The 110,527-nt window shown below is 69.7% G+C and carries 114 protein-coding genes, 2 tRNA genes and 1 riboswitch (2 of these 117 cut by a window edge); of the genes, 45 read left to right on the top strand and 71 right to left on the bottom strand.

Annotation, left to right across the window (positions count from 1 at the left end):
- Positions 1–209, bottom strand: the beginning of a protein-coding gene (locus OIC96_RS30150) for an ROK family transcriptional regulator (RefSeq protein WP_406501679.1). Its footprint begins 871 nt before the window's first position; only the first 209 of its 1,080 coding nucleotides appear in the window; the start codon lies at positions 207–209; the stop codon falls past the left edge of the window.
- 191 nt (positions 210–400) lie between these two features.
- Here OIC96_RS30150 and OIC96_RS30145 point away from each other — a divergent pair, with 191 nt between their 5' ends.
- The 3 genes from OIC96_RS30145 (at position 401) to OIC96_RS30135 (ending at position 2,918) form a co-directional block, all read left to right on the top strand.
- Entirely contained in the window at positions 401–1,498 is a 1,098-nt protein-coding gene (locus tag OIC96_RS30145) for a Gfo/Idh/MocA family oxidoreductase (RefSeq protein ID WP_330304841.1), read from the top strand.
- Positions 1,495–1,974 carry a heme-degrading domain-containing protein gene (locus OIC96_RS30140; RefSeq protein WP_330304842.1) on the top strand — a complete coding sequence of 160 codons (480 nt, stop codon included), beginning with the start codon at positions 1,495–1,497 and terminating at the stop codon, positions 1,972–1,974. The genes OIC96_RS30145 and OIC96_RS30140 overlap by 4 nt, the downstream gene beginning before the upstream one ends.
- A gap of 77 nt (positions 1,975–2,051) precedes the next feature.
- Positions 2,052–2,918: an LLM class F420-dependent oxidoreductase gene (locus OIC96_RS30135; protein WP_330304843.1), complete on the top strand. Its 867-nt coding sequence runs from the start codon at positions 2,052–2,054 to the stop codon at positions 2,916–2,918.
- A gap of 12 nt (positions 2,919–2,930) precedes the next feature.
- On the opposite strand, the gene OIC96_RS30130 is transcribed toward OIC96_RS30135, so the two are convergent.
- The 4 genes from OIC96_RS30130 to OIC96_RS30115 form a co-directional block, all read right to left on the bottom strand.
- Complete coding sequence (locus OIC96_RS30130; RefSeq protein WP_330304844.1) at positions 2,931–3,788, bottom strand: fumarylacetoacetate hydrolase family protein; 858 nt, start codon at positions 3,786–3,788, stop codon at positions 2,931–2,933.
- A gap of 174 nt (positions 3,789–3,962) precedes the next feature.
- Positions 3,963–4,727, bottom strand: a complete 765-nt coding sequence (locus OIC96_RS30125; RefSeq protein ID WP_330304845.1) for a YidC/Oxa1 family membrane protein insertase — start codon at positions 4,725–4,727, stop codon at positions 3,963–3,965.
- Between the two features lie 125 nt (positions 4,728–4,852).
- Positions 4,853–5,170 (bottom strand): DUF6412 domain-containing protein, encoded by a 318-nt coding sequence (locus OIC96_RS30120; protein WP_327428994.1) that lies wholly within the window; start codon positions 5,168–5,170, stop codon positions 4,853–4,855.
- Between the two features lie 58 nt (positions 5,171–5,228).
- A complete protein-coding gene (locus OIC96_RS30115) occupies positions 5,229–5,786 on the bottom strand; it encodes a winged helix-turn-helix transcriptional regulator (protein ID WP_330304846.1) in 558 nt (185 codons plus the stop codon).
- Between the two features lie 147 nt (positions 5,787–5,933).
- Here OIC96_RS30115 and OIC96_RS30110 point away from each other — a divergent pair, with 147 nt between their 5' ends.
- Positions 5,934–7,352, top strand: a complete 1,419-nt coding sequence (locus OIC96_RS30110) for an MFS transporter (protein ID WP_330304847.1) — start codon at positions 5,934–5,936, stop codon at positions 7,350–7,352.
- A gap of 149 nt (positions 7,353–7,501) precedes the next feature.
- The gene (locus tag OIC96_RS30105; RefSeq protein WP_330304848.1) at positions 7,502–8,119 is read left to right on the top strand and encodes a hypothetical protein; all 618 of its coding nucleotides are present in this window, start codon (positions 7,502–7,504) and stop codon (positions 8,117–8,119) included.
- Between the two features lie 17 nt (positions 8,120–8,136).
- On the opposite strand, the gene OIC96_RS30100 is transcribed toward OIC96_RS30105, so the two are convergent.
- Complete coding sequence (locus OIC96_RS30100; RefSeq protein WP_330304849.1) at positions 8,137–8,946, bottom strand: class E sortase; 810 nt, start codon at positions 8,944–8,946, stop codon at positions 8,137–8,139.
- 312 nt (positions 8,947–9,258) lie between these two features.
- Between OIC96_RS30100 and OIC96_RS30095 the strand changes: the two genes are divergently transcribed.
- The 4 genes from OIC96_RS30095 to OIC96_RS30080 all read left to right on the top strand — a co-directional run bounded on the left by OIC96_RS30095 (position 9,259) and on the right by OIC96_RS30080 (position 14,166).
- Complete coding sequence (locus OIC96_RS30095) at positions 9,259–10,734, top strand: beta-1,6-galactanase (RefSeq protein WP_330304850.1); 1,476 nt, start codon at positions 9,259–9,261, stop codon at positions 10,732–10,734.
- A gap of 224 nt (positions 10,735–10,958) precedes the next feature.
- Complete coding sequence (locus OIC96_RS30090; RefSeq protein ID WP_330304851.1) at positions 10,959–11,972, top strand: SEC-C domain-containing protein; 1,014 nt, start codon at positions 10,959–10,961, stop codon at positions 11,970–11,972.
- 167 nt (positions 11,973–12,139) lie between these two features.
- Entirely contained in the window at positions 12,140–13,405 is a 1,266-nt protein-coding gene (locus OIC96_RS30085) for a YDG/SRA domain-containing protein (RefSeq protein ID WP_330462174.1), read from the top strand.
- Positions 13,406–13,503: 98 nt separating this feature from the next.
- A complete protein-coding gene (locus tag OIC96_RS30080) occupies positions 13,504–14,166 on the top strand; it encodes an HAD family hydrolase (protein ID WP_330304852.1) in 663 nt (220 codons plus the stop codon).
- Here the strand turns inward: OIC96_RS30080 and OIC96_RS30075 are convergent.
- Positions 14,147–15,424: a transcriptional regulator gene (locus OIC96_RS30075; protein ID WP_330304853.1), complete on the bottom strand. Its 1,278-nt coding sequence runs from the start codon at positions 15,422–15,424 to the stop codon at positions 14,147–14,149. The two genes, OIC96_RS30080 and OIC96_RS30075, sit on opposite strands and share 20 nt — an antisense overlap.
- A gap of 192 nt (positions 15,425–15,616) precedes the next feature.
- Between OIC96_RS30075 and OIC96_RS30070 the strand changes: the two genes are divergently transcribed.
- The 3 genes from OIC96_RS30070 (at position 15,617) to OIC96_RS30060 (ending at position 18,547) form a co-directional block, all read left to right on the top strand.
- Positions 15,617–16,111 carry a hypothetical protein gene (locus OIC96_RS30070; protein ID WP_330304854.1) on the top strand — a complete coding sequence of 165 codons (495 nt, stop codon included), beginning with the start codon at positions 15,617–15,619 and terminating at the stop codon, positions 16,109–16,111.
- Positions 16,112–16,435: 324 nt separating this feature from the next.
- Complete coding sequence (locus OIC96_RS30065) at positions 16,436–17,161, top strand: hypothetical protein (protein ID WP_330304855.1); 726 nt, start codon at positions 16,436–16,438, stop codon at positions 17,159–17,161.
- A gap of 351 nt (positions 17,162–17,512) precedes the next feature.
- Positions 17,513–18,547 carry a magnesium transporter CorA family protein gene (locus OIC96_RS30060; protein WP_330304856.1) on the top strand — a complete coding sequence of 345 codons (1,035 nt, stop codon included), beginning with the start codon at positions 17,513–17,515 and terminating at the stop codon, positions 18,545–18,547.
- Between the two features lie 51 nt (positions 18,548–18,598).
- Here the strand turns inward: OIC96_RS30060 and OIC96_RS30055 are convergent, their stop codons facing one another.
- Positions 18,599–18,799 carry a hypothetical protein gene (locus tag OIC96_RS30055; RefSeq protein ID WP_330304857.1) on the bottom strand — a complete coding sequence of 67 codons (201 nt, stop codon included), beginning with the start codon at positions 18,797–18,799 and terminating at the stop codon, positions 18,599–18,601.
- A gap of 15 nt (positions 18,800–18,814) precedes the next feature.
- The gene (locus OIC96_RS30050) at positions 18,815–19,711 is read right to left on the bottom strand and encodes a class I SAM-dependent methyltransferase (RefSeq protein ID WP_330304858.1); all 897 of its coding nucleotides are present in this window, start codon (positions 19,709–19,711) and stop codon (positions 18,815–18,817) included.
- A 176-nt stretch (positions 19,712–19,887) separates the two neighbouring features.
- On the opposite strand from OIC96_RS30050, the gene OIC96_RS30045 reads away from it, so the two are divergent.
- Positions 19,888–20,190 carry a hypothetical protein gene (locus tag OIC96_RS30045; protein WP_330304859.1) on the top strand — a complete coding sequence of 101 codons (303 nt, stop codon included), beginning with the start codon at positions 19,888–19,890 and terminating at the stop codon, positions 20,188–20,190.
- Between the two features lie 68 nt (positions 20,191–20,258).
- On the opposite strand, the gene OIC96_RS30040 is transcribed toward OIC96_RS30045, so the two are convergent.
- Positions 20,259–20,642: a tautomerase family protein gene (locus OIC96_RS30040; RefSeq protein WP_330304860.1), complete on the bottom strand. Its 384-nt coding sequence runs from the start codon at positions 20,640–20,642 to the stop codon at positions 20,259–20,261.
- Between the two features lie 140 nt (positions 20,643–20,782).
- On the opposite strand from OIC96_RS30040, the gene OIC96_RS30035 reads away from it, so the two are divergent.
- Entirely contained in the window at positions 20,783–21,241 is a 459-nt protein-coding gene (locus tag OIC96_RS30035; RefSeq protein ID WP_330304861.1) for a MarR family winged helix-turn-helix transcriptional regulator, read from the top strand.
- Here the strand turns inward: OIC96_RS30035 and OIC96_RS30030 are convergent.
- Positions 21,199–22,179, bottom strand: coding sequence for a GlxA family transcriptional regulator (locus tag OIC96_RS30030; RefSeq protein ID WP_330304862.1), 981 nt, complete (start codon positions 22,177–22,179; stop codon positions 21,199–21,201). The two genes, OIC96_RS30035 and OIC96_RS30030, sit on opposite strands and share 43 nt — an antisense overlap.
- Before the next feature lie 161 nt (positions 22,180–22,340).
- On the opposite strand from OIC96_RS30030, the gene OIC96_RS30025 reads away from it, so the two are divergent.
- Positions 22,341–22,790, top strand: a complete 450-nt coding sequence (locus OIC96_RS30025; RefSeq protein ID WP_330304863.1) for a hypothetical protein — start codon at positions 22,341–22,343, stop codon at positions 22,788–22,790.
- Between the two features lie 56 nt (positions 22,791–22,846).
- Positions 22,847–23,368, top strand: a complete 522-nt coding sequence (locus tag OIC96_RS30020; protein ID WP_330304864.1) for a levansucrase — start codon at positions 22,847–22,849, stop codon at positions 23,366–23,368.
- A 49-nt stretch (positions 23,369–23,417) separates the two neighbouring features.
- Here OIC96_RS30020 and OIC96_RS30015 read toward each other — a convergent pair whose 3' ends face one another.
- The 3 genes from OIC96_RS30015 to OIC96_RS30005 form a co-directional block, all read right to left on the bottom strand.
- Entirely contained in the window at positions 23,418–23,777 is a 360-nt protein-coding gene (locus tag OIC96_RS30015) for a VOC family protein (RefSeq protein ID WP_330304865.1), read from the bottom strand.
- 55 nt (positions 23,778–23,832) lie between these two features.
- Entirely contained in the window at positions 23,833–24,297 is a 465-nt protein-coding gene (locus tag OIC96_RS30010) for a hypothetical protein (protein WP_330304866.1), read from the bottom strand.
- A 291-nt stretch (positions 24,298–24,588) separates the two neighbouring features.
- The gene (locus tag OIC96_RS30005; RefSeq protein ID WP_406501682.1) at positions 24,589–25,956 is read right to left on the bottom strand and encodes a DUF445 domain-containing protein; all 1,368 of its coding nucleotides are present in this window, start codon (positions 25,954–25,956) and stop codon (positions 24,589–24,591) included.
- Between the two features lie 281 nt (positions 25,957–26,237).
- Between OIC96_RS30005 and OIC96_RS30000 the strand changes: the two genes are divergently transcribed.
- Positions 26,238–27,572, top strand: a complete 1,335-nt coding sequence (locus OIC96_RS30000; RefSeq protein ID WP_330304868.1) for an SGNH/GDSL hydrolase family protein — start codon at positions 26,238–26,240, stop codon at positions 27,570–27,572.
- A 133-nt stretch (positions 27,573–27,705) separates the two neighbouring features.
- Here OIC96_RS30000 and OIC96_RS29995 read toward each other — a convergent pair whose 3' ends face one another.
- The 4 genes from OIC96_RS29995 to OIC96_RS29980 all read right to left on the bottom strand — a co-directional run bounded on the left by OIC96_RS29995 (position 27,706) and on the right by OIC96_RS29980 (position 31,314).
- Positions 27,706–28,566 (bottom strand): DUF1707 SHOCT-like domain-containing protein, encoded by an 861-nt coding sequence (locus OIC96_RS29995; RefSeq protein ID WP_330304869.1) that lies wholly within the window; start codon positions 28,564–28,566, stop codon positions 27,706–27,708.
- A 64-nt stretch (positions 28,567–28,630) separates the two neighbouring features.
- On the bottom strand, positions 28,631–29,635 hold the full coding sequence (locus OIC96_RS29990; RefSeq protein ID WP_330304870.1) for an ABC transporter ATP-binding protein: 1,005 nt from the start codon (positions 29,633–29,635) through the stop codon (positions 28,631–28,633).
- A 7-nt stretch (positions 29,636–29,642) separates the two neighbouring features.
- Positions 29,643–30,488: an ABC transporter permease gene (locus OIC96_RS29985; protein ID WP_330310122.1), complete on the bottom strand. Its 846-nt coding sequence runs from the start codon at positions 30,486–30,488 to the stop codon at positions 29,643–29,645.
- A gap of 25 nt (positions 30,489–30,513) precedes the next feature.
- On the bottom strand, positions 30,514–31,314 hold the full coding sequence (locus OIC96_RS29980; protein WP_330304871.1) for an ABC transporter permease: 801 nt from the start codon (positions 31,312–31,314) through the stop codon (positions 30,514–30,516).
- 202 nt (positions 31,315–31,516) lie between these two features.
- On the opposite strand from OIC96_RS29980, the gene OIC96_RS29975 reads away from it, so the two are divergent.
- Positions 31,517–33,967, top strand: coding sequence for a transglycosylase domain-containing protein (locus OIC96_RS29975; protein WP_330304872.1), 2,451 nt, complete (start codon positions 31,517–31,519; stop codon positions 33,965–33,967).
- A 49-nt stretch (positions 33,968–34,016) separates the two neighbouring features.
- Here the strand turns inward: OIC96_RS29975 and sugE are convergent, their stop codons facing one another.
- The 3 genes from sugE to OIC96_RS29960 all read right to left on the bottom strand — a co-directional run bounded on the left by sugE (position 34,017) and on the right by OIC96_RS29960 (position 35,262).
- Positions 34,017–34,337 (bottom strand): quaternary ammonium compound efflux SMR transporter SugE, encoded by a 321-nt coding sequence (gene sugE / locus OIC96_RS29970; protein WP_266828021.1) that lies wholly within the window; start codon positions 34,335–34,337, stop codon positions 34,017–34,019.
- A gap of 32 nt (positions 34,338–34,369) precedes the next feature.
- Positions 34,370–34,432: riboswitch (guanidine-III (ykkC-III) riboswitch) on the bottom strand.
- 91 nt (positions 34,433–34,523) lie between these two features.
- The gene (locus OIC96_RS29965; RefSeq protein WP_103554526.1) at positions 34,524–34,826 is read right to left on the bottom strand and encodes a GroES family chaperonin; all 303 of its coding nucleotides are present in this window, start codon (positions 34,824–34,826) and stop codon (positions 34,524–34,526) included.
- A 97-nt stretch (positions 34,827–34,923) separates the two neighbouring features.
- Entirely contained in the window at positions 34,924–35,262 is a 339-nt protein-coding gene (locus OIC96_RS29960; RefSeq protein ID WP_330304873.1) for a DUF3618 domain-containing protein, read from the bottom strand.
- 132 nt (positions 35,263–35,394) lie between these two features.
- Between OIC96_RS29960 and bcp the strand changes: the two genes are divergently transcribed.
- Positions 35,395–35,862 carry a thioredoxin-dependent thiol peroxidase gene (gene bcp, locus OIC96_RS29955; protein ID WP_327429034.1) on the top strand — a complete coding sequence of 156 codons (468 nt, stop codon included), beginning with the start codon at positions 35,395–35,397 and terminating at the stop codon, positions 35,860–35,862.
- A gap of 19 nt (positions 35,863–35,881) precedes the next feature.
- Here the strand turns inward: bcp and OIC96_RS29950 are convergent, their stop codons facing one another.
- Positions 35,882–36,367, bottom strand: coding sequence for a GNAT family N-acetyltransferase (locus tag OIC96_RS29950; protein ID WP_330304874.1), 486 nt, complete (start codon positions 36,365–36,367; stop codon positions 35,882–35,884).
- 180 nt (positions 36,368–36,547) lie between these two features.
- On the opposite strand from OIC96_RS29950, the gene OIC96_RS29945 reads away from it, so the two are divergent.
- The 3 genes from OIC96_RS29945 to OIC96_RS29935 all read left to right on the top strand — a co-directional run bounded on the left by OIC96_RS29945 (position 36,548) and on the right by OIC96_RS29935 (position 37,980).
- Positions 36,548–37,201, top strand: a complete 654-nt coding sequence (locus tag OIC96_RS29945) for an HNH endonuclease signature motif containing protein (RefSeq protein ID WP_330304875.1) — start codon at positions 36,548–36,550, stop codon at positions 37,199–37,201.
- On the top strand, positions 37,198–37,860 hold the full coding sequence (locus OIC96_RS29940) for an HNH endonuclease (RefSeq protein ID WP_330304876.1): 663 nt from the start codon (positions 37,198–37,200) through the stop codon (positions 37,858–37,860). The genes OIC96_RS29945 and OIC96_RS29940 overlap by 4 nt, the downstream gene beginning before the upstream one ends.
- A 35-nt stretch (positions 37,861–37,895) precedes the next feature.
- Positions 37,896–37,980: transfer RNA gene (locus OIC96_RS29935), tRNA-Leu, on the top strand.
- 44 nt (positions 37,981–38,024) lie between these two features.
- On the opposite strand, the gene rdgB is transcribed toward OIC96_RS29935, so the two are convergent.
- The 4 genes from rdgB to OIC96_RS29915 all read right to left on the bottom strand — a co-directional run bounded on the left by rdgB (position 38,025) and on the right by OIC96_RS29915 (position 40,277).
- Positions 38,025–38,627: an RdgB/HAM1 family non-canonical purine NTP pyrophosphatase gene (gene rdgB / locus OIC96_RS29930; RefSeq protein WP_330304877.1), complete on the bottom strand. Its 603-nt coding sequence runs from the start codon at positions 38,625–38,627 to the stop codon at positions 38,025–38,027.
- A 46-nt stretch (positions 38,628–38,673) separates the two neighbouring features.
- The gene (locus OIC96_RS29925) at positions 38,674–39,072 is read right to left on the bottom strand and encodes a hypothetical protein (RefSeq protein ID WP_330310123.1); all 399 of its coding nucleotides are present in this window, start codon (positions 39,070–39,072) and stop codon (positions 38,674–38,676) included.
- A gap of 142 nt (positions 39,073–39,214) precedes the next feature.
- Entirely contained in the window at positions 39,215–39,949 is a 735-nt protein-coding gene (gene rph / locus OIC96_RS29920) for a ribonuclease PH (RefSeq protein ID WP_330304878.1), read from the bottom strand.
- 94 nt (positions 39,950–40,043) lie between these two features.
- Positions 40,044–40,277 carry a PTS glucose/sucrose transporter subunit IIB gene (locus tag OIC96_RS29915; RefSeq protein ID WP_327429038.1) on the bottom strand — a complete coding sequence of 78 codons (234 nt, stop codon included), beginning with the start codon at positions 40,275–40,277 and terminating at the stop codon, positions 40,044–40,046.
- 173 nt (positions 40,278–40,450) lie between these two features.
- Here OIC96_RS29915 and OIC96_RS29910 point away from each other — a divergent pair, with 173 nt between their 5' ends.
- From OIC96_RS29910 to OIC96_RS29890, 5 genes are all read left to right on the top strand, one after another.
- Positions 40,451–41,740, top strand: a complete 1,290-nt coding sequence (locus tag OIC96_RS29910; RefSeq protein ID WP_330304879.1) for a PTS transporter subunit EIIC — start codon at positions 40,451–40,453, stop codon at positions 41,738–41,740.
- A gap of 268 nt (positions 41,741–42,008) precedes the next feature.
- Complete coding sequence (locus tag OIC96_RS29905) at positions 42,009–43,277, top strand: PTS transporter subunit EIIC (protein WP_330304880.1); 1,269 nt, start codon at positions 42,009–42,011, stop codon at positions 43,275–43,277.
- A 312-nt stretch (positions 43,278–43,589) separates the two neighbouring features.
- Entirely contained in the window at positions 43,590–43,757 is a 168-nt protein-coding gene (locus OIC96_RS29900; RefSeq protein ID WP_330304881.1) for a hypothetical protein, read from the top strand.
- A 65-nt stretch (positions 43,758–43,822) separates the two neighbouring features.
- Complete coding sequence (locus OIC96_RS29895; RefSeq protein WP_330304882.1) at positions 43,823–45,910, top strand: peptidase domain-containing ABC transporter; 2,088 nt, start codon at positions 43,823–43,825, stop codon at positions 45,908–45,910.
- Between the two features lie 88 nt (positions 45,911–45,998).
- Positions 45,999–47,300: a glycosyltransferase gene (locus OIC96_RS29890; RefSeq protein ID WP_330304883.1), complete on the top strand. Its 1,302-nt coding sequence runs from the start codon at positions 45,999–46,001 to the stop codon at positions 47,298–47,300.
- A 66-nt stretch (positions 47,301–47,366) separates the two neighbouring features.
- Here the strand turns inward: OIC96_RS29890 and OIC96_RS29885 are convergent, their stop codons facing one another.
- Positions 47,367–48,119, bottom strand: coding sequence for an MBL fold metallo-hydrolase (locus OIC96_RS29885; protein ID WP_330304884.1), 753 nt, complete (start codon positions 48,117–48,119; stop codon positions 47,367–47,369).
- A 260-nt stretch (positions 48,120–48,379) separates the two neighbouring features.
- On the opposite strand from OIC96_RS29885, the gene OIC96_RS29880 reads away from it, so the two are divergent.
- Positions 48,380–48,838 (top strand): type II toxin-antitoxin system PemK/MazF family toxin, encoded by a 459-nt coding sequence (locus OIC96_RS29880; RefSeq protein WP_330304885.1) that lies wholly within the window; start codon positions 48,380–48,382, stop codon positions 48,836–48,838.
- 141 nt (positions 48,839–48,979) lie between these two features.
- Here the strand turns inward: OIC96_RS29880 and OIC96_RS29875 are convergent, their stop codons facing one another.
- The 7 genes from OIC96_RS29875 to clpS all read right to left on the bottom strand — a co-directional run bounded on the left by OIC96_RS29875 (position 48,980) and on the right by clpS (position 53,913).
- Complete coding sequence (locus tag OIC96_RS29875; RefSeq protein WP_330304886.1) at positions 48,980–49,930, bottom strand: PLP-dependent cysteine synthase family protein; 951 nt, start codon at positions 49,928–49,930, stop codon at positions 48,980–48,982.
- A gap of 17 nt (positions 49,931–49,947) precedes the next feature.
- Entirely contained in the window at positions 49,948–50,226 is a 279-nt protein-coding gene (locus OIC96_RS29870; RefSeq protein ID WP_330304887.1) for a MoaD/ThiS family protein, read from the bottom strand.
- Between the two features lie 121 nt (positions 50,227–50,347).
- Positions 50,348–50,449 carry a putative leader peptide gene (locus tag OIC96_RS29865; RefSeq protein ID WP_313904860.1) on the bottom strand — a complete coding sequence of 34 codons (102 nt, stop codon included), beginning with the start codon at positions 50,447–50,449 and terminating at the stop codon, positions 50,348–50,350.
- Positions 50,450–50,588: 139 nt separating this feature from the next.
- Complete coding sequence (locus OIC96_RS29860) at positions 50,589–51,011, bottom strand: M67 family metallopeptidase (protein WP_330304888.1); 423 nt, start codon at positions 51,009–51,011, stop codon at positions 50,589–50,591.
- A gap of 99 nt (positions 51,012–51,110) precedes the next feature.
- Positions 51,111–52,589 carry an amino acid permease gene (locus OIC96_RS29855; protein WP_330304889.1) on the bottom strand — a complete coding sequence of 493 codons (1,479 nt, stop codon included), beginning with the start codon at positions 52,587–52,589 and terminating at the stop codon, positions 51,111–51,113.
- 320 nt (positions 52,590–52,909) lie between these two features.
- Positions 52,910–53,515 (bottom strand): DUF2017 domain-containing protein, encoded by a 606-nt coding sequence (locus OIC96_RS29850; RefSeq protein ID WP_330304890.1) that lies wholly within the window; start codon positions 53,513–53,515, stop codon positions 52,910–52,912.
- Positions 53,516–53,595: 80 nt separating this feature from the next.
- A complete protein-coding gene (clpS, locus tag OIC96_RS29845) occupies positions 53,596–53,913 on the bottom strand; it encodes an ATP-dependent Clp protease adapter ClpS (protein WP_330304891.1) in 318 nt (105 codons plus the stop codon).
- Between the two features lie 112 nt (positions 53,914–54,025).
- On the opposite strand from clpS, the gene OIC96_RS29840 reads away from it, so the two are divergent.
- Positions 54,026–55,354 (top strand): nicotinate phosphoribosyltransferase, encoded by a 1,329-nt coding sequence (locus OIC96_RS29840; protein WP_330304892.1) that lies wholly within the window; start codon positions 54,026–54,028, stop codon positions 55,352–55,354.
- A 206-nt stretch (positions 55,355–55,560) separates the two neighbouring features.
- Entirely contained in the window at positions 55,561–56,145 is a 585-nt protein-coding gene (locus OIC96_RS29835; RefSeq protein ID WP_327429050.1) for an isochorismatase family protein, read from the top strand.
- Between the two features lie 26 nt (positions 56,146–56,171).
- Here OIC96_RS29835 and OIC96_RS29830 read toward each other — a convergent pair whose 3' ends face one another.
- Positions 56,172–56,507, bottom strand: a complete 336-nt coding sequence (locus OIC96_RS29830; RefSeq protein ID WP_330304893.1) for a hypothetical protein — start codon at positions 56,505–56,507, stop codon at positions 56,172–56,174.
- Between the two features lie 121 nt (positions 56,508–56,628).
- Positions 56,629–58,980 (bottom strand): immune inhibitor A domain-containing protein, encoded by a 2,352-nt coding sequence (locus OIC96_RS29825; RefSeq protein ID WP_330304894.1) that lies wholly within the window; start codon positions 58,978–58,980, stop codon positions 56,629–56,631.
- A 440-nt stretch (positions 58,981–59,420) separates the two neighbouring features.
- On the opposite strand from OIC96_RS29825, the gene OIC96_RS29820 reads away from it, so the two are divergent.
- On the top strand, positions 59,421–59,711 hold the full coding sequence (locus tag OIC96_RS29820) for a hypothetical protein (protein ID WP_330304895.1): 291 nt from the start codon (positions 59,421–59,423) through the stop codon (positions 59,709–59,711).
- 86 nt (positions 59,712–59,797) lie between these two features.
- On the opposite strand, the gene OIC96_RS29815 is transcribed toward OIC96_RS29820, so the two are convergent.
- Both OIC96_RS29815 and OIC96_RS29810 read right to left on the bottom strand, forming a co-directional pair.
- Positions 59,798–60,502, bottom strand: coding sequence for an RDD family protein (locus tag OIC96_RS29815; RefSeq protein WP_330304896.1), 705 nt, complete (start codon positions 60,500–60,502; stop codon positions 59,798–59,800).
- A 91-nt stretch (positions 60,503–60,593) separates the two neighbouring features.
- The gene (locus tag OIC96_RS29810) at positions 60,594–62,177 is read right to left on the bottom strand and encodes an RDD family protein (RefSeq protein ID WP_330304897.1); all 1,584 of its coding nucleotides are present in this window, start codon (positions 62,175–62,177) and stop codon (positions 60,594–60,596) included.
- A 269-nt stretch (positions 62,178–62,446) separates the two neighbouring features.
- Here OIC96_RS29810 and OIC96_RS29805 point away from each other — a divergent pair, with 269 nt between their 5' ends.
- A complete protein-coding gene (locus OIC96_RS29805) occupies positions 62,447–62,920 on the top strand; it encodes an SsgA family sporulation/cell division regulator (RefSeq protein ID WP_330304898.1) in 474 nt (157 codons plus the stop codon).
- 42 nt (positions 62,921–62,962) lie between these two features.
- Here OIC96_RS29805 and OIC96_RS29800 read toward each other — a convergent pair whose 3' ends face one another.
- Positions 62,963–64,378 (bottom strand): FAD-binding oxidoreductase, encoded by a 1,416-nt coding sequence (locus tag OIC96_RS29800; RefSeq protein ID WP_330304899.1) that lies wholly within the window; start codon positions 64,376–64,378, stop codon positions 62,963–62,965.
- A gap of 92 nt (positions 64,379–64,470) precedes the next feature.
- Here OIC96_RS29800 and OIC96_RS29795 point away from each other — a divergent pair, with 92 nt between their 5' ends.
- A complete protein-coding gene (locus OIC96_RS29795) occupies positions 64,471–65,982 on the top strand; it encodes a tetratricopeptide repeat protein (RefSeq protein WP_330304900.1) in 1,512 nt (503 codons plus the stop codon).
- A 35-nt stretch (positions 65,983–66,017) separates the two neighbouring features.
- Here the strand turns inward: OIC96_RS29795 and nthA are convergent, their stop codons facing one another.
- The 5 genes from nthA to hppD form a co-directional block, all read right to left on the bottom strand.
- Positions 66,018–66,602 (bottom strand): nitrile hydratase subunit alpha, encoded by a 585-nt coding sequence (gene nthA, locus OIC96_RS29790; RefSeq protein WP_330304901.1) that lies wholly within the window; start codon positions 66,600–66,602, stop codon positions 66,018–66,020.
- Positions 66,592–66,882, bottom strand: a complete 291-nt coding sequence (locus tag OIC96_RS29785) for an SH3-like domain-containing protein (protein WP_330304902.1) — start codon at positions 66,880–66,882, stop codon at positions 66,592–66,594. The genes nthA and OIC96_RS29785 overlap by 11 nt, the downstream gene beginning before the upstream one ends.
- Complete coding sequence (locus OIC96_RS29780) at positions 66,875–67,213, bottom strand: hypothetical protein (RefSeq protein WP_330304903.1); 339 nt, start codon at positions 67,211–67,213, stop codon at positions 66,875–66,877. Before OIC96_RS29780 ends, OIC96_RS29785 begins: the two co-directional genes overlap by 8 nt.
- Positions 67,214–67,260: 47 nt before the next feature.
- Positions 67,261–68,169, bottom strand: a complete 909-nt coding sequence (locus OIC96_RS29775; protein WP_330304904.1) for a phage baseplate protein — start codon at positions 68,167–68,169, stop codon at positions 67,261–67,263.
- Between the two features lie 120 nt (positions 68,170–68,289).
- Positions 68,290–69,435 (bottom strand): 4-hydroxyphenylpyruvate dioxygenase, encoded by a 1,146-nt coding sequence (gene hppD / locus OIC96_RS29770; RefSeq protein WP_330304905.1) that lies wholly within the window; start codon positions 69,433–69,435, stop codon positions 68,290–68,292.
- Positions 69,436–69,582: 147 nt separating this feature from the next.
- Between hppD and OIC96_RS29765 the strand changes: the two genes are divergently transcribed.
- The 7 genes from OIC96_RS29765 to OIC96_RS29735 all read left to right on the top strand — a co-directional run bounded on the left by OIC96_RS29765 (position 69,583) and on the right by OIC96_RS29735 (position 74,794).
- Positions 69,583–70,053: an Lrp/AsnC family transcriptional regulator gene (locus OIC96_RS29765; RefSeq protein ID WP_327429064.1), complete on the top strand. Its 471-nt coding sequence runs from the start codon at positions 69,583–69,585 to the stop codon at positions 70,051–70,053.
- Between the two features lie 42 nt (positions 70,054–70,095).
- Positions 70,096–70,743, top strand: coding sequence for an ABC transporter permease (locus OIC96_RS29760; protein WP_330304906.1), 648 nt, complete (start codon positions 70,096–70,098; stop codon positions 70,741–70,743).
- A 76-nt stretch (positions 70,744–70,819) separates the two neighbouring features.
- Complete coding sequence (locus OIC96_RS29755) at positions 70,820–72,028, top strand: betaine/proline/choline family ABC transporter ATP-binding protein (protein WP_330310124.1); 1,209 nt, start codon at positions 70,820–70,822, stop codon at positions 72,026–72,028.
- Positions 72,025–72,879 (top strand): ABC transporter permease, encoded by an 855-nt coding sequence (locus OIC96_RS29750; protein ID WP_330304907.1) that lies wholly within the window; start codon positions 72,025–72,027, stop codon positions 72,877–72,879. Before OIC96_RS29755 ends, OIC96_RS29750 begins: the two co-directional genes overlap by 4 nt.
- Before the next feature lie 41 nt (positions 72,880–72,920).
- Positions 72,921–73,892 (top strand): glycine betaine ABC transporter substrate-binding protein, encoded by a 972-nt coding sequence (locus OIC96_RS29745; RefSeq protein ID WP_330304908.1) that lies wholly within the window; start codon positions 72,921–72,923, stop codon positions 73,890–73,892.
- 101 nt (positions 73,893–73,993) lie between these two features.
- The gene (locus OIC96_RS29740; protein WP_330304909.1) at positions 73,994–74,602 is read left to right on the top strand and encodes an ArsR/SmtB family transcription factor; all 609 of its coding nucleotides are present in this window, start codon (positions 73,994–73,996) and stop codon (positions 74,600–74,602) included.
- A 12-nt stretch (positions 74,603–74,614) separates the two neighbouring features.
- The gene (locus OIC96_RS29735; protein ID WP_330310125.1) at positions 74,615–74,794 is read left to right on the top strand and encodes a hypothetical protein; all 180 of its coding nucleotides are present in this window, start codon (positions 74,615–74,617) and stop codon (positions 74,792–74,794) included.
- Here the strand turns inward: OIC96_RS29735 and OIC96_RS29730 are convergent.
- The 6 genes from OIC96_RS29730 to OIC96_RS29705 form a co-directional block, all read right to left on the bottom strand.
- Positions 74,791–75,579 carry a S16 family serine protease gene (locus tag OIC96_RS29730; RefSeq protein ID WP_330304910.1) on the bottom strand — a complete coding sequence of 263 codons (789 nt, stop codon included), beginning with the start codon at positions 75,577–75,579 and terminating at the stop codon, positions 74,791–74,793. The two genes, OIC96_RS29735 and OIC96_RS29730, sit on opposite strands and share 4 nt — an antisense overlap.
- 398 nt (positions 75,580–75,977) lie before the next feature.
- Positions 75,978–76,619: an IclR family transcriptional regulator gene (locus OIC96_RS29725; protein ID WP_330304911.1), complete on the bottom strand. Its 642-nt coding sequence runs from the start codon at positions 76,617–76,619 to the stop codon at positions 75,978–75,980.
- Between the two features lie 435 nt (positions 76,620–77,054).
- Positions 77,055–78,854: a DEAD/DEAH box helicase gene (locus tag OIC96_RS29720; protein ID WP_330304912.1), complete on the bottom strand. Its 1,800-nt coding sequence runs from the start codon at positions 78,852–78,854 to the stop codon at positions 77,055–77,057.
- Between the two features lie 171 nt (positions 78,855–79,025).
- The gene (locus OIC96_RS29715) at positions 79,026–79,400 is read right to left on the bottom strand and encodes a type II toxin-antitoxin system death-on-curing family toxin (RefSeq protein WP_330304913.1); all 375 of its coding nucleotides are present in this window, start codon (positions 79,398–79,400) and stop codon (positions 79,026–79,028) included.
- The gene (locus OIC96_RS29710) at positions 79,397–79,588 is read right to left on the bottom strand and encodes a hypothetical protein (protein ID WP_330304914.1); all 192 of its coding nucleotides are present in this window, start codon (positions 79,586–79,588) and stop codon (positions 79,397–79,399) included. The genes OIC96_RS29715 and OIC96_RS29710 overlap by 4 nt, the downstream gene beginning before the upstream one ends.
- 47 nt (positions 79,589–79,635) lie before the next feature.
- On the bottom strand, positions 79,636–81,081 hold the full coding sequence (locus OIC96_RS29705; protein WP_330304915.1) for an MFS transporter: 1,446 nt from the start codon (positions 81,079–81,081) through the stop codon (positions 79,636–79,638).
- A gap of 248 nt (positions 81,082–81,329) precedes the next feature.
- Here OIC96_RS29705 and OIC96_RS29700 point away from each other — a divergent pair.
- From OIC96_RS29700 to OIC96_RS29690, 3 genes are all read left to right on the top strand, one after another.
- Positions 81,330–81,401: transfer RNA gene (locus OIC96_RS29700), tRNA-Cys, on the top strand.
- A 181-nt stretch (positions 81,402–81,582) separates the two neighbouring features.
- Positions 81,583–82,185, top strand: a complete 603-nt coding sequence (locus OIC96_RS29695; RefSeq protein ID WP_330304916.1) for a hypothetical protein — start codon at positions 81,583–81,585, stop codon at positions 82,183–82,185.
- 86 nt (positions 82,186–82,271) lie between these two features.
- Positions 82,272–83,030, top strand: coding sequence for a DUF4365 domain-containing protein (locus OIC96_RS29690; RefSeq protein ID WP_330304917.1), 759 nt, complete (start codon positions 82,272–82,274; stop codon positions 83,028–83,030).
- Positions 83,031–83,093: 63 nt separating this feature from the next.
- Here OIC96_RS29690 and OIC96_RS29685 read toward each other — a convergent pair whose 3' ends face one another.
- The 12 genes from OIC96_RS29685 to OIC96_RS29630 all read right to left on the bottom strand — a co-directional run bounded on the left by OIC96_RS29685 (position 83,094) and on the right by OIC96_RS29630 (position 97,010).
- Complete coding sequence (locus OIC96_RS29685) at positions 83,094–84,293, bottom strand: SUKH-4 family immunity protein (protein ID WP_330304918.1); 1,200 nt, start codon at positions 84,291–84,293, stop codon at positions 83,094–83,096.
- A 141-nt stretch (positions 84,294–84,434) separates the two neighbouring features.
- Positions 84,435–84,599 (bottom strand): hypothetical protein, encoded by a 165-nt coding sequence (locus tag OIC96_RS29680; protein ID WP_330304919.1) that lies wholly within the window; start codon positions 84,597–84,599, stop codon positions 84,435–84,437.
- Positions 84,596–86,902, bottom strand: coding sequence for a xanthine dehydrogenase family protein molybdopterin-binding subunit (locus tag OIC96_RS29675; protein ID WP_330304920.1), 2,307 nt, complete (start codon positions 86,900–86,902; stop codon positions 84,596–84,598). Before OIC96_RS29675 ends, OIC96_RS29680 begins: the two co-directional genes overlap by 4 nt.
- Positions 86,899–88,422: a 2Fe-2S iron-sulfur cluster-binding protein gene (locus OIC96_RS29670; protein ID WP_330304921.1), complete on the bottom strand. Its 1,524-nt coding sequence runs from the start codon at positions 88,420–88,422 to the stop codon at positions 86,899–86,901. Before OIC96_RS29670 ends, OIC96_RS29675 begins: the two co-directional genes overlap by 4 nt.
- Complete coding sequence (locus OIC96_RS29665; RefSeq protein ID WP_330304922.1) at positions 88,419–89,312, bottom strand: FAD binding domain-containing protein; 894 nt, start codon at positions 89,310–89,312, stop codon at positions 88,419–88,421. Before OIC96_RS29665 ends, OIC96_RS29670 begins: the two co-directional genes overlap by 4 nt.
- 280 nt (positions 89,313–89,592) lie before the next feature.
- Positions 89,593–91,257 carry a beta-N-acetylhexosaminidase gene (locus tag OIC96_RS29660; RefSeq protein WP_406501687.1) on the bottom strand — a complete coding sequence of 555 codons (1,665 nt, stop codon included), beginning with the start codon at positions 91,255–91,257 and terminating at the stop codon, positions 89,593–89,595.
- Between the two features lies 1 nt (position 91,258).
- Complete coding sequence (locus OIC96_RS29655) at positions 91,259–92,104, bottom strand: carbohydrate ABC transporter permease (protein ID WP_330304923.1); 846 nt, start codon at positions 92,102–92,104, stop codon at positions 91,259–91,261.
- Positions 92,101–93,090, bottom strand: a complete 990-nt coding sequence (locus tag OIC96_RS29650; protein ID WP_406501688.1) for a carbohydrate ABC transporter permease — start codon at positions 93,088–93,090, stop codon at positions 92,101–92,103. Before OIC96_RS29650 ends, OIC96_RS29655 begins: the two co-directional genes overlap by 4 nt.
- A gap of 296 nt (positions 93,091–93,386) precedes the next feature.
- Complete coding sequence (locus OIC96_RS29645; RefSeq protein WP_330304925.1) at positions 93,387–94,694, bottom strand: extracellular solute-binding protein; 1,308 nt, start codon at positions 94,692–94,694, stop codon at positions 93,387–93,389.
- Between the two features lie 144 nt (positions 94,695–94,838).
- On the bottom strand, positions 94,839–95,918 hold the full coding sequence (locus tag OIC96_RS29640; RefSeq protein WP_330304926.1) for a hypothetical protein: 1,080 nt from the start codon (positions 95,916–95,918) through the stop codon (positions 94,839–94,841).
- 105 nt (positions 95,919–96,023) lie between these two features.
- On the bottom strand, positions 96,024–96,326 hold the full coding sequence (locus OIC96_RS29635) for a DUF3039 domain-containing protein (protein ID WP_327429095.1): 303 nt from the start codon (positions 96,324–96,326) through the stop codon (positions 96,024–96,026).
- A gap of 111 nt (positions 96,327–96,437) precedes the next feature.
- Positions 96,438–97,010, bottom strand: coding sequence for a YqgE/AlgH family protein (locus OIC96_RS29630; RefSeq protein WP_330304927.1), 573 nt, complete (start codon positions 97,008–97,010; stop codon positions 96,438–96,440).
- A 282-nt stretch (positions 97,011–97,292) separates the two neighbouring features.
- Between OIC96_RS29630 and murA the strand changes: the two genes are divergently transcribed.
- Positions 97,293–98,633, top strand: coding sequence for a UDP-N-acetylglucosamine 1-carboxyvinyltransferase (gene murA, locus OIC96_RS29625; RefSeq protein WP_330304928.1), 1,341 nt, complete (start codon positions 97,293–97,295; stop codon positions 98,631–98,633).
- A gap of 122 nt (positions 98,634–98,755) precedes the next feature.
- Here murA and OIC96_RS29620 read toward each other — a convergent pair whose 3' ends face one another.
- From OIC96_RS29620 to OIC96_RS29595, 6 genes are all read right to left on the bottom strand, one after another.
- Complete coding sequence (locus OIC96_RS29620) at positions 98,756–99,037, bottom strand: HU family DNA-binding protein (RefSeq protein WP_007382399.1); 282 nt, start codon at positions 99,035–99,037, stop codon at positions 98,756–98,758.
- A 472-nt stretch (positions 99,038–99,509) separates the two neighbouring features.
- The gene (locus OIC96_RS29615; protein ID WP_330304929.1) at positions 99,510–100,934 is read right to left on the bottom strand and encodes an NAD-dependent malic enzyme; all 1,425 of its coding nucleotides are present in this window, start codon (positions 100,932–100,934) and stop codon (positions 99,510–99,512) included.
- 418 nt (positions 100,935–101,352) lie between these two features.
- Positions 101,353–103,794: a HelD family protein gene (locus OIC96_RS29610; protein WP_330304930.1), complete on the bottom strand. Its 2,442-nt coding sequence runs from the start codon at positions 103,792–103,794 to the stop codon at positions 101,353–101,355.
- 82 nt (positions 103,795–103,876) lie between these two features.
- On the bottom strand, positions 103,877–104,659 hold the full coding sequence (locus tag OIC96_RS29605; RefSeq protein WP_330304931.1) for a zf-HC2 domain-containing protein: 783 nt from the start codon (positions 104,657–104,659) through the stop codon (positions 103,877–103,879).
- Positions 104,660–104,697: 38 nt separating this feature from the next.
- Entirely contained in the window at positions 104,698–105,228 is a 531-nt protein-coding gene (locus OIC96_RS29600; protein ID WP_037619265.1) for a sigma-70 family RNA polymerase sigma factor, read from the bottom strand.
- A gap of 226 nt (positions 105,229–105,454) precedes the next feature.
- Positions 105,455–106,039 (bottom strand): CGNR zinc finger domain-containing protein, encoded by a 585-nt coding sequence (locus tag OIC96_RS29595; RefSeq protein ID WP_330304932.1) that lies wholly within the window; start codon positions 106,037–106,039, stop codon positions 105,455–105,457.
- A 163-nt stretch (positions 106,040–106,202) separates the two neighbouring features.
- Between OIC96_RS29595 and OIC96_RS29590 the strand changes: the two genes are divergently transcribed.
- Positions 106,203–106,760 carry an anthrone oxygenase family protein gene (locus OIC96_RS29590; protein WP_330304933.1) on the top strand — a complete coding sequence of 186 codons (558 nt, stop codon included), beginning with the start codon at positions 106,203–106,205 and terminating at the stop codon, positions 106,758–106,760.
- Here the strand turns inward: OIC96_RS29590 and OIC96_RS29585 are convergent.
- The 3 genes from OIC96_RS29585 to OIC96_RS29575 all read right to left on the bottom strand — a co-directional run.
- A complete protein-coding gene (locus tag OIC96_RS29585; RefSeq protein WP_330304934.1) occupies positions 106,709–107,860 on the bottom strand; it encodes a uroporphyrinogen-III synthase in 1,152 nt (383 codons plus the stop codon). The two genes, OIC96_RS29590 and OIC96_RS29585, sit on opposite strands and share 52 nt — an antisense overlap.
- Before the next feature lie 184 nt (positions 107,861–108,044).
- Entirely contained in the window at positions 108,045–109,427 is a 1,383-nt protein-coding gene (locus OIC96_RS29580) for a nitrate/nitrite transporter (RefSeq protein ID WP_330304935.1), read from the bottom strand.
- A 154-nt stretch (positions 109,428–109,581) separates the two neighbouring features.
- Positions 109,582–110,527, bottom strand: the 3' portion of a protein-coding gene (locus OIC96_RS29575) for a hypothetical protein (protein WP_330304936.1). The gene runs 83 nt beyond the window's last position; 946 of the gene's 1,029 nt are visible here — the last part of the coding sequence; its start codon lies beyond the right edge, outside the window; the stop codon is at positions 109,582–109,584.

The raw sequence follows: 110,527 nt of genomic DNA, 5'->3' as shown, positions 1-110,527 counted from the left end.
GTACGCGGCTTGCCACCGGTGGACGCCCGGCGTCCCGCCTCCACGGCCAGCCCCTCCGCCCGCAGCCGCGCGGTGATCTTGCTGACGGCCTGCGGGGTCAGCCCGGTCCGCTCGGCGAGTTCGAGCCGGCTGATCCCGGCCGGCCCGGCCGTGCGCAGCAGATCGAGCACGAGCGCGGCGTTGTGACTCCGCAGATTCAGCAGATTCACCCCCGCCTCCCCGCCCCGGCCACCACGCACCCCCGGCGCATCCGCCGCTCCGGGCACAGCCGCCGTCCCAGGCACCTCCGGTCCCCGCACCGCTCCCGGCACCCCCACGCCCGACTCCCCATCACTGCTGTTCACGCCACCATTGTCCCCCGCGCTTGCACTTTGGCAACAGCGTTGCGAAAGTAGAGACCATGACAGGCATGACTGGTACTCCCCTCCGTGTGGGCCTCGTCGGCTACGGCCTCGCGGGCTCCGTCTTCCACGCCCCGCTGATCGCCGCGACCGAGGGGCTGACCCTCGACACGGTCGTCACGTCCAGCCCGGAGCGGCAGGAGCAGGCCCGCGCCGAGTTCGGCGCCGGCCTCCGGTTCGCCGCCACACCCGACGAGCTGTGGGCGCGCGCCGACGAGCTGGACCTGATCGTCATCGCGTCCCCGAACAAGACCCACGTCCCGATCGCGACGGCCGCCCTCAAGGCCGGTCTCCCGGTCGTCGTCGACAAGCCCCTCGCCGGTACGGCGGCGGAGGCCCGCGAGCTGGCCGCCCTGGCCGACGAACGCGGCCTCCTGCTCTCCGTCTTCCAGAACCGCCGCTGGGACAACGACTTCCTGACCGTCCGCAAGCTGCTCGCCGAGGGCGAGTTGGGCGACGTCCAGCGCTTCGACTCCCGCTTCGAGCGCTGGCGCCCGCAGCCCAAGGGCGGCTGGCGCGAGTCCGGCGACCCGGCAGAGATCGGAGGTCTCCTCTACGACCTCGGCAGCCATGTCGTAGACCAGGCCCTCGTGCTCTTCGGCCCCGCGACCTCGGTGTACGCCGAGTCGGACATCCGCCGCCCGGGCGCGCAGACCGACGACGACACGTTCATCGCGATCACGCACGCGAACGGGGTGCGCTCCCACCTCTACGTCTCCGCGACGACCGCCCAACTCGGCCCGCGCTTCCGCGTCCTGGGCTCGCGGGCAGGTTACGTGAAGTACGGCCTCGACCCGCAGGAGGCGGACCTCCGCGAGGGCAAGCGGCCCGGCCCGGACGCCGGCTCGGTCGCCGAGTGGGGTGTCGAGCCCGAGCACCTGTGGGGGCGCGTCGGCTCCGGAGAGTCCCCGCTGACCGGCGGCGGCCGACCCGAACCCACGCTCCCCGGCGCGTACCCCGCGTACTACGCGGCCGTCGCCGCCGCCCTCCGCGACGGAGCCCCCAACCCGGTCACCGCGCACGAGGCCGCGGCCGCCCTCGACGTCCTGGAGGCGGCCCGCCGCTCCGCCCGCGAGGGAGTGGTGGTGTCCCTGTGAACGCGCCGGAGATCCCCGACCTCGAGGAGCAGGAGCGTCGCTTGACGCTCCCCCACTTCACGTACGACGACGCCTGGACCCTTGGCACACGCCTCGTCGAGATGGCCAGGGACCGTCACGCCCCCGTCGCCATCGACATCCGCCGCGGCGGCCAGCAGCTCTTCCACGCGGCGCTGCCCGGATCGACCCCGGACAACGACGCCTGGATCGACCGCAAGCGCCGTGTCGTCGACCGCTACGGCTGCTCCTCACTCCTGGTCGGCTCCCGCTTCCGCGCCAAGGGCACGACGTTCGAGGAGTCCTCGCGTCTCGACCCCGACGTGTACGCGGCACACGGCGGCTCGTTCCCGATCAACGTCGAGGGCGTCGGCGTGATCGGCACGGTCACGGTCTCCGGCCTGCCCCAGCTCCAGGACCACCGCCTCGTGGTGGAGGCGCTGGAGCAGTTCCTGGCCGAACAGCACCGGCGGGATTAACTCGAGGAACCCTCCGGTTGGGATCGTCGTACGAGACAGCGATCATGGAACGACACCCACCCGGAGGGAACGGAACGATGACAACCGCCCTGAAGGAAGCAGTCGGCCGCTACGGCATCTGGAGCGTCGGACTCCGCTCGGAGGACCCCGCCAAGCGCGCTGAAATCGCCGAGGCCGCCGCCGAGCTGGAGCAGCTCGGCTACGGAGCCGTCTGGTTGGGCGGCAGCAGCGCCGCCCACCACTCCGTACCCCTGCTGGAAGCCACCTCGCGCCTCACGGTCGGCACCAGCATCCAGAGCATCTGGCAGTACGACGCCGAGGCGAGCGCGGCGGGCTTCGCCGAGGTGGATGCGGCCCACCCCGGCCGCTTCGTGCTCGGCCTCGGGGTGAGCCACGCCAAGCTCGCGGACCAGTACCGCCGCCCGTACTCGGCCCTGATTGCCTACCTCGACGCGCTGGACGCGGCCGGGGTCCCCGCGGAACGCCGGGTCCTGGCGGCCCTCGGTCCGAAGACGCTGCAACTCTCCGCCGACCGGGCGGCGGGCGCGATCCCCTACCTGGTCACGCCCGAGCACACCGCCCAGGCCCGCGCGGTCCTGGGCGAGGCCCCGCTGCTGGCCCCCGAGTTCAAGGTCGTCCCGGAGACGGACCCGACCCGTGCCCGCGCCCTGGCCCGCGAGGCCCTCGCCATGTATCTCTCCCTCCCCAACTACACGAACAGCTTCCTGCGCCTCGGCTTCACCGAGGACGACCTGGCCGACGGCGGCAGCGACCGCCTGGTCGACGCGCTGTACGCATGGGGCGACGAGGACCGGATCCGCAACCGCATCAACGCCTTCCACGAGGCGGGTGCGGACCATGTGGCGATCCAGGTGGTGGACGGCGGCCCGAGGGACGGATTGCAGCGGGAGGCATGGCGCAGGCTAGCCGACCTCCTGATCTGAAGTCGGGGGGGCTCAGGCGTCCTTGAACTGCTGGCGCTGACGCCCGAGTCCCTCGACCTCCAGCTCCACGACATCCCCCGCCCGCAGGAACGGCTTCGGCTCGGGCTGCCCGAGGGCAACCCCCGCCGGCGTACCCGTGTTGATGACGTCACCGGGGTAGAGGGTCATGAACTGGCTGACGTACCGCACGACTTCGGCCACCGGGAAGATCTGCTCGGCGGTCGTGCCGTCCTGCTTCAGCTCACCGTTGACCCACAACCGCAGCGACAGGTTCTGCGGATCCGGCACCTCGTCCGCGGTCACCAGCCACGGCCCCAGCGGATTGAACGTCTCGCAGTTCTTCCCCTTGTCCCACGTGCCGCCGCGCTCGATCTGGAACTCGCGCTCGGAGACGTCGTGCGCCACCGCGTACCCGGCGACATGCGCGAGCGCCTCCTCGTGGGACTCCAGATAGCGGGCCGTACGGCCGATGACGACCGCCAGCTCCACCTCCCAGTCGGTCTTCACCGAGCCGCGCGGTACGAGCACGGTGTCGTTCGGGCCGACCACCGTGTCCGCGGCCTTGAAGAAGATCACCGGCTCGGCGGGCGGCTCGGCGCCGGTCTCGCGGGCGTGGTCGTGGTAGTTCAGCCCGATGCACACGACCTTGCCGATGCGCGCGAGCGGCGGCCCGACGCGCAGCCCGGTCGCGTCCAGCGCGGGCAGCTCACCGGCCTCGGCGGCGGAGCGGATCCGGCCGAGCGCCGCGTCGTCGGCGAGCAGCGCCCCGTCGATGTCCGGGACAATGCCCGAAAGATCCCGGAGAGTCCCCTCGGCGTCGAGCAGCGCGGGCCGCTCCGACCCAGCCGTACCGACTCGCAGCAGCTTCATGATCACAATCTCCCTCGATCGCGGGCGGTCGACCGATGGGTGCAGCCATCGGAGGACTGGTCGATCCTCCAATTTCGGCGTCCAGTCCGCAATACCCCGTTCACGGACTGGACCGTAACCAACGGCCGGGGCCAGGGGCCGGGGTCAGGGAACCGAGGCGGCCAGGGGCCGAGCTCAGACGAGGGCCGCCGTCGCGGGCCCCGCGCCGGGCATGTCCCGGTACAGCACCGCCCGCTCCACCGCGCTCCACGTCGTACTCGTCACCACGTACAGCGCGGCGGCCAGCGGCACCACCGCCACGGTGAAGAGCGTGAAGAAGGACATGAACGGCATGAGCTTGTTGACCGAGGCGAGCCCGGGCACCTGCTCACCATCGGCCACGGCCACCGGAGCGCTCGTCGCCATCATCCGCTTCGTACGCCGGTAGTTGAAGGCGGCGACGGCCGCGACGACAGCGAAGAGGGCGAGGTAGACGAGGCCCTGCGCCCCGAAGACCCCGCCGTCGCCGAGCGCGTCCGCCCACCGGCCGCCGAGCGGTGCGGCAAACAGCTTGTGCCCGAGCAGGGCGTTGGCCTCGCCGCCGATCGTCGAGCTGGAGAACAGGTGGTAGAGGAGAAAGAAGGCCGGCATCTGGAACAGACTGGGCAGACATCCGGACAGCGGCGACACCTTCTCCTGTGCGTGCAGCTCCATCAGCGCCTTCTGGAACTTCTCACGGTCCTTGCCGTGCTTCTTGCGCAGCTCCGCGATCTGCGGCTGGAGCGCCGCACGGGCACGCTGTCCGCGCGCCGAGGCCCGCGACAGGGGATGCACGAGCAGCCGTACGAGCGCGGTGAACAGGACGATCGCGGCAGCCGCCGCCGAGGCGTGGAACAAGGGCTGGAGCAGATCGGCGAGCTGCTCGACCAGGCTCGCGAAAGCGGACATGAACGTGGACATGGGTGAACCCTCCGGGGGTCTCGTCGTGCCGGGTTACGGAATGCGGCATGACGGCCCCACGCAGGGGTCCAGCTACGGAATTACGGAGATCCCGAGATCCGGAGATCCGGAGATCCGGAGAGTCCCTACGCGGCGGCCGTCAGGAGGGCACGCCCGGGGGCTCGGGGGCGCGTACGCCCCGATGCGTCGGGATCGCGTTGGGGCAGGAACGCCGTACGGTGCTCACGGTCGCGGAGGGCCGTCCGTACCCGCGTACGGGGGACGGCGGGCGCGCAGCGCGAGCCGATGAGGGCGCAGACGGCGAGCGCGGAACCGGCCGCGGCGGTCGCGGTGAACGCCACGGCGACGGCGGCGGAGAGGCTGCCGGTGTCGAGCAGGGCGACCTCAAGGAGCAGAAGCAGCAGCACGGCGGCGGGACGCATGTTCGCCCAGCTACGGATCATCGCTGCTCCTCTCGCCTCTCGTGTCTCGCACGTGCATTCGTCTCCGCACGTCCTGCCGTTATACAGGATCCGCCGCGACCAGCTTCGCCGAATCCGTCTCGATCGCGATCGGTTCGAGCAACCGCTTCGGCTTGAGCAGTGCCCGGCTGATCGGATCCGCCGGGTCCGGATCGAGCCCGGGGCCCGGCACCATTTCGACGTCCGGAACGGGTACGACGGTTCCGCAGACGGAGCATTCTCCGTACGGGCCGAGCTCCGTGCCGCAGGTCGCGTGGCGGAAGACGCGCAGCTGGGTCTCGCTGAAGTGCTCGCGGCCCCACAGGCCGAGCGAGCGCAGGGTGGGCCAGAGCGCGATGCCCCGATCGGTGATGACGTACTCGTCGCGCGGCGGCGACTCCTGGTAGCGGCGCTTTTCGAGGATGCCCTCGGCGGTGAGCGTCTGGAGACGGGCCGCCAGGACGGCGCGCGGGATGCCGAGGTGGCCCAGGAAGTCGTTGTAGCGCCGTACGCCGTAGAGCGCGTCGCGGATGACGAGGAGCGTCCAGCGCTCGCCGACAACTTCGAGCGCGCGGGCGATCGAGCACTCCTGCGTCGCGTAGTCCTTGCCCAGAGCCATGCCCCCACTGTAGCCACTTTTCGACTTCTTGGTTCAGTGAACGAACCTAGGGTGTTACGGTCGAGCCAGTGAGTGGGTTCAATGACCGAACCCACCGCGCGTCCATCTCTCCCTCCACCCGTTCCACCCGTTCCGAAAGGGCAGGCCATGACCGGGCTCGACCGGACCGCCACCACCACGCACCCGACTTCCTCCGACGCGCCCTCCGCCTCCGCACCCTCGGCCGCGGACACCCCGCGCGCGGCCCCCACCCTCGCCCTGACCAGCGCCGCCACCGCCGTGGCCCTCATGACCTACACGGCGCCGATGGTCACGCTCCCCGACACCGTCGCCACCCTGCACACCTCGGTCTCCGCCCAGGCCTGGCTGCTCAACGGCACCCCGCTGGGCCTGGCCGCGCTGCTCCTGGTCGCCGGCAGCCTCGCGGACGACTACGGCCGCCGCCGGATCTTCCTGGCCGGCACGGTCGCGCTCGGCATCACCACGGCACTGGGCGCGCTCGCGAACTCAACCCTCCTGTTCACCCTCACCCGTATCGCGCAGGGCGCGGCGAGCGCGGCGATCCTCGCCAGCAGCCTGGGGCTGATCGTGCACGCCTTCCCGACCCCCCGCGGACGCCTGCACGCGACCGGCGTCTGGGGCGCCTTCGTCAGCGGCGGCATCGCGGTGGGCCCGCTGATCGCGGGCGCGATAGCGGGGTGGGACTGGCGGGCGGCGTACGCGGTGCTGGGCGCCGCCGCGCTGATCGTCGCTCTGCTCAGCGCCCGGGCACTCACCGAGTCCCGCGCGCCACGGGGCGGCCGTCCCGACCTGGCGGGGGCGCTGACGTTCGGCCTCGCGCTGGTGTCCCTGGTCGCGGCACTGACGCTGGGCCGCGACGGCTGGCTGCGCGCACCGGTGGGGCTCCTGGTGCTGGCGTTCCTCGTGCTGACGTCCGCGTTCGTCGTCGTCGAGCGCCGCAGCCGTACGCCCATGATCGACCTCGGCCTGCTCCGGCACCGCCGCTTCCTCGCCTCGTCCGCGGGCGGACTCTTCACGGGCCTCGCGGTGATCGGCCTGTTCAGCTTCCTGCCGGCACTGCTCCAGCGGACGCTCGGGCTGTCCGCGATGGACACGGCGTGGCTGTTCCTGCTCTGGTCCGGCCTCTCCTTCACGGTCGCCCTCCAGGCCCGGCGCCTCGCGGGCCGGGTCTCACCGCGCCACCAACTGACCCTCGGCTTCACCCTCCACGCGGTCGGGGTCCTGGCGATGCTGGGTGCCGTGGACGCGGGTTCCTGGCTCCGGCTGCTCCCCGGCCTGGTCATCGCGGGCGTGGGCAGCGGCCTCCTGAACGCCGCGCTGCCGCTGCTCGCGGTCGAGTCCGTGCCGGTACAGCGGGCCGCGATGGGGTCGGGGGCTCAGCAGACGTTCCGCTACATCGGTTCCTGCGCGGGCGTCGCCCTCACGATCGCGCTGGTGACCTCCACGGGTGGGCTCGCACACGGCGCGGACATCGCGATCGGTGTCTCCGCCGGGCTCGCGATGCTGGCGGCGGTGAGTGTGCTGGTGCTTCGGGAGCGGGGCTGACGGGCGGACGGGCCTTACCGGCCTGACCGGCCTGACGGGGACAGCCGCAACGGGAGCGTCACCCGGGGGGGCATCACCCGGGGGCGTCACGGGGAGCATCGCCGGGGGCCATCGCCGAGGGGCGCCCCCTCAGCCATAGGGTGCCGCCCATGGCGACATCGGCAGCGGACGGCGACGCCTCCGCTCAATTCCGGCTCGGCAGCGACCTGTTGCGGCAGGGCCGCCGCGAGGAAGCGAAGCGCCGGCTCGTGCCGCTGGCCGAGGCCGGTCACCTGGACGCGGTGCGCGAGCTGGCCTGGACCGCCAGCAGGCTCGCGCACACGGACGCTCGCTACGAGGCGGAGGCCGAGCACTGGCTCCGCCGCGAGGCGCAGGTCAGGCAGGACCCCGACTGGCTGGTCACCATGGCCCAGGAAATGCGCTGCTGGGCATCGGGACGGGTGGCCGAGGCCGAGGACCTGGTGGCCGGCATGGCGCGGGCGGGCAGCGCACGGGCCGCCGGTCAACTGGGCTTCTGGAAACGGCGGGACGGCGACCTGGTGACCGCCGTGGAGTGGTACCGCCTCGCGATCGACCTCGGGCACCGCTTCTCCTGGCGGGATCTAGGCGGGTGCCTGGTGACGCTGGGCCGCTACGCCGAGGCGGAAGCGCTGTACCGCGAGCGCGCCGAAGCGGGCGACGCGGTGGCCCAGCACGAACTCGCGGCGCTGCTGCACGCGCAAGGGAAGGGGCCGGCGGTGAGGACGCCGCGCCCGCCCGGCCATTAGGCATCGGCCGGCCGGCTCTAGTGAGGCCTCATGGACCGCAGCTTCCCCCACACCGCGAGCCTGTACTTGGAGGTGTACTCGGGGGTGCAGGTCGTGAGGGTGATGTAGAACCCGGGCGCGCTGTACCCGTACGACGGCCGGACCGTACTCCGGGGCACCCTGCGGATGACCCCGCTGTCCCGCGCCGAGGTCTGCGGAAGGGTCTTGTCGACGACGTACGTGTACACGGCGGCCTTGGTCTCGACCTCGACCGTGTCCCCACGCTTCAGCCTGTTGATGTACCGGAACGGCTCGCCGTGCGTGTTCCGGTGCCCCGCGAGCGCGAAGTTCCCTGCCTGGCCCGGCTGTTGGGTTCCCTTGTAGTGGCCGACGTACCCCTTGTTGAGGACGTTCTGCTTGCTGACGCCCTCGGCGACGGGGACGCGCAGGGAGAGGCGGGGGATGGTGAGGATGGCGTAGGCCTGGGACCAGCTGGGCTGGGACGCACGAGTGGTGGCGGACCGCTGCCGCCGACCGCTGCCGCTACTCCCGCTGCTGCCGCCGGGGGCCTCCGCCGACGGGGACGGGGACGGCGTCTCGGACGTACCTGAGCCAGCGGAAACACCCCCGCCATCCCCATCGGCTCCCGTCCCCCACTCCCGCTCCAGCGCCTGGACCTTCCGCTCGGCGCCCCGCTTGGCCTCCCGGTTGGTCCACCACAGCTGGTGGACGACGAGCAGCATGAGGACGACCCCGACGGTGACGAGGACCTCACCCCCGGTCCACAGCGCACGCCGCCGCCGGGCCCGCCACCGCCGGGTGCTGTGCTGCACGACGGAAACCCGCATGCGTACGCCTCCTTCGCCGGGCCCGCACGATAAGGGCTGCCTCTTCAACTCACCAGCCCCGTAAGCCTCCTGCCACGGGCCACATGCCGGGGAACCTTCGAGGATCGTTCGGCGATCCATCGGTGATCCTTCGGGGAGGCTTCATACACCGGTTTTAGAAAGGGCTGTCAGAACCCTCGACAACCTCACACGTCACACCCGATGCTTCCTGATGGCATCAGCTGGACAGGCCACCGCCGGCGGGACGACCGGCGTTGAGTTGACGACCCAACTCCGGTGGGACGACCGGAAGTTGGGCGGGACGGAGAAGCCATGATCCGACGCAGATCACTGCTGGCGGCCGCGGGCGGTACGCTCCTCGGCAGCGCCCTGGCGACGGGCACCGCACGCGCGGACGCGACCATCGCCGTCAACCCGGCCACGACGTACGGGAAATGGGAGGGCTGGGGCACGTCGCTGGCGTGGTGGGCCAACGTGTTCGGCGCCCGGGACGACTTCGCCGACCTCTTCTTCACCACCAAGTCGACGACGTACAACGGCACTTCGCTCCCCGGCCTGGGCCTGAACATCGCCCGCTACAACCTCGGCGCGTGCAGCTCGAACAGCGTGAGCGGCGAATCGATGGTCGCCTCCGCCAACATCCCCTCCTTCAAGCAGATCGAGGGCTACTGGCAGGACTGGAACAACGAGGACCCCACCTCCTCGGCCTGGAAGTGGACGGCCGACGCCACCCAGCGGGCCGCCCTCACCAAGGCGACGGCACGGGGCGCGACGAGCGAGCTGTTCGCCAACTCCCCGATGTGGTGGATGTGCCTGAACCACAACCCGTCGGGCGCGTCCGGCGGCGGCAACAACCTCCAGTCCTGGAACTACCGCCAGCACGCCTCGCACCTGGCCGCGGTGGCGCTGTACGCGAAGAACAACTGGGGCGTGAGCTTCTCCACGGTGGAGGCCTTCAACGAGCCGAGCTCCAGCTGGTGGACGGCGACGGGCACCCAGGAGGGCTGCCACATGGACGCCTCGGTGCAGTCGGCGGTCCTCCCGTACCTGCGCAGCGAGCTGGACAAGCGCGGCCTGACGGCGACGAAGATCTCGGCGTCGGACGAGACGAGCTACGACCTGGCCCGTACGACGTGGAGTTCCTTCAGCTCGACGACGAAGGGCTACGTGAACCGCGTCAACGTACACGGCTACCAGGGTTCGGGCGGCCGCCGCGACCTCCTCTACACGGACGCCGTGACCACGTCCGGCAAGAGCCTGTGGAACTCCGAGTACGGCGACGGCGACGGCACCGGCCTCACCATGGCGAGCAACCTCCTCCTCGACTTCCGCTGGCTGCACCCGACCGCCTGGGTCTACTGGCAGGTGATGGACCCGACCGCGGGCTGGGGAGTGATCAAGTACGACGCGAGCACCCTGACGGCCGGGGCGGTCGAGACGAAGCTCTACGTACTGGCCCAGTTCAGCCGCCACATCCGCCCCGGCATGACGATCGTCGACACGGGAGTGGACTACGCGGCGGCGGCCTACGACGCGACGGCGAAACGTCTGGTGATCGTGGCAGCCAACAAGTCCACCTCCTCCCAGACCCTGACCTTCGACCTCTCCCGCTTCACCACGGTGGCCGGCGGCACGAGCGGCCTGGTCCCCCGCTGGAACACGGTCACCGCGGGCACGGGTGACCTGTACGCGGCGCACTCGGACTCGTATCTGAGCGGGAAGTCGGTCGCCGTGCCGTTCGCGGCGGGGGCGGTGCAGACGCTGCAGATCGACGGCGTGGTGGTCTAGGGGACGGTGCGGTGGTCCGGGAGGACGTAAACGCTGGTCCTAGGTAGACGTGAACGCCGGTCCTAGGTGGACGTGAACGCTGGTCCTAGGAGGGCGTGAACGATGGTCCGGGGAGCGCGTGAGCGGGGCGGGGCAACCGGGCGGAATATGCCCCCGGGGACTCCCGCCCCCTGTGGCCTGCGCATCTCTCTTCTTTGACGGTCAACGGCAGTACGGTGTCACCCATGCGCCCCGACACGTCTGCCGAGCACGTCGACCACAACGCCGAAGCAGCACGCCTGGAGCGGACTGCCGGCCTCTACCCCGAGGACGCCGAACACCTGCTCCTGCAGGCCGCGGCCCACCTCGAACTGGCCGGAGACCGCCCAGGCGCGACCGCGCTCTACGACCGTCTGCTGTCGTCCTCGGCTCCCCTGGACCACCCCCACCTGGTACGAGCCCTGAAGGCGTCGAACCTCTGGGAGTACGGCCACGAGGCGGAGGCGAGGGCGATCATCGAGGGAGTCCGCACCTCCGCTCCCCGCGACCCGGCCCCCTGGGTGATCGTGGCGGAGGCGCTGGAATCCCACGACGAGCTGGAAGCGGCGCAGGACACCTTTACGCAGGCGGCGACGCTCCTCCTCGCAGACGTCTCGGAACCCCCCTACTCCACCCACCCTCTCCTCTTCGGCCGCCACCGCGTCCGCCGCATGCTGGGCGTCCCCCACGACGACTGGGACACCCTGGCGGACACCCTCCACTCCTCCCCGATCCCCCTGGACGAACTCCACGACCCGAAGCGCGTCTGGTCCCTGGGCTCGGACAACCCGGCGGAACTCCAGGCAGAGATCAGCCGCCTGCGCGCGGAGCTGGGCACGTTCCGGGAGGCCCTGTCCCGCCCGTTCCCGGTGGCGGTCCTGCACTGGCCGACGAACGAACTGACAGAACTGCTGACGGCGTACCCGCCCCTGTCCTCGGAGTACCCGACCCACGAGGAACACCTCGCGACCATAGAGGCGTCGCTGAGGGAGCTGGCGGCTTCCGGCACACCGAATCTGGGGATCGTGACGGGGACTGTGCCGTCGTACGAGGCCTTCGCCGCCTCGGAGGCGTCCTCCCCGGCCGACGCGACGCTGCTGCCGCAGTATGCGACGACGCTGGCGGCGCGGGGGCGGGCTGTGGCTTGGCCGCCGCAGCGGGGGGTGGCTTGTTGGTGTGGGTCTGGGCGGGTTTATGGGGAGTGTCACGGAACCGCTTAGTCAGATGGCATCAACAGTTCGCTATTTATCCCCCGCGGAGGACACTCACCGTGCCTGACGGCCCCACTTCCAGCACCATAGGTTACTTGAACGCTTTACAGTCACTACGCGTCGATAGATCGTCAGGTGAACCAGCTCTCCATCAGCCCATACTGCTGCTTTGGGCCATGGGGAGGGCATACCAGCGCAAGGGTCGGCTCACACCCTGGCGCGATTCTCAGCGAACTCTACGCAAACTTCTGCAACGGCACGGTCGCCCCGGTTCAACGCCCGATCCACAGTACCCATTCGTGGCTCTACATCGATCAGATGTATGGAAGCTTGAGGGAGTCCAGGGCGAGATACCTCAGGCCCGAGGCTCAGCCCTGCAATCGTGGCTTGACGAGCAGAACCCGCAGGGGGGTCTAGAGTCGCATCTTTACGATCTACTGGCGGATGACGAAACGTTTCGCGAAAGCGCTGTTTACGTACTACTACAGCAGTATTTTCCGCACGACGAGTGGCAAAACATCCTCATAGATGTTGGCCTCCAGAAGGAGGCATTTGATGGGTTTGGGCACCCTCCCTATATTCCCTTGGGCACGACATTCCAGGATCGCAGGGAACTCGCCTCCGCCAATCTTCATCGCCCCATACAGGGCGGGATCTGGGGGAAGCAAAAAGAGGAAGCGAAATCGATCGTCGTGTCGGGGGGTTATCCCGACGACGAGGACCTCGGCGACATCATTATCTATACGGGGCAAGGCGGCCAGACCGAGGGTCGTCACACCCATAACCAAGACCTGACCCGCGGCAACGCATCGCTGGTAAACAGCATGGCTTCCGGGAGGCCGGTCCGTGTGATACGCGGGGCCGGGAAGCACTCCGTTCACGCACCGGAATCCGGCCTTCGTTATGATGGCCTCTATCGCGTGGAAGACTACTGGTCCCAGCCAGGCATATCCAACTTCCTCATATGGCGCTACAGGCTTCGAGCTATAGATTCGCTCAAAGAAGCCACCAACCCCCCACTCCGGCTATCCCCACCTACTCTCACCTCACCCCCGCCAACCGGTAACTCTCAACCCGGCCGCAGAAGCACCCAAGTTCAGCGCACAATCCGAAGCACGAAGATCGCCGACTGGGTCAAAGGAATACATCAACACACCTGCCAAGTCTGCGGTCTATGCATTAAGACCCCGACGGGATCCTATGCCGAGGCCGCACACATTCGCCCGCTTGGCCGCCCTCATGATGGACCAGACGAGTCCGACAATGTTCTATGCCTTTGCCCAAACCACCACGTAGCATTCGATTTTGGAATGTTGACGATAGCTCCGAATTTGACGGTCATGGACCGAACAACAGGGGCTCAAACCACTCTAAGAACTCATCCAGAGCATAAGCTCAGCGAAGAATACCTTTCTTACCATCGAAATCATCACGCATGGTAGGAGCTCAGTCCTCGTTAGACGCGTCACGTTCAAATGGCACCGGTGCATAGTTAGAGGGTTGCTTCCGAGCGCGGCTGCACCGCCGATACCCTGCCCCCATGATTCGCGCAGTCGTGTTCGACGTCGGTGAGTGTCTCGTGGACGAGACCCGTGAGTACGGGACATGGGCCGACTGGCTGGGGGTGCCTCGGCACACGTTTCACGCGATGTTCGGCGCTGTCATCGCCCAAGGCCGGGACTACCGCGAGACGTTTCAGGAGTTCCGGCCGGGCTTCGATCTCTATGAGGAGAGGGAGGAGCGGGCTGCCGCAGGGCAGGCCGAGACGTTTGGGGAGGACGACCTGTATGGGGACGTCCGGTCGGCTCTGACCGAGCTTCGGGCCGATGGGCTGTGGCTTGGTATCGCGGGCAACCAGACCGTCAGGGCTGGACGCATCCTTCGGTCGCTGTTCTCCAATGACGTCGATCTGATCGGCACGTCGGACGACTGGGGTGCCAGCAAGCCCGATCCGGAGTTCTTCAAGCGAGTAGCCGCGGTGGTGCCCTTCGAGAGCGACGAGATCCTCTACGTCGGGGACCGTTGCGACAACGACATCCGGCCTGCGGTCGAGGCGGGGATGCATACCGCGCTCGTGCGCCGCGGCCCCTGGGGCACGATTCAGTGGAACACCCACGAAGCTCGGGAGCTGCCGACGTTTCGTGTCGACAGCCTCCTCGAACTGTCCGGTCTCATCATCGACTTCAACGGCTCAGCGCGCTGACCGTCGTCGACCAACCGTAGAGCCGGTCGTCGAGATCTCGCACGCAGCGTTCGTGCTGGTGCGGCGCGAGCGCGCGTCGTACTTCGCGCACACGATCCATGCCAGTGGCGTACCACGTGAGGGCCAACTGATCGAGAGCGCGCCCGGCGTACTCACACGCCTGCTCCGGGTTCCTTGATGCGGCCTCCACAGCAGCCAGATCTCCGAATACGACGCTGCGCTGCTTGTCTTCGCTCGCCGGCATGTCCTCCAGGACGCCAAGCAAGGTCTCGCGCGCCTGAGGGAGATGTCCGGCGATCAGCTGCGTGTTGCCCTTGAATGCCGCCAGTCGGGCCGGGGAGAACCAGTCCATCCACTCTGGTGAGGGGTGCACGTTGCCGGTGGCGAGGACATCCTCGGCGTGCCCGATCAGGTGCAGCGCGGTGCGCGTGTTGCCGCACCGCGTCTCGCACTCGGCCTCCACGGCGTCGAGCCAGGCGAGAAACTCGGCGGAGGCGGGCGCACGGCGGGCATACGTACGTGCCGCCGTCATCCGCTCCAGTGCCGCGTCGCGATCGCCCGCCCACCCCGGGATGAACGCCATGTGCGCGAGGATCCCCGATCCGAGCAGTGGGTTGTCCGCTTCGCCCGCAGCCTGGAGAGCCAGCAGGAGTGTGTCGCTCGCGCTGCTGGGTTCGCGGCGATCGAAGAAGTCGATTCGTCCCGCGAGGAGATAGGACTCGGCAAGAGCGGTTGCGACGGTGCGACGAGTGGAGCCCGCTGTCTCCGGGAGCAGCGCGCATCCAAGTGTCGCGTGGGCCAATACGGCCGGGTGCAGCTTGGCCGGAGCGACGGACCAGTAGAGCCGACGGTGCGACCGTGTCACAGCCTCGAAGTCCGCACCGGCGGTGGATGGTTGTTGCGTCAGGGCGACTGCTTGCTCGGGTACGGCCGCGAGCCCGACAGCGGCCGCGCCGCCCGCCACGAGGGCCCGACGGACGCGGTCGGGCTGCGTGCCGTCGGGGCCCCAAGGAGGAGTGAAGCCGAGTGACTCCAAGCTCTGGCCCAGCAGGTGGGCCAACACCCGCTGGCAATCCGGTTGCGGCCACGGAGGACTGTCCGACTCCCAGCGCCGGACCTGTCGTACGCCGATGGACAACCCGCGAATGCCGATCTGATTGGCCGCATGGGACAAGGCATCGGCCAGACCTTGTTGCGAGTTGAAGCCTGCGGCCACGCGAGCGGCCTTCAAGCGGACATTGCCGGTGGGACGGGGCATGAGCAGCACCTCCTCGAAGAGACTGCAGTGCCTGCCCACAGTAAGTCCGGTATACGGCCCTCCATCACCCGTAGGTGCCAACAACGCCCTGCGGATGTCCTCTTGATGACCCTTTGAAGTCCTCGAATCGAACCATCCGTGCGTACAGGCTGAGTCTCACCAGCCGACCGCTGTTGACGAGAGGTGCACGCCGTGGACGACGCGCAGCAGGCAAGCGAGAGGGCGATCGCCGAGTGGCTCACCAGAGAGCACCCGGCACCGCACCAGGTGTGGACGGAGTGGGCCACGCACGGTGTCGCGTTGCTGCCGCTAGGGAAGCGATTCGCCGCGGTACGGATGACCATGGATGTTGTTCACGCTGCCGTCGGATCCGGCAGCGCAGACCAAGTGGCGGAAGTTCTGGTGGAGTTACTTGACGGTCCCATCGTCTACGACCGCCGGGTCGCGGGTGCGACGTACTACGCCCTGGTCCAGTGGAACTCTGACCTCGCCTGGGCCCACGAAGAGGTCGCTCCGCGCCTGGGACGGGGCATCTACTTGGGTGTGCCGCGCATTGACCGCCGTACGCCGCCTGGGACGTACTGGGTGGCGGCGCCGCGGTACGCCGGTGATCTGTGCACGGCAGAGGCTGCGGCCGCCTTGATTGAGCTTGGTCGACAACGGCTGCTTCAGTCAGTGGAGTTGTGACCTCAGTAGCAGCGGAGGCCCCGCTCGAAAGCGGGGGTGGGAGTGGGGGTCTCCGCGTCGCCGGGTGCCGGAAGTGGCGGGGCTCGCGGGACGTGTCACGGCCACAGTTCTATATTGGCGTGGCGCAACTTCGGTCCAGTGCGGGGGGATTGAGCACTCTTGCGGTCACATAGAGCGCGTGGAGCAGGCGTAACCGCTCTGCTCTGCGCCATCACCGTGCTGTTTCTCGGCGGGTGCGGAACACAGGTAGCCGGTCAAACAGGAGAGTCGTCAGCGTCGCAGTCGGCGACCGGGGCGTTGCCCTGGGGCACGATGCAGCCCTCCATGGTCACCGGAGCCCGTCTCTCCGACGACCGTCGCACGCTGATGCTCGACGCGCAGGTGCCCAGTGGCGAACACCCATGTGTGCGGGACCTCAAGGCGGTGCTCACCGACCCCGTGTCGGATCTCGTGCGGGTTCAGATCACCTTCTCCTCGCCGTCGTCGGACAGGCGCTCCGGGTGCACGAAGGAGAGCACGGCCACGGCGCGGGTCAAGCTGCCCCAGCCGTTGGGCGATCAGGAAGTGGTCGTCGACAATTACACGCAGTTCACCGCCGACGGCGCGAAGCTCCCCGCGCTGCGGCTGTGCGGGCAACTGGGCTGTCAGCCGCCGGCCACCGGCTGCACCACCGGCTCCTACGAGCAGGCATTGATCGCGGTCGATGCGCCAAATCACACATACCGGGACTCGGAGCACTGCGACGGGAAGTGGCTGGTGCTGGACTTCTCGTGGCGCACGGGACCGGCCTGCGACGACCCGGCAGAACCCGGCTGCTCATCCCGGCTGGGTGACCGGTGGTTCTTCCGGGCGGAGAAGTCCGGCTGGGTGCCGATCGCCGAAGGCGCGGCCGGAGGCTGCCAGGCCGTGCAGCGCAAAGAGCCCGCTTTCCCCACCTCGTTGTGTGCCTCGCTGGCTCCGCTCTCCGCCTCGCTGCACCCGAGTTACCCTCCGGCATCCGCCTCTCCGACCGCCGGTGCGGGTTCCACCGCGACGACTCCACAGCCCTAGGTCTGCTGTCCGGAGATGCCGAACGGACTCACAAGATCGCCAACAGAGTCACGGCATTGCGCTGAGGCACCTTGTGTCCAACGTAGTCACAGCGGGGATGGGTAGTGGTGGGTTCCGAGTGGGTGGGAAACGCACCGGAGATGGGGGAACCGGGTGATGTCGCCCGTGTGTCCGCGAGCCTGGCGGCCAGGACCGTTGCCCGCGCGGCCTCGAGCGGTAGCGTGCCGGTGGGCGCTGGACTTCCAGGGGCTGAGGCGCTTGCGTTGCTCGCGGAGCGCGGTCGGGAAGAGTAAGCGGGGAGTCGGGTGTACCCGTCTTTCTGGCAGCACATCGTCATCCTCGGTGAGGGACATGATCGTATCGGTGGTGTCGATGCCGGAGGGCGTCGTCGCTCGCACAGCGTTGTCCCAGGCCCGGGAGCAACTCGCAGCCCCCGGTTTCGTGATCGTGGACATCGACCAGGGCGAAGAGCCCCCGCCCGACGAGCAGCCGCTCTCCCGTCGACTCGGGCTGGATGACAAGGCCTGGGAGTGGCTCGGCAGACAACATGAACCTGTACGGGCCGAGTACCACGAGGGCGCTGCCGGATGCGTCGTGCCCGTGATCGACGGTAACCACATCATCTATGTCCACGTTCTCGCCAGCGAGTGCCACCTCGTCATGGTTCACCACGGACCCGTCGGACTGATCGACACCTTCATCGAGCGGTTGCCACAGGAAATGCCAGCCGGCGCGGCGACCACGGTGTTCCTGTTTCTGCAGGGTGTGCTGGAGGCATTTCGCCTGGCCACCGCCCAAGCGCTCCTGGAGGTAGAGGACATCGAGGAGGCGATGTTCGAGCGACGGGAGCCGCAGCAAGTCCATCGTCTCGCCCATCTGCGACGGCGCGCAGCCCAGCTGCACCGTGCGTTCCTTCCCTACGCCGCGGTCGCACAGGAGTTCCTCATGCGTCGCAGGATGGCGAATCGCGACCTCTCGGAGGAGCGGCGAGCGCTGAACCGCATGCACGAGCGCGCCGTGCAGCTGGTGATGCTGGACATCGAGTCTCTGCAGAACGAAACCCGGCGGGCCGCCGACACCTACGCCTCTCTCGTCGCTGACGAGCAGAACCTCGTGATCAACAAACTCGCCATCGCCTCGGTGATCTTCTTGCCGCTGACGTTCCTGACTGGCTTCTTCGGCATGAACTTCGGCTACCTGAGCAACCTCTTGTCGGGCGAGCGATCCTTCTTGACGCTTGGCGTCGGCATGCAGGTGTGCGCCCTGGCCGTTTCCGTCTACTTCGTGCTGTACCGCACGCACTGGCGCCAGCTCCGGGCAGCCGATCCCGCGATGCCTCCGATGGCGAGCCCTGACGAGCAGCCGGCCGACAGGTCAACCAGCTGACCGCTGAGGCATGAACACCCCTCGCCGTCTCGGCCAGCCAACCCCGCTCCATCAGCCCTTCGCCTTGGACCGCACCCCTCGCCCTTCGCCGCCGTCAGTTCCAGCCCCAGCCAGGCGCTCGGGGTAGGCGAGGGTGTCGGCGCCGCCTATGGCGAAGGTGCCGCCTTGCAGGCGGACGGCCGGTACGGAGAAGCCCGCGGCGACCGCGGGTGCCCCGGGGAGGGACCCGGCGAAGGCGGCGACGTACGCCACGGTCAGCGATAGAGGTCAGCCGGCTCGTGCCATGAGGATGGGCTGGAAGAAGCCGGTGCTCTCGGGAGGCATCCATCGCGGGCCGATGAATCCCGACTCGGCGGCGAGGCTGGTCAACTGCCGCTGGGTGAGGGCCCAGTAGGTGGTTCGGCGCACGCGAACCTGCCAGCTCTCTGCGGGCTCTGCGGGCTCCGCGGGCTCCGCATCCTCTGCGCCCTCCCCCTCGGGGACGAGCTGGATGTGTTCCATGTCGTAGCGCTCGCCGTCCTCGTGCCAGTCCCAGAGTTGGAAGGTGATGGTCCTGCCCTGGGGCGACGATGCGATCTGCGGCGGGGTCGAGGTGGGCCGCGCCCGCAGGATCTCGTCGTACGGGCGGGTGCTGAGGATCAGTAGTCCCCCGGCGCGCAGCACGCGCCGCATCTCGGTCAGTGCCGTGCGCACGTCTTCCGCAGTGAGCAGGTGGGGAAGGGCGTTGTCCGCGCTCACGACGACATCGAACTGGCCGTCCGGGAAGGGAAGGCGGCGCATGTCCGCCGCCGCGGCCGGCAGGCGGACACCCCGCAGAGTCGCTTCACCGACCGCACGGCGGACCGCCGACACGCTGATGTCCGTACCCGTGACCCGGTGGCCCTGGAGGCCGAGCCCGATGGCCTGCGTACCGATGCCGCACGAGCAGTCCAGGACCGAGGCTTCGGCCGACGCGTCGGCCGAGGCGCCGTCGATGCCGAGCTCGGTCTGGATCAGCGCGTCCAGGGCTCTCCCCTGTCGGGAGATGCTGGCGCCCCAATCGGCGTAGACGAGGTGGTAGTCGGCCGCGAGTTGGTCGTAGAAGCGTGCCACCGTGGGGAGTTCGGGCTCGTGCTCGGGATCGGGCTCGGGCTCGGGCTCGGGCTCGGGCTCGGGCTCAGGCATGACGTCAGGTTAGGGGCAACCTTCCTCCGGCCGCCCTCGAAAGACCCGGGAGAGAAATTGACAGGCCTCGGCTCAAGTCCGCGCACACGAGAGCACGAGAGGGTGGCCGTCCGTCGGCGATCGCGGGCGCGTTAGCCTCGATTCGTTCGACTGACGCGCAGCAGCGGGAGGCAGTAATGGCGAAGGTACCGGCCGCGGCGGTGGCCGCGAGTGGGCTCATCGGTGGGTACGGCGTGGCCCGCTGGACCAAGAAGCGGCAGCTGGGCGGGGTCGTGCTCGCCGCCGCCGGGGCCACGGCCGCGCAGCAGTGGCGGCGGCAGGCCGGCGGGAAGGCCGCCGGGGCGCTGACCGTCGCGTACGTCGCCGCCTTCGCCGGGTCCCACCCGCTCGCCAAGAAGGTGGGCGCCTGGCCCGCCGTCTTCGGTGTCGCCGGAGCCGTCGCCCTCGCCTCGTGGGCCGTGGCCGACCGCCGGTCCTGAGCGGCCACCCGGCCCGGTCAGCCCACTCGGCCCGGTCAGCCCGGTCAGCCCGGTCGGCCCAGCCGGCGTCACACCACCTCGCCGCCGACCCCCGACCGCCCCGCCGGCACCCCCACGATCAGCACGGTCACATCCCCCCGTACGGCCTCGCCGAAGACCGTGACCACCGCTTCCGTGAGCGAGCCGATCAGCCGCGCGGGCGCGTCGGGGATCCGGGGGTGTGTCAGTCCGCCCTCGCGCATGTTCAGCGTGACGACCGGCGCGGGCGCCCGGCCGGGTATGCCGCCGGTGCCCCAGCGGTGCTCCGGGACACCGAGGAGTTCCACCACGGCGACCGGGCGCGCCCACTCCCCGACCACGGCGGCCACCGCTTCGGTCAGCGCCCGGATGAGCTTCGGCTCGACCGATCCGTCGAGCGCCTCTTCGCGGATCTGCACAGTGAGGTGCGGCATGACCGTTCTCCGTTCCCGCGTATCGCTTCACGCGCATCGCTTCACGCGCATCGCTAACATGACGGCAGGTTCCCTTTGAAGGCAAAGCATCTTTGAAGACAAAGTCTCTTTGCACTCAAAGCTAATTCCAGGGATGGACGATGTCAACGAGCGTCGACGACGCCGTCAGAGCGCTGCTCCTCCTCATGCCCCGCATGGTCGGCCGGGCCAAGCGCATCCCCGTACCCGAGGAGCTCCAGTCGCTCGCGCTAGCCCCCCGGCACCTCTCCCTGCTGTCGTACCTGCTCTTCGACGGACCCCTGACCGTCAACGACCTGGCCACCCGCCTGGAGGTCGCGCCGACGACCGTCAGCCTCATGGTCGGCGAGCTGAGCGGGAAGGGGATCCTGGAGCGGCGGGAGGACCCGGCCGACCGGCGGCGGCGCATCGTCAGCATCACCGATGCCCAACGGCCGTCCATCTCCGCGTGGTTGTCGCGCGGAGCCACCGCCTGGCGCCGCGCGCTGGAACCGCTGACCCCGGATCAGCGGCAGTTGGTCATCGACACCTTGCGCGCCTACGAGGCCGCGGCGGCCGACCCCGAGGCTCCCACCCCCTGAAACGCCCTGCGATACGCGTACGGACTCGTCCCCACCACCCGCTTGAACCGCTCCCGGAACGCCGTCGGCGAGCCGAACCCCGCCTGGGCCGCGATGCGTTCGACCGGATACGTGGTCGTCTCCAGGAGGTACTGCGCGCGCCGCACCCGCGCCCGGTGCAGCCACTGGAGGGGCGTCGTGCCGGTCTGTTCGCGGAACCGGCGGTTGAGCGTACGGGTACTCATGCCGGCGTGGGCGGCGATGTCCTCCAGGGTCAGGTCGTCGCCCGCGTTCTCCTCCAGCCAGGCGAGGAGGGGCTCCATGGCGGTGCCGGCCGGTACCGGCGGCTGGTCGTGGACGATGAACTGGGCCTGGCCGCCCTCCCGTTCGAGCGGCATGACGGACATCCGGGCGGCATGCGCGGCGACGGCGGAACCGTGGTCCTTGCGGATCATGTGCAGGCACATGTCGAGGGCCGCGGCGGCGCCCGCCGAGGTGAGGAACTGGCCGTTGTCGACGTACAGCACATTCGGGTCGACGGTCACCTTCGGGTACCTGGCCGCCAGGTCCTGGGCCGCGACCCAGTGGGTGGTCGCGCGCAGCCCGTCCAGCAGGCCGGTGGCGGCGAAGACGAAGGCGCCGACGCAGATCGACGCGATCCGCGTGCCGTTCGCGGCCGCCGCGCGCACCGCCTCCGCCACGCCCGGCGGGAGCGGGGCGGTCGGGTCGGCGACGCCGGGCAGGATGATCGTGTCCGCTTCGGCCAGCGCCTCCAGGCCGTACGGGGCGCGCAGCGCGAACGGGCCCGCGCTCACCTCCTCGCCCGCCGAAGCCGAACAGACCCGGACCCGGTACGCCGCCCGGCCGTCCGGCAGCCGGGCCCAGCCGAAGGTGTCGATCGGGGCGGAGAGGTCGAACGGGATGACCTGGTCGAGCGCCAGTACGGCCACGGTGTGCATGGCTAGAGGGTAGGTGTACGACGGGTTCCAGTCAGCACTGCTAAAGGCGCTGGAAGGCCACAAAGGCAGCAGCGGCCATGTCCAGCCTCGTGGCGAGAATCCGTTGGCTCCTGGCAAAACCGCCACTTCCCCAAGATCCGCCCCGCCCCTACCGTCACCCCGTGACCAAGTTCCTCCTCGCCGTTCACGTCCTCGCCGCGATCGTCGCCGTCGGGCCCGTCGCGGTCGCCGCGAGCATGTTCCCGCCCATCGCGCGCAAGGCCCTCGCCGCACCGGACGACGTGGACGCCCTCGCGACCACCCGGCTGCTGTACCGCATCTGCCAGGTGTACGCCGCTGTCGGCGTCGTCGTCCCCGTCTTCGGGTTCGCTACGGCGAGCAACATGGGCGTGCTCGGCGACACCTGGCTGATCGTCTCGATCGCGCTGACCGCCCTCGCGGCCGTCGTCCTCGCCGCGCTGGTGCTGCCCCGGCAGAGCGCGATCCTGGAGGGGGCCGGGGACCGCGCGGCGACCGTTCAGCTGGCGATGTTCACCGGGATTTTCAACCTGCTCTGGGCCGCCGTCACCGTCCTGATGATCGTGCGCCCGGGGTCCACGACGGGGGCCTAGAAGGCTTGCGCACGCGGGATCAGGAGATGGCCGGCGGGGGCTTAGTATCCCGTCTCATGTACGGACAGCAAGGACAGCAAGAGCAAGCGGCACCGCGGGCCTACCTCGCCTCGGTGGAGGGCCGGCTGACAGCCGACGGATGTGCCACACGGTGGGAGGACTGGGCCGGGGTGCCCGTGCTCATCGGGCGGCGGGGCGACTTCCGGATGCGCTGGATGGCCACGAAGCTGCACCTGTTCACGGTGGCCGCGGCCGTCCCGGAGATAACCGTGCCCGCCATCTCCGACTTCACCGACCAGGTGATGAAGTACGCCAAGGACACCAAGGGCGGCCTTCCCGTCGGCATGCAGAACGGGGTCGGCGCCTTCCCCCTGCTGGTCAGCGACCGGGTCGATCCGGCCGCCGTACGGTGGGCGGAGGAGCAGCAGCGCATCAAGTTCGCCTGTATGACCCGGCCCGTCGTCGTCGACAGCGCACGCCAGTACGTGGGGATGTACCGCGGCAAGCCGGCCCTCGGCCGCGTCTACGCCAACTACTTCATCGAGAAGGGCACGCGGTACTTCTACGGCGGGCAGTGACCGGACTTCCACGGCGGGCAGTGGCCGGACCTCTCCGCCGGGCAGCGGCTCACCCCCGATGCCCCAGCACATTCACCACGCGCCCATTCGGATCCCGTACGAAGAAGCGCCGTACGCCCCACTCCTCGTCCCGCAGCTCCCGTACGACCTCCGCGCCCGACGCGACCACCTCCGCGTACACCGCGTCGACGTCCTCGACCTCCACGCTCAGGTCGGGGACGACCGGGGCGGTGCGCTCCTCGGTGAGGAAGCTGATCTGGGCCGTGGGGTTGGCGGGGGACGCGAGGGTCATGACCCAGCCCTGGTGCATGACTTCCTCGAAGCCGAGCAGGCCGTAGAAGTCCCGGCTGACCGTCATGGCCTGCTCGGACTCGACCTGGATGTCCGGGACGATCCTGCGAACGGTCATGGTCGATGTCTCCTCGCGCGTCGGAAACGGTGGGCCGGGGCGAGGTCCTCGCGCATCACAGACGGTGGGTCAGAATGAGGTCCTCGTCCGCCAAGTGTGGCCTGAACTGCCGTGCCACCACGGCCGCGACGAACACTTCGGCCGCGATCAGCTGTGTGAAGAACGCCCACGACAACAGCCACGCGTTCGCGAACCCGTCCGGCGGCCCGGGGTGCGTGCGCAGCGACACGTACAGCAGCGTCGCCGGCGGCACCGCCACCAGCAGCAATGGCCAGGCCAGCGCGTCCCGGTGGCCGAAGTAGGCGGCCAGGAGCAGCAGGGCGAGGGCGAGGAACACGACGCCCAGGCCGGTCACCGGGGTCGTCTCCAGGGTCGAGTTCTCCGCCTCGGGGCGGTTGCTCAGATCCCACGGGAGGCAGAGGAAGTACGCCGCGCAGGAGAGGGCGGCGCCGAGCACGCGCGTCAGCCAGCGTTCCGGCCAGGGGCGCGTTCGCAGAGGGCGGAGCAGCTTCTCGGTCATGCGTACGAGGGTTGTCGCCCGGGCGGCCGGGCGACAGAGTACGCGTACTCAGTACCCGGTACTCAGACCCGCGCCCATCCTCGCCCGCAGCCTGCCCCCCTGCGACCTGGGCGATGTCCGCCCGACGCCGGCGCGCGGACTTCCGGGCGGCCGGCGAGTAGCCCCACCGCAGGGACCCTGGCCGAGCCCCGTCGGCCGAAGGCCGGCGTGACCGCCCGCCCGTCCCTCCGTCCGACGCCCGTGAGCTTCAACTCACGGGCGTCTCGCATGAGTACCGCCGGGCATGGCTCCTTACGCCCCCACCGCTCTCGACACCACGTAGATCAGCAGGCCCACCAGCGAACCCACCACCGTGCCGTTGATCCGGATGAACTGCAGGTCGCGGCCGATGTGGGCCTCGATCTTCTTGGTGGTGTGCTCGGCGTCCCAGCCCGCCACCGTGTCCGTGATCAGCGAGGTGATCTCCTTGCGGTACGTCGTCACGACGTACACCGCCGCGCCCTCCACCCAGCTGTCGACCTTGGCCTGGAGCTTGGGCTCGGTGGCCATGCGGGCGCCCAGCGACAGCAGGGAGGCGCGCACCCGCAGCCGCAGCTCGCTGCGCTCGTCCTCGGCGGCGGACACGATCATGGACCGTACGGCCGTCCAGGCGGAGGCGATCAGGTCCTGGACCTCGCCGCGGCCCAGCACCTCGCCCTTCAACCGCTCCACGCGCGCACGGGTGTCGGTGTCGGACTGGAGGTCGGAGGCGAAGTCGGTGAGGAAACGGTCGAGGGCGCCGCGAGCCGGGTGGGAGGGGGAGTCGCGCATCTCGGTGACGAAGCGGAGCAGTTCCTTGTAGACACGCTCGCCGACCTTCTTGTCGACGAAGCGGGGGGTCCAGCCGGGCGCGCCGCCCTGCACCGCGTCCATGACCTGCTCGTCGTGCAGCACCAGCCAGTCGTGGGCGCGTACGCAGACCAGGTCGACGACCCGCTTGTGGCCACCGTCCGCGACGATCTTCTCCAGCATCTTCCCTATGCCGGGTGCGATCTCCTGGGCGTCGGCGCGGCGGGTGATGGCCTCGCCGACGATCGCCTGGACGTCGGAGTCCCGCAGGACGGTCAGCGCTCCCCTGAGCGCGGTCGCCAGCTCCGCCGTGACCCGGTCGGCGTGGTCCGGTTCGGCGAGCCAGGCGCCCAGCCGGCTGCCGATGCCGACGGCGCGCAGCCGCTGTCGTACGACTTCCTCGGAGAGGAAGTTCTCGCCGACGAACTCACCCAGCGACACACCCAGCTGGTCCTTCTTGGTGGGGATGATCGCGGTGTGCGGGATGGGAATGCCGAGCGGGTGGCGGAAGAGCGCCGTGACCGCGAACCAGTCGGCCATCGCACCGACCATGCCCGCCTCGGCCGCCGCGGCGACATATCCGGCCCAGGCGCCCGCGCCCTCGTTCGACGCCCACTTGGCGAGGACGTACACCAGTGCGACGAAGAGCAGCAGTCCGGTCGCCGTCGCCTTCATACGGCGGACACCGCGGCGTTTCTCCTCGTCGGCGGGGCTGAAGGACGTCATGGCCCGGCCCGGCGGCCCGGGGGCGGTCGTCGCCGGGTTCACGGCGGCGCCCGGGCGGGCATGCTGCCCCTCGGCGCCCACTTCTTCCGGTTTCGTGCGTTCCATCCGCTCCACCCGTTCGGTGACCTCATGCACATTGTCCCTACCTGACCGACTCCTGGAACGGATCAGGAGTTCCCGGCGTCTGTTCGGACGGGGAGCACTAGGGATCGACCAGGGGGACAGACCAGAGGATCCCCACCGGGTCCCAGCGGGTCCCAGGAGGTCCCAGGGGAATCTCAGGGGTCCCTTAAGGGGCGCCGTCCATGTTCTTCCACCCCATGACGCATCATGGGGTGATCACATCGGAGCCTCGGGCTCCCATCGCCCGAGGAGAATCGCACCGCATGACCAAGCGTCATGGTTATGCCCTGCTCGCCGCGATCATCGCCGTGATCGTGACCCTTTCCGCCGCCATATATGCCGGTGTCGCAGCCGACGACGGCAGCGGCAGCACCCAGAACCACGTCGCCCGCGACCGCACCCCGGGCAACTCGGCCGCCCCCGCCTCCACCGGCACCTGGGTCGGCGCCTGGTCCGCCTCCCCCGTCGGAGCCGAGCCCGGCACCGAGACGACCGGCATGGCGGGCCACTCCGTGCGCAACGTCGTGCACGCGAGCGCGGGCGGTACGAGTGCCCGCGTCACGCTGTCCAACCTCTACGGGCAGCAGCCGCTCACCATCACGCACGCCACCATCGCCGTCGCCGCGACCACGAACACCGCCGCCGCCACGACCGACACCATGCGCCGCCTCACCTTCGGCGGCAGCACCTCGGTCGTCGTCCCGGCCGGAGCGCAGGTGCTGAGCGACGCCGTACGAGTGCGGATCCCGTACGGCTCGGACGTCCTCGTGACGACGTACTCCCCCACCGCATCCGGCCCGGTCACCTACCACCCGCACGCGCGCCAGACGTCGTACGTCGCCGAGGGCGACCTCACGGAGGACGTGAGCGGCACCGCGTACACCGAACAGACCGAGTACTGGCGGTACTTGACCGCCCTCGACGTGCTGAGCGACGACTCCGCGGGCACCGTCGTCGTACTGGGCGACTCGCTCACCGACGGCATCACCTCCACCGTCGGGGCCAACCACCGTTGGACCGACATCCTTTCGGAGCGGCTGCGCGCGGCGGCGGGCTCCGGCTCCGCGCCGCGGTACAGCGTCGTCAACCAAGGGATCAGCGGGAATCAGGTACTGACTGCGGGACTTGGCCGTCCGGCCGACAATCCGAGTGCTCTGTCGCGGTTCGGGCGGGACGTGCTCGACCGTACGAACGTCAAGGCCGTCGTCATCGATCTCGGGATCAACGACATTCTGCGGAACCCGAGTCAGGTCGATCCCGCGACAGTCACGGATGGGCTGCGCAAGCTGGTGCAGCAGGCGCATGCGCGGGGGTTGCGGGTGGTCGGGGCGACCTTGATGCCGTTTCAGGGGCATCGCGGGTACACCAGCGGGCGGGAGGCCGTACGGCAGGCCGTCAACGCGGAGATCCGGGCCGGGAAGGTGTACGACGCGGTGGTCGACTTCGACCAGGTCTTGCGGGATCCGTACAACCCTCGGCGGTTGCGGAGCGACTATGACTCCGGGGATCACTTGCACCCCAGTGACAAGGGGTACAAGCGGATGGCGGAGGTCTTCGACCTGGGTGACTTGAAGGGCTCCGTGTCGGCCGAACTGTAGCTGCCGGTCGTTCGTCGGGCGCGGGTTCGTCGTGGCTGGTCGCGCCCACGCGGCGGAGCCGCACCATGTCACAGCCCCGCGCCCCTAATAGGGGCGCTCCAGTCGGCCGGGACTCACAAGTCGCCGCCCCACTTCAGTACTCGCCGTGGCGGCGCCTGTCCCTCGCCTCCCGGCGTTCCCTGTGGCGCTCCCGGCGCTCCTCGTGGCGCTCCCTGCGGTCCTCGTGGCGCTCCCGGATCAGGTCGCGGGCCTCGTCCAGCGCGTCGAACATCTCGCCCAGGCCGTTGCTGTCCGAGCCCGAGCCCTGCAACTCCTTGCGGGCCGCCCTGCGTTCGAGCTTCTCCTGGCGGCGCTCCTCCTTGATGCGGAGGCGTTCGGCGCGGGTCAGTTTGCGTTCGACGCCGACGCCGCCCCAGAAGGCGAAGCCGGTGACGATGACGCGCGGGGCGCCGGGCTCGCCGGGCTGCCCCTCCTCGCGGTGGTCGAAGCCGCCCATGATGCCGATGCCACGGACGACGACCTCGACGCCGGGCGGTACGACGACGTTCATGCCGCCCATGATGGCGACGCAGTTGATCACGACCTCGCGGTCCGCGAAGTTCGCCTCGCGCAGGTCGATCTCGCCGCCGCCCCAGAAGGCGAAGGAGTTGAAACGCCGGGGTACGGTCCAGCGGCCCTTGCGCTCGAAGCCCGACATGATCGCGACGGCCCATGCCGACGAGCCCTCACCGCCGACGATCCGGCCCGCCCAACTACCGCTCTCCACAGGCTGCTTGATCATGGAGACGGGTGGCGCCACGGCGGCCGGGCCCGGCAGATCGCGGGTGATCGGCGCCAACTCCCCGTAGGTGCGTGCCTTGTACGTCGCCTCCAGCCGCTCCTCGAACTCCTCCATGTCGAGGCGGCCCTCGGCGAGGGCGTCCCTCAGCTGTTCGGAAACTCGTTCACGATCGGCGTCGGAGGCTCGCAGCTCCGGGAGTTCGTCGTCGGTCATGTACAGCAGCCTACGAGTTCCCCGCCGCACGGGCTATGCGGCCCGCCATTCCGTGCGGGGCTCGCTACGACACCGCTTTCTCCGCACCGTCCTGTGCGTACATCTTCGCGATGACGGCCTCGATGTCGGGCTCGCGCACGGAGAGGTCGACGAGTGGATACTCCGCCGCGATCCGCGCCACCAGCGGAGCCGCCGACTGGTCCGCCGGGAAGGCGAGCCACTGCCGCGGTCCCTCCACCCTCACCACCCGCGCCGCCTCCACCTCGATCGGCGGAAGCTCCCGTTCCAGGTCCACCACCAGCGTCCGCTCGCTCTCCCCCACCTCGTGCAGCCCGGTCAGCGGACCGTCGTACATCAGCCGCCCGTGGTCGATGACCATCACCCGCCGGCACAACTGCTCGATGTCGGTGAGGTCGTGCGTGGTGAGCAGCACCGTCGTGCCGCGCTCGGCGTTCAGGTCCCGCAGGAACTCCCGGACCCGCGCCTTGCTGATCACGTCGAGCCCGATCGTCGGCTCGTCGAGGTAGAGCACCTCCGGGTCGTGCAGCAGCGCGGCCGCGATGTCTCCGCGCATCCGCTGCCCCAGGGAGAGCTGGCGGACGGGAACGTCCAACAGGGCGCCGAGTTCGAGGAGTTCGACGCAGCGGTCGAGGTTGTCGCGGTAACGCCCGTCCGGGATGCGGTACATGCGGTGCATCAGCCGGTACGAGTCGATCAGCGGGAGGTCCCACCACAGGGTCGTACGTTGCCCGAACACGACCCCGATGCGCCGCGCGAGACGGGTGCGCTCGCGCGACGGGTCGATGCCCGCGACCCGCAGCCGGCCGCCGCTCGGCGTGAGGATGCCGGTCAGCATCTTGATGGTGGTCGACTTGCCCGCACCGTTCGGGCCGATGTAGCCGACCATCTCGCCGCGCGGCACGGTGAAGGAGAGGGAGTCCACCGCCCGCACCTGCCGCCGTTCACTGCGCAGGAAGCCGGTCTTCTTGCGTACGTCGAAGACCTTCTCGACACCGTCGAGCTCGATGAAGGCGTCCACCGGGTCCTTGGCCAACAGATCTGTTTCCACGCCGAGTTCAACTCCCCGTACTGCGATACGAACGAAGTCCCGCACGCCAGGCGATCCCCGCCAGCGCACAGCAGCCCGCCGCCACCAGCGGCGGTGCGAAAGCGACCCACGTCGGCAGGTCGAGCGGATAAGGGCGCCCCAGCACATACAGCGCGGGCAGCCAGTTGACGAAGGCCAGCGGGAGAACGAACGTCACCCCGCGCACCAGATCCTTGGCGAAGACGGTCGGCGGATACTGAAGGAGCGTACTGCCGCCGTACGTGAAGGAGTTCTGCACCTCGGAGGCGTCCTGCGCGACGAACTGGAAGGCCGCGCCCGCCACGAACACCGCCGAGAAGATCACACCACCGCTGAGCAGCATCAGCGGGAGCATCAGCATCTTGAGCGGCGTCCAGGAGATGTCGAGGGCGGCGGTCGCGTACCCGAGGATCAGCAGCCCCTGCGTGATCCGGCCGAGGCGGCGCAGCGCGAAGCGGTCCGCGGCGACCTGCGCGAGCACGGGCACCGGACGCACGAGGAGCGTGTCGAGCGTGCCGTCGCGCACCCGGCTCCCCAGCCGGTCCAGCGAACCGAACGCCAGCTGCGCGAGCCCGAAGGCGGCGGCCGAGGAGCCGTACAGGAAGGCGACCTCGGGCAGGCTGTAGCCGCCGAGCCGGTCGACCTGCGAGAACATCAGCAGGATCGCGACGAAGTCCAGGCCGCTCACCACCAGGTTGCCCGTGACGGCCAGCGCGAAAGAGGCGCGGTAGGCCATCGTAGAGCGGATCCACATGGCGGCGATCATGCGGTACGCGCGCAGACCGTCGCGCACGCGGGCGTACGGCCCCTGCCGCTCGGGCGGCCAGGAGGCCACCGTTCGCTCTTTCTCCTTCACCAGGCTAGCCACCCTGTACGACCACCCTCCGCGTCGCCGCCGACTGCAACAGCCGCCCGAGCGCGAGCAGCCCGAGCGCCCAGGCCGCCTGGAAGGCGTACGTGGGCAGGGGATCCGCCGTGCCGAGCAGGACGTCCACCGGCGCCTGGACCAGGGACGACCAGGGCAGCGCCCGTACGACCTCGCCCAGCGCGCCCGGGAACACGTTCAGCGGCAGCATCATCCCCGAACAGAAGATCCCGGCGATCAGGGCCAGTTGCGTCATGCCCGCCCCGTCCAGAAGCCAGAACGCCGACAGCGCCACCAGATAGCGGATCGAGAAGCTGACGAGCACCCCGAGAACGACCGCGACGATGAACGCGATCCAGGTCAGCGGGTCGGCGGGCAGCGCCAGGTCGAAGAAGACCGCGCCGAACGCCAGCGGAACCACCCCTCGTCCCAGCAGATGGAACAGCGCCCGTCCCGCGTCCTGGGCCAGCGACCACAGCTGTAGATCGGCGGGCCGGTACAGGTCGATCGCGATGTCACCCGTACGGATTCTCTCGATCAGCTCCTCCTCGAAGCCGCCGCCCATCACCGCCATCACCGCCAGCAGCGCCTGCCCGAGCCACACATAGGTGAGCGCCTGCGCCTGGTCGTAGCCGCCGAGGTGCGGCTTGGCGTCCCACAGCGCGATGAAGGTGTACGCCAGGATCAGCCCGAAGACGGTGTTGGTGAACACCCCCGCCGCCGTCGCCGACCGATAGGTGGCGTACCGCCGGAACCCGCGTCTCGCGACGGCCGCGTACAACCGCCCTGCACCCACAACACCTTCCCCCTCCGCCGCGTTGAGCCAAAGCGCAAGAGCCTAGTCCGCCGACGTCCTCGCCTGCCAGGCATTTTCCGGGCGCGACGCGTGCCGGGCTCAGGGAACGGAACGCTTGGTGCGACAGTCTTCAAGAGGGGGCGCACAAGGCGTACGAGGGCGTACGGGAACGTATGCACGCGAAACAGGAGTCCGGCGACACATGAGCGACAAGCCGCAGCCGCAGCAGAACAGCCAGGGCTGGGCACCGAGGAACCCGGAACCGGGACCAGGTTCGGAACCGGGACCGGGACCGCAGGGAGCACCGGGCCGGCCCGGCGAACCCGGCAAGAAGCAGAAGCGGCAGCGCACCGGCTGGCGTCGGCTCATCCCGACCTGGCGGATCGTGCTCGGCACGTTCCTCGTCGTGATACTGCTCCTGATCGGCCTCTTCGCGCTCGGCTACTACCTGGTCAAGATCCCGCCGGCGAACGCCGCCGCGACCAAGCAGAGCAACGTCTACCTGTACGCCGACGGCAGCCAGCTCGCCCGCGACGGCGAGGTCAACCGCGAGAACGTGACGCTCGCGCAGATCTCCAAGGCCGCCCAGCACGCGACCCTCGCGGCCGAGGACCGGGACTTCTACTCCGAGTCGGCCATCGACCCGAAGGCGATGCTCCGCGCCGGCTGGAACACGGCCACCGGCAAGGGCAAGCAGTCCGGCTCGACGATCACCCAGCAGTACGTGAAGAACTACTACCTGGGCCAGGAACAGACCGCCACGCGGAAGATCAAAGAGTTCTTCATCTCCATCAAGCTCGACCGCGAGAAGAGCAAGGACGCCATCCTCGAGGGCTACCTCAACACCAGCTACTACGGCCGCAACGCGTACGGCATCCAGGCCGCCGCCCAGGCCTACTACGGCGTCGACGCCAACGACCTGACGGTCGCCCAGGGCGCCTACCTCGCGGCACTCCTCAACGCGCCCAGCGAGTACGACGTGATCGCGCACCCCGAGAACAAGTCCGCGGCCGTCGCCCGCTGGAACTACGTCCTCGACGGCATGGTCAAGAAGAAGTGGCTGAGCCAGTCGGACCGGAACAACGTCAAGTTCCAGATGCCGAAGCAGGCCAAGGGCTCCGCGGGCATGTCCGGCCAGCGCGGCTACCTGGTGCAGGCCGTCAAGGACTATCTGACGTCGAACAAGATCATCGACGAGGACACCCTCGCGACCGGCGGCTACCGCATCACCACCACGCTGGAGAAGCCCAAGCAGGACGCCTTCGTGAAGGCCGTCAACGACCAGGTGATGGACAAGCTCGACAAGAAGAACCGCAAGGTCGACAACTACGTCCGCGCGGGCGGCGTCGCCATCGACCCGTCCAACGGCAAGGTCGTCGCGATGTACGGCGGCATCGACTACACCAAGCAGTACGTCAACAACGCGACCCGCCGCGACTACCAAGTCGGCTCCACCTTCAAGCCGTTCGTCTTCACCTCGGCCGCGCAGAACTTCTCGCAGACCCAGGACGGCCGGATGATCACCCCGAACACCATCTACGACGGCACCAACAAGCGCCCCGTACAAGGCTGGAACGGCGGCTACTACGCGCCCGAGAACGAGGACGGCGTCTCGTACGGCAACATCACCGTGCGCACCGCCACCGACAAGTCCGTCAACTCGGTGTACGCGCAGATGGCCGTCGACGTCGGCCCCGACAAGGTCAAGCAGACGGCCATGGACCTCGGCATCCCCTCCAACACCCCCGACCTGACCGCCACCCCCTCCATCGCGCTCGGCCCCGCCACCGCCAGCGTCCTCGACATGGCGTCGGCGTACGCCACGCTCGCCCACCACGGCGAGCACGGCACGTACACCCTCGTCGAGAAGATCTCGAACCAAGGCGCGCCGGATGTGCAGCTGCCCGCCCAGAACAGCAAGAAGGCGGTGAGCCGCGAGGCCGCCGACACGACCACGTCCATGCTGCAGAGCGTCGTCGAGGGCGGCACCGGCACCGCCGCACTGGCCGCCGACCGCCCCGCCGCGGGCAAGACCGGCACCGCCGAGGAGGACCAGGCCGCCTGGTTCGCGGGCTACACCCCCGACCTCGCCACCGTCGTCTCCGTCATGGGCCAGGACCCCGAGACGGGCGCCCACAAGTCCCTGTACGGCGCCCTCGGCCAGCCCCGTATCAACGGCGGCGGCTACCCGGCGCAGATCTGGGCCCAGTTCACCAAGGCCGCCCTCAAGGGCACCACCGCGACGGAGTTCGACCTCCAGCTCCAGCCGGGCGCCGAGCAGACGACACCTCCCCCGGTCGAACCGCCCACCATCCCGACCACCCCGACCACCGGCGGCGCCACCACGCCCAGCCAGGACATCCAGGGCCAGGACCAGGGGCAGACGCAGGGCCAGAACCAAGGTCAGACCCAGGGGCAGAACCAAGGCCAGACGCAGGGCCAGAACCAGGGCCAGAGCCAAGGGCAGAACCAAGGCCAGGCAACCGGCGGCACGACCACGGACGGCACCACCACAGACGGGGGCACCACCACCGGCACCACGACAGACGGTGGCACCGACACGGGCGGCACGACGGACGGCACCACCAGCGACGGAACGACGACGGGGACGACCGCGGGGCCGCTGAGCGGGTTCACCTCACGAAAACACTGAGGTCGGTGAGAACACGAAAACACTGAGGTCAGTGGGAAAGGGACCGACGTCAGTGACCGGAGGTGACCTTCAGCCCCACCACGGCCACCAGCAGCAGACACACGAAGAAGATCCGCGCGGCGGTAGCAGGCTCACCCAGCACGACCATGCCGAGGACCGCCGCGCCGGCCGCGCCGATCCCGACCCACACGCCGTAGGCGGTGCCGATGGGCAGCGACTTGGCGGCGTACGACAGCAGGACCATGCTCGCGACGATGCCCGCGCCCGTGAGCACGCTCGGGACCAGTCGCGTGAAGCCGTCCGTGTACTTCATCCCGATCGACCAGCCGACTTCGAGCAGACCGGCGACGAGCAGCAGAACCCAGGCCATGAGAGGCACCTCCGAGAGACGGGCTTGACGGTGGTGCGTCGTCTTTGCGTACGTCCCGGTACGGCGCGTCTCGTCGGGGTCCTTCCAAGGTAGCAAAGAATGGCAAAAGGGGCTGGTGACCATGGTCACCAGCCCCTTAGACCGCCGTACGCCCACAAACAGAAGGCGCCTTACGGCGGCAGCGTCCTACAAGTACAGGCCCGTCGAGTCCTCGGACCCCTCGAACCGGTCCGCGGCCACGGCGTGCAGATCCCGCTCGCGCATCAGCACGTACGCGATCCCGCGCACCTCGACCTCGGCACGGTCCTCCGGGTCGTACAGGACGCGGTCGCCCGGCTCCACCGTCCGGACGTTCTGCCCGACCGCGACGACATCGGCCCAGGCGAGGCGCCGGCCGACGGCCGCCGTCGCCGGGATCAGGATGCCGCCGCCGGAACGCCGCTCGCCCTCGGCGGCGTCCTGCCGCACCAGCACACGGTCGTGCAGCATGCGGATGGGCAACTTGTCGTGCTGGGTGCTGTGCTTATCGCGATTGGCGCTCACGCCCCGAACCTACCTGCCCCGGTCGCTTTCGTACGCCTGCGGGTCAGCCCTTGCGTCGCCGCGAGCCCACGACGAACAGGCCGACGATCCCCACCACGGCCAACGCCACCGACACAATGCGTTCGAGCCGCGGCGCGCCCTCCTCGGTGACGAACTGGCCCTTCACATCGCCGACGACCCTGTTGACGCCGACGTAGGCGCGGCCGAGCGTGTGGTCGATGTTCGAGGCGACCTTGGCCTTGGCATCGCCGACGATCGTCTTCGGGTGCACCCGCACGCCGATCTCGTCGAGAGTCTCGGCGAGGGTTTCGCGGCGGCGCTTGATCTCCGCCTCGATCTGCGCCGGAGTCCTGGTATCCGGCGTGCTCGACGTATCCGACACCCGCTGCCTCCGTGGTCGTGTTCTGACTCTGTGCCCTCGACAGTCTGTCAGCTCGGACCGCGCCGCACCCCCCGGCACCCCCCATTACGCTCGTTCCGTATCCATCCCATCCCCCGGCCACGTGAGGTACCGATGAGCGAGCGACTCCAGCCCGGCGACACCGCCCCCGCCTTCACCCTGCCCGACGCCGACGGCAACGAGGTCTCCCTCGCCGACCACAAGGGCCGCAAGGTCATCGTCTACTTCTACCCGGCCGCCCTGACCCCCGGCTGCACGAAGCAGGCCTGCGACTTCACGGACAACCTCGACGTCCTCGCCACCGCCGGCTACGACGTCATCGGCGTCTCCCCCGACAAGCCCGAGAAGCTCGCCAAGTTCCGCGAGAAGGAGAACCTGAAGGTCACGCTCGTCGGCGACCCCGACAAGACGGTCCTGCAGGCGTACGGCGCCTTCGGCGAGAAGATGAACTACGGCAAGACGTACGTCGGCGTCATCCGCTCCACGGTGATCGTGGACGAGGAGGGCAAGGTCGAGCGGGCGCTGTACAACGTGAAGGCGACGGGGCACGTGGCGAAGATCATCAAGGATCTGGGCATCTAAGACATTCAGCCCAGCCGGGTTAGAACGAGATCCACACATCGGGAGCCAGGTCCGGTCGCCCCGGCACCGGCCTGCGCTCCTCCGTCCAGCCGTCACCGGCGATCTCGGCGGCGACATGACGCCAGAACCGCACAGCGGCCGGATTGTTGTCCTGAAAGGCGACCTCCCAGGTACCGGGGTGCCGCCCGACGACGTCCCGGACAGCGCGCAGTCCGATCCCGGCCCGCCGCGCCCCGCGCACGACGAAGAAACTGCCGAGCACACGGACCGGACCGCTCAGACCGCGAACAAAGGCGAACCCGACGGGATGCTCCCCGCTGATCACCAGGTAGGGCACCCGGTCGCCGTCACTGAACACGGCCTCCAACCGCTCACTACGAAACGTCCCGTCCGGCCGGGGCAACAGCCCCCGGAACTCGGACATGTCGTGCTGGAACATCAGCCAGAGCCGCTCCAGCACGGGACGGTCGACGGCATCCGCGCGGCGCACGGTGATGTCGGGCATGGTCCTCCTCCAGGGTTTCCGGGCATGAAAAAAGCCTCCCGAGCGGACGTCGTGTCCGGGCCGGGAGGCCTGACTGCTGATCAGCAGAATACCAACTCCCGGATACCGGACGTGACCATCAGATAAGCGGTTCGTTACTCCGTACGAGCCACGAATGTGTGGCCGGAACGGAGGGGAACGATGGGGGTCAGTCCGTACACCAGGGAGCGCCTGGAGGAGGCGGCCAGTTCGTCGCTGACGTTGTCGGAGGCGTTGAGGAGACTGGGGGTGGATCCGAAGAGTTCGACGCGGCGATACGTGCACGAGCGCATGAAGAAGCTGGGGGTCGACATCTCACACTTCGAGCGCGAAGGCGTGCGGTGGACGAGAGAGGTTCTTGAGGCGGCGGTTACGGCCTCGACGAACATGTGCGAGGTGCTCCGTCGACTCGGACTTGAGGTGGTCGGCGGCCACCACACGCACATCAGCCGCCGGATCAAGGCGTACGGCATCGACACCTCGCACTTCCAGGCACCGTCCCGGCGAGGCGAGACCAGACGCCCGCGGACCCCGGAGGCCTTGCTCGCCGTACAGACGGCCACTCCCGCCCGGCGCATCCCGAGCGACCGCCTCAAATGGGCATTGACAGCCCTGGAAGTGCCTGAGCGTTGCGCGCGCTGCGGTACGGAACCGGTCTGGCGTGGAAACCCACTGCCCCTGGAGGTCGACCACATCGACGGCAACTGGCGGGACAACCGCATCGAGAACCTGCGGTTCCTCTGCCCCAACTGCCACTCAACGACGGACAGTTACCGAGGTCGCGCCAAGGGACGCGCCAGGGGCGGCGCCTCATGAGCAGCGGTGTGCAGTACACCCGCGAGCGGATGATGCAAGCCGCCAAACAGTGTTCCGACATCGACGAGGTCATCACCTTCTTCGGCACCCGGGCATACGGCTACCTCCGCCGCTACCTCACGAGGCGCTTCGCTCACTTCGGGATCGACATCTCGCACTTCCGCCACTGCGGCAGCCACACCAAGGAGACCCGGCCCACGTCCGGCGAACTGCGGGTGGCGGTGACAGCGTCATTCTCCATTGCCGAGGTGCTTCGCCACCTCGGCCGCCCGGACAACGGCAGCCAGCGCGCGATGTTGCGCCAGTGGATCACCGAAGAATGCCTCACAACCACGCACTTCCTGGGTCAGGCGCATCAGCGGGGAAGGCCGGGTACGACGCCCGTCAAGCGGCCGGAGGACATTCTGATCCAACACAGCGGGATGCACCGGACGAAGACTGCGCAGTTGCGCCGAGCACTCCGCGAAATCGGCATACCCGAGCAATGTGCCGAGTGCGGCACTGGACCCGTGTGGCTCGGAAAACCCATGACGTTGGAGGTCGACCACATCAACGGAGACTGGAGCGACGATCGGCGCGAGAACCTGCGATTGCTGTGCCCCAACTGCCACGCGACCACCGACACCTGGTGCCGAGGAGGTCGCCGACGCTCCGCCTAGGCAATCGCCACTTGACCGGTACCATGGCGGCGTACGCGGCCGTGGCGAAATAGGCAGTACGCGCGGGCCTTAGGAGCCCGTGGGCGAAAGCCCGTGTGGGTTCGAATCCCACCGGCCGCACACACGCAGAGGGGCCGTCCGGTGAGGCGGCCCCTCTCCATATCTCAGCCCAACAACTCCCGCACCACCGGCACCAACGCCCTGAACGCCTTCCCCCGGTGACTGATCGCGTTCTTCTCCTCGGCGGACAGCTCCGCGCAGGTCCGCGTCTCCCCCTCCGGCTGCAGGATCGGGTCGTACCCGAACCCGTTCGTGCCGACGGGAGTGTGGCGCAGTACGCCCCTCAGCTGGCCCTCGACCACCCGTTCCGTGCCGTCCGGCAGGGCCAGGGCGGCGGCGCATGCGAAGTGGGCGCCCCGGTGTGTGTCGTCGATGTCGGAGAGCTGGGCCAGGAGCAGTTCCAGGTTCGCGCGGTCGTCCCCGTGGCGTCCCGCCCAGCGGGCGGAGAAGATGCCGGGGGCGCCGCTCAGGACGTCGACGCAGAGGCCGGAGTCGTCGGCGACGGCCGGGAGGCCCGTGGCCTGAGCCAGGGCGTGGGCCTTCAACAAGGCGTTCTCGGCGAAGGTGACGCCGGTTTCCTTGACGTCGGGGATGTCGGGGTAGGCGTCCGCGCCGACGAGGTCGTGGGTGAGACCTGCGTCGGCGAGGATCGCCTTCAGCTCGGTGATCTTTCCGGCGTTGCGGGTGGCGAGGATCAGGCGGGTCATGGTCCTCAGTATCCCAAGCCGGTATCCCCGAGCCGCCGGGCGGCTCCTACGGCGTGCAGACCTTCGTCAGCTCTCCCGCCGCGTCCGTCACCGGGCTGATGTCGGGGGTGCTGTCGCCGTTCTTGACGGCCGTACGGACGTTTCCGACGGCCTTGTTGAGGTCGTCGACCGCCGTGTTGACGTCGGCGTTGTCGGTCTTGTCGCCGATCTTGTCGAGGTTCTTCTCTATCGCGTTGAGGGACTCGTCGGTCTGCGTCGGGTCGTTCGCCGCGTTCTCGACGGCCTGCTGGAGGTCGGTGACGCTGTCGGCGATCGAGTCGGCGGTCTGGACGCAGTCGAGCGCCTTGTTGACCGCGTCGCAGCCGACGGCCGCCGGCAGGGCGACGAGTGCGGTGACGACGGCGATTGCGGCGGTACGGCGACGATGGCGGTGGCGCGCGGCCATGGAACGGTCCCTCCCCGTGGACATGGTGTGGCCGACCCGTGGCACGGGCGGCTCGACCCGTGGTGCGGTCGGCTCGGCCCGTGACGTGGTCGGCGGGCGCACGGCTGGACCGTACGCCCGTACCCCTATAGAACGCGAAGGGTTAACCGGCGGTTGCCTCAAGGGCCGCGCGCTGGATGGCCGCGAGTTCGTCGCAGCCGGTGACGGCGAGGTCGAGGAGTGCGTTGAGCTCCTTGCGGTCGAAGGGCTCCGCCTCCGCCGTGCCCTGGACCTCGACGAAGCGGCCGTCGCCGGTGCAGACGACGTTCATGTCGGTGTCGGCCTTCACGTCCTCCTCGTAGCAGAGGTCCAGGAGCGGGACTCCGCCGACGATTCCTACGGAGACGGCGCTCACCGTGCCGGTCAGCGGCTGCCGGCCCGCCTTCACCAGCTTCTTGCCCTGGGCCCAGGTGACGGCGTCGGCGAGCGCGACGTACGCGCCGGTGATCGCGGCCGTGCGCGTACCGCCGTCGGCCTGGAGGACGTCGCAGTCGAGGACGATGGTGTTCTCGCCGAGCGCCTTGTAGTCGATGACGGCGCGCAGCGAGCGGCCAATGAGGCGGCTGATCTCGTGCGTGCGGCCGCCGATCTTGCCGCGGACCGACTCACGGTCTCCGCGGGTGTTGGTGGCGCGGGGAAGCATGGAGTACTCGGCGGTGACCCAGCCCTCGCCGCTGCCCTTGCGCCAGCGCGGGACGCCTTCGGTGACGGAGGCGGTGCAGAAGACCTTGGTGTCGCCGAAGGAGACGAGGACGGAGCCCTCGGCGTGCTTGCTCCAGCCACGCTGGATGGTGATGGGGCGCAGCTGTTCGGGGGTGCGGCCGTCGATTCGAGACATGGCGATGAGCCTAGCCGTATACGGGTGAAGGGCTGCCGCCGGTTACGGAAGCAGCCCCTCAGGGGTGAGGCAGGGCTCTGCGGAGCCCTGGCGCTCACATCATGTCTTCGATCTCGCCCGCGATCGGGTCCGCGTCGGTGCCGATGACGACCTGGATCGCGGTGCCCATCTTGACGACGCCGTGGGCGCCGGCGGCCTTCAGGGCGGCCTCGTCGACCTTGCTGGCGTCGTGGACCTCGGTGCGGAGGCGGGTGATGCAGCCCTCGACCTCTTCGATGTTGTCGATGCCGCCGAGCCCGGCGACGATCTTCTCAGCCTTGGTGGCCATGTCCTACTCCCTGATCCGAACCGCTTTGTCGCAGTAACCCACAGTTGGCCCATCTTTGCGAGCGGTCATGTCGTACGTGCCGAATGATGGCGATCACGACAGGACGACCGGTCGCCAACTGGTCTACACCAGTTGGCGGGCCGTCGCCAAACCGGCCCGCCCGGAGGACGCCCATGAGTGCCGACAGCGCCGCCGCGCCCGCGAGGGTCCGCTGGAACAACCTGTTCCAGGGCCTGCAGAAGATGGGGCGCAGCCTTCAGCTCCCCATCGCGGTGCTGCCGGCGGCGGGCATCCTCAACCGGCTCGGCCAGCCGGATGTGTTCGGGCCGGACGGGCTCGGCTGGGACAGCCTCTCCAAGGTGATGAAGGGGGCCGGCGGCGCCCTGCTGGACGGCGAGCTCGGGCTGCCGCTGCTGTTCTGCGTGGGTGTGTCCATCGGCATGGCGAAGAAGGCGGACGGGTCGACGGCGCTCGCGGCGGTCGCGGGGTTCCTCGTCTACCTCGGCGTGCTGCACCAGTTCCCGGAGAAGTGCGCGCAGCAGGCGAAGGTCATCCAGAACATCGGCTGCCAGGCGCCCGACCAGTCCGTGGTGGGGTTCACGTACCAGAACCCGGGTGTCTTCGGCGGCATCATCATGGGGCTGCTGACCGCGTACTTCTGGCAGCGCTTCCACCGTACGAAGCTGGTGGACTGGCTCGGCTTCTTCAATGGGCGCCGGCTGGTGCCGATCATCATGTCGTTCGTGGCCATCGTGTTCGCCGTGCTGTGTCTGTGGGTCTGGCCGCCGATCGGTGACGGTCTGGAGACCTTCAGCGACTGGCTGGTGAGTCTGGGCTCGTGGGGTGCGGGTGTCTTCGGGGTGGCCAACCGGGCGTTGCTGGTGATCGGCCTGCACCAGTTCCTGAACGTGCCCATCTGGTTCCAGTTCGGCAGCTTCACCAAGCCGGACGGTCAGGTCGTGCACGGTGACATCAACATGTTCCTGGCGGGTGACCCGAACGCGGGGCAGTTCACCTCCGGGTTCTTCCCCATCATGATGTTCGCGCTGCCGGCCGCCGCGCTGGCGATGGCGCACTGTGCGAAGCCCCATCGCCGCAAGGAGGTGGGCGGCATGATGCTCTCCGTCGCACTGACCTCGTTCGTCACGGGCATCACCGAACCGATCGAGTACTCCTTCCTGTTCATCGCGCCGGTGCTGTACGTGATCCACGCGGTCCTCACCGGCGTTTCCATGGCGGTGACTTGGGGGCTCGGTGTGCATGACGGCTTCAGTTTCTCGGCGGGTCTGATCGACTACGTCATCAACTGGAACCTGGCGACCAAGCCCTGGGCGATCATCCCGATCGGGTTGTGCTTCGCGGTCGTGTACTACGTGATCTTCCGCTTCGCGATCACCAAGTTCGACCTCAAGACTCCGGGGCGGGAGCCGGAGGACGAGGTGGAGGACATCACCAAGGCGTAAGCCCTGCGGCTCCCGTCTTCACGAAGGGCCCTCGGACCATCCGGTCCGGGGGCCCTTCGTCACGACTGCAACCACTTCCGTCCTCTTCTTCCGGCTATGGCCGAGCCCACAGAATTCGCGGGTTCCTTATCCCACCTTCACCGTGCTACAACAGGTCTACACCACTGAGTGGTGTAGACCACGCCGTCCCCCAAACCCCCCTGTCCCCCTGGGGGCGGCGCCTTGCCCTCCCCCAGCCTCCGGCCGGGGGGATCCCCTGGAGGAAGTTGTGTCCACGGCCAGCGCCGCTCCCGCGGCCGACAGCAAGAAGAAGGGCGCCGGCGCCATGGCTGTGCTGCAGCGCATCGGCCGCAGCCTGATGCTGCCGGTCGCCGTGCTGCCCGCCGCCGCGCTCCTGGTGCGCCTCGGCAACACCGACATGCTCGGTCGCCCGTCCTTCCCCACGTTCCTCACCAAGATCGCGGGCTTCATGGCCGCCGGCGGCAACGCGATCCTCGACAATATGGCGCTGCTGTTCGCCGTGGGCATCGCGATCGGCTTCGCGAAGAAGTCGGACGGCTCGACCGCCCTCGCGGGCGTGGTCGGCTACCTGGTCTTCAAGAACGTGCTCGCCACCTTCACCGACAAGAACCTGCCGAAGGTGGCCACGGCCGTCGACGGCAAGGTCGTCATGGTGGACGCGCCGGTGGACGCCAAGGTCCTGGGCGGCGTGGTGATGGGCATCGTGGTCGCGCTGATCTACCAGCGCTTCTACCGCACCAAGCTGCCCGACTGGGCGGGCTTCTTCGGCGGCCGCCGGCTCGTCCCGATCCTCTCCGCCTTCGCGGGCCTGCTGATCGGCATCGTCTTCGGCTACATCTGGCCGGTCCTCGGTGCGGGTCTGCACAACTTCGGTGAGTGGCTGGTCGGTTCGGGCGCCGTCGGCGCGGGCATCTTCGGTGTCGCCAACCGTGCGCTGATCCCGATCGGCATGCACCACCTGCTGAACTCCTTCCCCTGGCTCCAGGCGGGCGAGTACCACGGCAAGAGCGGCGACATCTCCCGCTTCCTGGCCGGCGACCCGACGGCCGGACAGTTCATGACCGGCTTCTTCCCGATCATGATGTTCGCGCTCCCGGCCGCCTGCCTCGCGATCGTGCACTGCGCCCACCCCGAGCGCCGCAAGGTCGTCGGCGGCATGATGTTCTCGCTCGCGCTGACCTCGTTCGTCACGGGCGTCACCGAGCCGATCGAGTTCACCTTCATGTTCATCGCGCCGGTGCTGTACGCGATCCACGCGCTGCTCACCGGTGTCTCCATGGCGCTGACCTGGGCGCTCGGCATGAAGGACGGCTTCGGCTTCTCGGCCGGCGCGGTCGACTTCGGCCTGAACTTCGGCATCGCGACCAACCCGTTGGGCCTGATCCTGGTGGGCCTGTGCTTCGCGGCGGTCTACTACGTCGTCTTCCGCTTCGCGATCACCAAGTGGAACCTGCCGACGCCGGGCCGCGAGTCCGACGAGGAACTGGCGGAGCTGCTGAAGGCCGAGGCGAAGTAGGCCGCAGGGAAAGACACTTCACCACTCGACTCACCGCTCGACTCACCACTCGACGCGACGAGACATTCCCCGGACCGTATGACGGTCCGGGGAATTCGGCGTACCTGAGACGAAAGAACTCGCGCCGCCCGAAGCGCAGTCCAAAACCTCTCCCGGGGTTCCAGAATTTTCGAGGTCTTGACGGTGAGGATGATCACCCACCGGTTGACCTTGATCACCCCTCTCCCCACCTCATACGGTCTAGACCACAGCCGGAAACGGCCACGACCAACACAGTGGGGAAATTCGATGAGCCTTCAGACTCTTCGTGACATGCAGTTCACCGCTCTCACCGACGAGGAGGCGGCTGCCGCCTCCGGTGAGGGCAAGCCGAGCCGCGCGCAGTGCGAGTGGATTTTCGCCCAGATCGGCAATCCGCTTTCCTGCAGCTACGGGGACTACTACAAGCTCTGGAAGTCGCTGGGCTGCGACAAGCTGTAGTAGGTATCGGCGCCCGCCCCTCCCGGGGCGGGCGCTTTCTTTCGCTCGGTCGGGGGAGACCTTCGTTGAAGTGGCAGAGATTCCACACCCATCAGTCGGGGGACACCGACTGCGGTCCCGCATCCGTCCGCACGGTGCTGCTGCGGCACGGGGCTCGGGTCGACGCGGCGATCCTGCGTGAGTCCGTCGGACTGGGCGAACGCGGCTCGAACCTCCTCCGGCTCCGCGACGTCCTGGCCGGCTACGGCGTCGACAGCGCGCTTCTGCGACTGGACGCCGACCAGTTGGGGCAGGCCCTGCGCGTGGCGGGGCCGGCGATCGTCCTGCTGGACGAAGACGGGGGCTCTCGGCACTTCGTCGTCGTGCACGAGGTCACCGAAGGCGGTGACTTCGTCGTCAGCGACCCCTTGCTGCACCGTCCGATGCGCATCGCCGCCGAGACGCTGGCCGCGGTGTTCCACGGCGAGGCCCTGGTCACCGACCGGCCGGCCGCGCGACGGACGCCGGCCGCACGCATCCGTCGGCCGCGTGCGCAGCAGTTCCTCCGGCAGACGGTGCGTGAGCACTGGGGACATCTGGCCCTGATCCTCACGACGACCGCGATCGTCGCCGGGGTGGCCCTGCTGAACAGCCTGTTCGTGCAGATGGCGGTGGACCGCGTCATGCGGGACGGCTCCGGACGCGAACTCGCTCTCATGTCCGGCGAGTTCATCGCCGTGGCGCTGTCGGCCGCAGCGGTCCAGTATCTGCGGGGCCGCGCCGTCGTCGCGCTGAGCCAGTCGCTGCAACGACGACTGTCGGAAAGCTATCTGCACAAACTCCTCCGGCTTCCCGCCCCGTATTTCAAGAGCCGACGGGCCGGCGATCTGGTGAGCCGGCTCGACGATGTGCAGGAAATCCAGGGACTGGTCACCGCGGCCGCGGTCCGAGCGGCCATCGACATCGGTGTCGTCCTGTCCATCGGGATCTATCTTCTCGCGGCGAGCCCGATCCTTTTCCTGGTCCTCCTGCCTCCCGCAGCGATCAACCTGCTCAGCTCGTTCCTCCTTTATCCGCACATCCGGAATGCCGCGGAGGAAGCACTTCAGCGCGACGCCACCCTGAAGTCGGAGACCCTCACCATTCTGCAGGGGCACAGCGAACTGATCGGTTACGGAAAACGTGAATTCGCCTTCGACCGGATGGCGCGGGCACTGCGGCGCAGGGTCGCATCGGAGACACGCTTGGGGCGCCTGGAGAATCTCAACTCCGTTATCAAGGCGGGCAACCAGGGCGTTTTCACGATCGTGGTCGCCTGGGCGGGGCTGACACAAATGCTCTCCGGCTCACTCACCGTCGGTCAGGTCTTCGGCTTTCTGACCATGTCCGGCTACTTTCTCGGCTCCATGGACTCCGTCGCCTCCCTCCAGGTCACCGTCCAGCGCACCTCGGCCGCCCTCGGCCGCTATCGGGACGTGGTCCTCCAGCGGGACGACGCCCGTCAGGAACTGCCGGAGTCGGAAGCGCAGACACCGCTCGAACCGGCCGACCTCTCCGTCAGATCGCTGCGTTTCTCCTACGAGGGCTCCGGGCGCGACGCGCTCGCGGACTGCGACCTCGATGTCCCCCACGGCACGAGCGTGCTGCTGCGGGGCGCGAACGGATCGGGGAAGAGCACCCTGCTCGCCCTCCTGGCCGGGACGCACTCCGGCTATCGCGGGAACATCACCCTGGGCGGCGCCGAAGTCAGCCGGATCCGCGAGTCCGAGCTGCGCCGCCGCGTCCTCTACGTACCGGAGAACCCGGTACTGCTGACCGCGTCCCTGCGCGAGAACCTGACACTCGGCGTCCCCCACGACGAGGCCGACATCATCGAGGCCTGCCGCGTCGCCTGTTTCCTGGAAGTCCTCGAAACCCTCCCCGAAGGGCTCGACGAACCCGTACGGGACACGGGTGCGGGCCTGTCGCGGGGGCAGATCCAACGGCTCTCGATAGCCCGCGCCGTGCTGCACGCCCCGCAGGTCTATCTCTTCGACGAGTCGTTCAGCGGCATCGACCGCGAGACCTTCACCCGCGTCTGGGGTCACCTCCGAACCGTGAAGGGGACCAAGATCGTGGTCTCGCACGGCCATGTCCAGGACGTCACGTTCGACCTGAGCCACTCCATCGACTGAGCACGCACCAACTGAGCACGCATCGCCCGAGTACGAACCGATCCGAGCACGCACCGACCGAACTCGACCAGAAAGACCTCGCCACACGATGAAGTTCGCGGAACTGCTGGATCTCGCCCGCACACCCGACGGCCTCCCCCCGTCCCGGCTCGCGTCCGATCTGGCCCTGGTCACCACCGTGTCGATGGACCTGGCGGCGGCGCGGCTCCCTTCGCCGGACCCGGTCGAACTGGCGGCGCGCTATGAACGCCACCGCCCCGCACCGGTCACCGCCGCGGTCCTCACCCGTGACGAGGAGGACGGCATCGCGCGCTGCCTCACGGCACTCGCCCAGGACATCGACCACTGCCTGCTGATCGACTCCGGGTCCACCGACGCCACGGTGGAGCGGGCCCGCGCGGCCCTCGGTGACGTGCGGGTGCTGTCCGCGCCGTGGGTCGACGACTTCTCCCACCACCGGAATCTCGCCCTTCAGCACATCACGGAGGGCTGGATCGTCTACGTGGACGCGGACGAGGTCCTCCGGCCGGAGCACGCGGGCAGATTCAGGCGTGCCCTCGGCCTCCTCGACTTCCTCCTGCCGGCCGCCGACTTCGTCGTGTCCCCCGCCATCGTCGACGTCGAGGGGCCGACGTACACCAACACCCAACGCGTCCTTCGGGCCGGTGGCCCCTTCCGCTTCCGGGGGCGGGTTCACGAACATCCCTACGACGACGCGGGCAACGCCCCGGCCCGCGTCCAGATCGACGCCCGCCTCGACCATTCGGGATACCTGCCGGAGGTGATCGAGAAGCGCGGAAAGCGGGATCTGTACGGCAGGTTGAGCCGGCTGTGCCGCGACGAGGAGCCGGACAACCCGAAGTGGGTCTACTACGAGGTGCGCGACACCGTGGACTACCGGACGGCGTCCGGGGAGGAGCTGATGACTTCCTTCGCCCGGGTGGAGGCGACCGTCGCCGAGCCGGTGGCCGGGGCACCCGACTACCGGGCGGAGCGCATCGTCGACGCGTGGATCCTGCTGTGCGAGCTGGCCCTCCGCTTCGGCGGGGCGGACCACATCGTGCGGTACGCCGCCCGGCTCGCCGAGGCCGGACGGACGGTGGAAGCCACGTACTACCGCACCGTCATGGAGTCCAGCCGGCTCCTCGGCCGTCTCTCCGCACTCGTCGACGCGGTCGCCGCGGTCGAGCCGGACGAGGAGCCGGGCAACAGCCATCTCATGGCCAGGCTGTTCGAACTCCAGTCGACGCTCGCCCTCGCCAGCGGCAGATACGAGACGGTCGCACCCGCCTACCGCAAGGCCGTCGCCCGCGGTGCCGGGGAGAGCGTGACCGAGGACTTCGAGATGCTGGCGCGTGTACTGCCCGGCGTACGGGACAGCGCCCGATAGGGGCCCCGGCGGCGCGAAGGCCCCCGGAACCGATGGGTTCCGGGGGCCTTGTCCTGCGTACGGGCTCTAGATCTCGTACGACAGCCGGGGCATCGCCAGTTCCGCCGGACCCGCGTACACCGCACGCGCGTCCTCCAGGTTGATCTGGGGGTCCGTCCACGGCGGGATGTGGGTGAGCAGGAGGCGGCGGGCGCCGGCGCGGGTGGCGGTCTCGCCTGCCTCGCGGCCGTTGAGGTGGAGGTCGGGGATGTTCTCCTTGCCATGGGTGAACGCCGCCTCGCACAGGAACAGGTCCGTGTCGCGGGCGAGTTCGTCCAGGGCCTCGGTCACGCCCGTGTCCCCGGAGTACGTGAGGGACCTGCCCTCGTGCTCCACTCGGATGCCGTACGCCTCCACGGGGTGGCGCACCCGCTCCGTGTGCACGGTGAACGGGCCGATGTCGAACGTGCCCGGCTTGACGGTGTGAAAGTCGAAGACCTCGCTCATCGAGGAGGCGGACGGCGTGTCGGCGTACGCGGTGGTCAGGCGCTGTTCGGTGCCCTCGGGGCCGTAGACCGGGATGGGGGCGCAGCGGCCGCCGTCATGGCGGTAGTAGCGCGCGACGAAGTACGCGCACATGTCGATGCAGTGGTCGGCGTGCAGATGGCTGAGGAAGATCGCGTCGAGGTCGTAGAGACCGCAGTGGCGCTGCAGCTCGCCAAGGGCACCGTTGCCCATGTCGAGAAGCAGCCGGAAGCCGTCGGCCTCTACGAGGTAGCTCGAACAGGCCGATTCCGCGGACGGGAACGACCCCGAGCAGCCGACGACGGTGAGCTTCATATGAGCTGGAACCTCCGCGCTGGCAGGAAGTGCAGAGAGTAGATGCGGGGTGCAGATACTCGGATGCAGATACGGGAACGGGGGTCGTGCGGTCCGTCGAGCGTAAGGCGCAAAAGGGCCGGTCGCTCCTCCGCCAGGGGCCGTTGTGGGCGAACTCACCTGTGCTGTCACCGGTTCGGATGGACATGAGGTGGGCCGGACCCGCGCGGGTCCTTCGGGGCGGGGGGCGAGCGGGGATACGCGCCGGTACCTTCTTCGGTATGGACACGTCCTGGTGGCTCGCGCTCGCGGCGGTGGTGCTGCTCGCGCTGGTCGCGACGCTGGTGGACGGCTGGGGGCGCCGTGGGCGCCGGCCGGCTGGGCGTACGCGTCCGCCGGGGCGGGCGGGTGGGCGTCGGCGGGGGGCGCCGCGGCCTCGCCCCGCGGAGATCTGGTGGGCGAACGTGCCCTACGAGGACGGGCCCGGGGGTAAGGACCGGCCGTGTCTGGTGCTCGCGGTGCGGGGGGATCGGGTGACCGTCGCGAAGATCACCAGCAAGTACCACGATGAGCGGGCCGGGGTGATTCCGCTGCCGCCGGGTGCCGTGGGGGATGCCCACGGGCGGGCCAGCTTCCTTGAGACGGACGAACTGCGGGTGATGCCCGTGTGGGACTTCCGGCGGAGGGTGGGCGTGGTGGACCCGGTGCTGTGGGACCAGGTCCGCTACCTGGCGGGCTGAGCCCCCAGACCCCCGCTAAAAGATTGCGCAGTTCCCCGCGCCCCTTTTAGGGGCGCGGGGAACTGCGCAATCTTTTGCACCAGCCCCCACCCACCCGCACCCGACACACAACCGAACGCGAAGGAAAGGCCGCTGGAGCCCTTACGCCCAGAGCTGGCCCTGCAGAGTCTCGATCGCTGCCTCTGTCGTCGTGGCGGTGTAGACGCCCGTCGAGAGGTACTTCCACCCGCCGTCGGCGACGATGAAGACGATGTCGGCGGGCTCGCCCGACTTGACGGCCTTGTTGCCGACACCGATCGCGGCGTGCAGCGCGGCCCCGGTGGACACCCCCGCGAAGATGCCCTCCTGCTGGAGGAGCTCCCGGGTCCGGGTCACCGCGTCCGCGGAGCCGACCGAGAAGCGGCTGGTGAGGACCGACGCGTCGTACAGCTCGGGCACGAAGCCCTCGTCGAGGTTGCGCAGGCCGTACACCAGGTCGTCGTAGCGCGGCTCGGCGGCGACGATCTTGATGTCGGGCTTGTTCTCGCGGAGGAAGCGGCCGACGCCCATCAGCGTCCCCGTCGTCCCCAGCCCGGCCACGAAGTGCGTGATCGAAGGGAGGTCGGCGAGGATCTCGGGCCCGGTCGTCGCGTAGTGCGCGCCCGCGTTGTCCGGGTTGCCGTACTGGTAGAGCATCACCCAGTCGGGATGCTCGGCCGACAGTTCCTTGGCGACCCGTACGGCGGTGTTGGAGCCACCGGCGGCGGGGCTGGAGATGATCTCGGCACCCCACATGCCCAGCAGGTCACGGCGTTCGTGCGAGGTGTTCTCGGGCATCACGCAGACCATGCGGTAGCCCTTGAGCTTCGCGGCCATGGCCAGGGAGATGCCGGTGTTGCCGGAGGTGGGCTCCAGGATCGTGCAGCCCGGCGTCAGCCGGCCGTCCTTCTCCGCCTGTTCGATCATGTGGAGGGCCGGGCGGTCCTTGACCGAACCCGTCGGGTTGCGGTCCTCCAGCTTCGCCCAGATGCGGACGTCCGCGGACGGCGACAGCCGCGGCAGGCGCACCAGAGGGGTGTTGCCCACCGCGGCGAGCGGGGAGTCGTAGCGCATGAGGGGTCAGCAGCCGATCAGAACATGCCGCCGGCGACGGCCGGCAGGATCGTGACGCTGTCGCCGTCGGTCAGCTTGGTGTTGATGCCGTCGAGGAAGCGGACGTCCTCGTCGTTCAGGTAGACGTTGACGAAGCGGCGCAGCTCGCCGTTGTCCACGATGCGGGCCTGGATGCCCGCGTGCCGGGTCTCGAGGTCGGCGAAGAGCTCGGCGAGGGTCGCGCCGCCGCCCTCGACGGCCTTCTCGCCACCGGTGTAGGTGCGGAGGATGGTGGGGATGCGGACCTCGATGGCCATGGTTGCGGGCTCCTGTCGGGAGGAAAGTCAGGTCGGTGGGCGCGCGGCAGCGCGGTGGAGCGGGAAAGCAAGGGGTACGCCGGGTGCGTAGCCGCGGCTCACGGCCGTACGGCGGCGGCAGTCAGCGCGTACAGATGGCGCTCTGCAGCCTGCACAGGTCGACGTGCAGCCGCGCCACGAGCAGCATGCCCGGCGTCTTGTCGCTCACGTCGTGGGAAACCATGGGCTCATCGTATCGATTCCCGGTCCGGGTCCCGGAGTGTGATCTCGCATACCGGACACTTTTCAACCGGTGGGTGAGATCGGCAGGCGGGTGAGCGGCTCAGTACGCGTGTCTGCGGCTCAGTACGCGTGCCCGCGGCTCAGTACGTCTCCACGACCTTGATCTCCTCCTCCGTCACGTCGCCCTCCACGATCCGGTAGGAGCGGAACTGGAACGGGCCCGCGTCGTCCGTGTCCGCCGTGGAGACGAGGACGTAGTGCGCGCCCGGCTCGTTGGCGTACGAGAGGTCCGTGCGGGACGGGTACGCCTCGGTCGCCGTGTGGGAGTGGTAGATGATCACCGGCTCCTCGTCGCGGTCGTCCATCTCGCGGTAAAGCTTCAGCAGGTCGCCGGAGTCGAACTCGTAGAACGTGGGCGAGCGGGCGGCGTTGAGCATCGGGATGAACCGCTCGGGGCGGCCGGTGCCCACCGGGCCCGCGACGACGCCGCACGCCTCGTCGGGGTGGTCCTGGCGCGCGTGCGCGACGATCTGGTCGAAGAGGGCCTGGGTGATGGTCAGCATGTTCGTCAGGATAAGCAAAAGGCCTGCCCCGTACCGAAGGGTGGTACGGGGCAGCCCGCATGGTGAGCCGCTCAAAGAGCCCGGATGCTCACCGGATGCTCAGCCGACCTTCTCGAACTCCGGCTCGCGGCCCTCGCGACCTTCACGGCCCTCGGTGACCTGCGGGTTCCGGGCCTTCAGGATCGCCCAGCCGATGGCCAGGGCGGCGGCCCAGACGGCCATCACGTAGAGACAGACGCGGGAGTCGGGGTCGTACGCGATGAGGCCGGTGACGAAGAGCAGGAACACCACGGCGATCCAGCTGCACTTCGCGCCGCCCGGGGCCGGGAAGGAGGACGCGGGCAGCTGGCCCGCGTCGACCGCGCGGCGGTACAGGATGTGGCTGACCAGGATCATCAGCCAGGTCCAGATACCGGCCGCGGTGGCCACCGAGGTGACGTAGCCGAAGGCCTTCTCCGGGACGATGTAGTTCAGGACCACGCCGATGCCCATGAAGAGGACCGAGACGGTGATGCCGAGCGCCGGGGTCTTGCTGGCCGACAGCTTGCTGAAGGCGCGCGGGGCCTCGCCGCTCTCGGCGAGGTTGCGCAGCATGCGGCCCGTGGAGTACATGCCCGAGTTGCAGGAGGACAGGGCGGCGGTGAGGACGACGAAGTTGACGATGCCCGCGCCCGCCGGGATGCCGATCATCGCGAAGGCCTTCACGAACGGGCTCACGCCCGGCGCGAACTCGGTCCACTTCACGACGCAGAGGATGACCGTGAGGGCACCGACGTAGAACAGCGCGATGCGCCAGGGCAGGGTGTTGATCGCCTTGGGGAGGGTCTTCTCGGGGTTCTCCGACTCGCCCGCCGTGACACCGACCAGCTCGACGGCCAGGTACGCGAACATCACGCCCTGCAGGGTCATCAGGGAGGAGCCGATGCCCTTGGGGAAGAAGCCGTCGAACTCCCAGAGGTTGGAGACCGCGGCGGTGTCGCCGGCCGAGCTGAAGCCGAAGGTGAGCACGCCCAGGCCGATCACGATCATGCCGATGAGGGCGGTGACCTTGATCATCGAGGCCCAGAACTCGATCTCGCCGAACACCTTCACCGAGATCAGGTTGGCGACGAAGAGAACGACCAGGAAGACCAGGGCCGACACCCACTGCGGGATCGCCGGGAACCAGTAGTGGACGTAGATCGCGGCGGCGGTCAGTTCCGCCATGCCGGTGACCACCCACATCAGCCAGTACGTCCAGCCGGTGAAGTAGCCGAAGAACGGGCCGAGGAACTCGCGGGAGTACTCCGCGAAGGAGCCCGAGACCGGGCGGTAGAGCAGGAGCTCGCCGAGCGCCCGCATGATGAAGAAGATGATCACGCCTGCGAGGGCGTACATCAGGATGAGGCTCGGTCCCGCCTTGGCGATGTTCGCCCCGGCGTTCAGGAAGAGGCCCACGCCGATGGCGCCGCCGATCGCGATCATCTGGACCTGACGGCTGCCGAGCCCGCGCTCGTACCCCTCTTCGGGGGCGTCGCCGTTCACGGCCTCACTGCCGGCACGGCCCTGATCGTGCTTACCGACCTGCGACGAGGTCATGTGTGGTGCGCCTTTCTCCATGCCGATCCGAGCCAGTCCCTTGGCTTCGGATCGGTTTCCGATCCCCCCGGATAGGTGGAGCTGTGCCTGGCCGGCGATCCGCCGGCTCGGTGGCGCACCCGACCGGACATGGGTGGTGTCGGTCGGGCGGTCGTGAAGATCTATCACGGCCGCGACCGGGCACGGCGGTGGCCGATGTAAGGCACACCACAGGAAGAACCGGACAAACGACTGCCTAGGCGCGCACAACAGGCCGCAGTGGTGACAGGATCGTTATCCGGATTTGAGCGTCCGCTGAGCGAACACCTGATCGGGACGAGTCAGAACATAAGGGTTTCGACGAGGGTCTCCTGGAGCCCGCCCAGCCACAGATACGCCATCACCATCGGCTTGCGCGGGTCCTCGTCCGGAAGCCGGTAGAGGAGGTCGGTGTCCTCCTCGTCGACGACGTCGAGCCGGGAGCCGATCGCCAGGCGCAGGTCGTTCAGGGCGCGCAGCCACTGCTCGGACTCCTCGGCGGAGAGCTTGAGGACGGCGCCGCCGTCACCCCCCGTGGTGAGCGCGTCGAGGGAGCGGATCACCGTGAGGGCGTATCCGCGCTTGGCCGCGCGCAGGTCGTTCTCGGTGAAGCGGCGGAACTCCGCGGAGTGCGCGCGCTGCTCCTCGACCTGCTCGGCCGAGGTGGCCTCGACGTCGGGGCCGCTGTACGCGTCGGGGAACAGGCGCTTGAGCACGGGGTCGGTGGGCGGCTCGCTGGGGCCCTCCGCGAACAGCTCGGCGAGCGGATCGTCGGGGGCGTTCTCCGCGGGGCCGGGACCGATGAGCTCCAGGAGCTGGACGGCGAGGGAGCGGATGATGGAGATCTCGACCTCGTCGAGCGCGACGGCCGCGCCGCCACCGGGGATCGGTTCGAAGTGTCCTGGCATGGGAGTGAGTTCGCTACTTCCGGTCCTGCGCCTGAGCGTGCGGGCTGTACGGGCTGGGCGGACTGTACGGACGGTGCGGGCTATTTCCGGTCCTGCTGGAGGGTGGCCCACAGACCGTAGCCGTGCATGGCCTGTACGTCGCGCTCCATCTCCTCGCGCGAGCCACTGGAGACGACCGCCCGGCCCTTGTGGTGGACGTCCATCATGAGCTTGGTGGCCTTGTCCTTGGTGTAGCCGAAGTACGTCTGGAAGACATACGTCACGTAGCTCATGAGGTTGACCGGGTCGTTGTGAACGATCGTCACCCAGGGAACGTCGGGCTCGGGTACGGCGAAGACCTCCTCCGCCGACTCGGTCTTCTCGATCTCTAGGGGTGCGGGAGCCGTCACACCGCCCATGCTGCCACCAGAGGGGGGCACCCGCACAAATGGACCCCCCGAAAACCGTACGGTCTCCGGAAACCGGACCCACAAATCGTCAAGGTGACGAGATGGGGGGTACGATCCCGTCATGAACACAGCGGACCTCGGGCTGCCGGTGGATGTTCCCTCGACGGCGCTCTTCACGGACCAGTACGAGCTGACGATGCTGCAGGCGGCGCTGGCCGCGGGGACCGCCGAGCGGCGCTCGGTCTTCGAGGTCTTCACGCGGCGGCTGCCCGACGGGCGTAGGTACGGCGTCGTGGCGGGCACCGGGCGCGTGCTCGACGCCGTCGAGAACTTCCGTTTCGACGCGGACGTCCTCGGCTTTCTGCGGGAGCGGAGGATCGTGGACGAGCCGACCCTGGAGTGGCTCGCCTCGTACCGCTTCAGCGGCGATGTGTGGGGCTATCCCGAGGGCGAGGTGTACTTCCCGGGCTCGCCGATCCTGCGGGTCGAGGGCTCCTTCGCGGAGTGCGTGCTCCTGGAGACGGTGATCCTCTCCATCCTCAACCACGATTCCGCCATCGCGGCGGCCGCCTCCCGGATGGCCTCCGCCGCCGGTGACCGGCCGCTGATCGAGATGGGCGCCCGGCGGACGCACGAGCTGGCCGCCGTGGCCGCCTCGCGGGCCGCCTACGTCGGCGGGTTCACCACGACCTCCGACCTGGCCGCCGGGTTCCGGTACGGGATTCCCACCGTCGGCACCTCCGCGCACGCCTTCACCCTGCTGCACGACCACGAGCGGGACGCCTTCCAGGCCCAGGTGAACTCGCTCGGCCGGGGCACGACGCTGCTCGTGGACACGTACGACGTCGCCGAGGCGGTACAGATGGCCGTCGAGGTCGCGGGGACCGAGCTGGGCGCGGTGCGCATCGACTCCGGTGACCTGCTGCTCGTCGCGCACCGGGTGCGCCAGCAGCTGGACGAGCTGGGCGCGGCCAGGACGAAGATCATCGTGACCTCCGACCTGGACGAGTACGCCATCGCCTCGCTGGCGGCGGCGCCCGTGGACGCGTACGGCGTCGGCACCCAGCTGGTGACGGGATCCGGCCATCCCACCTGCTCCATGGTCTACAAGCTGGTCGCCCGCGCCGAGTCGGCGGACCCGAAGGCCCCGCTGGCGCCCGTGGCGAAGAAGTCCTCCGGCGGCAAGACGTCCATCGGCGGGCGCAAGTGGGCCGCGCGGCGCCTGGACGAGCAGGGCATCGCCGAGGCCGAGGTGATCGGCACCGGGCCGGTGCCGGGTGAGCTGGCCGACCGGCAGCTCCTGGTCGAGCTGATCAAGGGCGGGCAGGTCGTCGCCCGCGAGCCCCTCGACGTCGTACGGGACCGGCACGCGGCGGCCCGCGCCAATCTGCCGCTGTCGGCGACGCAGCTGTCGCGCGGGGAGCCGGTGCTTCCCACGGAGTACATCTGAGTTGCCGGAGGTGAGCGGGGCGTGTGTGGCGCCGCGCATGAACCTCCGGTGAGCGGGAATGCAACGGCAGCGTGCCCGCACGGCTCGCGGAAGCCGGATACCCCCTCCCGCAGCGCACGTGAAGTCTCTAGGCTCGGTAGTTCATACATACGGCCGGGCCCGCACCCCTCCCCACCGAACCGCTGCCGAGCCGAAGGACACCGACCATGCGCCGCGCCTTGATCGTCGTAGACGTGCAGAACGATTTCTGCGAGGGCGGCAGCCTCGCGGTGGCCGGGGGTGCCGATGTGGCCGCCGCCATCACGGAGCTGATCGGGCAGGCCCCCGCCGGCTACCGCCATGTCGTCGCGACCCGCGACCTCCACATCGCCCCCGGCGGCCACTTCGCCGACAACCCCGACTTCGTCCACTCCTGGCCCGCGCACTGCGTGGCCGGCACGGAGGGGGTGGGCTTCCACCCGAACTTCGCCCCGGTCGTCGCCTCCGGCGCGATCGACGCCGTCTTCGACAAGGGTGCCTACGCGGCGGCGTACAGCGGCTTCGAGGGTGCCGACGAGAACGGGGTCTCGCTGGGCGACTGGCTGCGGGCCCGCCAGATCGACGAGGTGGACGTGGTCGGCATCGCCACGGACCACTGCGTGCGCGCGACCGCGCTCGACTCGGCGCGCGCGGGCTTCCGCACCCAGGTGCTCCTCGACCTCACCGCAGGAGTGGCCGAGGAAACGACGGAGCGGGCGCTGGAGGAGCTGCGGGCGGCCGGGGTGGAGCTCACGGGCAAGCCCGTGGTCTAGGGCCTGTCAGGGCCTGTCGCGGGGCCCTACGCCGGTGCCGCCGGGCGTCTGAGGAGCGCTCTGATCGGGTGCCACAGCTCTTGCGACAGCTCCGCGACACCGTTGTCAGGGGCCATGCGCCATATGAGGCCGTCGGGGTGGTGCAGGACCGCGGTGACCTCGTCCGGAGTGGGGGGCGCCGCGTTGCCGCGGAGGTAGACCGCACGCATGCCCAGATTGCGCAGCCGCGTCAGGGCGCGGGCACGGTTCTGGGCGAGGACCAGGAAGCGCACGCTGCCGCCGCCCGAGCCCGGCGGGCTGGGCAGATTCAACGCCACCACCACGCTGCCGTTGGGCAGCTTGCAGAAACCTCCTGCGGCCATGCGGTCACACCCCCGTGCGAGTCAGTGTCAATAAGAGAACCACAGGACGCACCTAAACACGATCGGCGGCAACCCGCCAGAGGGTTGCCGCCGATACGCTTCTGACCTGCGGAAATACCGACTACTTCACCGCGGGGCCCACCTGGAGCGAGATCGTGGAGCCGTCGAAGGCCTCCTTGACGATCTTGATCTTGGTGTTGGTGTCAGTGATCTTGACACCGGCCAGCGGAGTGCTGTCGTCGTAGTAGGTGCTGGTGTGGTCATTGAAGACCGGCACACCCTTCGACGACGGGATCTTCGTCGCGACGTCCGCGTTGTGCAGCGTGATGCCGTCCGTGCGGTACAGGCTGAACGGCGAGTCGTACGCCTGGATACGGCTGCGCATCAGCGTGCCGTTCGACCACTTCAGCGCCGCCGGGTGCGAGTCGACCGGCAGGACCAGACCGACGCCCGGGTGGACGCTGGTGTTGTTGTCCGCCTGCGAGGTGTCCCACTTCCAGATCAACAGGCCGTTCTGGTACGGGTAGTGCTCCACCCAGTCCGGACGGGTCGTCGAGAAGCCGAAGTTGTACGGGCCGACCTTGAGGGTCTTGTCGTACGAGACGTACTGGCGGTTCTCCGCGAGGTAGTACTGCGCGTAGTCCTTGGCGAAGGACGCGCCGATGCGGGAGAAGCCGCTCGCCGTCCACGCCGCGTCCGCGCTCTCCGCGTTGTCGGAGAACAGGGCGGTGCCGTCCGCGGTCACGGTGATCTCGTCGGCCGCGAAGCCCTTCTGGGCCACGCCGCCGTCCGTCTGGTAGCGGAAGCGGACGTCGACCTTCTGGCCCGCGTAGGCGTCGAGCGAGTACGACAGCTTCTTGTAGCCGTCGGCCGTGCCGGTGAGGGCGGGCTTGTCGCTGGCGTCACGCGGGATGGCGGCGCCGTCCACCGTGCCGTCGAGCGCCGTCCAGTTGGCGCCGCCGTCGGTCGAGACCTCGGTGTAGAGGTAGTCGTAGTTCGCCTCGATGTCGTAGTAGCCGTCGAGGGTCAGCGTCGCCGAGGACTTGCCCGTGAGGTCCACGGAACGGGTCAGCGTGTTCTTCAGGTTGTCACCGCTGCCGCTCCACCACTGCGTGGAGCCCTCGGCCGGGGTGACGACCGTGGTGGTGACTTCCTTGTCGGGCAGCGAGACCACGAGGGCCTGCTTGTTCTTGGTGTTGTACTCGGCGACACCCAGCTTGTGCTGGGACTTCGTCCCGGCCTTCGCGGTGTCGTAGTTGAGCCAGCCGAGCTGGAGCTTGTCCCAGGCGTTGAAGTTGCCGGGGAGGTCGCCGATGGCTTCCTTGCCGGTGCCGAGCCAGGAACCGGAGGACATCAGGGTCCAGAAGCCGGTGGAGTTCTCGCCGCCGCCGGTGGTGTCGTAGTGGTCCGGCAGACCGAGGTCGTGGCCGTACTCGTGGGCGAAGACGCCGAGTCCGCCGTTCTCCGGCTGGATGGTGTAGTCGCCGACCCAGATGCCGGTGTCGCCGATCTGGGCGCCGCCGAGCTTGTTGTCGGACGGGCCCGTGGCGCCCGCGTCGGTGCCGAACGCGTACCAGCGGTGGGCCCAGATCGCGTCGGTGCCCTGGACGCCGCCGCCCGCGGACTCGTCCTCACCGGCGTGCACGATCTGGAAGTGGTCGATGTAGCCGTCGGGCTCGTTGAAGTTGCCGTCGCCGTCGAAGTCGTAGCGGTCCCACTGGTCGAAGTTGGCCAGGTCCGCCTTGATGGCCGCGTCGGTCGCCCCGGCCGCCTTCTGCTGGGCGACCCAGGCGGTCACGCCGTCACTGACGACGTTCCACACGCTCGGGCAGTTGGTGGAGCCGCAGGCGTTGTTGCCGTAACGGGCCTCGTTGTAGGGGACCTTGACCCAGTCGGCGACCTCGCCGTCGACCGAGTAGCGGCCCGAGGACTGCTTCTCGTAGAAGGTCTTCATCGACGCGGTGCCGGTGCCGAAGTAGAGGTCCTTGTAGTGCGCCTGGTTGTAGTCCGCCTGCCAGGCCGTGCTGTTGTCCTTGGTGCGGTCGGGCTGGGCTATCTGGTTGTGCAGCGGGCCCGCCGTGCCGCCGGCCGTGCTGTCGGTCTTGTCGCCGAACTCGACCAGGATCGTGAAGATCTTGTCGGTCTTCTCGCGGCCGAGCTCGACGTACTTGCTGTCGCCCTTCTTGCTCTTCAGCTGGACGACCTGCGAGCCGTTGCGGTCCTGGACCTTGGCGTCGCCGGATATGACCTGGTTCAGGGCCTCTTGGCGCTGAGCGGCCTGGGTCTTGCTGAGCGGGCCGTCGAGGTCGTGGTCGACGTCGGTCTTGGCCGGCTGCGGGTCGTGGCGGTCTACGGCGGCCGATGACGGTGCGTCAGCGGCCTGCGCCACGGCGAACGTCGAGAACGTGGCGGTGGCCGCCGCGAGGGCGACGCCCACCGCGGTCGCTCTGAACGTCCATGGTCTGCTGGTCACTTGATGTCCTCCCCCGCGCCCGCTCACGCGGAGGGGGATCCCGGTCTCGGAGGTCCACGCGCGTAACGCGATTCAAGTGACGACATTTGACCGGAGTTACCAAAGAAAAGACAGACCTTGACTTGAACCTGGCAAGTGCCTTATGCGGAGCGTATGTTCGCTATCCGAACGCCCCGCGAAGCCCCCAACGGGCGCGCCCGCATGTCCACTTGCTGGACGTGATGACTCCGTGCGCCCCCTGTGCTCCGGCACCGTGGGTAAGGTCACGCTTACCGGTCGTTCCACTCGGGCATGCAGGCGAATAGAGTCGATTGGCGGAGCGTCGGAAGTCGGCGGAAAGCCAAGCCGACACCGTTGTCTCACCCCCGATTCTTATCCGCACCCTCCCCCATCGCGAGAGGCACCCGGGGGGAGAACCCCCACCCGAGGACACGATTGCCATGCCTCGTCCGACCGCCGCACAGCTCGCCTACGGTTCCTGCACCGTGATCTTCTCCACCCTCGCCATGCTGCTGCTGTCTCAGACGAGTTCGGGCCTGGGGATCGCGCTGATCACCCTCTCGGCGCTCGCACTCGGGCTGCTCGTGGCCGTGACGGTCCCGCTGCCGAAGCCCGCACCGTCCGCCGCGGCGCCCACGCCGACGCCCGCGCCCGTCCCCGTACCCCTCAGGGAGGAGCGGGTACCCGTCGCCGCGTCGTCCGAGCCGGTACGCGAACCGGCGGGACCGTGACGCGCCAAGTCCTCGTACGCGAACCGGCGGGCCCGTGAACCACGGACCCGCCGTTCGCCGGAGCGCTGCCGCCGCCCTGCCGGGCGTCAACTGGTGCTGACCACCACCGTCTTGGCCGCCTTGTCGTGCAGACCCTGCTTGTAGGGCTTGTCGAAGAAGCTCCAGCCTCCCGCGATCGCGATCCAGATACACAAGCAGCAGAACGCGAACGGCAGCCAGAGGACCAGCGAGCGCACCAGCATGGTCTGTGCGGAGGGCGTGGCGCCGTTGTCGAGGTTGGCCACCCGCAGGTTGAACACCCTCTTGCCCAGGGTCTGGCCCGACTTGCTCATCATCACGGTGTCGTAGGCGACGTAGAGAACGGCGGCGAGGACTTCCTTCCCGAAGGAATCGCCCCACTTGATCTTGTCCGAGTCCATTGTGTACTGGTGGAACCCGAACGCCCAGGACAGCAGCCACACCACGATGCCTACGAGGATCATGTCGATGATCCTCGCCAGCACCCGTTTGCCGCTGTCGGCGAGCGGAGGCATCCCGGCGAGCGGATCGCCGCCGTAGGGACCGCCCGCGCCGTAGGGACCGCCGCCTCCTCCATAAGGGGGTGGCTGGCCGCCGCCGTACGGAGGCGGCTGACCGCCGGGCGGGGAGTCGTACGGGGAACCGCCGCCCGCAGGCGGCGGCGTGGGGCTGTCGTACGGGGAACCGCCGCCCTCGGCGGGCGGGGGCTGCTTCTTGAACGGGTCCTCGTCCGGTGGCCGGCCGGAGCCTGGGGGCGGCGGTTCGCTGCTCATGGCCCGAGTCGACCGCGAACCCCCCGGTTCCGCATCCGGCGAGCGGCCGTCCGGGGGACGCCGATCGCCCCGTCCGTACGGCCGCGGACTCCTACGACGACGCGGCTACGAACGTGTGCGCCGCCTTGTCGTGCCAGCACTGGCGCCACGGCTTGTCGAACAGACACCACAGCACGCCGACGACGCCGACGGCCAGGAGGCCCGGAACGCTGTAGACGAGCCAGCGGCGCAGGGCCCGGCCGAAGGACGGGGGTTCGTGGCCCTCGATGTCGCGCACCTCGATGCCGCACAGCTTCTTGCCGAGGGTGCGGCCCCACTTGGCGGTGGGCAGCGCGTCGTAGAGAACGCCGGAGAGCAGCAGCACGGCGAGGATGATGCCGAGGTAGCCGGCGGTCGTGCCGTCGAGCAGCCAGACCGTGACCTTCTCGCCGGAGAGCTTGGCCGCGTCGACCTTCTCGTTGATGTGGTCGACCGCCTTGGTGCCCAGCGGCACGGCGGCCACGGCGGTGACACCGGCCAGCACGACGGTGTCCACGAGCCGTGCGGCCAGCCGCTTGCCCAGGCCCGCGGGCCGCGCCGCCGAGTGCCGCCGCGCGGCCGCCTGGAAGATGTCGTCGACCGGCGGCTTCCACGGCGCGACCGGCTGCCCCTCCTCACCCGGGGCACCCGCGAGCTGGTGCACCTGCTGGGCCCAGGAGGGCTGACCGCCGCCGGCGCCGCTGGTCATGGGGGTGGAGCCGCCGGACTGCTGGGGAACGGACGGGGTGGCGGGAGTGGCGGGAGTGGCGGGCGTCGCGGGAGCGGCAGGGGTGGCGGGGGTGTTACGGGCAGCGGCGGCGGCCTGGGCGGCCTGCCCGGCACCGAAGCCACCGCCGGCGCCACCGGAAACGCCGGCGCCACCGGACGTACCGGCCGTGCCCGGCGGAGCGGACTGAGGGGACGCACCCGCCGCCGCGCCCGTGCTCCCGGTCTGCGCCCCGCCCTGCCGGTCCGTGCGCGGGAGCGCACGGAAGGCCATGGTGCCGTCGGAAGGAAGGGGGTCCTGGGCGCCGGGGGTGGCGGAACCCGGGTTCCCAGTACTGCCGGCGCCTGCCGGGCTCTCCGTCCCCGCCGGCCGCACCGGTCCCGTGGGACGACGGAACACCACGGTGCCGCCGGACGCCGGCGGCTGCTGGCCGCCGGCGGAGTCCGCGGGCGGGATCGTCGCCGTGCCGTCCGTGCGGGAGGACTTCCCGTCGGGCTGGACGACCGCGTCCACCGGCTGTGCCGCGCGGGGCACCCGCGGGTCGGCGCCCTGAGGCGCGCCCCAGGACACCCTGCGGTCCTGTTCGCCGCCGAAGCCGGTCTGCTGGGAGCGGTCGGCGCCCCACGCGGCGGCGGACTCGGGCCGGCTGCCGTGCTGCGCCTCGGCGGGGCTCGCCGGACGGGGCTGCGGATCCTCGTCGAAGAAGTGCGGACCCGTCTCCTCCGCCGGAGCCGGCGCCGGAGCGGGCACATGCACGGGGCGTGCGCCGGGCGGCGGCGCGAGCGGTTCGCCGTCCAGGGGCGCCGGACGGCTCGTACCCGGCACCCAGGCGGCACCGTTCCAGTACCGGACATATCCAGGAATGGAGGGGTCCGGGTAATACCCTTCGCGGGGCCTGTCGTCACCGGGGGCCGGGGTTGGGGCGCTCATGTCCGTCGTCCCGTATCTGCTCGGGGGTCTTTTTGAGGGTCCACATCTATCAGACCGGCGCATGGCCCTGGGCAGCTCCCGCCGTACCCACCCCTTTCGGGCGCGGTTCCGCCACGTCTTGCGAGCGGGCTTCCGGAGCTGTCCGCGCGGTGCCCGGAGCCGGTCCGAAAAAATTTCCCGGAACCCGCGTAATGGTTCCGCGCCTACGCGCTCTCCACTCGTACGGGCCCACCCACAGGGCCCCGTACGACGAAAGGAAGCGCACCGACATGCACACCGTGGTGGAACGCGAACTCGAACTCAAACTCGTCCTGTCGCCCGAGCGCAGCATCCCCGTCCCGGCGCGGCTCAGCTACCGCACCGACGATCCGTACGCCGTCCACATCACCTTCCACATCGGCTCCGACCATCCCGTCAACTGGACGTTCGCCCGCGAGCTGCTCGTCGAGGGGGTGTTCCGGCCGTGCGGGCACGGCGATGTGCGGATCTGGCCGACCAAGGTCGCGGGCCGCAGCGTCGTGCTGATGGCGCTGAGTTCGCCGGACGGCGACGCGCTGCTCGAAGCGCCCACCGCGCAGGTGTCCGCCTGGCTGGAGCGCACCCTGCGGGCGGTCCCCCCGGGCTGTGAGGCCGAGCGGCTCGGCATCGACGACGGCCTCGCCGAGCTGCTCGCGCCCACACCGGCCGACGATCTGTGGCTCCGCGATCCGTGGCCGTCGGACGAGTCCAAGGACGCTGAGTAGGCCTGGGCCGGTCCTTTGGTGTCAGAACAGCCCGCCCGGGCCTCAGAAGAGCTTGCCCGGGTTCAGGAGCCCCAGCGGGTCGAAGGTCGCCTTGACCGCCCGCTGCATCTCCACGCCCACCGGGCCGATCTCGCGCGCCAGCCACTCCTTCTTCAGAACGCCCACGCCGTGCTCGCCGGTGATCGTGCCGCCGAGTTCCAGGCCGAGGGCCATGATCTCGTCGAAGGACTCGCGGGCGCGCCGGGACTCGTCGGGGTCGGTGGCGTCGAAGCAGACGGTGGGGTGCGTGTTGCCGTCTCCGGCGTGCGCGCAGACCCCGATCGTCAGGGAGTACTTGTCGGCGACGCGCTCGATCCCTTCGAGCATGTCGCCGAGCCGCGAGCGCGGCACGCACACGTCGTCGATCATCGTCGTGCCCTTGACCGCTTCGAGCGCGGTGAGCGACAACCGCCGTGCCTGAAGGAGGAGTTCGGACTCGGCCGCGTCCTCCGCGGGGACCACCTGCGTCGCGCCCGCGGCCTCGCAGAGGGCGCCGACCGCCGCGAGGTCGGCCGCCGGGTCGTGGGTGTCGAAGGCGGCGAGGAGGAGTGCCTCGGTGGTCTCCGGGAGGCCCATGTGTGCCATGTCGTTGACGGCCTTCACCGTCGTGCGATCCATGAGTTCGAGGAGGGACGGCACATGGCCGCCCTCCATGATCCGGCACACGGCGTCGCAGGCGGCCCGCGCCGACCCGAACTCGGCGGCCAGCACCAGCTGCTGGGGCGGCTGCGGCTTGAGCGCCAGGATCGCCCGTACGACGATGCCGAGCGAGCCCTCCGAGCCGACGAAGAGGCGGGTGAGGTCGTACCCGGCGACGCCTTTCGCGGTGCGGCGGCCGGTGGACATGAGCCGTCCGTCGGCCAGCACGACCTCCAGTCCCAGCACGTACTCGGCCGTCACCCCGTACTTCACGCAGCACAGGCCGCCGGAGGCCGTGCCGATGTTGCCGCCGATGGTGCACATCTCCCAGCTGGAGGGGTCCGGCGGGTAGTACAGGCCGTGCTCGTTGACGGCGCGGGAGAGCGTGGCGTTGATGACGCCCGGCTCGACGACGGCGATGCGGTCGACCGGGCTGATCTCCAGGATCCGGTCCATCTTCACCAGGGACAGCACGATGCAGCCGTCGGAGGCGTTGGCGGCGCCCGACAGGCCCGTGCGGGCGCCCTGCGGGACGACCGGGACGCGCAGCTCGGTCGCGGTGCGCATGACGTGCTGGACCTGCTCGACGGTGCGGGGCAGGACGACGACGGCCGGAGTGCCCGCCTCGCAGAAGCTCGCCATGTCGTTCGCGTACGAGACCGTGATGTCCGGGTCGATGAGAACGGCTTCGGCCGGCAGGCCGCTCAGCAGACGGTCCACGAGGTTGCCGGTCGCCGCCGTGCCTTTGTCGTGCGGCGCTTCGCTACGGCTCATGATCACAGCTTCGCACTCAGGGCCATCGGTGTGAACCCCATCCACGCGGGGCTTGGGATGCCGGGGTGTGGTCTTCGTACTGGCGCACAGTGAGCGGCATGGAGATCCAAGAGCGACAGCCGGTCCTCACCGGGCTGCAGCCCCAGGAACCCTCTGGGCCGCGCCGCTCCCACCTCGCCAAGCGCTTGCTCATCGGTGTGGTCGCGGGCAGCGTCGTCCTCGGCGGTGTGCTGGTGCTGCTGCCCTCGACACCGCGGGCCGCGGCGCCGCGGCCCGCGGCGGGTCCGCCGGGCCGGGCGAACACGGCGGTCACGGCCGGGGTGCCCGTCGCGGTGGCCGATCTGGTGGCGGTCATCGGGGACCGCGAGGCCCATCTGCGGGCCCATCCGCGCGACGGGCAGGCCTGGGCGGTGCTCGGCAACGCTTATGCGGAGCAGGCGCGGCGGACCGGGATGCCCGCGTACTACCCGAAGGCCGAGAAGGCGCTGCGTGCGTCGCTGCGGTCCAGGCCGGAGAAGAACCAGGCGGCGATGGACGGCCTCACGGCGCTCGCCAACGCGCGGGGCGACTTCCTGGCGGCGAAGGAGTGGGGCGAGACGGCTGTGGAGCAGTCGCCGAAGCGGTGGACGACGTACGCGCTGCTGATCGACACGTACACCGGCCTCGGGGACTACAAGGCCGCCCGCAGGACCCTCGAAAAGCTCCAGGAGCTGCACAAGGGGCCGAGGGTGCTGGCACGGGCCTCGCGCGTCTACTGGAACCTCGGCTGGCGTGAGGACGCGGCCGCCACGATCAGCGACGCGGCGGCGGGCGCGGCGACACCCGCCGAACGGGCGGCCTATCTGCAGCAGGCCGGTGAGCTGGCCTGGGAGCGCGGTGACGTCAAGGAGTCGCTGAGCTACTACAAGGCCGCGCTGGCGAGCGACCCCGACGAGCACGGGTCCCTCGCCGGTCAGGGGCGCGCGCTGGCGGCGCTCGGGCGCATGTCGGAGGCGATGCGCTCGTACCAGACGGCGCTCGCCAGGCAGCCCGCGCCGCGGTACGCGCTGGAGCTGGGCGAGCTGTACGAGAAGCTGGGGCTCACGGGGGCCGCGCGCGTGCAGTACGACCTGCTGCGGGACCGGGTGCGGCAGGACGAGGCCGGGGGTGTGGACGACGAGCTGGTCCTCGGGCTCTTCGAGGCGGACCACGGTGACCCGCAGGCGGCGGTGCGGCGGCTGCGCGCCGAGTGGGAGGCGCAGCCCGGTATTCCCGTCGCGGACGCGCTCGGCTGGGCGCTGCACCGGGCCGGGGACGACAAGGAAGCGCTCAAGTTCGCCAAGAAGGCCATGGACAGGGAGCACGGAGGCGGCGTGCGCAGCGCGCTGTACGCGTACCACCGGGGCCAGATCGAACGCGAACTGGACCTCGTCGGCCCGGCCCGCCGCCACCTGGCCGAGGCCCTCCAGATCAACCCGCACTTCTCGCCGCTCTTCGCCCCCTCGGCCCAGGAGGCCCTGACGGCGATGGGAGAACCCAGCGAGGAGGGTCCGCCCGATCCGTCGGAGGAGACCGAGGAGCCGGCCGCACCGGAGCGCGCGACGACGCCCGCCCTGAGGCGCCCGGCGTAACGCCGAGCGCCCCGGGTTCACCGGGTTCCCCGGGTTCAGACGGCCGCCGTGCCGATCAGCGCGTTGCGGGTGACGAGGGCCGCCAGTTCCGTCTCCGGGAGGGACTCCGTGCCGGCGGGGCGGCGTGGGAGGACCATGTACCGCGTCTCCGCGCTGGAGTCCCACACCGAGATCTCCGTGCCGGCCGGGAGCGTGAGGCCGAACTCCGCGAGGACCGCGCGGGGCTCGCGGACTACCCGGGAGCGGTAGGCCTCGGACTTGTACCAGCTCGGGGAGGGGCCGAGGAGGCGGAGCGGGTAGCAGGAGCAGAGGGTGCAGACGATGACGTGGTGCAGGGACTCCGTGTTCTCGACCACGCGCAGACGCTGGTACGAGCCCTCCATGAAGCCGAGTTCCTGGACGGCGGCCGTGCCGTCGGTGAGCAGCCGGGACTTGTAGTCCGCGTCCGTCCAGGCGCGCGCCACCACCCGCGCCCCGTTCGCCGGGGACGACCGCGCCAGGAACGCGTCGATCGCCTCGTCCAGCGTCCCGCCCGAGAGCACCCCCTTCTCTTCGAGCAGGGTCTCCAGGCGCCGCACCCTGCGGGAGATCAGCGCGTCGTCGTGGTGGTCACCGCTCATTGTGCCGGTCCTCTTCCAAGTAGCTTTCCCACAAGTCCAGTACGACGTGATGGTCGCCCTCGCCCCACAGGTCACGGGCCGCGAACCGGACCGCGTACACCTGCTCGACCGGGGCGTCCGGGCTGCCCTGGGCGCTGACGTCCGCGAGTTCGGCGCGGCCCTCCGGCTCGACCACGACGCCCCGCTTGCCGCGGGCGTAGCGGGGCAGGCGGGTGTGGTGCGCCGGGTCGTGGCCGAAGGTGCGGACGCGGGTGCCGGGCGGGAAGCGGTCCTCAGCCATGGGAACCGGCCCCGGTCGCCGCCGGCTCGCCCGGTCCGTCCAGCTCGCCCGGTCCGTCCAGCTCGCCCGGCTCGATGACACCCTTGCGCTCCAGCAGGGCGCAGATCGCGGTGAACCAGCGCTCGTAGTACGAGGCCGCCAGGTACTCCTTGGCGGGCATCGACTCGATCGCGTCCCGGAACTCGTTGGTGTTGAACAGCCCTTGCCCGCGCAGGGCGTTGAAGAGGCCGACGACGCGGGCCTCCCAGTCCGCGTGGAAGGGTTCGGTGTCGTCGGTGGTGTCGATGGCACCGAACCCCTGCGTGCCGCCCACGTCGTTGATCTTGGCCATGCGGCCAGATTACGGCTCCCGGCTGCGAGTGGGAACTACTGCTCGGGCTACTGCTGCGGGGGCGTGAACGGCTTGTAGAAGATCGAGAACTTGCGGGCGTTCTCGGCGCCCGAGGCGAGCCCGATGCACAGTCGGGGGCCGCCCTTGCCGGCCTTGCGGCGGATGGCGAGGCCCTCGGGTTCGCGGTAGCCGAGGGAGCGCCCGGCCTCGGTCCGCTCCTGCTGGAGCAGGTCGCCGGTGCGGATGTCGAGGCAGGAGAGGTAGGTGTTGCCGTGCCCTGAGGGCGGGTTGGTGGCGTCGTCGTACGCCGTGCCCGCCAGCTGGTAGAGGTGGTCGCCGTGCAGCGCGTAGCCCTGGAACGGAACGTCGGGGTCCGGGTGGGCGCCGGTCTGCGGGAAGTCGGCGAGGTGGGTGGAGTAGTCGCCGGCGATGAACGTGTCGAGGTCGTAGACGCGGTAGCGCGCCGCGCCGCCGACACGGTGGCGTACGGCGATGCGCTTGCTCGCCATGCAGACGGAGGGCTGGTTGTTGACGGAGCCCGGGATCGGCATGCGGACGTTGACCTTGTCGAGGGTGCGGGTGGCGCCGTCGACGAAGCGGAAGCGGGTGACGCCCTTGCCGTACCCCTTCACCGCCTGGGCCTCGGTCCAGATCCACACCGTGCCGTCGGCGGCGTTCTGGACGCCCATGCTCACCCCGTGCCCGAAGCGCGGCAGCCGCATGTGGCCCAGCCGGTTGCCGTCGTAGTCGAGCTTGCTCAGGACCAGATTCCCCGCCGCCCTGCCGCCCGGCGCGATCTGCAGGACGTACAGCCGCTTGTTCACCTCGTCGAGGGCGAAGGACTGCGGAACCGTCCCCACCTGGAGCGTGGCCTTCTGCCACAGCCAGCGCTCGGCCGCCACGGCGAGGTCTATGCGCTCATCCCCGGTGGTGGTGCCGGCCGGTGTCTCCGCCATGAGGTGCTGTCCTCCCCTGTCCTGTGGACGCCCTCGCGGCGTCCACAGGACCCGAGAGTCCCAACCTGCCTACGCTGGTTGCAAGTTCAACACTCTCGCGCGGCCCGATCCACAGCTGGTCTACAGGTTTCCGCGCTTCTCCTGCTCCCGCTCGATCGCCTCGAACAGGGCCTTGAAGTTGCCCTTGCCGAAGCCCATCGAGCCGTGCCGCTCGATGATCTCGAAGAAGACGGTCGGACGGTCCTGGACCGGCTTGGTGAAGATCTGCAGCAGATAGCCGTCCTCGTCGCGGTCGGCGAGGATCTTCAGCTCGCGGAGCGTGTCGACGGGGACGCGGGTGTCGCCGACCCACTCGCCGAGGGTGTCGTAGTACGAGTCCGGGGTGTCGAGGAACTGGACTCCGGCCGCGCGCATGGTGCGTACGGTCTCGACGATGTCGCCCGAGTTGAGCGCGATGTGCTGGACGCCCGCGCCGCCGTAGAACTCCAGGTACTCGTCGATCTGGGACTTCTTCTTGGCGATGGCGGGCTCGTTGATCGGGAACTTGACCTTGAGCGTGCCGTCGGCGACGACCTTCGACATCAGCGCGCTGTACTCGGTCGCGATGTCGTCGCCCACGAACTCCTTCATGTTCGTGAAGCCCATGACCTTGTTGTAGAAGCCGACCCACTCGTTCATGTGGCCGAGCTCGACGTTGCCGACGCAGTGGTCGATGGCCTGGAAGGTGCGGCGGGCCGGCGGCTCGACGATCGGCTTCGCGGCGACGAAGCCGGGGAGGTAGGGGCCCTCGTAGCCCGAACGGTCGACCAGGGTGTGGCGGGTCTCGCCGTATGTCGCGATCGCGGCGAGGACGACCGTGCCGTGCTCGTCCTTGATCTCGTAGGGCTCGGTGACCGAGCGGGCGCCGTGCTCGACGGCGTACGCGTACGCGGCGCGCGCGTCCGGGACCTCGATGGAGAGGTCGACGACGCCGTCGCCGTGCGCGGCCACGTGCTCGGCGAGGAAGTGGCCCCAGGGGGTGGTGGCCTTGATGACGGAGGTGAGGACGAAGCGGGCCGAGCCGTTCTCGAGGACGTACGACGCCGTCTCGCGGCTGCCGTTCTCCGGTCCGGAGTAGGCCACGAGCTGCATACCGAAGGCCGTGGAGTAGTAGTGCGCGGCCTGCTTGGCGTTGCCGACGGCGAAGACGACCGCGTCCATTCCCTTGACCGGGAAGGGGTCTGCCTGCCGGGCGGTGTCGGGAGTGTGGTGCGTGGTCTGAGTCATGGCCGCAGACTCTCTCCGTTCCGCAAGGTGCGCAATAGTTCGCATTTTGGCTGGGCAATATGCTCAGGTGATGGCTCGTTTCGGCGAGCGTTCTGTACAGGATGACCATCTCGTGAGGCGAACGAAGCAGGGAAAGGGGAGGCCCCCGTGGCGATCGATCATCTGGACGGCCGGATCATCGTGCTGCTCGCCGAGGAACCGCGCATCGGCGTCCTGGAGATGTCCCGGCGGCTGGGGGTCGCGCGCGGCACGGTGCAGGCGCGGCTCGACCGGCTTCAGTCCAATGGAGTCATCCGGGGGTTCGGGCCGCAGGTGGACCCGGCCGCCCTCGGGTATCCCGTCACCGCGTTCGCGACGCTCCAGATCCGGCAGGGGCAAGGGGCGGACGTACGGGCGCACTTGGCGACCGTCCCGGAGGTGCTGGAGCTGCACACGACCACCGGTAGCGGGGACATGCTGTGCCGGCTGGTGGCCCGCTCGAACGCCGATCTCCAGCGTGTGATCGACCGGGTTGTCGGTTTTGATGGGATCGTCCGGGCCGCCACGGCGATCGTGATGGAGAACCCCGTTCCGCTGCGGATCATCCCGCTGGTGGAGCAGGCGTCGGGAGATTCCTGACGCGAAGGGGTCCGGACCGCGGGTGAGGAGAGGTCCGGTGCCGTGAACTTCTGGGAGTACCTGAGCAGCCGCCATCAGCAGCTGCTCGCGGACGCGTACCAACACGCCAGCGTGGTCTTCCAGTGCATGGTCGTCGCGACGGCCGTCGGCGTACTGATCGGCGTCGCCACCTACCGCGTCGAGTGGGCCGGCAACCTCGCCACGACCACCACCTCCACCATCCTGACCATGCCCTCGCTCGCCATGATCGGTCTGCTGATCCCGATCGTGGGCCTGGGCGTGCCGCCGACGGTCATCGCGCTGACGCTGTACGGGCTGCTGCCGATCGTGCGGAACGCGATCGTGGGTCTGCGCGGGGTCGATCCCTCGCTCGTGGACGCGGCGAGGGGCATCGGGATGTCGCGGCTCGCCCGTCTCGTGCGGGTCGAGCTGCCGCTGGCCTGGCCGCCGATCCTCACCGGCATCCGGATCTCCACCCAGATGCTGATGGGCATCGCGGCCATCGCGGCCTACGCCTCCGGGCCCGGCCTCGGCAACGAGATCTTCCGCGGCATCGGCTCCCTGGGCAGCAAGAACGCGCTCAACCAGGTGCTCGCGGGCACGCTCGGGATCATCATCCTGGCGCTGCTGTTCGACGCCGCGTACGTGCTCATCGGACACCTGACCATTCCGAGGGGGATCCGTGACTGAGTCCGCCGAGTCCGCCGAGTCCGCCACGTCCGCCGAGTCCACCGCCGGCGCGCACACGTCCACGACCGGCGCCACCATCGAGCTGGACAACCTCACCAAGCGCTATCCGGGCAGCCGCGACCCCGCCGTGGACAGCGTCCACATGGAGATCAAGGCGGGCGAGCTCGTCGTCTTCGTCGGCCCCTCCGGCTGCGGGAAGTCGACGACCCTGAAGATGATCAACCGGATCATCGAACCGACCGGCGGCCGCATCCGCATCGGCGGCGAGGACGTCACCCACATGGACCCGGTGAAGCTGCGCCGCAAGGTCGGGTACGCGATCCAGTCCTCCGGGCTCTTCCCACACATGACGGTCGCCCAGAACATCGCGCTCGTACCGAAAATGACCGGCTGGTCCAAGTCGAGGATCAAGTCGCGGGTCGAGGAGATGCTGGACCTGGTCGGGCTCGACCCGGGCGAGTTCCACGGCCGCTATCCGCGCCAGCTCTCCGGCGGCCAGCAGCAACGCGTGGGCGTGGCACGGGCGCTCGCGGCCGATCCGCCCGTCCTGCTGATGGACGAGCCCTTCGGCGCCGTGGACCCGATCACCCGCGACCACCTCCAGGACGAGCTGATCCGGCTCCAGCACGAGCTGCACAAGACGATCGTCTTCGTCACCCACGACTTCGACGAGGCGATCAAGCTGGGCGACCGGATCGCGGTCCTGCGCGAGCGCTCGCACATCGCGCAGTTCGACACCCCGGAGGCGATCCTCACCAACCCGGCCGACGACTTCGTGTCGGGGTTCGTGGGCGCGGGCGCCGCCCTGAAACGGCTCAACCTCACCCGCGTACGGAACGTGGAGATGACCGACTACCCGACGGTGACCGTGGACGACCCGCTCCAGGAGATCTTCAACAAGCTCAGGGGCAGCGGTACGAACGAGATCCTGCTGCTCGACAAGCGCGGCCGCCCCTACAAATGGCTGCGGCGCGGCGACCTGATGCGGGCCAAGGGCTCGCTCGCCCGGGCGGGCACGCTGGTGCACGACACGGTGACCCGGGACGCCACGCTGCGGGACGCCCTGGAGGCCGTGCTCACCGACAACACGGGCCGGGTCGCGGTCACCGGGCGGCGCGGGGAGTTCATCGGGGTCGTCGACATGGAGACGCTGATGAACTCCGTGCACGAGCTGCTTGAGGCCGACCGGCTGGAGGCGATGGAGCACCAGCACGAACTGGAGGAGGCCCGCGCCCAGCAGACCCACTTCGAGCAGGAGGGCGACGGAGGGGAGAAGAAGGCGTGATCACACCGCCTGTGGATCAGCGGCCCGAGGGCGAGCACGAGGTCAAGGGGCTCGCCTTCCGGGACGAGGGCGAGGCCGAGCAGGAGGCTCCCCCGCCGACTGTCACGCTCAAGCCCCGGATCACCTGGAAGAAGCTGACCTTCCTGCCCGCCATGATCGTGGCCCTGCTGCTCGCCACCTGGCTCTGGTTCCAGCAGGCAACCCTCGACTCGATCTCCGAGAACGCCCTGTCGAACGGCCAGGTGTCGAAGGCCCTGTGGCAGCACATCCAACTGACCGCGATCTCCACGTTCTTCGTCGTGATCATCGCCATCCCGCTGGGCATCCTGCTCACCCGCAAGGCGTTCCGCAAGGCGACTCCGCTCGCGATGACCATCGCCAACATGGGACAGGCAACGCCCGCCATCGGCCTGTTGGCGCTCCTGGTGATCTGGCTCGGCACCGGCGAGAAATCGGCCCTGATCGGCATCACCATCTACGCCATCCTGCCGGTCCTGTCCAACACGATCGCGGGCCTGAAGGCGAACGATCCGACGCTTCTGGAGGCCGCGCGCGGCATCGGCATGTCGCCGCTCGGCGTTCTGTCCCGGGTCGAACTCCCGCTGGCCGTACCGCTGATCCTCGCGGGCGTCCGTACGGCACTCGTCCTGAACGTGGGCACGGCGACCCTCGCCACCTTCGGCGGAGGCGGCGGCCTCGGCGTGCTCATCACCACCGGAATCACCACCCAGCGCATGCCGGTCCTGGTGCTCGGCTCGATCCTCACGGTGTCGCTCGCCCTGCTCGTCGACTGGCTCGCCTCACTGGCCGAACTGCTGCTCAGACCACGCGGGTTGGAGGCGGGATCATGAGGAGCACGCAGCACCCGAAACATGCGAGGCGTACGTGTCCGATGCCGGCCAGAAGGCGTACGTGTCTGCTGCTGGCCGGGGCGCTCGTGCTGGCCTCCGGCTGCGGGCTGACCAGCGGCTCCCCCATGGTCGACAACGTCAAACCCGGCTCGATCGGGCAGGGCGAACCGCTCAAGGGCGCCCACCTCACCGTGACGTCCAAGGAGTTCACCGAGCAGCTGATCCTCGGCGCGATCATGGGCATCGCCTTCCAGGCGGCCGGCGCGGACGTGCTCGACCGCACCGGCATCCAGGGGTCGATCGGCTCCCGCGAGGCCGTCAAGAACGGGGACGCGGACGCCATGTACGAGTACACGGGCACGGCCTGGATCACCTACCTCGGCAACAGCAAGCCCATCCCCGACCCGCAGCAGCAGTGGCAGGCGGTGCGTGACGCCGACCTCAAGAACGGGCTGACCTGGCTGCCGCCGTCCGCCCTCAACAACACGTACGCGCTCGCCATGAACCAGGCCAACTTCAAGAAGTACGGCACGAAGACACTGTCGGACGTGGCCGCGCTGTCCAAGACGGATCCCGGCGCGGTGACGCTCTGCGTGGAGAGCGAGTTCGCCAACCGGGCCGACGGGCTGCCGGGCATGGAGAAGGCGTACGGCATGGATGTGCCCGCGAAGAACATCACGCAGATGGACACCGGGATCATCTACACCCAGGTGGCGAAGGGGAGTTGCACGTACGGGGAGGTGTTCACCACCGACGGGCGCATCAAGTCGATGAACCTGGAGGTGATGCAGGACAACAAGAAGTTCTTCCCCAACTACAACGCGGCGCCTGTGATCAACTCCAAGGCCCTGAAGGAGTATCCGGCGATCGCGGAGGTCATCGATCCCGTGACCAAGAAGCTGAACAACACGGTGGCGCAGGAGTTGAACGCGAAGGTGGATGTGCAGGGGCAGGATCCGCACGAGGTGGCGCTGGACTGGATGACGCAGGAGGGGTTCGTCCAGAGCGGGTGAGTTGCCCCGGAGCATACGAGGACTCGACTCCGAGGACTTACAAAGAAGTAGTTGCAAAGAACCCCTTGCAACTACTTCTTTGCAACGCTACCTTTGCATACATGCAGGAGCGCGAAGAACCGACGACACCGGCCTCGGACGAACTGGCCCCCCGCACCCTCGACGCCCGCTCGCTGCGTGGCCTCGCGCACCCACTCCGCATGCAGCTGCTGAGCGCACTGCGGCGGGGCGGACCGGCCACCGCGTCCCAACTGGCGGCGAAACTGGGCGAGTCCAGCGGAGCGACCAGCTACCACCTGCGCCAGCTCGCCGCGCACGGCTTCGTCGAGGACGCCCCGGAACACGGCAAGGGGCGGGAGCGCTGGTGGAAGGCCGTCCACCAGGGGCTGATCTACGACAGCACCCGGTTCACGGGGTCCGATCCGGAGTTGCGCGGAGCGGAGGACACCTTCCTGCACGAGATCGCGAACACCCACACCCGCGAGCTGTCCACCTGGATCGCCACCCGGCACGAATGGTCCACGGCCTGGTCCGGGGCCACGGACATGAGCGACATGACGCTACGGCTGACACCCGAACTCGCCACCGAGCTCGTCGCCAGGATGCACGAACTCATGGAGAACTACCGCGCGTTGGCTCCCGCCGAGGACACCCCTGACGCCGAGCAGGTCCGCATCCACACCCACGTCTTCCCCATCAACCAGGACTGAGAGGCACCGATGCTGCACCCCGACACACACCTCGCCCTGCACCACACCCGCGCCGCCGAACTCCGCGCCCAGGCCGAAACCCACCGGCTCGCCACCGAGGCCAAGCGGCCGAGCGAGCTGCGGGCACGGCTCGGCTGGACGCTCGTGGAGGTCGGCCTCCGGCTGGCCACCCCGAACCCGGCAGTCGCCTAGCAGCTCGGAACCGAGCCCTTCCCCTTCTCCAGGGAGACCAGGGCGTCCACCGCGCCCTTCAGCGTGGTCACCGGAATCAGCCGCAGCCCCTTCGGCAGCTCCGACTTCGCGTCCGAGCACTCCGCCTTCGGGACCAGGAAGACCGTCGCGCCGTCCCGGCGGGCGGCCTGGGTCTTGAGGGCGACGCCCCCGACGGCGCCGACCGTGCCGTCCTCGTCGATCGTCCCCGTACCCGCGATGGTGCGTCCGCCCGTGAGGTCGCCGCCGCTGCCGTCGCCGTCCAGCTTGTCGACGATGCCGAGCGAGAAGAGCAGCCCGGCACTGGGCCCGCCCACGTCGGCCAGCTTGAGCGTGACCTTCACGTCGTTCTTCTCGTGCAGATAGGACAGCGCCGCCTCGGTGGCCGTGTCCTGGGACTTCTTCATCTCGTCCGCGTTGTGCTGCTCGATCTCCTTGACGCTGTTCCCGCTCGGGTAGACCGAGTCGCGCGGCATCACGGCCCGGTCCGTGGCGAACCAGCTGTCGAGCACATCACCGAGGGAGACCCGCGCGTCCGGGCCCGTCGCCTCGATCGTCGTCATCCGCAGCTGCCCGCTGGTGTCCCGCGTGGGCGCTCCGCTGATCGTGATCACCGGGTCACCCTTGTTCTCGCCGAGGACGTTCGCCGTCATGCCGGGCTGCGCCACGGAGAACGGCAGCGGCGCGAACACCGCCGTGGCGAGCAGAGCCACGACGGGGAGGGCGCAGACGGCGACGGCCTTGGGGCGCGTGAGACGAGAGAGCACGGGATCAATCTAACGTCACCGCACGGTAGGGCCCCCGTACAGGTCCCGTCGTGCGGCCCGGAAGCGGCGCAGCGCCTCCGGCAGCGGCTCGATGCCGATGCCGATGCCGGGTGTCGTCGGGACCCGCAGATGTCCGTCCTCCAGGACGAAGGGCTGCCCTTGAGGGTGCGGGCATCATGCCGCTGGGGCGGCGGCCCACTCGCGACGCCGGTACAGACACAGGGGGTGTGGCAGGGGGCAGGGGGTGGCATCGCAGCCGCCTCGGCTGTGGGCCACCGTGCCGCTGGGCGCTGGGGCGGCGCCCGTCCCAAGGAGAGCGGCACCCCGTGAGCGCCGGACCGCGCGACCCGCCCCGAGGTCGGCCCCGGCGCCGGGCACGAGCCGAGCCGAGCCCGACGTCAGCGCAAGGCGTCAGCGACCTCTCGGGCCGCGTCCACGACCCGCGGTCCCACCCGCTCCGGCACGGAGTCCGCCAGCATGACGACACCCACGCTGCCCTCGACCCCGGTCACACCGATCAGAGGCGCCGCGGCCCCACTGGCCCCCGCCTCCAACTCCCCATGCGTGAGCGTGTACCCGGGCTCCCCCACCGGCGCCTGCCGGGCCGCGAGAATCGCCCGCCCGGCGGCACCCCGGTCCAGCGGATGCCGGAACCCGGCCCGGTAGGCAACGTGGTAATCCGTCCACGTCGGCTCCACGACGGCGACGGCCAGCGCCTCGGTCCCGTCGACCAGCGTGAGATGAGCCGTAGCCCCTATGTCCTCGGCCAGCGCCCGCAACGCGGGCAGCGCGGCCTCCCGCACCAGCGGATGCACCTGGCTGCCCAGCCGCAGCACGCCGAGCCCGACCCGGGCGCGGCCACCCAGATCACGCCGTACGAGTGCGTGCTGCTCCAGCGTGGCGAGCAACCGGTACACAACGGTCCGGTTGACGCCCAGTTTGTTCGAGAGCTCGGTGACGGTCAGCCCGTGGTCCGTGTCGGCGAGCAGCTTGAGGACGCGCAGTCCCCGGTCGAGCGTCTGAGAGGTCTCCGCGGTCACGACGCCCACTCCTTAGTGGTGAGGTCGACGGCCCCCTCGCGGCGGTTGCGCCACCGAGTCCCGTCGGCGACGCGCTTCAGAGGCCGCCGGTCGGCTGACGACCCGGGCTCTTCCCGGGCGGAGTCGCTTCACGGCTGCGCTCCGCGGCGGCGCTGCCACGGGGCGTGTGCGTAGCCGGGACAGTAGCGATCCAGTCCGCTCAGCGGAAGTCCACGTCCAGAATCCGGGCAACGGCTGGTACGGACTGATTCCGTTTGCCCCCATACGCACGGCGCTCATCACGCGGCGTGCACGACCCGCGCACACAGCGCACACGCCCACAAACGCGCCCCTAAAAGGGGCGCGAGGAACTGCGCGACCAGCCACAGACGGTCCGCGGCCGAAGAACAACCGGCACACCCCGGAACCGCGACCGCCCCGGCACAGCGCCCAGCGTCACCGCATCCGGGTGGCCCACTCCTGCACCTTGGCGATCCGCTGCCGCAGCTGTCCCGCCGTCGCCTCCGCGCTCGGCGGCCCCCCACACACACGCCGCAGCTCGGTGTGGATCACGCCGTGCGGCTTGCCGCTCTGATGGACGTACGCGCCGACCATGGTGTTGAGCTGTTTCCGCAGCTCCAGCATCTCCTTGTGGGAGACCACGGGCCGCCGCTCGGCGGGCAGTTCGAGCAGATCCGCTTCCTCGTCGGGCTTCTTGCGGCTGTGCGCGATCTGCCGGGCCTGCCGCTTCTGGAGGAGCATCTGCACCTGGTCGGGTTCGAGAAGCCCCGGAATGCCGAGGTAGTCCTGCTCTTCCTCGCTCCCCGGGTGGGCCTGCATCCCGAACTCGGCGCCGTCGTACAGCACCCGGTCGAAAACGGCCTCGGACTCCAGCGCCTCGAAGGAGAACTGCTCCTGCTCGCCGGTGTCCTCGTCCTGCTCCCGGTTCGCCTCGTCCATCTCCTGCTCGGACTCGGCGTACGGGTCCTCCTCGCCCTCTTTCTTGGGCTTGTCGAGGACGTGGTCGCGCTCGACCTCCATCTCGTTGGCGAAGCCCAGGAGGTCGGGGACGGTCGGGAGGAAGACGGAGGCGGTCTCGCCGCGCCGCCGGGACCGTACGAAGCGTCCGACGGCCTGGGCGAAGAAGAGGGGCGTGGAGATGGTGGTGGCGTACACGCCGACCGCGAGCCGCGGCACGTCGACGCCCTCGGACACCATCCGCACCGCGACCATCCACCGGTCGTCGCTGTGGCTGAACTCGTCGATGCGGTTCGAGGCGCCGGTGTCGTCGGAGAGGACGAGGGTCGCCTTGGTCCCGGTGATCTCGCGGATCAGCTTGGCGTACGCGCGCGCCGAGTCCTGGTCGGAGGCGATGACGAGCGCACCGGCGTCCGGGATGCCCTTCCTGACCTCGGTCAGCCGCTGGTCGGCGGCGCGCAGCACGCTGGGCATCCACTCGCCGCGCGCGTCGAGCGCGGTGCGCCAGGCCTGCGAGATGGCGTCCTTGGTCATGGGTTCGCCGAGGCGAGCGGCGATTTCGTCGCCCGCCTTGGTGCGCCACCGCATGTTGCCGCTGTAGGAGAGGAAGATGACCGGCCGCACGACCCCGTCGCCGAGGGCGGACCCGTATCCGTACGTGTAGTCGGCGGAGGACCGCCGGATCCCGTCGTTCCCCTCCTCGTACGTCACGAAGGGGATGGGGTTGGTGTCGGACCGGAAGGGCGTACCGGTGAGCGCGAGCCGCCGGGTGGCGGGCTCGAACGCCTCAAGGCACGCCTCACCCCAGGACTTGGAGTCACCGGCGTGGTGGATCTCGTCGAGGATGACGAGGGTCTTGCGCTGCTCGACGCGATTGCGGTGCAGCATGGGCCGCACACCGACACCGGCGTACGTCACGGCGACGCCCTGGTACTCCTTGCTGAGCGGCCCCGCGCTGTACTCGGGATCCAGCTTGATCCCTATCCGCGCGGCCGCCTCCGCCCACTGCTTCTTCAGGTGCTCGGTCGGCGCGACCACGGTCACCTGCTGCACGACATGGTGGTGCAGCAGCCAGGACGCGAGCGTCAGCGCGAACGTCGTCTTGCCGGCGCCGGGCGTGGCGACGGCCAGGAAGTCGCGCGGCTGCTCCTGGAGGTACTTCTCCAGCGCCCCGTGCTGCCAGGCGCGCAGCTTGTTGGCGGTACCCCAGGGGGCGCGGCCGGGGAAGGCGGGTGAGAGGTGGTGCGAGGAGGCGGCACTGGCGGCGGTGGTAGTCACGGTCTCCGTTGGTGGGGTCGAATCAGAGGGGCCGCGCGTAGCGCGTCAGGTAGGGCGGTGGTGGGAGACGGGCGGGCGGCTCGGCTACGTATGACAACCGGGCCACCCTACCGGCGACCCGGATGTGTCAACGCGCGGACGACGCCGGGTCACCGGTGGATGGGACTGACGTCACAGCGCGCGCAGCCGGTCCGCGATGACCCCGATGCCGCTCTCCTTGCCGGAGGCCACGTCGATGACCAGGTCGTACGCCGTGTCCTGGTCGCAGGACGCGAGGTCGACGCCGTTGACGGCGAGAAATGTGGCGGCGGCCAGCCAGGCGGTCCGCTTGTTCCCGTCGACCAGTGGGTGGTTGGTGGCGATGGCGTGCAGCAGCGCGGCGGCCTGCTCGTGCAGGTCCTGGTACGCGGCGACACCGAGCATCCGGGCGCGGGGGCGGTGTACGGCCGAGGCCAGCAGCCCCGGCTCCCGGACCTCGGGTGCACGGCCGCCGAAGGCGATCCGGGCGATGTCCGTCACTTCGGTGACAGTGAGGTGCCGGGTCATTCGCCGAGCCGCTTCAGAAGATCGGCGTGCTCGTCCGCGAGCCGGGTGGCGAGGGTGCGCACGTGCGCACCCTCCTCGCCCAGGTACCGGCGTACGGCTTCCTCGGCGACCTCCTCCGGCAGCCGGCCCTGCGCGTCGGCGAGGTCGTCGAGGGCCTGCGCGAGGGCGGGGTCGAGGCGGAGTTCCATGCGCCGACAGTAGGGCACCGCACCCGCCCGATTCGACCGGTTTTCGATCAACGCTCCCGCACCCGCGTCGTCACCCACGCCCCCACCAGCGCCACCCCGGCCATCGGCAGGAACACGGCGGCGAAGGCGGCGGGGTGGGAGCCGTCGGCCGACGCGGTGGCGGCGTCCGCGACCGTGCCGCCGCCGAGGGCCGCGAAGGCCGCGCCGCCCACGGCGAGCAGCAGCACGTTCGACAGACCGTCGGAGATCTGCAGCGCGGCGGAGTTGGCCCCGGTCTCCTCCGGCGCCGAGAGGCGCAGCAGCAGCACGCTGGTCGAGGCCGTCACCAGCCCCATGCCGAAGCAGCCGAAGCCCCAGGCCACGGCGACGGTCCACACCGGCACGGAGTGGATCAGCACGCTGGGCACGGTGGCGATGGCGGCGGCGAGCAGCACCATGCCGAGGAACATCAGCCGGGCCCGGTACGGCTCCGTCCGGGGCCTCGACTGCACATACGACCCCAGCGCCCAGGTCCCGCCGGCCGCCGCCAGCGAGAACCCGGCGAGCGTCGGCGACAGCCCGCGCTGGGTGACCAGCATGAGCGGCACGAAGGACTCGGCGGCGATGAAGGCCCCGGCCGCGATCCCGCGCAACAGCACCACGGACGGCAGCCCGCGCGCCGCCCGGTACGTGCCGTGCGGCAGCAGCCCGAGGACCGCCGGCACGAGCAGTGCGGCGCCGGCGAGGGCGGGGACGAGCGAGAGCCAGTCCAGTTCCTGGGCGGCGTACTGGAGGAGCGCGGCGCCGAGCGAGATCCCGAGCGCGAGCCGGATGCGCCGCCGGTCGAGGGGCGCGCGGTCGGCCGCCTCGCGCGGGCCGGACGTCCGCCGCCGGATCTGCGGCAGCGCGAGCGCCAGCGGAAGGACGACCAGGACCGGTATCCCGGTGAACACCCAGCGCCAGCCGAGGTGTTCGGTGACCGTGCCCGCGATCAGCGGTCCGACCACGGACGGGACGACCCAGCCCGCCGCGAACGCCGCCATGATCGCCGGGCGCAGCCGCTCCGGGTAGGCCCGCGCCACGACGACGTACAACGCGACGACGACCAGCCCGCCGCCGAGCCCCTGCACCGCCCGCCCGAGGATGAACACCCACATGGTCCCGGCGGTCCCGGACAGCAGCAGCCCCGCCGCGAAGGCCCCGATCCCCGTGGTCAGCGACGCCAGCGGCCCGTCCCGGTCGGCCCACTGCCCGGCGAGCACCATCCCGAACAGACTCGTCGTGAAATACGCCGAGAACGCGAACGCGTACGCCGACACCCCGTCGAGCTCCCGCGCCGCCACGGGCATCGCCGTCCCCACGGCCGTCGCCTCGAAGGCGATCAGCAGCTCCACGAACACGATCCCGATACTGAGCGCCCGGTAGGGACGGCTCAGCACACCGCCCTCGCCGCCTTCCCGCCCCTCGGCCTCGGACGGAACCGTCGTGGCATCGCGCGCTTCCGGTGCTGTCATGACCGCCAGCGTAAGAGGCACACCGGGCGCTGACCCCTGTCGGAAGACGGTGATCAACTGCGCCTTTGGTCCTACGACCAGTCGCTCCCCGCAGCCCCCACACCCCCACACCCCCACCACCCGACGTTTCATGAACGGCGTATGGCAGTCCCATTGCAGCGCCCACCCACCCCTTGAGCCCCGCCCACGCCCCCGCCTACGGTCAACCCATCAGGTCGGAACGAGTGAGCCGTGCCGCACCTGAGTCCGGCCGTGTGCCCGAGTGGTTTAGGGACTCGCCTGCAAAGCGAGTTACGTGGGTTCGATTCCCGCCACGGCCTCAACTGCCTTGACCAGGCAAAGGGAAAAGGGCGGCACCTCGTGTGAGGTGCCGCCCTTTCGTGTGTCCGTCTCAGTTCCCGTCTCAGTTCCCGTCTCAGTTGGACGTGTCGCCTGCTCGATCAGGCGTCGGGCCTGAGAGAACTCTTCTCAGGTAGTTGCGACGGTTCTAAGCTGCCCCGGGTGGGAGCTATCGACTGGGGCGACGCCCCAACATGGTCGGGCGCAATCTTCGCTGCCGTTGCGGCCGCAGGCGCAATCTGGACTCTCAAGAGCCAGCGCGATCAGATCGACGAGCAGCGCCAGTTCATCCGCCAGCAGTCCGAGAACCTCTCTCTTGAACGGGAGCAACTGCGGGCCATCGCGAAGGAACGAAGGTGGGCGCAGGCACTGAAGGTACGCATGAAGTACAGCCGTGTGGGCCCCGCCTCCACGGGCCAGCTCAGTGATCAGGAAAACGAATACCGTTGGCGCGTTTTCCTCTCGAACACCAGCGACAAGCCGTTGCGCAATGTCACGGTACGTTTTGGGGACAGCTACACCGCTCAGGCAGCCCACGAAGTCGATGAAACGGATGACTACCCTTCCGGGGAGCCCCTGGGGGTACCGGTCGACGTCATCGGTTCGGCCCTCACCTTCGAGTTCTCATCTCCGAGAATGCCCCTGCCCAAATTCGATCGCTCTCGCCCTCATGCCTACTTCACCGATGCCGCACATACGCAGTGGCACTTGGACGAGCGAGGCGAGCTCGACGAAGTCCGCGATGGGAGCCTTCCGGAAGAGTGACGGGGTTCGATTCCCGCCGCGGCCTCTCACTGTCACCGCTCCGCCCTACCCTGTGCCCTTGATCAGGTGTCAGGGGGGGCGGCGGCATGGCGAAGGTTCCTGAGAGTCGGCGGGTTGGGCGGGTCGCGGTGAACCGGCTGCGTTCGCTGCTGGAGCACCATGGCCATATCGTCCAGGAGATCGACGGCGTGAACGACCACGGTGAGGATCTGTACGTCACCTTCGTGCACGCCGGCCAGCGGACCGATGCCTCGGTCGCGGTGCAGGTGAAGGGCGGCACCTCGCATCGCACGCGCCGCGGGTACCGGGTTCCTGTGGGCCAGCACGCCGAGAACTGGCGCAGCAGCAATGTGCCCGTCCTGTGCGTGGTGCACGATCCTCAACCCGACACCCTGTTCTGGGGCAACGCCACGCGTCAGCTTCGAAGGGCACAGGCGCAGCGCAAGACCTTGAAGTCCATTGTCCTGAGCAGGGAATCGGTGCTGAACGACGACACCGTGGACGACTTCGTACGACGGGCCCGCCGCTACGTCGATCTGGAGCGCGAGGGCCTGGGCAGGTGGGCCGACATGGCGGGTGTCGAATTCGGCGAGTCGGATATCGTCAAGCCCTTTGAGAACGAGTACGGCGAGCCCATGGTCTTCTGGCAGCGCAAGGGCGTTCCCCTCGCGACGCTTCTGCACCACGATCTGGACTGGGAACCCGTGCCCATCAGCGAGGACACCCTGAGGTTCGGGCCTCTCTTTCCCTCGGTCGCCGGTGTCATCCTCAACGACGCCGAGGCACACTGGCTGGCGGCCTGTTTCAAGGCCAGCGCATGGTGGCGCCGCCCCGAGAACGATTGAAGGGCCGAGCACTCGCCCGTGCCGGACGCTACTCGCCGCCGCCCGGCACCGCGTCGCGCCCCTCTACCCGTACAGCTGCCCGTACAGCGTTCCGCCCGCCTGGTCCTCGAATATCTCCGGCCAGTAGCGCCAGCCGTCGTCGCCGGGGAGGGAGAGGGTGGGGTCGCAGGCGACGGGGTCGACCGTGGCGAGGGTCTGGGCCATGGTCGCGGCGAGTTGTTCGTAGGAGTCGGTGAGGTGGTGGGCCGCGTCGAGGGACTTCTCGCGGTGGAGCAGCCAGAGCGTGAAGGCGAGGGTGGAGATGTCGGCGTTGAGCGGGCGCAGGGTGAGGTCGGGCTCGCTCCAGGCGAGGACCGCGCCCGTGGTGCCGTCCACGACGAGGCTGGTGTCCTCCAGGAGGTAGCCGAGGCGTATCAGGCGGTCCGCGGTCGTGGGGAGTTCGTCGGCGGAGAACTCGCCCTGGCGCTCGTCCGCGTAGTACTCGGTGAGGGCCGGCAGGGGCACCTCCGTGTCCAGCTGGAAGAGGAAGCCGTCCTCGGGCAGGCCCGTCTCCCGCAGGAAGCGGCGGGTGGGCTCGTGCGTCAGCGCGGACGGGAAGTCGACGTCCTCGAAGCGCATGATCTCGCCCGTGCCGAACTCCTCGTCCAGCAGTCGCTTCGGCAGGTCGAGGACAAGGCCCTCGCCGGGGCCCGCGATCCGGGCGAGCGGGCGGATCAGGGCGGCCATGCGCCAGTACGGCGGCACGTCGTCCTCGCCCACGTTCGCGCCCGCGCCCGCGCCTGACGTGAACATCTCCGTGAGGCGGGCCGTCGTCTCCGTGACCGTCTTCGGGCCGAACGGGCCCCGGGGCGCCGTCAGTTCCTCCGTGGCCGCCGTGAAGCGCAGCAGCGCCTCCAGGGAGGGGGCCAGGGGCGACAGGGGGGACAGGTCCATCAGGGCGGGGTTCGGGTGGACGTATGTCGTGGAGATCTCCCCGGTCGTCCCGTCCAGCACGATCGACTCAAGGTCCCTGTCCAGGTTGCGCAGCGCCCCTATGACGAGCTGGTCCCGCAGCTCCTCGGCGAGCTTCTCCGCGTCGCCGGCCAGGTCCGCGAGTCTCCGCAGCCCGTGCTCCCGCAGCGCGGCGAACCCCAGCAGCCGGCCGTCGGACGGCAGTCCCGGTCCCCTCAGCCACCGTCGCGTCCCCGCGTGCGTGACGTACGGATCCAGCTCCTCGTCGGTCAGTGTGATCGCGCCGCCGACACCGATGTCAGTCGTGCTCATGGCTCCCCCGCGCAGATGAACGCATCGTGCTTCCCCCAGGCAGGAACACCGCGGCGTCCCGCGGCGGTTCCTCATTGAGCCAGAACCATACGCCGCACCACTGACAACGCCGGAAACACCCGGGAACAGGGGCCCCGCCCCTCAGCTGAGGTACACGCCGCCCACGACGACCACCAGGGCCGCCAGCACGAACAGCAGCACCCAGAGCAGCAACTTCCCGACGCTGGGCGGGGGTTCGTAGCGCGGCTGCTCGGGGCCGTCGTTCAGTGGCGGTTCGCCGCTCAGCGGCTCGTGCGGTGCGCTCATGATCCCGTCACCACCGCCGCCTGCGGGCGGATCGGGAGGCGGTTGACCGGCCGTCCCGTCGCCGCCCGTACGGCGGACGCGACCGCCGCGGGGGACGTCACGACCGGCACCGCGCTGACCGCCTTCGCGCCGAACGGGGCCACGACATCGCGCTCCTCGACCAGCTTGACGATGCGGATGTCGGGCGCGTCCAGGGCGGTGGGGAGGGCGTATCCGGTGAGGTCGGGGTGGCGGACCAGGCCGCGGGCCGTGCGCAGGTTCTCCGTCAGCGCGGCGCCGACGCCCTGGGTGACGCCCGCCTCGATCCGGGCCGTCAGCTGCGCCGGGTTGAGGATCCGGCCCACGTCCTGGGCGAGCGCCAGCTCCACCACCCGGACCGAGCCCAGCTCGATGTCGACGTCCACCACCGCGCGGATCGCGCAGAAGGCCAGCCCCACGAAGGCGTCGCCCTGGCCGTCGGCGTCCAGCGGTTCGGTGGGGTGCGGGCGGCACTGGGCCGTGGCCCACAGTTCCTTGCCGTCCATGGCCTCCGTCACGGTCGTGGACAGCACACCGTCGTACGACGTGATCTTGCCGTCGGTGATCTGCAACAGCTCCGTGGACATGCCGAACTTGTGCGCCAGGGGCTGCAGCAGTTGCGTACGGACCATTTTCGCGGCGCGTTCGACCGCTCCGCCCGACACCCATGTGTGGCGGCCACGGCAACTCGGGCCCGCGGGCGGCTGGTCGGTGTCGACCGGCGCCACGTGCACCTCGTCGATGCCGAGCGTCTCCTGGACGATCTGCCGGGCCAGCGTGGTGAAGCCCTGGCCGGTCTCCACGGCCGCGCAGAGCACGGTGGCGACGCCGTCGTGGACCTTGACCGTGGCCGTCGAGACCTCGTCCGCGCCCTCCGAGCCGAGCATGTGGACCATGCCGACGCCATAGCCGACACCACGGCGTACGGCACCGGGTTCGCCCGCGCCTTCGAGGCCCCCGGGGAGCAGCCACTCGTCCTCGGGCGTGTCCTTGGGCAGCGCGGGGAGCGGGAAGTCCCGTACGGCTTGCAGCAGTTCGGCGACCGGCGCCGGGCACGTCACCGTCTGGCCGGTCGGCAGGACGTCCCCCGTGGCCATCGCGTTGCGCAGGCGCAGCTCCGCGGGGTCGATGCCGAGCTTCTTCGCCAGCTTGTCCATCTGGGCTTCGTAGGCGGCGCACACCTGCATGGCGCCCTCGCCGCGTACGTGGCCGGAGGGCGGGTTGTTGGTGCGTACGACCCAGCCCTCGATGAAGGCGTTGGGGACGACGTAGGGGCCGCAGGCGAAGGAGACCGCGGCGGCCAGCGACTCGGCGGACGTGTCGGCGTAGGCGCCCGCGTCGAGCAGGATCTGTGCCTCGACCTTCACCAGCTTGCCCTCGGCGTCCGCGTGGTGGCGGTAGCGCAGCAGCGTGGGGTGGCGGTGGGCGTGGCCGAGGAAGGACTCCTCGCGCGTGGCGGTGAGCTTCACCGGGCAGCCGGTCTTCAGGGCCAGCAGGCCGAGCGGGAGCTGGAAGCCCTGGTCCTCGCGGTCGGCGGTGGCGCCGGGGACGCCGGTGACGACGACCTTCACCCGCTCGGGTTCCAGGCCGTAGCAGGCGGCGGCCGCGTCGCGGTCGGTGTGCGGGTCGGTGGACGCCACGTAGAGCTCGACTCCGCCGTCGGGGCGGGGCACGGCGAGGCCCGCCTCCGCGCCGATCGGGGCCGGGTCCTGGCGGCCGATGCGGTACTGGCCCTCGACGACGATCTCGCCGGCCGCCTCCGGGTCGCCGTGGCGCAGCGGGATGTGGCGGATCAGGTTGCCGTCGGGATGCAGGGGCTCGGCCTCGAAGGCCTGCTCCGGGTCGGTCACCGCGTCGAGTACTTCGTACTCGACGATGACGGCGGCGGCGGCCATCCGCGCGGTGTCCGGGTGGTCGGCGGCGACGGCCGCGATGGGCTCCCCGTGGTGGCGTACGACCTCGGAGGCGAACACCGGGCGGTCCGCCGTGCCGCGGCCGTGCAGCGCGCTGCCGGGCACGTCCTCGTGGGTGATGACCGCCCGCACGCCGGGCATCTCGCGCGCGTGGCTGGTGTCGATGGACACGATGCGCGCGTGCGGGTGGGGCGACCTGAGCACGGCGGCCCACAGCAGGCCCTCGGCCCACAGGTCGGCCGCGTACGGGAAGGTGCCCTCCGTCTTGGCGCGGGCCTCGGCGGCGGGCAGCGAGACGCCCAGCCCGTGCGGCAGGGGCTCGGGGCCGCTCTCGGGTGCCGCCGGTGTCACGGTCGCGGCTTCGTTGCTCACGCCTGGCCTCCGTCCTGGCCGTACGGCTGCTCATGCGGCGCTTGGGGGTCGTACGGAGAAGTGGAAGTGTCGTCGTACCGTGCCTGTGGTGCGGCCGGCCCGGCCGATGCCTCGAACGCCGACGGGTGGACGCCGCCCGCGCCGGGACCCGCCTGGTGCGGGATGCGTGCCTCGTCCGGGTCCGGCGTGGCTTCGGCGGCGGCCGCGGAGTGCGCCTCGCGTTCGTTGACGACCTCGCGTACGGCGTCCAGGACCCCGCGGTAGCCGGAGCAGCGGCACAGGTTGCCGCACAGTGCCTGGCGGGCCTCCAGCTCGGTCGGCGCGGGGTTGCCCTCAAGGAGGTCGTGCACGGTCATCGCCATGCCCGGTACGCAGAAACCGCACTGCACGGCGCCGCACTTGGCGAGCGCCCGCTGCACGTCGGAGGGCTGCCCGTCGGTGGCCAGGCCCTCGACGGTGCGCACCTCGCTGCCGGCGGCGGTGACGGCGGGCACCAGGCAGGACGCCACGAGCCGTCCGTCCACCTGGACGTTGCAGGCGCCGCACTCGCCCTGCGAGCAGCCGTCCTTGGCGCCCGCCAGGCCGAGCCGCTCGCGCAGGACGTAGAGCAGCGATTCGCCGATCCAGGCGTCGGTCACGGGGCGGTCGGCGCCGTTGACGCGCAGGACGTAGGCGGCGAGGGGGTGTTCGTCGTGCGGGGGCGGCGCGGCGGTGTCGGCGTCCTGCGCCTCTTCGGCGGCGGCCCCCTCGGAGGCCTCGGCGGCCTCGGGGTCCTCGTGCGCCTGGTCCGGTTCGTGCGCCTCCGGAGCCCCGGTGGCCCCGTGCGCGAGGTCGGCGACCGGCGGGGAAGCCTCGTGAGCGGGCTCGGCGGCCCGCTGGGCGGCCTGCGCGGGCAATTCCGCATGCGACCCGGCCGACGGCTCCACGGGGGCCTCAGCGGCCGTTTCCCGGGGCTCCGCCGACCACGCCTGTCCGATGGCCTCCGTGGCCCAGGGGGCGGCCGCGCCGCCGGGGAGCGTGGCGGGCGGTGTCCCGCCCCACTGCTCGACGAGCGCCGAAGTGGTGAACTCGCCCGATTCGTCCGGAAGATCACCACCGGCCACCGGAATCGACCACTGTCCGGTCACATCGTGCCCGGGGGCGGCGCCCGCCTGTGCGGCCTCGTTGAAGTCCCACTGCCCGGTGGCTCCCGGGTGGTACGCGAACCGGTCGTCGTGCGCGGCGTCGTGCGGCGCGGCGTTCGGATCCGGCCACTGGACGGCGCCGGCCGGCACGGTCCACGTCCCCGTGGCCGCCGGGTCCGTCGCCTCGGGTGTCGCGGGGGTCACGCTGATCTGCGGGGGCACATAGCCGTGGCCGGGTGCCGCGAGCGGGCTGTCCCGGTCGGCGAGCAGGGCTTCGATGCCCCCTTCGGGGAGCTTGACGAAGGCGGTGGCGCCGTCGTCGTAGTCGCCCTGGGGCAGCGGATCCCAGCGGCCGCCGCTCGGCGGGGCACCCTCTCCGTACTGGTCGTCGGTCACGACAGTGCCCTCCCCAGTGCTCGTCGGGCCAGCGCGGCGACGGTGCGCCGCAGGTGCAGTACCGCGGGCGGAAGCTGTTGCACGGAGCCGTCCCCGTCGGGGACGGGGTCGGGGATGCAGGCCGCGGCCACGTACTCCCCGAACGCGGTGAGCGCCTCCGGCACGATCGCCCGGTTGTTGTCCCAGTCGATCAGCTGGGCGACCCAGGCCTCGGCGTCCAGCGGCCGCAGCGGCATCGGCGCTATGGCTCCGACGGCGCACCGCACTCCGCGCCGCGCGGGGTCGAGGACGAGGGCCACGGACGCGATCGCGCGGCCGGGTCCGGTGCGTCCCGTCGCCTTCAGGAAGACCTGCGGGGCATGCAGCAGCGGCACGCGCACGTAGCCGATGAGCTCGCCGCCGCGGAGCATCTCCACGCCCGCGAGCAGGTGCGACACGGGGATCTCGCGGCGGGCTCCGCCCTGGCCCGCGATGATCAAGGTGGCTTCCAGGGCGGCCAGTACGGGCAGCGCGTCCCCCGTAGGGGCGGCCGAGGCGATATTGCCGCCCAGGGTGCCCGCGTTACGGATCTGCGGCGGACCGGCGGCGCGCGCGGCGGCGGCCAGCGCCGGAATCAGGGCCGCGAAGTCGGGACGCCCCATGCGGGCGTGGGTGAGGCCCGCGCCGAGCAGCGCGTGGCCGTCCTGGTACTGCCAGCCGCGGATCTCGCTGATCCGGCCGAGGCCGACGAGCGCGGCGGGCCGCAGCTGTCCGGAGTTGACGGCGGCCATGAGGTCGGTGCCGCCGGCCACCGGAACGGCGGCGGGCATGGCGGCCAGCGCCGCCACTGCTTCGTCCAGCGACGCGGGCAGCGTCACGGCCTGCGCCGCCTGCGGTGCGTGCGTGGTCAAACCGGCTGCCCCTTCCCGCTGCCCCACCTGGTCCCACCTGTGCTGCCGTACGGTACGTGCTGACAGGGCGGACGTGGCAACTCTGGCACATCTTCCCTGACCCTCGACGCTGGGGTCCGCTAGGAGGCATTCGCCCCTCTCACCAGGGAGATGGTCCGTTTTCGTACGGCATCACCCGTGAGTGCGAATTGCCACTCTTCGGTGACCCTTGGGCGCCTTTTTCCTTGTGGGGCCACAGTTCCAGGGTGAACACCCCGGAACACGCGTCTTCGGAGTCGCCTCACACGTTTGGGGGCGCCCCCTCGATCGGGCGTCCGAGGCCACCCGTCATCCCTTCGGGGGCAGGCCGCTTCTGCCACGGCAGCGGACCCGCGGGCGGGCGATAGTCCACTCCAAGGGCGTCAAGTCGCCCGTAGTGGGCGGTCATCCGCCGTTCGAAGCCGGCGAAGTCCCGTTCGGCGGGGGCGGGCAGGGCACTCCAGGCGACCTCGGCGAAGGCCACGAGCCGCGGGTACGTCTGGTAGTCCACGCGCGCGTGGTCCTCCATCACCTCGGTCCACACGTTGGCCTGAGTGCCCAGCACATGCCGCGCCTCCGCCTCGGTGAGCTGCGGCGGCACCGGCTCGAAGCGGTAGACGTCCTCCAGGGTGCGGACATAGCCGATGGGCATCGGCTCGTCCTCGCCGGCGGCCTGACGGTGGTCCAGGTACACCTGCTGCTCGGGGCACATGACGACGTCGTGGCCCGCGCGGGCGGCCGTGACGCCGCCCTGGTAGCCGCGCCACGAGGACACGGCCGCGCCGTCCGCGAGCCCGCCCTCCAGGATCTCGTCCCAGCCGATCAGCCGACGCCCGCGCGCGGAGAGCCAGTTGTCGAAGTGCCGGACGAACCAGGACTGCAACTCGTCCTCGTCCGCGAGCCCGAGTTCCTTGATGCGCGCCTGCGCGGTGGGCGACTGCCGCCACTGGTCCTTGGCGCATTCGTCGCCGCCGATGTGCACGAACTCCGAGAAGGGTCCGGCGTCCGCCGGGAACAGGTCGAGGAGTTCCTCGAACACCCCCTCGTAGAAGCGCAGGGTGTTGTCAGTGGGGGCGAGTACGTTTTTGGAGACGCCCCAGCTGTCCCAGACGGAGAGGGAGGTCGTGTCGATGACGTCGGTGTTGCCGAGTTCCGGATACGCGGCGATGGCGGCCTGCGAGTGGCCCGGGATGTCGATTTCGGGGACGACGCTGATATGCCGCTCGGCTGCGTACGCGACGATCTCGCGGATGTCGTCCTGCGTGTAGAAGCCCCCGTGCGGCTTCTCCTCCCACAGCGGTGAGGCGCGATGGCCGAATTTCGTGCGCGCCCGCCAGGACCCGACCTCCGTCAACCTCGGGTAGCGCTTGATCTGAACACGCCATCCCTGGTCGTCGGTGAGGTGGAAGTGGAAGACGTTGAGTTTGTGGGCGGCCAGGAGGTCGAGATGGCGCAGGACCCCGTCCTTGGGCATGAAGTGCCGGGAGACGTCGAGCATGAGGCCGCGCCAGCGGAATCGCGGGGAGTCCTGGATGTGGGTCACCGGCAGTCGCCACTCCCGGCCGGGAAGCGGCGCCCGCCGGAAAGCGTCGGGGCCGAGCAACTGCCGCAGCGTCTGAGCACCCCAGAAGAGCCCGGCGGCGCCACCGCCGACGAGGTGCACACCCTTCGGCGTGACGGCCAGACGGTAGCCCTCGTCGCCGAGGTCCTTGGTCACCATGGAGTGGATGTACACGCGGATGACGTCGTCGTCTTCCCCGTCCCCCGGGTTCAGGGGCAGGCCTGTGGCCGCGCCCAGCACGCCCCGCAGCCAGCGTTCCGTCCGCTCCGTGCCCTCACCCGCGGCCAGCTTCGTCCCGGGCCCCAGCTCGTAGAAGTCGGCCCCGTGGTCCGTCACATGGCGGGGCGCCGGAATCACATCAGTCACGTCAGTCCTTTACCGCTCCGCCGAGGCCGGAGACCAGTCGTCGCTGTACGAGTACGAAGAAGATCAGCACCGGAATCGTCATCACTGTGGAGGCCGCCATCACGCCGCCCCAGTCCGGCTCGTCCGGCTTGTAGAAGACGAGGAGGGCCATCGGCAGGGTGGACTGCGAGGTGTCGCTGATGATGAAGGACTTGGCGAACAGGAAGTCGTTCCAGGCCGAGATGAAGGAAAAGACGCTCGTGGCCACAAGTCCCGGGAAGACGAGGGGGAAAAGGATCTGCCACAGGAATCGCGCCCGGCTCGCCCCGTCGATGTACGCGGCCTCCTCCAGCGCGTCCGGTACGGCCTTCACAAAACCCCGCAGCATCCAGATCGCGAAGGGCAGCGAGAAGGCGATGTGCGGCAGGATCAGCGAGCCCAGCGTGTTCAGTTGGCCCATGTCCCGCATGAGGAAGAAGAGGGGGATCGTCAGGGCCTCGACGGGCACCATCTGCGCGACCAGGAACATGATCAGCAGGGTGGTCCGGAATCGGAAGCGGAATCGTGTCACCGCGGTCGCCGCGAGAAACGCGATGAGTGCGGAGGCGACGACCACGGAGCACGCGACCACAAGGCTGTTGAGGAAGTACCGGCCGAATTCCTGCTGCCCGAAGACGCGCCGGAAGGAATCGAGGGAGGGCGAAAGCGTCCAGGGCCGTGGCTCGGTCGACTCGACCTCTCCGGCCGGTTTGAAGGCGCTGAGCACCATCCAGTAGAGGGGGAAGGCGACCACGGCCGCGATCAGCAGCGCGGACACCTCGGCGGCGAGCCGCCACGGGCGCCGTACAAGACCCCTGACGAGGTTCATAGTTCCTCCCCCTGCCTGCGCAGCAGCCGCAGATAGACCAGCGTGACCGCGAGCAGGATCACCAGCATCACCACGCCGATCGCCGAGCCGAGGCTGTACTGCGAGGCGGCGAACGCCTTCTGGTACGCGTACACGTTCAGCACGAGGTTCTGTCCGGCGATGCCGCCGCCGTTGGTCATCACGTAGATCTGCGTGAAGACCTTGAAGTCCCAGATGACCGACTGGATGGTGACGACCACCAGGATCGGCTGGAGCAGCGGCGCGAGCACCGAGCGCCAGATCCGCCACTGCGAGGCACCGTCCAGGGCGGCCGCCTCCAGCACCTCGGCCGGTACGGCACGGATCCCGGCGTACACCGTCACCATCACGAACGGGAAGGAGCACCACACCACTTCGAGCAGCACGAGGGCGAAGGCGCTGTAATGCCCGTACGTCCATGAGTGGTCGCCGATCCCGAGGACCCGGTTGACGGGGCCGAAGTCGGGGTCGAAGAGGAACAGCCAGACCGTGGAGCCGGTGACGGCCGGGGTGGCCCACGCCCCGAGCGCGGCCAGCATCAGCGCCAGCCGGGGCACGGCCCGCACGCGCGTGAGGAGCACCGCCAGCGCGCAGCCGGCCGCCAGCGTGGACACCACACAGGCCGCCGCGAACACCAGCGTCGCGAGGAGCACCTGCCAGAACTGGTCGTCGGCGAACAGCGTCCGGTAGTTGCCGAACCCCTCGAAGGTGGTCGGTTCGCCACCGCTGACCTGGGCCTGGGTGTACCGCAGGAACGAGATCAGGCCGAGCTGATAGATGGGGTAGAGGAGCAGAGCACCGAGGACGACGAGGGCGGGGGCGAGATAGAGCCAGGGGGTCCAGCCACCGCGCCCAAGCCGGGAACCCCCGGACACACCCCCGCCGCCACGCCACCCGGACGCCGACTTCCGTACGGATGCGCCGGGGCCGGGTGAGGCTGGGCGGTCCGCCGCAGCCTCGCCGGGCAAGGCCGCGTGGTCCGCCGCACAACTGCCGTGACCGCCGCTGCCTTCGCCGCTGCCACTGCCGTAGCTGCTGCCGTCGTCGGCGGGGCCGCGGCCAGGCCCCGCCCCGGATCCGGCGCCGGCTCCTCTCCCGGCGCCCGGGCCCGCACCCTCAGCGGGCCCAGCTCCACCGCCTCCTCCGGAGCTCGCACCACCAACAGGCCCAAGCCCAACCCCGGCACCAGCACCCGCACCCTCCGCGGTGCCGGTTATGTCCTCGGGCGGTGCCCCCGTCGGGGCAAGAGGGTTCTCCATCGGCTTCACCCGGCGGAGCTGAACGCGTCGTTCATCTTCTTCGCCGCGTCCTTCGAGGCCGCCGCCACGTCCTTCTTGCCGCTGACGATCTCCTGGAACATCGTCGGCAGGACGAGCGAGGCGTCGATCTGTGCCCAGGCGGGTGACGCCGGTACGAACTTGGCGCCCGCGGCGAGGGTCTTCACGAAGGGGGCGACGAACGGCTCCTTGGCGGCGACCTCTTCCCGTACGTCGGTGTAGGTCGGCAGGAAGCCCATCGCGTCGAACAGTTCGCCCTGGGTCTTCTTCGACGCGAGCTGCTCCATCAGGTCGATGGCGAGCGTGCGGTGCGAGGTGCTCTTCAGTACGCCGATGTTGTTGCCGCCGGCGAACGCCGGAGCGACCGAGCCCGACGTCAGCCCGGGCAACGGCACGACCGCGTACTTGCCCTTGACCTTGCCTGCCTCGATCGCCGCGTGGCTGAAGTCGCCGCCGATGGCCATGCCCGCCTTGCCCGAGGCGAAGGCGGTCACCGTGTCGTTGCCGCCCATGCCCGCGCACTTGGCGGCCGGACAGTTGGTGTCGCCGAAGAGCGAGGTGTAGGCCTTGATGCCCTTCTGGGCGTCCGCGCTGTCGATGGTCGAGGCATAGGAACCGCCCTTACCCTCGGCGAGTTCACCGCCCTGGGACCAGATGAACGGCATCGCGCCGTACGTGTATGCGCCGCCGACCGCGAGACCGTACAGGTCGGGTCTGGCCGCGTGGATCTTCCGGGCCGCCTCGGCCAACTCGGCCTGGGTCTTGGGGACTTCGAGGCCGAGTTCCTTGAGGACGTCCGTGCGGTAGTACAGCGCGCGTACTCCGACGAAGTACGGGGCGCCGTAGATCTTCCCGTCCACCGTCACCGACTGCCTGGCCGTCGGGTCGGTGTCCTTGGACTCGGACCAGTCGGTGAACTCCTTGGTGATGTCGGCGAGTCCGCCGTCCTTGACGTATCCGGCCGTGTCCGTGTTGCCGTACTCGATGACGTCCGGGGCGCTCTTGGGGTCGTTGAAGGCGGCCTTGATGCGCTGGGCGCGGGTCTCCACGGGGATGTACTCGATGGTGACCTTGGTGTCCTTGTGGGCCTTCTTGAAGGTGGCGACGGCCGCGTCGACGACCTTCTGCTTCGGCGCGTTGTTGACCTCCTGGAAGAGCCAGACCCGCAGGGTGCCGGTCTTCTCGTCCTTGCCGGAGGAGGAGTTGTCGGAGGTCTGGGGGGCGCAGGCGGTGACGGTGAGCCCTGCGACGACAAGGGCGGCTATGGGGGCGACCGTTCGAACAGAGAGCTTCATCGAGCATCCTCCGATGGGGGGCGCGTTGCAACATGCGCAATGGCGGTTTCGCTCTGCACAACACACCGGAGGCTATGAGTGCATGAACATGCCCACAAGAGGTCTCAACCACTCTGTGACCACGGGACGCACTCCGTGCAACGGTTAGCGCTCGACGGCCCTGTCGCCGGGCTCGTCCTCCGGACCCGCCATGTCCGACATGAACAGAGCGGAGAGGATCGCGAGCAAGAACCAGACAACGGTCCAGGTGTGCAGCACCCGCCAGGTCTCCCGAGGTGCGTCACCGAACGTCAGCAGCAGGACGCCCCCACCCAGCACACCCGCGGCGACGAGATGGACCCGCACCACGAGACCGGGGACGAACACCTCGCGCAGGAACCGCTCCCCGTACCAGAGGCGCACCGTGCGCCGGGCGAGCACCGCCACCGCACAGCCGCCGATGAGCACGGCCGGCACGACGAACGACACGGAAAGCGGGTCCCCGGAGCGCCCGGGTTCGGCCAGCAGTCCGCAGCCGAAGGCCGCCGCGAAGCTCCAGGGGACGACAAGCAGCCCCGCCCTCTTGCGCGCCGCCAGGCCCCCGGCGCCGTACCGCTCCTCGTTGGCGGCCCGTATCTCGGCGATCCGCTCGCGCCAGGTGAGGCCGGCCCGGGACGGAAGGCTGACGATCAGCAGCACCACCGCGAGGGGCGCCGCACGCAGCACCTCAAGGACGCCCTCGACGCCCTCCGGCAAGTCACGCACCAGCAGCAATGCCCCTGCGACCACCACCGGTACGTACCCCAGGACCAGCCACAGGCTAGGCCGGCCGGGCATCCGCATCGCCTTCCGGCCTCCCAGTTCCCTGGCGCGCTTCACCGCCTGCCGGAACTCACGGCCGCCGCCCGTCTTTCTGCGCACGGCGACGGCCAGCGCCCGGTGCGCCGCCGCCTCCTCCGGAGCCAGCCGAACCGCGGCCCGGGCAGCGGCGAGTGACTCGTCCCAGCGCCGCAGCCCATGGGCCGCGTCGGCCAGGGCCAGCTGCCCCCGCCAGCCGTCGGGCGTGAGCGCGACCGCGCGCCGGGCCAGCGGCAAAGCAGCCTCCGGGTCTCGCAGTTCGACGAGCACCGAGGCCGCGAGGCCCAGTTCCTCCGAGCTGCGCGGCTCCGCCCGCTCCACCAGCGCCCGGCTCTCGCGGAACTTCCGCGCATCCGCCAGCTCCCGCGCCCGCAGCAACGATTCCATGCCCACGCCCACCCCCAGGTACGACAAGACCGCGGCGCCCCTCACCAGGGGCGCCGCGGCCATGCTCGGTCTACGCGGCGTACTGCGCCGGGGGACCCGGTGGCGTTACTTCTTGCCGCCGTCGCCGCCCTTGCCCTTGTCGCCACCGGCGCCCATGGACTCGTAGATCTCCTTGCACATGGGGCACACGGGGTACTTCTTCGGGTCGCGGCCGGGGACCCACACCTTGCCGCAGAGGGCCACGACGGGCGTGCCGTCGAGGGCGCTCGCCATGATCTTGTCCTTCTGGACGTAGTGGGCGAAGCGCTCGTGGTCCCCGTCGCCGTGCGACACCTGCGGTGTCGGCTCTACGAGGGTCCCCGTCCCCGTGCCTCGCTGGGGCTGGGTCTCAGGCTCAAGAGTGCTCATAACGCCAAGGGTACTGGGGCTCACACCCTTCAGTTGAGGGAAGGTCGCCCAGTAATCGTCCGGCCGTCGCACTCATTAGTTGAGCGACGGATCGTCCGGCCGTCGCACTCATTAGTTGAGCGACGGATCGTCCGGATACGTCGCCACCATCGCCAGCTCGCTGCGCTGGCGGCGCAGGACCTCGCGCCAGAGCCGTTCGGGGGACGGGGAGGAGACGTCTCCGGGTTCGGATTCGACGACGTACCAGGCACCCTCGACGAGTTCGTCCTCCAGCTGGCCGGGGCCCCAGCCCGCGTATCCCGCGAAGATGCGCAGGGAGCCGAGAGCCGCGGCGAGGAGTTCGGGCGGGGCCTCCAGGTCGACGAGGCCGATCGCGCCGTGCACGCGGCGCCAGCCGAGGGGTGTGCTTTCGCCGGACGCGCCGCCCGGGATGACCGCGACGCCCAGCGCCGAGTCCAGCGACACCGGGCCGCCCTGGAAGACGACACCGGGCTCGACGGCCAGGTCCGCCCAGGCCTCCAGGATGTCGCCGACGTCGACCGGGGTCGGCCGGTTGAGGACGACACCGAGCGAGCCCTCCTCGTCGTGGTCGAGGAGCAGCACCACCGCCCGGTCGAAGTTGGGGTCCGCCAGGGCGGGCGTGGCCACGAGCAGTCGCCCTGTGAGCGAGGACACCTCGGTCATGCCAGACATGATCCCGCATCTTCCCCAGGTAGGGGGAGCCAATACCCGTACCCGGGTGAATGCAGCTCAGGGCTCACAGAAGCGACCCCCGCGCACGCCGGTGCCGGTGACCCCGTGTGCCCGATTCGGAACGGTTCGTGTTGTGGCAAAGCTATGACGCAGCTGAGTGACCCTTGGGCTTACTGAGGGGGGGTAGGCGGCCATTACCCTTGCTGTTCGGTTCCTGTAACAAGGGACCTGCCGTCGAATCACACCTGCCCAACTCATCGGAACGCGAGATACATGACCGTCAATGACGATGTCCTGCTTGTCCACGGCGGAACCCCGCTTGAGGGCGAGATCCGTGTCCGCGGTGCGAAGAATCTCGTACCCAAGGCCATGGTCGCCGCCCTGCTGGGCAGTGAACCGAGCCGGCTGCGCAATGTCCCCGACATCCGCGATGTGCGTGTCGTCCGCGGGCTGCTGCAGCTGCACGGTGTGACGGTACGTCCGGGTGAGGAACCGGGCGAGTTGGTGCTGGATCCGTCGCACGTCGAGAGCGCGAACGTCGCCGACATCGATGCCCACGCGGGTTCGTCGCGCATCCCGATTCTTTTCTGTGGCCCGCTGTTGCACCGTCTGGGGCACGCGTTCATCCCCGGCCTGGGCGGCTGTGACATCGGCGGCCGGCCGATCGACTTCCACTTCGAGGTGCTGCGGCAGTTCGGCGCGAAGATCGAGAAGCGGGCGGACGGCCAGTACCTGGAGGCCCCGCAGCGGCTGCGCGGCACGAAGATCCAGCTGCCGTACCCGTCCGTCGGCGCGACCGAGCAGGTGCTGCTGACGGCCGTTCTGGCGGAAGGCACCACCGAGCTGTCCAACGCGGCCGTGGAGCCCGAGATCGAGGACCTCATCTGCGTACTGCAGAAGATGGGCGCGATCATCGCCATGGACACCGACCGGACGATCCGCATCACGGGTGTCGACACGCTCGGCGGCTACACCCACGCGGCCCTCCCGGACCGCCTGGAGGCCGCCTCGTGGGCTTCCGCGGCGCTGGCGACCGAAGGCAACATCTACGTCCGCGGCGCCCAGCAGCGCTCGATGATGACGTTCCTGAACACCTACCGCAAGGTGGGCGGGGCGTTCGCGATCGACGACGAGGGCATCCGCTTCTGGCACCCGGGCAGCCAGCTCAAGTCGATCGCCCTGGAGACGGACGTCCACCCGGGCTTCCAGACGGACTGGCAGCAGCCGCTGGTGGTGGCCCTCACCCAGGCCACCGGCCTGTCCATCATCCACGAGACGGTGTACGAGTCCCGTCTCGGCTTCACCTCCGCGCTCAACCAGATGGGCGCGCACATCCAGCTCTACCGCGAGTGCCTCGGCGGCTCCAACTGCCGCTTCGGCCAGCGCAACTTCCTGCACTCGGCCGTCGTTTCGGGCCCGACGAAGCTCCAGGGCGCCGACCTGGTCATCCCCGACCTCCGCGGCGGCTTCTCGTACCTGATCGCCGCCCTCGCGGCCCAGGGCACCTCCCGGGTCCACGGCATCGACCTCATCAACCGCGGCTACGAGAACTTCATGGAGAAGCTCGTCGAGCTGGGCGCGAAGGTCGAACTGCCGGGCAAGGCGCTCGGGTAACAGCAGTCGTACGTACGACGATGGGGCGGCCCCCGGTGAAAGGGGGCCGCCCCATTGGCGTTACTGCCGGCGTTGCTTCGCCTCGCACGCGTCCCGTGGCGTACAGGAACGTACAGGAGGACTTACTTGCCCTTGGCGGCTTCCTTGAGCTTCGAGCCCGCGGAGACCTTCACGCTGTAGCCGGCCGGGATCTGGATCGGGTCGCCGGTCTGCGGGTTGCGCGCGGTGCGAGCGGCACGGTGGGTGCGCTCGAAGGTCAGGAAGCCGGGGATGGTGACCTTCTCGTCGCCCTTGGCGACGATCTCGCCGACGGTCTCGGCGAACGCGGCCAGAACGGCGTCGGCGTCCTTGCGGGTCACCTCGGCGCGGTCGGCCAGCGCGGCCACCAGCTCACTGCGGTTCATGTTGTTACTCCCGTGTTCTTCTTGCTGTTGAGGCGTGCCACGCGGCGGAGCCGCATATTGGGCACAGCGAAGACGATGCTGCCAGGGTCCTCGGTCGGTCCCCGGACCCGGGTCCGTCACCAGACCCTCGCGCCCGAAGACGCATCCTGCCCCCACCTGCGGCGGGAAAGCCAATCCGGCACCCCTGGGAGTCACACGAACACCCTTGGGAGTCACACGAAGAGGCCTGCAAGGCCTGAGCCTGGCCGCCACCCTAGAGGGCGGCCACAGCCCGGGCGTCCCACGACGCGCCGTGCCCGGGCAGCCGTGGCAATCGTCACAGCCCACGCTCAAGCCTTCAGCGCGGGCCCCATCCTCCAGCGCCGATCGGCACCACCCAGCCCGTCCGGCCTTTGAGGACGAGGCCGTTCAGGCCGATCAGCGGGGTCTGGGGGCGGCAGCCCCCAGCGAGCCCCACACCAACGCCGGGCGCCTACTCGGCAGAGGCCGACGCCCCAGCCGCCCGAGCCGCAGAGCGCACGGCTCCGGCGACCGCTCCCGCGACCTTGTCGTTGAAGACGCTGGGGATGATGTAGTTCGGGTTGAGCTCGTCCTCGGTCACCACGTCCGCCAGGGCGGCCGCGGCGGCCAGCATCATCTCCGTGTTGACCGTGCGGGACTGGGCGTCCAGGAGGCCGCGGAAGACGCCCGGGAAGACCAGGACGTTGTTGATCTGGTTGGGGAAGTCGGAGCGGCCCGTGGCGACAACTGCCGCCGTCTGGCGGGCGATTGCCGGGTCGACCTCGGGGTCGGGGTTCGCGAGCGCGAACACGATGGCGTTCTCGGCCATGGCGGCCACGTCGTCGCCGTCGATGACGTTCGGGGCGGAGACGCCGATGAAGACGTCCGCGCCGCGCACGGCTTCCTTCAACGTGCCCGTGAGGCCCTCGGGGTTGGTGTTGTCGGCGATCCAGCGCAGCGGCGTGCCGGCGGCGGCGTCCACCAGGTCCGTGCGGTCCGCGTGCACGACACCGTGGATGTCGGCGACGACCGCGTTCTTGACGCCCGCGGCGATGAGCAGCTTGAGGATGGCCGTACCGGCCGCGCCCGCACCGGACATGACGACACGGATGTCGCCGATCGCCTTGCCCGCCACACGCAGGGCGTTCGTGAGGGCGGCGAGCACGACGATCGCGGTGCCGTGCTGGTCGTCGTGGAAGACGGGGATGTCGAGGGCCTCGCGCAGCCGGGCCTCGATCTCGAAGCAGCGGGGGGCGGAGATGTCCTCCAGGTTGATGCCCGCGAAGCCGGGGGCGATGGCCTTGACGATCTCGACGATCGCGTCGGTGTCCTGGGTGTCCAGGCAGATCGGCCAGGCGTCGATACCGGCGAAGCGCTTGAAGAGGGCCGCCTTGCCCTCCATGACCGGCAGAGCGGCCATCGGCCCGATGTTGCCCAGGCCCAGCACCGCGGATCCGTCCGTCACAACCGCAACGGAGTTGCGCTTGATGGTGAGGCGGCGGGCGTCCTCGGGGTTCTCGGCGATCGCCATGCACACGCGGGCCACGCCCGGGGTGTAGATCATGGAGAGGTCGTCACGGTTGCGGATCGGGTGCTTGGACTGCATCTCGATCTTGCCGCCGAGGTGCATGAGGAACGTACGGTCCGAGACCTTGCCGAGGGTGACGCCCTCGATGCCGCGGAGCTGCTCGACGATCTCGTCGGCGTGCGCCGTGGAGGTCGCCGCGATCGTGACGTCGATCCGGAGCTTCTCGTGGCCGGAGGCGGTCACGTCGAGGCCGGTCACCGAGCCTCCGTGGGACTCGACGGCCCCGGTGAGCTGGGAGACCGCGGTTCCGCTCGCGGGCACCTCCAGCCGGACCGTCATCGAGTAGGAGACGCTGGGCGCCGTTGCCATGGCCGACTTCCTCTGCTTTCACCGTGTCGCTGGTATGCCGTCCGATCGTCGCACCTACCGTCGAGTACGCGGTAGCCGCCCCGGATTGCGAACGTTTTGTTCGCAGCTAAGGACGAGACTTTCGGAAAACAACTTCCACCATACGAGAAACGATCAGGCAACGAAAGAGGCCCACGTCACGGGGTGACGTGGGCCTCTTCTGCGTCCTCATCTTCAAGGACAACGTTCAATGACACCGACCCGCCATGCTCGCCTCGCGGCAAGTGGTCGCTCGTAGCGACGAAGGTTGGGCCCGGGGGCTTGGATCGGGCCGGTGTCACGTCAACGGTAACAAACGATCCCCGCAAGGCAATTCCCGCCCCGAGAGTTCTTTTGCGAGAGGTGAGCCGGACGGGTGGGCGGGAGACCGGGTCGCGCATCAGTCCCGGAGCAGATCTGGCACCCCGTTCGCATCGGGTTCGTCACGGTCGCTGGAGATGACGGTCAGCTGCTGAGTGGCCCGGGTGAGGGCGACGTACAGCACACGCAGCCCCGCGGGCGACTCGTCGGCGATCTCGGCGGGCGAGACGACGACCGTGGCGTCGTATTCCAGCCCCTTCGCCTCCAGGCTGCCGAGCGCCACCACACGGTCACCGAGCCCGTCGAGCCAGCGGGCGGCCTCCTCGCGCCGGTTCATGGCGACGACGACGCCCACGGTGCCGTCCACGCGGTCGAGCAGGTGGGCCGCCTCGGCGCGCACGGTCTGCGCGAGGGAGTCCCGTACGACAGCGAAGCGGGGCTCGACACCCGTGGACCGTACGGCCGACGGGGACGTCGAGCCCGGCATGGCGAGCGCGAGGACCTTGGCGGCCAGCTCGGCGATCTCCGCGGGGTTGCGGTAGTTGACGGTGAGGGTGAAGCGGCGCCGGGGACGGGTCCCCAGGGCCTCGTCGCGGGCCTCGGCGGCCTCGTCCGGGTCGGACCACGAGGACTGCGCCGGGTCGCCCACGACCGTCCACGTGGCGTGCCGGCCGCGCCGCCCGACCATGCGCCACTGCATCGGCGTGAGGTCCTGCGCCTCGTCGACGATGACGTGCGCGTACTCGGTCCGCTCCTGCGCCAGCCGCTCGGCGCGCTCCCACTGCGTCTCCTCGCGGGTGGGCATGAGCTCTTCGAGGCCGGTGAGCTGGTCCAGCGGGTCCAGCTCGCGCCGCTTCCTGGGCCGGGCGGGGGTGCCGAGGATGGCGTTCAGCTCGTCGAGCATCGCCACGTCGTGCACGGAGAGCCCGTCCCGCTTGAGCGAGCGCGCCACCCGCCGGACCTCGCCAGGGTTGAGGATCCGCCGCGCCCAGCGCCCGAGCCGCCGCTCGTCCGCCATGGCGGCCAGCACGCCCCGCGGGGTCAGCTCCGGCCACCAGGCGTCCAGGAACGTGATGAAGCTGTCCTCCGACGTGATGTCCTCGTCGAACGACGACCGCAGCTCGGCGGCCAGCTCCGGGTCCGAGTGCCGCGTCCCGGCGCCCGACTGCGCCCACAGCGCGTCGAGCAGCAGCTTGCGGGCGCGCGGCCGCAGCAGGTTGACGGGTGCGGTCCCGCTCAGCGCGTTGCGTCGGATCCGGTCCAGCTCCGCGGCCTCCAGTTCGAGACGGCGCCCGAACGCGACGACACGGAGCCGGGTGGGCACCGCCGCCGGGCCCTGCGGCTCGGCGTCGTCACCGAAGGCGAGCTGCCCGGCGTCGCCGCCCGAGCCGCGCTGCCCGGCGCCGCCGTTCCGCGCGGAGCGCGAGGACCGGGGGTTCGGCGCCGGTTCGAGGATGCCGCGGGCCGCGTGCCGCAGCACCTTCAGCATCCGGTACGAGCCCTTGGCGCGGGCCACGGCCGGAGCGTCGTACAGGGTGGCCTCCGCGCCGTCGACGAGCGAGCCGATGGCGCGGATGGCGACCTGGCCCTCCTCGCCGAGGGAGGGGAGGACGCCCTCGGTGTAGGCGACGAGGAGCGGGGTCGGGGAGACGATCAGGATGCCGCCCGAGTAGCGCCGGCGGTCCTGGTAGAGGAGGTACGCGGCCCGGTGCAGGGCCACCGCCGTCTTGCCCGTGCCCGGGCCGCCCTCGACGTACGCCACCGAGGCGGCGGGGGCGCGGATCACCAGGTCCTGCTCGGCCTGGATGGACGACACGATGTCGCGCATGGTGTGGCTGCGGGCCTGGCCGAGCGCGGCCATCAGCGCGCCGTCGCCGATCACGGGGAGTTCGCGGCCGTCGAGGGTGGCCTTCAGCTCCGGGCGCATCAGGTCGTCCTCGACGCCGAGGACCTTGCGGCCCTTGGAGCGGATGACCCGACGGCGTACGACACGGCCGGGGTCGACCGGCGTCGAGCGGTAGAAGGGGGCCGCGGCGGGCGCCCTCCAGTCGATCACCAGCGGGGCGTAGTCCGTGTCGAGGACGCCGATCCTGCCGATGTGGAGCGTCTCCGCGATCTCCGCGGTGTTGTCCTCGCGGACGGCACCCTCAGCCGGTTCGACCGCCGTGTAGGCGCCGTCCGGACCCTTCTTGCCGTCCTTCCCGAGGAGCAGGTCGATACGGCCGAAGAGGAAGTCCTCGAACTCGTTGTTGAGGCGGTTGAGGTGAATTCCCGCGCGGAACACCTGGGCGTCCCGCTCCGCGAGCGCCCCCGGAGTACCGACCTGACCGCGCTTGGCGGCGTCGTTCATCAGGAACTCCGCCTCGTGGATCTTCTCCTCGAGGCGCCGGTACACCCGGTCCAGATGTTCCTGTTCGACGCTGATCTCCCGGTCCCGTACGGAGTCGTCCTTGACGGAGTCGACCGTTACGGATCCATGGACCGAGCCGAGCGCGGTTTCCTGCTGAGCCTGAGCGGCCACCGGGCCCCCTTCTGACGTGCTGGGCAGCCGTCAACCGTACGCGAAGGGGGCTCCGTAATCTACGCGCGCGCTCCGGGTTCGCTCACGCGTTCACCTCCACGAGCCGCTTCCCGTCGAACGTCATGACCTCGAAGTGGTCGATCTGGTTGGGCGAGAAGGCCGCGCCGCCGTGTACGTAGAGCGGGGATTTCGCCTCTTCGGTCTTGGCGTTCGCAATGCCGTAACCCCACTTCGGGACGGCCCAGGAGGTCACCGTCTCGCGCTCGCCGTTCTTGCCGACGGCGATCAGGGAGCACTTGAGCGGGCCCTTGACGTTCTTGAGCTGGAGGACGGCGTGGGTGCCCCAGTCCTTCTTCTCCACGGCGACGACGGCGTTGACCTTGGTGCTCGGGTCGGTGGCCGACTTCTTGTCCGTCATGACGTCGAAGGCCGCCTTGGCCGGGCTGGTGGCCATCGCCACGGGCGGCGACGTACTGCTGTCGCTGCCACCGTTGACCGCCATCACCGTCAGCGGTCCGCCGATGATCAGCGCGGCCGCGGCCGCCACCAGGTACATCCCGCGCCGGCGCTTGACGGCGCGCCGCTCCGACACCTCGTCGACGAGCCGCTCCGCGAGCCGTGGGCTCGGGCGTGCGGCCAGCGACTCGCCGATGGCCGGCGTGCCCTGCGCGGCGGGCAGATCCGCGAGCGCGGCGAGCATCGGCTCCATCCCGGCGAGCTCGTCGAGCTGCTGGGCGCACCATTCGCAGGTCGCCAGATGCGCCTCGAAAGCGGTTGCTTCGGCGTCGTCGAGAATCCCGAGGGCGTAGGCGCCGACGGTCTCGTGGATGTCTCCGGGGTTTTGCTGTCCCCGTGGACCCTGCATGGCTCCTGGACCACCCGTTCCGTAACCCCCGTACGTGTTCATGCCGTCACCCCCCGCTCCTCCAGCGCCAGCTTCATCGAACGCAGGGCGTAGAACACCCGTGAGCGCACGGTGCCGCTGGGTATGCCGAGCGTCTCGGCCGCCTCATTGACCGTACGCCCTTTAAAGTATGTTTCGACCAGGACTTCCCTGTGAGCAGGGGTCAGGTCGTCCAGCGCGTCCGACAGTGTCATCAGCCACAACGCCTTATCGATCTCGTCCTCCGCGGGGATGACCTCCAGCGGTGACGGATCCACCTCCTGCGGCCGGGCCTGCCGGCTGCGGTGGCCGTCGATGACGATGCGCCGGGCGACCGTCACCAGCCAGGGTCGTACCGAACCGGTCGCACGATTGAGCTGACCGGCGTTCTTCCAGGCACGGATGAGCGTCTCCTGCACGACATCCTCGGCGCGCTGCCGGTCCCCCGCGACCAGCCGCAGGACGTACGCGAGCAACGGCCCCGCGTGTTCCCTGTACAGGGCACGCATCAGCTCCTCGTCGGGTTCGGTCGACGAGGACTGCTGGGACATGCGATGTCGGGCCCTTGGCCTTCGTTCATCAGCCACGGCGGAATCCTTACGCACGCCTACCTCCGGTGTCCGGGGGTTCCCCCAGTCGGTCGCTCATCCCGGGGTACGTGCCTGGGCGTGCGCGTGTTCAAAGAGCTCACAGATATTTCTTGTTGGAGTTGTGAAGACGGCGCGAAGGCTGTGTATTGATCACCTCGGGTTACTGGAAGATCACATACGGGTGTGGTCAGGCGCGTGCGAGGGCCGCCCGGCGCCGGTGCCGGGCCACTCGCTCCCGGTTGCCGCACACCTCACTGGAACACCATCGTCGGCGACGGCCCCGGGATGTGTCGAGATAGACGATCGGACAGTTGTCCCCCTCGCACTGCCTCAAACTCGCCCGCGCCACCGGATCGGTGAGCAGTTCGAGGGCGTCCCGGGCGACGACGCAGAGCAGTTCGGCGCAGCCGGGCGGGGTGCGCAGCCGGCGATGCAGCGAACCGTCGTCCGCGCGTACGGCCCAGGGGGCGGGCGGGGTGCCCAGCGCGACCGCGTTGACGCGGGCGAGCGCCGCGTCGGCGGGCCGTGCGTCGAGTTCGCCGCGTACCAACTGCGCGATGTGCCCGCGCAGTTCCCGGAAGCCCATGAGCCAGGAGGCGTCCGCGTCGAGGGCCGTGCCCGGGGGCACGAGTCCGGACGCGGCGATCCAGGCGCGCAGCCGGACGGCCGTGTCGAGCCGTTCCTCGGGGTGGGTGGTCGCGGTCAGGTCCAGGCAGATCCGCCCGGAGTCGAACCGCAGCTCGTACGAGGCCGTGGCCATGCCCGATGCCATGTGCCTGTCACCGCCTTGGGGTTACCCGCTGTCGTACTCCCTACAGTGCATGCCCGCACGCGCGGCCGGAAGACTCAGTACCGCTCATCTGCTGGACGCGTGCGTATGCGGCCGCGCGTCTCAGCCATGTCAGCCGTGCCACGGCGTCGGTTGACTGAGGGACATGACAGACAACAGCACGGGGCGGCGTACGACCGCCGGAGGTGTACTGGGCGCGGCCACGGTCGCGATGGGCCTGATCGCCGGGGTCTTCTACATATTCGCCTGCGACGTCATGCCATCGCTGGCCCGCAGCGACGACCGCGTCTTCATCGAGGTCATGCAGAACATCAACGACGTGATCCAGAACCCGGTGTTCTTCCTGAGCTTCATGGGCGCACTGGTCCTGACGGCTCTCTCCGCCTGGCAGTTGCGCGGTTCCGGCGCACTCCGGTGGTGGGTGTACGCCGCCCTCGCCGCGTACGCCCTCGTCTTCCTCTTCACCGTCGCCGTGAACATCCCGCTCAACAACGACCTCGCGAACGCCGGCGACCCGGCGAAGATCGCCGACCCGGCCGCCGTACGCGCGAGGTTCGAGGACACCTGGGTGGCGTGGAACGTCGTACGGGCCCTGCTGTCGACGCTCGCGCTGGCGTGCCTCGCCCGGGCCCTGCTCCTGTACCGACGGTCCTACACGTCCGCGTACTTGGAGTCCGCGGCCGGGTCGAGCGCCAGCCGGTAGCCGCGCTTGACGACGGTCTGGATGAGCTTGGGCGCGCCAAGTGCCGTACGCAGCCTGGCCATCGCCGTCTCGACGGCGTGCTCGTCCCGCCCGGCGCCGGGCAGCGCGCGCAGCAGCTCGGCGCGGGCCACCACCCAGCCGGGCCGCCGCGACAGGGCCCGCAGCAGCGACATCCCGGCAGGCGGTACGGGCCGCAGCGCCCCGTCCACCATCACGGCATGCCCGCGGATCTCCACCCGGTGCCCGGCGATGGGCAACGCCCGCGCCCGCCCCGGCAGTTCCTGACACAGCAGCTGTACGAGGGGGCCGAGCCGGAAGCGTTCGGGCTGGACGGTGTCGATGCCCCGGGCCTGCAACGGCAGCGCGGTGACCGGGCCGACACAGGCGGGCAGTACGTCGTGGTGCAGGGCGGCGAGGAGTTCCGGGAGCAGTCCGCGGTCCTCCGCCCTGGACAGCAGGGAGGCGGCGGCGGGCGCGCTGGTGAAGGTGAGCGCGTCCAGGCCGCGGGTGACGGCCGCGTCCAGCAGCCGGTCGACGGGACCGATGTCCTCCGGCGGCATCCACCGGTACACGGGGACCCCGACGACCTCGGCTCCCGCGGCCCGCAGCGACTCCACGAACCCGGGCAGCGGCTCGCCGTGCAGCTGGATGGCGATACGGCGCCCCTCGACGCCCTCGTCGAGCAGCCGGTCGAGCACCTCGGCCATGGACTCGGAGGACGGCGACCACTCCTCGGTCAGCCCCTGGGCCCGTATGGCGCCCTTGACCTTGGGCCCGCGGGCGAGCAGTTCGACCCCACGCAGCCGGGCGAGCAGTTCCTCGCCGAGCCCCCAGCCGTCGGCGGCCTCGACCCAGCCCCGGAAGCCGATGGCGGTGGTCGCCACCACCACGTCCGGCGCGTGGTCGATCAGTTCCTTGGTGGCGGTGAGCAGTTCGCTGTCGTCGGCGAGCGGCACGATGCGCAGGGCCGGCGCGTGCACGACGGAGGCGCCGCGCCGCTGGAGCAGCGCCCCGAGCTCGTCGGCCCGGCGCGCGGCGGTCACGCCCACGGTGAATCCGGCCAGGGGACCGTTCTGCGCTCGCTGCTGTTCGTCGTACATGGCTCTCGTCTCGCGCTCGTCGAGTCGTCGTGCGGGGGGTGGTGCGGTGCTGCTGTCCCAGATGCTGCTGGTCGGCTGTCCCAGTTGCTGTGGCCCGGCGCTCTTGGGCGCTCGCTCATGGCCGAGCCGAGCCTGTCAACGCACCGTGACAGGCTCGGTTCAGTCATATGTCGCTCGTGTTACGTCACACTTCGGCGTAGCTGAGCTGGGCCTTCGTCTCGGTGGAGGCCGTGGCCGGGGCCTCGGCGGCGGCCGGGCGGCGAAGGTATACGGCCCAGGTGACCACGAAGCAGGCCGCATAGAAGGCGAGGAAGGTGACGAACGCGCCGGTGCCGGAGCCGGAGCTGAGGAACGACTGCCGGAAGGCGAGGTTGATACCCACGCCGCCGAGCGCGCCCACCGCGCCGATGAGCCCCATGGAGGCACCGGAGAGCCGGCGCCCGTACGAGGCCGCTTCCTCGCCGCTCAGCCCCTTGGCGACGGCCTTCGCCTGGAAGATCCCGGGGATCATCTTGTACGTCGATCCATTGCCGAGCCCGCTGAGCACGAAGAGCACCACGAACACGCTGACGAACAGCGGCAGCGACTTCTGCATGCTGGCTTCGACCAGGACACCGGTCGCCGCGGCCATGGCGACGAAGTTCCAGAGCGTGATCCTGGCGCCGCCGTACCGGTCGGCGAGCCAGCCGCCGACGGGCCGGATCAGCGAGCCGAGCAGCGGGCCGATGAAGGTGAGGTAGGCGGACTGCAGCGGCGTACGCCCGAACTGCACCTGAAGGACCTGCCCGAAGGCGAAGGCGTAGCCGATGAAGGAGCCGAACGTCCCGATGTAGAGGAAGGACATGATCCAGGTGTGCGCGTCCTTCGCCGCGTCCTTGGCGGCACCGGTGTCGTTCTTCACGGAGGAGATGTTGTCCATGAAGAGGGCGGCGAGCACGGCGGCCACCAGGATGAGCGGGATGTAGATCCCGAGCAGCACCCGCGGCCCGCCGCTCGCCCCGATGATGGCGAGCGCCACGAGCTGGATGACGGGTACGCCGATGTTGCCGCCGCCCGCGTTGAGGCCAAGCGCCCAGCCCTTCTTCTTGAGCGGGAAGAAGGCGTTGATGTTGGTCATGGAGGAGGCGAAGTTGCCACCGCCGATGCCGGCCAGCAGACCGACGACCAGGAAGGTGTTGAACGAGGTGCCCGGCTCCATCACCACGAACGCGGCGACGCTCGGCACGAGCAGCAGGGCCGCCGACACGATGGTCCAGTTCCGGCCGCCGAAGATCGCGACAGCGAAGGTGTAGGGCACCCGCACGACCGCTCCGACGAGCGTCACCATGGACGTGAGCAGGAACTTGTCGGCCGGGGTGAGCCCGTACTCGGGCCCCATGAACAGGACCATCACCGACCACATGGTCCAGATCGAGAACCCGATGTGCTCGGAGAGTACGGAGAAGAGCAGATTCCGCCGGGCGACCTTCTCCCCCTTCTCCTGCCAGAAGGCCTCGTCCTCGGGATCCCACTCCTCGATCCAACGGCCTCCCCTGCTTGGTGCGGGGGCTGTACTAGGGGCTGTCATGACGCCTCCACGGGGCTCCGGTGCGGTGCGCGTGTCTTTCCTGGGGATGACAACCGAAGGTAGGGAGGACGCGTTTCGGCCCTGTGGCTGTGGGTGACCGGAAGGGAACGTTGCTCTCACTCGGCGGCGGGGGCGACGGTGAGGGCGCGGCGGCTCACTGCTGCGGGGGCTGCCCGGTGGGGGGCTGGGGCTGACCGCCGTAGGGGTGGGGCTGCGGGGGTACGGCGCCGGGCGGGGCGGTGTAGGGGCCGGGGGTCTGCTGCCCCGGGGTCTGCTGACCCGGGGTCTGCTGCCCGGGAACCTGCTGGCCGGGGTACGGCGTGCCGGGCTGCTGCTGACCGTACGGGCCGGGGGCCTGCGGAGTGTAAGGACCGGGCGCCTGCGGAGCGTAAGGACCGGGGACCTGCTGACCGTACGGAGCGGGGGTCTGCGGGGTGTAAGGACCGGGGGCCTGCTGACCGTACGGAGCGGGGGCCTGCGCCGCGTAAGGACCGGGGACCTGCTGACCATACGGGCCGGGGGTCTGCGGAGCGTATGGACCGGGGTTCTGCGGAGCGTACGACGTGTAGGGGCCCGCCGCCTGCGCCGCGTAAGCCGTCGGCGGCAGATACCGCACCCGCCCGCCCTCCTCCGTCAGGGGCGCGAACCCGGCGGCCTGCAAGCGGGCCGCGAACTTGGCGTTGCGCTTGCGGGTGACGACGAAGCCGATGCCGAGGACGGCCATCAGCACCGCCCACACGATGCCCGCCACAGTGAAGGCGATGGTATCCCCGCCGGTCCGGACCGCGAGGATCACGCACGCGACGGTGAAGCCGACCGCCCCGTATCCCATCCGCTTCTCGGCGTTCTTGCCGGTCAGGTCGAAGTTGATGCGGGCCTTGAGCAGCTCCAGCGCGTCGGGGACGACGGGCGGCAACGACTCTCCGTCGCCGGCCTTCGGATACTGCGCCCAGTTCTGCGCGGCCCGCGTCTGCGCCTGCGGACTGGGGTCGGGCACGATGAGCATCGTGAGCGCGTTGTTGCGCCCGCTGCCCTGCCGTACGTCCGCGTACTCGTACCCGAACTGCTGGGCGATGAAGGCGAGTCGGGCCAGTTTCTTC

It is taken from the genome of Streptomyces sp. NBC_00775 (assembly GCF_036347135.1).
GTDB classification, from domain to species: domain Bacteria; phylum Actinomycetota; class Actinomycetes; order Streptomycetales; family Streptomycetaceae; genus Streptomyces; species Streptomyces lutosisoli.
This window is presented reverse-complemented; position numbering and strand designations above follow the sequence as displayed.

What these genes read in the sequence shown, in the direction of transcription:
- OIC96_RS30145 (WP_330304841.1), top strand. Translation starts at nt 401, where the DNA reads ATGACAGGCATGACTGGTACTCCCCTCCGTGTGGGCCTCGTCGGCTAC.
- OIC96_RS30135 (WP_330304843.1), top strand. Translation starts at nt 2,052, where the DNA reads ATGACAACCGCCCTGAAGGAAGCAGTCGGCCGCTACGGCATCTGGAGC.
- OIC96_RS30130 (WP_330304844.1), bottom strand. Translation starts at nt 3,788, where the DNA reads ATGAAGCTGCTGCGAGTCGGTACGGCTGGGTCGGAGCGGCCCGCGCTG.
- OIC96_RS30125 (WP_330304845.1), bottom strand. Translation starts at nt 4,727, where the DNA reads ATGTCCACGTTCATGTCCGCTTTCGCGAGCCTGGTCGAGCAGCTCGCC.
- OIC96_RS30120 (WP_327428994.1), bottom strand. Translation starts at nt 5,170, where the DNA reads ATGATCCGTAGCTGGGCGAACATGCGTCCCGCCGCCGTGCTGCTGCTT.
- OIC96_RS30115 (WP_330304846.1), bottom strand. Translation starts at nt 5,786, where the DNA reads ATGGCTCTGGGCAAGGACTACGCGACGCAGGAGTGCTCGATCGCCCGC.
- OIC96_RS30110 (WP_330304847.1), top strand. Translation starts at nt 5,934, where the DNA reads ATGACCGGGCTCGACCGGACCGCCACCACCACGCACCCGACTTCCTCC.
- OIC96_RS30105 (WP_330304848.1), top strand. Translation starts at nt 7,502, where the DNA reads ATGGCGACATCGGCAGCGGACGGCGACGCCTCCGCTCAATTCCGGCTC.
- OIC96_RS30100 (WP_330304849.1), bottom strand. Translation starts at nt 8,946, where the DNA reads ATGCGGGTTTCCGTCGTGCAGCACAGCACCCGGCGGTGGCGGGCCCGG.
- OIC96_RS30095 (WP_330304850.1), top strand. Translation starts at nt 9,259, where the DNA reads ATGATCCGACGCAGATCACTGCTGGCGGCCGCGGGCGGTACGCTCCTC.
- OIC96_RS30090 (WP_330304851.1), top strand. Translation starts at nt 10,959, where the DNA reads ATGCGCCCCGACACGTCTGCCGAGCACGTCGACCACAACGCCGAAGCA.
- OIC96_RS30085 (WP_330462174.1), top strand. Translation starts at nt 12,140, where the DNA reads ATGGGGAGGGCATACCAGCGCAAGGGTCGGCTCACACCCTGGCGCGAT.
- OIC96_RS30080 (WP_330304852.1), top strand. Translation starts at nt 13,504, where the DNA reads ATGATTCGCGCAGTCGTGTTCGACGTCGGTGAGTGTCTCGTGGACGAG.
- OIC96_RS30075 (WP_330304853.1), bottom strand. Translation starts at nt 15,424, where the DNA reads ATGCCCCGTCCCACCGGCAATGTCCGCTTGAAGGCCGCTCGCGTGGCC.
- OIC96_RS30065 (WP_330304855.1), top strand. Translation starts at nt 16,436, where the DNA reads ATGGTCACCGGAGCCCGTCTCTCCGACGACCGTCGCACGCTGATGCTC.
- OIC96_RS30060 (WP_330304856.1), top strand. Translation starts at nt 17,513, where the DNA reads ATGATCGTATCGGTGGTGTCGATGCCGGAGGGCGTCGTCGCTCGCACA.
- OIC96_RS30050 (WP_330304858.1), bottom strand. Translation starts at nt 19,711, where the DNA reads ATGCCTGAGCCCGAGCCCGAGCCCGAGCCCGAGCCCGAGCCCGATCCC.
- OIC96_RS30045 (WP_330304859.1), top strand. Translation starts at nt 19,888, where the DNA reads ATGGCGAAGGTACCGGCCGCGGCGGTGGCCGCGAGTGGGCTCATCGGT.
- OIC96_RS30040 (WP_330304860.1), bottom strand. Translation starts at nt 20,642, where the DNA reads ATGCCGCACCTCACTGTGCAGATCCGCGAAGAGGCGCTCGACGGATCG.
- OIC96_RS30035 (WP_330304861.1), top strand. Translation starts at nt 20,783, where the DNA reads ATGTCAACGAGCGTCGACGACGCCGTCAGAGCGCTGCTCCTCCTCATG.
- OIC96_RS30030 (WP_330304862.1), bottom strand. Translation starts at nt 22,179, where the DNA reads ATGCACACCGTGGCCGTACTGGCGCTCGACCAGGTCATCCCGTTCGAC.
- OIC96_RS30020 (WP_330304864.1), top strand. Translation starts at nt 22,847, where the DNA reads ATGTACGGACAGCAAGGACAGCAAGAGCAAGCGGCACCGCGGGCCTAC.
- OIC96_RS30015 (WP_330304865.1), bottom strand. Translation starts at nt 23,777, where the DNA reads ATGACCGTTCGCAGGATCGTCCCGGACATCCAGGTCGAGTCCGAGCAG.
- OIC96_RS30010 (WP_330304866.1), bottom strand. Translation starts at nt 24,297, where the DNA reads ATGACCGAGAAGCTGCTCCGCCCTCTGCGAACGCGCCCCTGGCCGGAA.
- OIC96_RS30005 (WP_406501682.1), bottom strand. Translation starts at nt 25,956, where the DNA reads ATGGAACGCACGAAACCGGAAGAAGTGGGCGCCGAGGGGCAGCATGCC.
- OIC96_RS30000 (WP_330304868.1), top strand. Translation starts at nt 26,238, where the DNA reads ATGACCAAGCGTCATGGTTATGCCCTGCTCGCCGCGATCATCGCCGTG.
- OIC96_RS29995 (WP_330304869.1), bottom strand. Translation starts at nt 28,566, where the DNA reads ATGACCGACGACGAACTCCCGGAGCTGCGAGCCTCCGACGCCGATCGT.
- OIC96_RS29975 (WP_330304872.1), top strand. Translation starts at nt 31,517, where the DNA reads ATGAGCGACAAGCCGCAGCCGCAGCAGAACAGCCAGGGCTGGGCACCG.
- sugE (WP_266828021.1), bottom strand. Translation starts at nt 34,337, where the DNA reads ATGGCCTGGGTTCTGCTGCTCGTCGCCGGTCTGCTCGAAGTCGGCTGG.
- OIC96_RS29965 (WP_103554526.1), bottom strand. Translation starts at nt 34,826, where the DNA reads ATGCTGCACGACCGTGTGCTGGTGCGGCAGGACGCCGCCGAGGGCGAG.
- bcp (WP_327429034.1), top strand. Translation starts at nt 35,395, where the DNA reads ATGAGCGAGCGACTCCAGCCCGGCGACACCGCCCCCGCCTTCACCCTG.
- OIC96_RS29950 (WP_330304874.1), bottom strand. Translation starts at nt 36,367, where the DNA reads ATGCCCGACATCACCGTGCGCCGCGCGGATGCCGTCGACCGTCCCGTG.
- OIC96_RS29945 (WP_330304875.1), top strand. Translation starts at nt 36,548, where the DNA reads ATGGGGGTCAGTCCGTACACCAGGGAGCGCCTGGAGGAGGCGGCCAGT.
- OIC96_RS29940 (WP_330304876.1), top strand. Translation starts at nt 37,198, where the DNA reads ATGAGCAGCGGTGTGCAGTACACCCGCGAGCGGATGATGCAAGCCGCC.
- rdgB (WP_330304877.1), bottom strand. Translation starts at nt 38,627, where the DNA reads ATGACCCGCCTGATCCTCGCCACCCGCAACGCCGGAAAGATCACCGAG.
- OIC96_RS29925 (WP_330310123.1), bottom strand. Translation starts at nt 39,072, where the DNA reads ATGGCCGCGCGCCACCGCCATCGTCGCCGTACCGCCGCAATCGCCGTC.
- rph (WP_330304878.1), bottom strand. Translation starts at nt 39,949, where the DNA reads ATGTCTCGAATCGACGGCCGCACCCCCGAACAGCTGCGCCCCATCACC.
- OIC96_RS29915 (WP_327429038.1), bottom strand. Translation starts at nt 40,277, where the DNA reads ATGGCCACCAAGGCTGAGAAGATCGTCGCCGGGCTCGGCGGCATCGAC.
- OIC96_RS29910 (WP_330304879.1), top strand. Translation starts at nt 40,451, where the DNA reads ATGAGTGCCGACAGCGCCGCCGCGCCCGCGAGGGTCCGCTGGAACAAC.
- OIC96_RS29900 (WP_330304881.1), top strand. Translation starts at nt 43,590, where the DNA reads ATGCAGTTCACCGCTCTCACCGACGAGGAGGCGGCTGCCGCCTCCGGT.
- OIC96_RS29890 (WP_330304883.1), top strand. Translation starts at nt 45,999, where the DNA reads ATGAAGTTCGCGGAACTGCTGGATCTCGCCCGCACACCCGACGGCCTC.
- OIC96_RS29885 (WP_330304884.1), bottom strand. Translation starts at nt 48,119, where the DNA reads ATGAAGCTCACCGTCGTCGGCTGCTCGGGGTCGTTCCCGTCCGCGGAA.
- OIC96_RS29880 (WP_330304885.1), top strand. Translation starts at nt 48,380, where the DNA reads ATGGACACGTCCTGGTGGCTCGCGCTCGCGGCGGTGGTGCTGCTCGCG.
- OIC96_RS29875 (WP_330304886.1), bottom strand. Translation starts at nt 49,930, where the DNA reads ATGCGCTACGACTCCCCGCTCGCCGCGGTGGGCAACACCCCTCTGGTG.
- OIC96_RS29870 (WP_330304887.1), bottom strand. Translation starts at nt 50,226, where the DNA reads ATGGCCATCGAGGTCCGCATCCCCACCATCCTCCGCACCTACACCGGT.
- OIC96_RS29865 (WP_313904860.1), bottom strand. Translation starts at nt 50,449, where the DNA reads ATGGTTTCCCACGACGTGAGCGACAAGACGCCGGGCATGCTGCTCGTG.
- OIC96_RS29860 (WP_330304888.1), bottom strand. Translation starts at nt 51,011, where the DNA reads ATGCTGACCATCACCCAGGCCCTCTTCGACCAGATCGTCGCGCACGCG.
- OIC96_RS29855 (WP_330304889.1), bottom strand. Translation starts at nt 52,589, where the DNA reads ATGACCTCGTCGCAGGTCGGTAAGCACGATCAGGGCCGTGCCGGCAGT.
- OIC96_RS29850 (WP_330304890.1), bottom strand. Translation starts at nt 53,515, where the DNA reads ATGCCAGGACACTTCGAACCGATCCCCGGTGGCGGCGCGGCCGTCGCG.
- clpS (WP_330304891.1), bottom strand. Translation starts at nt 53,913, where the DNA reads ATGGGCGGTGTGACGGCTCCCGCACCCCTAGAGATCGAGAAGACCGAG.
- OIC96_RS29840 (WP_330304892.1), top strand. Translation starts at nt 54,026, where the DNA reads ATGAACACAGCGGACCTCGGGCTGCCGGTGGATGTTCCCTCGACGGCG.
- OIC96_RS29835 (WP_327429050.1), top strand. Translation starts at nt 55,561, where the DNA reads ATGCGCCGCGCCTTGATCGTCGTAGACGTGCAGAACGATTTCTGCGAG.
- OIC96_RS29830 (WP_330304893.1), bottom strand. Translation starts at nt 56,507, where the DNA reads ATGGCCGCAGGAGGTTTCTGCAAGCTGCCCAACGGCAGCGTGGTGGTG.
- OIC96_RS29820 (WP_330304895.1), top strand. Translation starts at nt 59,421, where the DNA reads ATGCCTCGTCCGACCGCCGCACAGCTCGCCTACGGTTCCTGCACCGTG.
- OIC96_RS29815 (WP_330304896.1), bottom strand. Translation starts at nt 60,502, where the DNA reads ATGAGCAGCGAACCGCCGCCCCCAGGCTCCGGCCGGCCACCGGACGAG.
- OIC96_RS29810 (WP_330304897.1), bottom strand. Translation starts at nt 62,177, where the DNA reads ATGAGCGCCCCAACCCCGGCCCCCGGTGACGACAGGCCCCGCGAAGGG.
- OIC96_RS29805 (WP_330304898.1), top strand. Translation starts at nt 62,447, where the DNA reads ATGCACACCGTGGTGGAACGCGAACTCGAACTCAAACTCGTCCTGTCG.
- OIC96_RS29795 (WP_330304900.1), top strand. Translation starts at nt 64,471, where the DNA reads ATGGAGATCCAAGAGCGACAGCCGGTCCTCACCGGGCTGCAGCCCCAG.
- nthA (WP_330304901.1), bottom strand. Translation starts at nt 66,602, where the DNA reads ATGAGCGGTGACCACCACGACGACGCGCTGATCTCCCGCAGGGTGCGG.
- OIC96_RS29785 (WP_330304902.1), bottom strand. Translation starts at nt 66,882, where the DNA reads ATGGCTGAGGACCGCTTCCCGCCCGGCACCCGCGTCCGCACCTTCGGC.
- OIC96_RS29780 (WP_330304903.1), bottom strand. Translation starts at nt 67,213, where the DNA reads ATGGCCAAGATCAACGACGTGGGCGGCACGCAGGGGTTCGGTGCCATC.
- OIC96_RS29775 (WP_330304904.1), bottom strand. Translation starts at nt 68,169, where the DNA reads ATGGCGGAGACACCGGCCGGCACCACCACCGGGGATGAGCGCATAGAC.
- hppD (WP_330304905.1), bottom strand. Translation starts at nt 69,435, where the DNA reads ATGACTCAGACCACGCACCACACTCCCGACACCGCCCGGCAGGCAGAC.
- OIC96_RS29745 (WP_330304908.1), top strand. Translation starts at nt 72,921, where the DNA reads ATGCCGGCCAGAAGGCGTACGTGTCTGCTGCTGGCCGGGGCGCTCGTG.
- OIC96_RS29740 (WP_330304909.1), top strand. Translation starts at nt 73,994, where the DNA reads ATGCAGGAGCGCGAAGAACCGACGACACCGGCCTCGGACGAACTGGCC.
- OIC96_RS29715 (WP_330304913.1), bottom strand. Translation starts at nt 79,400, where the DNA reads ATGACCCGGCACCTCACTGTCACCGAAGTGACGGACATCGCCCGGATC.
- OIC96_RS29710 (WP_330304914.1), bottom strand. Translation starts at nt 79,588, where the DNA reads ATGGAACTCCGCCTCGACCCCGCCCTCGCGCAGGCCCTCGACGACCTC.
- OIC96_RS29705 (WP_330304915.1), bottom strand. Translation starts at nt 81,081, where the DNA reads ATGACAGCACCGGAAGCGCGCGATGCCACGACGGTTCCGTCCGAGGCC.
- OIC96_RS29690 (WP_330304917.1), top strand. Translation starts at nt 82,272, where the DNA reads ATGGCGAAGGTTCCTGAGAGTCGGCGGGTTGGGCGGGTCGCGGTGAAC.
- OIC96_RS29685 (WP_330304918.1), bottom strand. Translation starts at nt 84,293, where the DNA reads ATGAGCACGACTGACATCGGTGTCGGCGGCGCGATCACACTGACCGAC.
- OIC96_RS29680 (WP_330304919.1), bottom strand. Translation starts at nt 84,599, where the DNA reads ATGAGCGCACCGCACGAGCCGCTGAGCGGCGAACCGCCACTGAACGAC.
- OIC96_RS29655 (WP_330304923.1), bottom strand. Translation starts at nt 92,104, where the DNA reads ATGAACCTCGTCAGGGGTCTTGTACGGCGCCCGTGGCGGCTCGCCGCC.
- OIC96_RS29645 (WP_330304925.1), bottom strand. Translation starts at nt 94,694, where the DNA reads ATGAAGCTCTCTGTTCGAACGGTCGCCCCCATAGCCGCCCTTGTCGTC.
- OIC96_RS29640 (WP_330304926.1), bottom strand. Translation starts at nt 95,918, where the DNA reads ATGGAATCGTTGCTGCGGGCGCGGGAGCTGGCGGATGCGCGGAAGTTC.
- OIC96_RS29635 (WP_327429095.1), bottom strand. Translation starts at nt 96,326, where the DNA reads ATGAGCACTCTTGAGCCTGAGACCCAGCCCCAGCGAGGCACGGGGACG.
- OIC96_RS29630 (WP_330304927.1), bottom strand. Translation starts at nt 97,010, where the DNA reads ATGACCGAGGTGTCCTCGCTCACAGGGCGACTGCTCGTGGCCACGCCC.
- murA (WP_330304928.1), top strand. Translation starts at nt 97,293, where the DNA reads ATGACCGTCAATGACGATGTCCTGCTTGTCCACGGCGGAACCCCGCTT.
- OIC96_RS29620 (WP_007382399.1), bottom strand. Translation starts at nt 99,037, where the DNA reads ATGAACCGCAGTGAGCTGGTGGCCGCGCTGGCCGACCGCGCCGAGGTG.
- OIC96_RS29615 (WP_330304929.1), bottom strand. Translation starts at nt 100,934, where the DNA reads ATGGCAACGGCGCCCAGCGTCTCCTACTCGATGACGGTCCGGCTGGAG.
- OIC96_RS29605 (WP_330304931.1), bottom strand. Translation starts at nt 104,659, where the DNA reads ATGCAGGGTCCACGGGGACAGCAAAACCCCGGAGACATCCACGAGACC.
- OIC96_RS29600 (WP_037619265.1), bottom strand. Translation starts at nt 105,228, where the DNA reads ATGTCCCAGCAGTCCTCGTCGACCGAACCCGACGAGGAGCTGATGCGT.
- OIC96_RS29595 (WP_330304932.1), bottom strand. Translation starts at nt 106,039, where the DNA reads ATGGCATCGGGCATGGCCACGGCCTCGTACGAGCTGCGGTTCGACTCC.
- OIC96_RS29590 (WP_330304933.1), top strand. Translation starts at nt 106,203, where the DNA reads ATGACAGACAACAGCACGGGGCGGCGTACGACCGCCGGAGGTGTACTG.
- OIC96_RS29585 (WP_330304934.1), bottom strand. Translation starts at nt 107,860, where the DNA reads ATGTACGACGAACAGCAGCGAGCGCAGAACGGTCCCCTGGCCGGATTC.
- OIC96_RS29580 (WP_330304935.1), bottom strand. Translation starts at nt 109,427, where the DNA reads ATGACAGCCCCTAGTACAGCCCCCGCACCAAGCAGGGGAGGCCGTTGG.